99 protein-coding genes (1 of these 99 running past the window's edge) are annotated in these 115343 nt (G+C 62.2%); 49 read left to right on the top strand and 50 right to left on the bottom strand.

Annotation, left to right across the window (positions count from 1 at the left end; genetic code table 11):
- Both BC363_RS14450 and BC363_RS14445 read right to left on the bottom strand, forming a co-directional pair.
- Nucleotides 1-1464 carry the 5' portion of a malate synthase G gene (locus BC363_RS14450; RefSeq protein ID WP_065781632.1) on the bottom strand. Its footprint begins 708 nt before the window's first position, so 1464 of the gene's 2172 nt are visible here — the first part of the coding sequence; the start codon lies at nucleotides 1462-1464; its stop codon lies beyond the left edge, outside the window.
- Between the two features lie 115 nt (nucleotides 1465-1579).
- Nucleotides 1580-3583 carry a hydantoinase/oxoprolinase family protein gene (locus tag BC363_RS14445; protein WP_065781631.1) on the bottom strand — a complete coding sequence of 668 codons (2004 nt, stop codon included), beginning with the start codon at nucleotides 3581-3583 and terminating at the stop codon, nucleotides 1580-1582.
- A 142-nt stretch (nucleotides 3584-3725) separates the two neighbouring features.
- Here BC363_RS14445 and BC363_RS14440 point away from each other — a divergent pair, with 142 nt between their 5' ends.
- Nucleotides 3726-4349 (top strand): hypothetical protein, encoded by a 624-nt coding sequence (locus BC363_RS14440; RefSeq protein ID WP_139109980.1) that lies wholly within the window; start codon nucleotides 3726-3728, stop codon nucleotides 4347-4349.
- On the opposite strand, the gene BC363_RS14435 is transcribed toward BC363_RS14440, so the two are convergent.
- The 5 genes from BC363_RS14435 to hslV all read right to left on the bottom strand — a co-directional run bounded on the left by BC363_RS14435 (nucleotide 4303) and on the right by hslV (nucleotide 9303).
- Complete coding sequence (locus tag BC363_RS14435) at nucleotides 4303-5697, bottom strand: cytochrome P450 (RefSeq protein ID WP_065781629.1); 1395 nt, start codon at nucleotides 5695-5697, stop codon at nucleotides 4303-4305. The two genes, BC363_RS14440 and BC363_RS14435, sit on opposite strands and share 47 nt — an antisense overlap.
- A 74-nt stretch (nucleotides 5698-5771) precedes the next feature.
- Complete coding sequence (locus tag BC363_RS14430) at nucleotides 5772-6716, bottom strand: DUF1402 family protein (RefSeq protein ID WP_141690307.1); 945 nt, start codon at nucleotides 6714-6716, stop codon at nucleotides 5772-5774.
- A 217-nt stretch (nucleotides 6717-6933) separates the two neighbouring features.
- A complete protein-coding gene (hslU, locus tag BC363_RS14425; RefSeq protein ID WP_065781627.1) occupies nucleotides 6934-8238 on the bottom strand; it encodes an ATP-dependent protease ATPase subunit HslU in 1305 nt (434 codons plus the stop codon).
- Nucleotides 8235-8756, bottom strand: coding sequence for a GNAT family N-acetyltransferase (locus tag BC363_RS14420; RefSeq protein WP_065781626.1), 522 nt, complete (start codon nucleotides 8754-8756; stop codon nucleotides 8235-8237). The genes hslU and BC363_RS14420 overlap by 4 nt, the downstream gene beginning before the upstream one ends.
- Nucleotides 8746-9303 (bottom strand): ATP-dependent protease subunit HslV, encoded by a 558-nt coding sequence (hslV, locus tag BC363_RS14415; protein WP_065781625.1) that lies wholly within the window; start codon nucleotides 9301-9303, stop codon nucleotides 8746-8748. The genes BC363_RS14420 and hslV overlap by 11 nt, the downstream gene beginning before the upstream one ends.
- 224 nt (nucleotides 9304-9527) lie before the next feature.
- Here hslV and hisB point away from each other — a divergent pair, with 224 nt between their 5' ends.
- From hisB to coaA, 7 genes are read left to right on the top strand one after another with little or no spacing between them, the layout of a single operon-like run.
- Nucleotides 9528-10136: an imidazoleglycerol-phosphate dehydratase HisB gene (hisB, locus tag BC363_RS14410; RefSeq protein ID WP_065781624.1), complete on the top strand. Its 609-nt coding sequence runs from the start codon at nucleotides 9528-9530 to the stop codon at nucleotides 10134-10136.
- Between the two features lie 24 nt (nucleotides 10137-10160).
- Entirely contained in the window at nucleotides 10161-10631 is a 471-nt protein-coding gene (locus BC363_RS14405; RefSeq protein ID WP_065781648.1) for a DUF2628 domain-containing protein, read from the top strand.
- The gene (hisH, locus tag BC363_RS14400) at nucleotides 10631-11281 is read left to right on the top strand and encodes an imidazole glycerol phosphate synthase subunit HisH (RefSeq protein WP_065781623.1); all 651 of its coding nucleotides are present in this window, start codon (nucleotides 10631-10633) and stop codon (nucleotides 11279-11281) included. Before BC363_RS14405 ends, hisH begins: the two co-directional genes overlap by 1 nt.
- 31 nt (nucleotides 11282-11312) lie before the next feature.
- On the top strand, nucleotides 11313-12050 hold the full coding sequence (gene hisA, locus BC363_RS14395; RefSeq protein ID WP_065781622.1) for a 1-(5-phosphoribosyl)-5-[(5-phosphoribosylamino)methylideneamino]imidazole-4-carboxamide isomerase: 738 nt from the start codon (nucleotides 11313-11315) through the stop codon (nucleotides 12048-12050).
- 4 nt (nucleotides 12051-12054) lie between these two features.
- Nucleotides 12055-12831, top strand: coding sequence for an imidazole glycerol phosphate synthase subunit HisF (hisF, locus tag BC363_RS14390; protein ID WP_065781621.1), 777 nt, complete (start codon nucleotides 12055-12057; stop codon nucleotides 12829-12831).
- A 17-nt stretch (nucleotides 12832-12848) separates the two neighbouring features.
- Nucleotides 12849-13172 carry a phosphoribosyl-ATP diphosphatase gene (locus tag BC363_RS14385; protein ID WP_053251203.1) on the top strand — a complete coding sequence of 108 codons (324 nt, stop codon included), beginning with the start codon at nucleotides 12849-12851 and terminating at the stop codon, nucleotides 13170-13172.
- On the top strand, nucleotides 13169-14164 hold the full coding sequence (coaA, locus tag BC363_RS14380) for a type I pantothenate kinase (protein WP_053251202.1): 996 nt from the start codon (nucleotides 13169-13171) through the stop codon (nucleotides 14162-14164). Before BC363_RS14385 ends, coaA begins: the two co-directional genes overlap by 4 nt.
- Before the next feature lie 95 nt (nucleotides 14165-14259).
- On the opposite strand, the gene BC363_RS14375 is transcribed toward coaA, so the two are convergent.
- From BC363_RS14375 to BC363_RS14355, 5 genes are all read right to left on the bottom strand, one after another.
- A complete protein-coding gene (locus BC363_RS14375) occupies nucleotides 14260-14871 on the bottom strand; it encodes an alpha-ketoglutarate-dependent dioxygenase AlkB (protein WP_065781620.1) in 612 nt (203 codons plus the stop codon).
- Nucleotides 14872-14881: 10 nt separating this feature from the next.
- Nucleotides 14882-15169, bottom strand: a complete 288-nt coding sequence (locus tag BC363_RS14370; protein ID WP_202618569.1) for a hypothetical protein — start codon at nucleotides 15167-15169, stop codon at nucleotides 14882-14884.
- A 262-nt stretch (nucleotides 15170-15431) separates the two neighbouring features.
- Complete coding sequence (gene lysM / locus BC363_RS14365) at nucleotides 15432-15905, bottom strand: peptidoglycan-binding protein LysM (protein ID WP_065781618.1); 474 nt, start codon at nucleotides 15903-15905, stop codon at nucleotides 15432-15434.
- A 93-nt stretch (nucleotides 15906-15998) separates the two neighbouring features.
- Nucleotides 15999-16433 carry an alternative ribosome rescue aminoacyl-tRNA hydrolase ArfB gene (gene arfB / locus BC363_RS14360; protein WP_065781617.1) on the bottom strand — a complete coding sequence of 145 codons (435 nt, stop codon included), beginning with the start codon at nucleotides 16431-16433 and terminating at the stop codon, nucleotides 15999-16001.
- Nucleotides 16434-16546: 113 nt separating this feature from the next.
- Nucleotides 16547-18157, bottom strand: coding sequence for a phosphoenolpyruvate carboxykinase (locus BC363_RS14355; protein ID WP_065781616.1), 1611 nt, complete (start codon nucleotides 18155-18157; stop codon nucleotides 16547-16549).
- Nucleotides 18158-18486: 329 nt separating this feature from the next.
- Here BC363_RS14355 and chvI point away from each other — a divergent pair, with 329 nt between their 5' ends.
- The 12 genes from chvI (at nucleotide 18487) to trxA (ending at nucleotide 36297) form a co-directional block, all read left to right on the top strand.
- Nucleotides 18487-19215, top strand: a complete 729-nt coding sequence (gene chvI / locus BC363_RS14350) for a two-component system response regulator ChvI (RefSeq protein WP_139109983.1) — start codon at nucleotides 18487-18489, stop codon at nucleotides 19213-19215.
- 231 nt (nucleotides 19216-19446) lie between these two features.
- Nucleotides 19447-21234, top strand: a complete 1788-nt coding sequence (locus BC363_RS14345; RefSeq protein ID WP_065781614.1) for a sensor histidine kinase — start codon at nucleotides 19447-19449, stop codon at nucleotides 21232-21234.
- Nucleotides 21231-21689, top strand: coding sequence for a serine kinase (locus BC363_RS14340; RefSeq protein WP_083223412.1), 459 nt, complete (start codon nucleotides 21231-21233; stop codon nucleotides 21687-21689). The genes BC363_RS14345 and BC363_RS14340 overlap by 4 nt, the downstream gene beginning before the upstream one ends.
- 156 nt (nucleotides 21690-21845) lie before the next feature.
- Nucleotides 21846-22247, top strand: a complete 402-nt coding sequence (locus BC363_RS14335; protein ID WP_025425343.1) for a PTS sugar transporter subunit IIA — start codon at nucleotides 21846-21848, stop codon at nucleotides 22245-22247.
- Nucleotides 22244-22537, top strand: a complete 294-nt coding sequence (locus BC363_RS14330) for an HPr family phosphocarrier protein (RefSeq protein WP_065781613.1) — start codon at nucleotides 22244-22246, stop codon at nucleotides 22535-22537. Before BC363_RS14335 ends, BC363_RS14330 begins: the two co-directional genes overlap by 4 nt.
- 168 nt (nucleotides 22538-22705) lie before the next feature.
- Nucleotides 22706-24106 carry an adenosylhomocysteinase gene (ahcY, locus tag BC363_RS14325; RefSeq protein WP_065781612.1) on the top strand — a complete coding sequence of 467 codons (1401 nt, stop codon included), beginning with the start codon at nucleotides 22706-22708 and terminating at the stop codon, nucleotides 24104-24106.
- 303 nt (nucleotides 24107-24409) lie between these two features.
- Nucleotides 24410-26890 (top strand): PAS domain-containing sensor histidine kinase, encoded by a 2481-nt coding sequence (locus BC363_RS14320; protein WP_065781611.1) that lies wholly within the window; start codon nucleotides 24410-24412, stop codon nucleotides 26888-26890.
- A complete protein-coding gene (tsaE, locus tag BC363_RS14315; protein ID WP_065781610.1) occupies nucleotides 26890-28401 on the top strand; it encodes a tRNA (adenosine(37)-N6)-threonylcarbamoyltransferase complex ATPase subunit type 1 TsaE in 1512 nt (503 codons plus the stop codon). Before BC363_RS14320 ends, tsaE begins: the two co-directional genes overlap by 1 nt.
- Nucleotides 28402-28411: 10 nt before the next feature.
- Nucleotides 28412-29143: a nucleotidyltransferase family protein gene (locus BC363_RS14310; protein WP_065781609.1), complete on the top strand. Its 732-nt coding sequence runs from the start codon at nucleotides 28412-28414 to the stop codon at nucleotides 29141-29143.
- Nucleotides 29140-32328: a double-strand break repair protein AddB gene (gene addB, locus BC363_RS14305; RefSeq protein WP_065781608.1), complete on the top strand. Its 3189-nt coding sequence runs from the start codon at nucleotides 29140-29142 to the stop codon at nucleotides 32326-32328. The genes BC363_RS14310 and addB overlap by 4 nt, the downstream gene beginning before the upstream one ends.
- Nucleotides 32318-35887, top strand: coding sequence for a double-strand break repair helicase AddA (gene addA / locus BC363_RS14300; protein WP_065781607.1), 3570 nt, complete (start codon nucleotides 32318-32320; stop codon nucleotides 35885-35887). Before addB ends, addA begins: the two co-directional genes overlap by 11 nt.
- An 86-nt stretch (nucleotides 35888-35973) precedes the next feature.
- Nucleotides 35974-36297 (top strand): thioredoxin, encoded by a 324-nt coding sequence (gene trxA / locus BC363_RS14295; protein WP_065781606.1) that lies wholly within the window; start codon nucleotides 35974-35976, stop codon nucleotides 36295-36297.
- 129 nt (nucleotides 36298-36426) lie between these two features.
- Here the strand turns inward: trxA and BC363_RS14290 are convergent, their stop codons facing one another.
- The 5 genes from BC363_RS14290 to BC363_RS14270 are packed head-to-tail and all read right to left on the bottom strand — an operon-like array spanning nucleotide 36427 to nucleotide 41502.
- The gene (locus tag BC363_RS14290; protein ID WP_065781605.1) at nucleotides 36427-37770 is read right to left on the bottom strand and encodes a folylpolyglutamate synthase/dihydrofolate synthase family protein; all 1344 of its coding nucleotides are present in this window, start codon (nucleotides 37768-37770) and stop codon (nucleotides 36427-36429) included.
- Between the two features lie 27 nt (nucleotides 37771-37797).
- The gene (accD, locus tag BC363_RS14285; protein WP_065781604.1) at nucleotides 37798-38715 is read right to left on the bottom strand and encodes an acetyl-CoA carboxylase, carboxyltransferase subunit beta; all 918 of its coding nucleotides are present in this window, start codon (nucleotides 38713-38715) and stop codon (nucleotides 37798-37800) included.
- 50 nt (nucleotides 38716-38765) lie between these two features.
- On the bottom strand, nucleotides 38766-39605 hold the full coding sequence (gene trpA, locus BC363_RS14280) for a tryptophan synthase subunit alpha (RefSeq protein ID WP_065781603.1): 840 nt from the start codon (nucleotides 39603-39605) through the stop codon (nucleotides 38766-38768).
- A 5-nt stretch (nucleotides 39606-39610) separates the two neighbouring features.
- Entirely contained in the window at nucleotides 39611-40831 is a 1221-nt protein-coding gene (gene trpB, locus BC363_RS14275; RefSeq protein WP_065781602.1) for a tryptophan synthase subunit beta, read from the bottom strand.
- On the bottom strand, nucleotides 40828-41502 hold the full coding sequence (locus tag BC363_RS14270; protein ID WP_065781601.1) for a phosphoribosylanthranilate isomerase: 675 nt from the start codon (nucleotides 41500-41502) through the stop codon (nucleotides 40828-40830). The genes trpB and BC363_RS14270 overlap by 4 nt, the downstream gene beginning before the upstream one ends.
- Before the next feature lie 131 nt (nucleotides 41503-41633).
- Here BC363_RS14270 and BC363_RS35100 point away from each other — a divergent pair, with 131 nt between their 5' ends.
- Complete coding sequence (locus tag BC363_RS35100) at nucleotides 41634-41834, top strand: YqaE/Pmp3 family membrane protein (protein ID WP_065781600.1); 201 nt, start codon at nucleotides 41634-41636, stop codon at nucleotides 41832-41834.
- A gap of 15 nt (nucleotides 41835-41849) precedes the next feature.
- Here BC363_RS35100 and BC363_RS14260 read toward each other — a convergent pair whose 3' ends face one another.
- From BC363_RS14260 to BC363_RS14220, 9 genes are all read right to left on the bottom strand, one after another.
- Nucleotides 41850-42605: a M48 family metallopeptidase gene (locus BC363_RS14260; protein ID WP_065781599.1), complete on the bottom strand. Its 756-nt coding sequence runs from the start codon at nucleotides 42603-42605 to the stop codon at nucleotides 41850-41852.
- 281 nt (nucleotides 42606-42886) lie between these two features.
- Nucleotides 42887-43315 carry a DUF2852 domain-containing protein gene (locus BC363_RS14255; protein ID WP_053251179.1) on the bottom strand — a complete coding sequence of 143 codons (429 nt, stop codon included), beginning with the start codon at nucleotides 43313-43315 and terminating at the stop codon, nucleotides 42887-42889.
- Nucleotides 43316-43463: 148 nt separating this feature from the next.
- Nucleotides 43464-44738: a polyhydroxyalkanoate depolymerase gene (phaZ, locus tag BC363_RS14250; protein WP_065781598.1), complete on the bottom strand. Its 1275-nt coding sequence runs from the start codon at nucleotides 44736-44738 to the stop codon at nucleotides 43464-43466.
- A gap of 332 nt (nucleotides 44739-45070) precedes the next feature.
- Nucleotides 45071-46093 (bottom strand): zinc-binding alcohol dehydrogenase family protein, encoded by a 1023-nt coding sequence (locus tag BC363_RS14245; RefSeq protein WP_065781597.1) that lies wholly within the window; start codon nucleotides 46091-46093, stop codon nucleotides 45071-45073.
- 33 nt (nucleotides 46094-46126) lie between these two features.
- Nucleotides 46127-47104 (bottom strand): ABC transporter permease, encoded by a 978-nt coding sequence (locus BC363_RS14240; RefSeq protein ID WP_065781596.1) that lies wholly within the window; start codon nucleotides 47102-47104, stop codon nucleotides 46127-46129.
- 40 nt (nucleotides 47105-47144) lie between these two features.
- Nucleotides 47145-48698 (bottom strand): sugar ABC transporter ATP-binding protein, encoded by a 1554-nt coding sequence (locus BC363_RS14235; RefSeq protein WP_065781595.1) that lies wholly within the window; start codon nucleotides 48696-48698, stop codon nucleotides 47145-47147.
- Nucleotides 48699-48808: 110 nt separating this feature from the next.
- Nucleotides 48809-49798: an ABC transporter substrate-binding protein gene (locus BC363_RS14230; protein WP_065781594.1), complete on the bottom strand. Its 990-nt coding sequence runs from the start codon at nucleotides 49796-49798 to the stop codon at nucleotides 48809-48811.
- A gap of 235 nt (nucleotides 49799-50033) precedes the next feature.
- Nucleotides 50034-51053 carry an aldo/keto reductase gene (locus BC363_RS14225; RefSeq protein WP_065781593.1) on the bottom strand — a complete coding sequence of 340 codons (1020 nt, stop codon included), beginning with the start codon at nucleotides 51051-51053 and terminating at the stop codon, nucleotides 50034-50036.
- Nucleotides 51054-51093: 40 nt separating this feature from the next.
- The gene (locus BC363_RS14220) at nucleotides 51094-52599 is read right to left on the bottom strand and encodes an altronate dehydratase family protein (protein ID WP_065781592.1); all 1506 of its coding nucleotides are present in this window, start codon (nucleotides 52597-52599) and stop codon (nucleotides 51094-51096) included.
- Nucleotides 52600-52876: 277 nt separating this feature from the next.
- Between BC363_RS14220 and BC363_RS14215 the strand changes: the two genes are divergently transcribed.
- Complete coding sequence (locus BC363_RS14215; protein ID WP_065781591.1) at nucleotides 52877-53755, top strand: GntR family transcriptional regulator; 879 nt, start codon at nucleotides 52877-52879, stop codon at nucleotides 53753-53755.
- A 20-nt stretch (nucleotides 53756-53775) separates the two neighbouring features.
- Nucleotides 53776-54864: a D-mannonate oxidoreductase gene (locus BC363_RS14210; RefSeq protein ID WP_065781590.1), complete on the top strand. Its 1089-nt coding sequence runs from the start codon at nucleotides 53776-53778 to the stop codon at nucleotides 54862-54864.
- Here BC363_RS14210 and hpaI read toward each other — a convergent pair.
- Nucleotides 54858-55664 carry a 4-hydroxy-2-oxoheptanedioate aldolase gene (hpaI, locus tag BC363_RS14205; RefSeq protein WP_065781589.1) on the bottom strand — a complete coding sequence of 269 codons (807 nt, stop codon included), beginning with the start codon at nucleotides 55662-55664 and terminating at the stop codon, nucleotides 54858-54860. The genes BC363_RS14210 and hpaI overlap by 7 nt on opposite strands.
- Nucleotides 55665-55774: 110 nt before the next feature.
- Nucleotides 55775-57229, bottom strand: coding sequence for an NADP-dependent succinate-semialdehyde dehydrogenase (gene gabD, locus BC363_RS14200; protein ID WP_065781588.1), 1455 nt, complete (start codon nucleotides 57227-57229; stop codon nucleotides 55775-55777).
- A gap of 244 nt (nucleotides 57230-57473) precedes the next feature.
- On the opposite strand from gabD, the gene BC363_RS14195 reads away from it, so the two are divergent.
- Nucleotides 57474-58070: a nitroreductase family protein gene (locus tag BC363_RS14195; RefSeq protein ID WP_065781646.1), complete on the top strand. Its 597-nt coding sequence runs from the start codon at nucleotides 57474-57476 to the stop codon at nucleotides 58068-58070.
- Nucleotides 58071-58130: 60 nt separating this feature from the next.
- Here the strand turns inward: BC363_RS14195 and gyrB are convergent, their stop codons facing one another.
- The 5 genes from gyrB to BC363_RS14170 form a co-directional block, all read right to left on the bottom strand.
- Entirely contained in the window at nucleotides 58131-60566 is a 2436-nt protein-coding gene (gene gyrB, locus BC363_RS14190; RefSeq protein WP_065781587.1) for a DNA topoisomerase (ATP-hydrolyzing) subunit B, read from the bottom strand.
- A 135-nt stretch (nucleotides 60567-60701) separates the two neighbouring features.
- A complete protein-coding gene (locus BC363_RS14185; RefSeq protein WP_053251166.1) occupies nucleotides 60702-61079 on the bottom strand; it encodes a helix-turn-helix transcriptional regulator in 378 nt (125 codons plus the stop codon).
- Nucleotides 61076-61645 carry a Smr/MutS family protein gene (locus tag BC363_RS14180; protein WP_065781586.1) on the bottom strand — a complete coding sequence of 190 codons (570 nt, stop codon included), beginning with the start codon at nucleotides 61643-61645 and terminating at the stop codon, nucleotides 61076-61078. The genes BC363_RS14185 and BC363_RS14180 overlap by 4 nt, the downstream gene beginning before the upstream one ends.
- Complete coding sequence (locus BC363_RS14175; protein WP_065781585.1) at nucleotides 61638-62744, bottom strand: murein transglycosylase A; 1107 nt, start codon at nucleotides 62742-62744, stop codon at nucleotides 61638-61640. The genes BC363_RS14180 and BC363_RS14175 overlap by 8 nt, the downstream gene beginning before the upstream one ends.
- A gap of 15 nt (nucleotides 62745-62759) precedes the next feature.
- Nucleotides 62760-63464, bottom strand: a complete 705-nt coding sequence (locus BC363_RS14170) for a Tim44/TimA family putative adaptor protein (protein WP_065781584.1) — start codon at nucleotides 63462-63464, stop codon at nucleotides 62760-62762.
- Nucleotides 63465-63594: 130 nt separating this feature from the next.
- On the opposite strand from BC363_RS14170, the gene BC363_RS14165 reads away from it, so the two are divergent.
- Complete coding sequence (locus BC363_RS14165; RefSeq protein WP_065781583.1) at nucleotides 63595-64101, top strand: FxsA family protein; 507 nt, start codon at nucleotides 63595-63597, stop codon at nucleotides 64099-64101.
- Between the two features lie 80 nt (nucleotides 64102-64181).
- On the top strand, nucleotides 64182-64685 hold the full coding sequence (secB, locus tag BC363_RS14160; protein WP_065781582.1) for a protein-export chaperone SecB: 504 nt from the start codon (nucleotides 64182-64184) through the stop codon (nucleotides 64683-64685).
- Between the two features lie 61 nt (nucleotides 64686-64746).
- Here the strand turns inward: secB and dnaQ are convergent, their stop codons facing one another.
- Genes dnaQ through BC363_RS14135 form a run of 5 tightly spaced genes read right to left on the bottom strand, consistent with a single transcriptional unit; the run spans nucleotide 64747 to nucleotide 68342 of the window.
- The gene (dnaQ, locus tag BC363_RS14155) at nucleotides 64747-65448 is read right to left on the bottom strand and encodes a DNA polymerase III subunit epsilon (RefSeq protein ID WP_065781645.1); all 702 of its coding nucleotides are present in this window, start codon (nucleotides 65446-65448) and stop codon (nucleotides 64747-64749) included.
- A complete protein-coding gene (gene coaE / locus BC363_RS14150; protein ID WP_065781581.1) occupies nucleotides 65441-66040 on the bottom strand; it encodes a dephospho-CoA kinase in 600 nt (199 codons plus the stop codon). Before coaE ends, dnaQ begins: the two co-directional genes overlap by 8 nt.
- Nucleotides 66037-66897, bottom strand: coding sequence for a shikimate dehydrogenase (locus tag BC363_RS14145; RefSeq protein ID WP_065781580.1), 861 nt, complete (start codon nucleotides 66895-66897; stop codon nucleotides 66037-66039). Before BC363_RS14145 ends, coaE begins: the two co-directional genes overlap by 4 nt.
- Nucleotides 66890-67489 carry a Maf-like protein gene (locus BC363_RS14140; RefSeq protein WP_065781644.1) on the bottom strand — a complete coding sequence of 200 codons (600 nt, stop codon included), beginning with the start codon at nucleotides 67487-67489 and terminating at the stop codon, nucleotides 66890-66892. The genes BC363_RS14145 and BC363_RS14140 overlap by 8 nt, the downstream gene beginning before the upstream one ends.
- 31 nt (nucleotides 67490-67520) lie before the next feature.
- Nucleotides 67521-68342 (bottom strand): pyruvate, water dikinase regulatory protein, encoded by an 822-nt coding sequence (locus BC363_RS14135; RefSeq protein ID WP_065781579.1) that lies wholly within the window; start codon nucleotides 68340-68342, stop codon nucleotides 67521-67523.
- Between the two features lie 406 nt (nucleotides 68343-68748).
- Here BC363_RS14135 and hemE point away from each other — a divergent pair, with 406 nt between their 5' ends.
- The 8 genes from hemE to BC363_RS14095 all read left to right on the top strand — a co-directional run bounded on the left by hemE (nucleotide 68749) and on the right by BC363_RS14095 (nucleotide 77870).
- Nucleotides 68749-69780 carry a uroporphyrinogen decarboxylase gene (gene hemE / locus BC363_RS14130; RefSeq protein ID WP_065781578.1) on the top strand — a complete coding sequence of 344 codons (1032 nt, stop codon included), beginning with the start codon at nucleotides 68749-68751 and terminating at the stop codon, nucleotides 69778-69780.
- Nucleotides 69777-70319 carry a protoporphyrinogen oxidase HemJ gene (hemJ, locus tag BC363_RS14125; protein ID WP_141690305.1) on the top strand — a complete coding sequence of 181 codons (543 nt, stop codon included), beginning with the start codon at nucleotides 69777-69779 and terminating at the stop codon, nucleotides 70317-70319. The genes hemE and hemJ overlap by 4 nt, the downstream gene beginning before the upstream one ends.
- A gap of 192 nt (nucleotides 70320-70511) precedes the next feature.
- Nucleotides 70512-71777, top strand: a complete 1266-nt coding sequence (gene rho / locus BC363_RS14120) for a transcription termination factor Rho (protein WP_093233478.1) — start codon at nucleotides 70512-70514, stop codon at nucleotides 71775-71777.
- Between the two features lie 417 nt (nucleotides 71778-72194).
- Nucleotides 72195-73520, top strand: coding sequence for a tRNA uridine-5-carboxymethylaminomethyl(34) synthesis GTPase MnmE (gene mnmE / locus BC363_RS14115; protein ID WP_065781576.1), 1326 nt, complete (start codon nucleotides 72195-72197; stop codon nucleotides 73518-73520).
- 95 nt (nucleotides 73521-73615) lie between these two features.
- Entirely contained in the window at nucleotides 73616-75499 is a 1884-nt protein-coding gene (gene mnmG / locus BC363_RS14110) for a tRNA uridine-5-carboxymethylaminomethyl(34) synthesis enzyme MnmG (RefSeq protein WP_065781575.1), read from the top strand.
- Complete coding sequence (gene rsmG / locus BC363_RS14105; protein WP_065781574.1) at nucleotides 75496-76137, top strand: 16S rRNA (guanine(527)-N(7))-methyltransferase RsmG; 642 nt, start codon at nucleotides 75496-75498, stop codon at nucleotides 76135-76137. Before mnmG ends, rsmG begins: the two co-directional genes overlap by 4 nt.
- A gap of 15 nt (nucleotides 76138-76152) precedes the next feature.
- Nucleotides 76153-76947, top strand: coding sequence for a ParA family protein (locus BC363_RS14100; protein ID WP_065781573.1), 795 nt, complete (start codon nucleotides 76153-76155; stop codon nucleotides 76945-76947).
- Nucleotides 76948-76982: 35 nt separating this feature from the next.
- Nucleotides 76983-77870: a ParB/RepB/Spo0J family partition protein gene (locus BC363_RS14095; RefSeq protein WP_065781572.1), complete on the top strand. Its 888-nt coding sequence runs from the start codon at nucleotides 76983-76985 to the stop codon at nucleotides 77868-77870.
- A gap of 167 nt (nucleotides 77871-78037) precedes the next feature.
- Here the strand turns inward: BC363_RS14095 and holA are convergent, their stop codons facing one another.
- From holA to leuS, 3 genes are read right to left on the bottom strand one after another with little or no spacing between them, the layout of a single operon-like run.
- Nucleotides 78038-79072 (bottom strand): DNA polymerase III subunit delta, encoded by a 1035-nt coding sequence (gene holA, locus BC363_RS14090; RefSeq protein ID WP_065781571.1) that lies wholly within the window; start codon nucleotides 79070-79072, stop codon nucleotides 78038-78040.
- A gap of 12 nt (nucleotides 79073-79084) precedes the next feature.
- Nucleotides 79085-79609: an LPS assembly lipoprotein LptE gene (gene lptE, locus BC363_RS14085; RefSeq protein WP_065781570.1), complete on the bottom strand. Its 525-nt coding sequence runs from the start codon at nucleotides 79607-79609 to the stop codon at nucleotides 79085-79087.
- On the bottom strand, nucleotides 79596-82226 hold the full coding sequence (gene leuS / locus BC363_RS14080) for a leucine--tRNA ligase (RefSeq protein WP_065781569.1): 2631 nt from the start codon (nucleotides 82224-82226) through the stop codon (nucleotides 79596-79598). The genes lptE and leuS overlap by 14 nt, the downstream gene beginning before the upstream one ends.
- A 224-nt stretch (nucleotides 82227-82450) precedes the next feature.
- Here leuS and BC363_RS14075 point away from each other — a divergent pair, with 224 nt between their 5' ends.
- Nucleotides 82451-83110, top strand: coding sequence for a YggS family pyridoxal phosphate-dependent enzyme (locus BC363_RS14075; RefSeq protein ID WP_065781568.1), 660 nt, complete (start codon nucleotides 82451-82453; stop codon nucleotides 83108-83110).
- Nucleotides 83111-83223: 113 nt separating this feature from the next.
- Nucleotides 83224-85131: an AMP-binding protein gene (locus BC363_RS14070; protein ID WP_065781567.1), complete on the top strand. Its 1908-nt coding sequence runs from the start codon at nucleotides 83224-83226 to the stop codon at nucleotides 85129-85131.
- A 123-nt stretch (nucleotides 85132-85254) separates the two neighbouring features.
- On the opposite strand, the gene BC363_RS14065 is transcribed toward BC363_RS14070, so the two are convergent.
- A complete protein-coding gene (locus BC363_RS14065) occupies nucleotides 85255-86124 on the bottom strand; it encodes a LysR substrate-binding domain-containing protein (RefSeq protein WP_065781566.1) in 870 nt (289 codons plus the stop codon).
- 137 nt (nucleotides 86125-86261) lie between these two features.
- Between BC363_RS14065 and BC363_RS14060 the strand changes: the two genes are divergently transcribed.
- The gene (locus BC363_RS14060; protein WP_065781565.1) at nucleotides 86262-86648 is read left to right on the top strand and encodes an ectoine synthase; all 387 of its coding nucleotides are present in this window, start codon (nucleotides 86262-86264) and stop codon (nucleotides 86646-86648) included.
- Between the two features lie 65 nt (nucleotides 86649-86713).
- Here BC363_RS14060 and BC363_RS14055 read toward each other — a convergent pair whose 3' ends face one another.
- Nucleotides 86714-87415, bottom strand: coding sequence for a DUF1013 domain-containing protein (locus BC363_RS14055; RefSeq protein WP_065781564.1), 702 nt, complete (start codon nucleotides 87413-87415; stop codon nucleotides 86714-86716).
- 226 nt (nucleotides 87416-87641) lie between these two features.
- Between BC363_RS14055 and acs the strand changes: the two genes are divergently transcribed.
- Complete coding sequence (gene acs, locus BC363_RS14050; RefSeq protein ID WP_065781563.1) at nucleotides 87642-89591, top strand: acetate--CoA ligase; 1950 nt, start codon at nucleotides 87642-87644, stop codon at nucleotides 89589-89591.
- 348 nt (nucleotides 89592-89939) lie between these two features.
- Here the strand turns inward: acs and BC363_RS14045 are convergent, their stop codons facing one another.
- Nucleotides 89940-90140, bottom strand: coding sequence for a DUF1674 domain-containing protein (locus tag BC363_RS14045; protein WP_065781562.1), 201 nt, complete (start codon nucleotides 90138-90140; stop codon nucleotides 89940-89942).
- 125 nt (nucleotides 90141-90265) lie between these two features.
- On the opposite strand from BC363_RS14045, the gene htpX reads away from it, so the two are divergent.
- The 4 genes from htpX (at nucleotide 90266) to purH (ending at nucleotide 96410) form a co-directional block, all read left to right on the top strand.
- On the top strand, nucleotides 90266-91228 hold the full coding sequence (gene htpX / locus BC363_RS14040; RefSeq protein ID WP_065781561.1) for a zinc metalloprotease HtpX: 963 nt from the start codon (nucleotides 90266-90268) through the stop codon (nucleotides 91226-91228).
- Nucleotides 91228-92640 (top strand): RsmB/NOP family class I SAM-dependent RNA methyltransferase, encoded by a 1413-nt coding sequence (locus BC363_RS14035; protein ID WP_065781560.1) that lies wholly within the window; start codon nucleotides 91228-91230, stop codon nucleotides 92638-92640. The genes htpX and BC363_RS14035 overlap by 1 nt, the downstream gene beginning before the upstream one ends.
- 333 nt (nucleotides 92641-92973) lie before the next feature.
- A complete protein-coding gene (locus BC363_RS14030; protein ID WP_065781559.1) occupies nucleotides 92974-94659 on the top strand; it encodes a heparinase II/III family protein in 1686 nt (561 codons plus the stop codon).
- Between the two features lie 140 nt (nucleotides 94660-94799).
- Entirely contained in the window at nucleotides 94800-96410 is a 1611-nt protein-coding gene (gene purH / locus BC363_RS14025) for a bifunctional phosphoribosylaminoimidazolecarboxamide formyltransferase/IMP cyclohydrolase (RefSeq protein WP_065781558.1), read from the top strand.
- 145 nt (nucleotides 96411-96555) lie between these two features.
- On the opposite strand, the gene BC363_RS14020 is transcribed toward purH, so the two are convergent.
- The gene (locus BC363_RS14020) at nucleotides 96556-97989 is read right to left on the bottom strand and encodes an MFS transporter (RefSeq protein ID WP_065781557.1); all 1434 of its coding nucleotides are present in this window, start codon (nucleotides 97987-97989) and stop codon (nucleotides 96556-96558) included.
- 135 nt (nucleotides 97990-98124) lie between these two features.
- Entirely contained in the window at nucleotides 98125-102918 is a 4794-nt protein-coding gene (locus tag BC363_RS14015; RefSeq protein ID WP_065781556.1) for an NAD-glutamate dehydrogenase, read from the bottom strand.
- 282 nt (nucleotides 102919-103200) lie between these two features.
- Between BC363_RS14015 and pdxY the strand changes: the two genes are divergently transcribed.
- Nucleotides 103201-104082, top strand: coding sequence for a pyridoxal kinase PdxY (gene pdxY / locus BC363_RS14010; RefSeq protein WP_053251134.1), 882 nt, complete (start codon nucleotides 103201-103203; stop codon nucleotides 104080-104082).
- 69 nt (nucleotides 104083-104151) lie between these two features.
- Complete coding sequence (locus tag BC363_RS14005) at nucleotides 104152-104799, top strand: carbonic anhydrase (protein WP_141690304.1); 648 nt, start codon at nucleotides 104152-104154, stop codon at nucleotides 104797-104799.
- 69 nt (nucleotides 104800-104868) lie between these two features.
- Here BC363_RS14005 and BC363_RS14000 read toward each other — a convergent pair whose 3' ends face one another.
- Nucleotides 104869-105690 carry a lytic transglycosylase domain-containing protein gene (locus BC363_RS14000; RefSeq protein ID WP_065781642.1) on the bottom strand — a complete coding sequence of 274 codons (822 nt, stop codon included), beginning with the start codon at nucleotides 105688-105690 and terminating at the stop codon, nucleotides 104869-104871.
- 207 nt (nucleotides 105691-105897) lie between these two features.
- On the bottom strand, nucleotides 105898-106932 hold the full coding sequence (locus tag BC363_RS13995) for an aspartate-semialdehyde dehydrogenase (protein WP_053251133.1): 1035 nt from the start codon (nucleotides 106930-106932) through the stop codon (nucleotides 105898-105900).
- 388 nt (nucleotides 106933-107320) lie between these two features.
- Between BC363_RS13995 and BC363_RS13990 the strand changes: the two genes are divergently transcribed.
- The 5 genes from BC363_RS13990 (at nucleotide 107321) to BC363_RS13970 (ending at nucleotide 113762) form a co-directional block, all read left to right on the top strand.
- Nucleotides 107321-109072: an alkaline phosphatase gene (locus BC363_RS13990; protein WP_065781555.1), complete on the top strand. Its 1752-nt coding sequence runs from the start codon at nucleotides 107321-107323 to the stop codon at nucleotides 109070-109072.
- A 212-nt stretch (nucleotides 109073-109284) separates the two neighbouring features.
- On the top strand, nucleotides 109285-109749 hold the full coding sequence (locus BC363_RS13985) for a hypothetical protein (protein ID WP_065781554.1): 465 nt from the start codon (nucleotides 109285-109287) through the stop codon (nucleotides 109747-109749).
- A 3-nt stretch (nucleotides 109750-109752) separates the two neighbouring features.
- Nucleotides 109753-110442, top strand: a complete 690-nt coding sequence (locus BC363_RS13980; RefSeq protein ID WP_065781553.1) for an ABC transporter ATP-binding protein — start codon at nucleotides 109753-109755, stop codon at nucleotides 110440-110442.
- On the top strand, nucleotides 110439-111701 hold the full coding sequence (locus BC363_RS13975) for an ABC transporter permease (protein WP_065781552.1): 1263 nt from the start codon (nucleotides 110439-110441) through the stop codon (nucleotides 111699-111701). Before BC363_RS13980 ends, BC363_RS13975 begins: the two co-directional genes overlap by 4 nt.
- A gap of 171 nt (nucleotides 111702-111872) precedes the next feature.
- A complete protein-coding gene (locus BC363_RS13970; RefSeq protein WP_065781551.1) occupies nucleotides 111873-113762 on the top strand; it encodes an MFS transporter in 1890 nt (629 codons plus the stop codon).
- Between the two features lie 282 nt (nucleotides 113763-114044).
- On the opposite strand, the gene BC363_RS13965 is transcribed toward BC363_RS13970, so the two are convergent.
- Nucleotides 114045-114719: a phosphatase PAP2 family protein gene (locus tag BC363_RS13965; RefSeq protein WP_065781550.1), complete on the bottom strand. Its 675-nt coding sequence runs from the start codon at nucleotides 114717-114719 to the stop codon at nucleotides 114045-114047.
- A 408-nt stretch (nucleotides 114720-115127) separates the two neighbouring features.
- Nucleotides 115128-115343, bottom strand: a 216-nt coding sequence (locus BC363_RS13960; RefSeq protein ID WP_244519871.1) for an isocitrate/isopropylmalate family dehydrogenase, incomplete at its 5' end; no start/stop codon positions are given.

Genomic DNA, 115343 nt, shown 5'->3' with positions numbered 1-115343 from the left:
GTAAGCCGCGATCCATGCAGCCTGTTTCATGTCGCCCTTGCGGATCATCGGGCCCGCTTCCATCGAGGTATGGATCTCGTCGCCGGTGCGATCGAGGAAGCCGGTGTTGATGAAGACGACGCGTTCGCGCGCGGCGCGGATGCACTCCTTGAGGTTGACCGTCGTGCGGCGTTCCTCGTCCATGATGCCCATCTTCATGGTGTTCTCAGGCATGCCGAGCGCCGCCTCGACGCGCGAGAAGATCTCGCAGGCGAAGGCGACCTCTTCCGGCCCGTGCATCTTCGGCTTGACGACATACATCGAACCCTCGCGAGAGTTCATGCGGCGGCCGCCCTCGCCAATGTCGTGCAACGCGATCAGCGCGGTTGCCATCGCATCCATGATGCCTTCCGGCACCTCGTTTCCTTCGCGATCAAGGATAGCCGGATTCGTCATCAGGTGCCCGACATTGCGCACGAGCATCAGCGAGCGGCCCGGCAAGGTCAGGGTTCCGCCGCCCGGCGCCGTGTAGACACGGTCGGCGTTGAGACGGCGCGTGAAGGTGCGGCCGCCCTTGGCGACTTCTTCCTCGAGATCGGCCTTCATCAGGCCGAGCCAGTTCCTGTAGACGACGATCTTGTCTTCGGCGTCGACGGCGGCAATGGAGTCTTCGCAATCCATGATCGTGGTGATCGCGGATTCGAGAATGACGTCGGAAATATGGGCCGGGTCATCCTTGCCGATCGGCGTGGTCGCATCGAGAACGACGACGGCATGCAGATTGTTGTGCCGGAGAACGATCTGTGACGGCGCGTCAGCCGAACCCGCATAGCCGGCAAACTGCGCGGAATTGCGAAGCGTCGTCTTCGCTCCGCCTGCAAGCGTTACCGAAAGGCTGCCGGAGGCGATCGTCAGCGACGCGACATCCGTCCAGCTGCCGTTTTCCAGCGGTGCGCTCGCGTCGAGGAAGTCGCGCGCCCAGGCAATGACCTTGGCGCCGCGCTTGGCGTTATAGCCGCGTCCCTTTTCCGCACCGTCTTCGTCGGAAATGGCGTCGGTGCCGTAGAGCGCGTCGTAGAGCGAGCCCCAGCGTGCGTTGGCAGCGTTGAGGGCATAGCGGGCGTTCATGACGGGAACAACGAGTTGCGGACCGGCGATCGTTGCGATCTCCGGATCGACATTGCCTGTCGAAACGGAAAAGCCGGGGCCTTCGGGCAGGAGGTAACCGATCTCCTTCAGAAAGCCCTGATAGGCTTCGAGGTCGCTCGGCGCACCATTTTCGCGATACCAGGCGTCGATCCTGGCCTGCAGATCGTCGCGCTTGGCGAGCAAGGCGCGGTTCTTCGGCGCAAGGCCATGAACGATCTCCGCCAGCGCGGCAAAAAACCGCTCGGCATCGACGCCCGTGCCCGGCATCGCCTCGTCGACCAGAAAGTCATGCAGACCAGCATCGATCTTCAATCCGTACTTCTCAATGCGGTCCATCTTCTAACTCCTTAAAATAGGCCATTCGCGCGCGTGAAAGGCCGGCAGTTTCTCACCAATTCATTCCCTGTCAATTCAGCAAGGATGCTAAGAATTGTTTCCAAAATCGAAAAGATCATCCATGGGCAATGCGCGGCCTGCCGCTCGCGGACGCGATGAAGCGTGCCTCGACCAGCTTGCGGCTCCCCTCGACCTCGGGGGCGTCGATCTCTTCCCGCAGCATCGAGGCCGGCTCGTCGGCACCGTTGGTGCGAGCAGCTTCGAGCGCCATCGTTTCGGCCCGACGCCGCGCCGCTGAAAACGCCTGCTCCTGATCGAGAAAACGCTCGCTCACCCCCGCCCCGTTGACAATGAAGATGCCCTCTTCCGGCGTGGTGACGAACACGGTGACGGATGCCCGCACCTGGCCGACGACCGCACCCACCGCATTCGCCACGTCGGCCTCATCAGGAATAGCGGGCTCAGTGCCGAGCATGCCGGCGATGGCGGGATAGTAGACCGGAGCCGAGGCGCCCAGGCCGACGAGTGGGCGATCGAGGCCGATCGAAAATCGCACGATGCCCGGCGCGCGCCTGAGCGCACGGTCGACCGCCTGCGAGACCGCCGGGTCGATGGCCCCCGCCCCGTCTTCGCCGAGACAGGCCTGCAGGATGACTTCGGACGATTGGCGCGTGACGCGGTCGACGATCATCTCAGCCATTTTCTCGGGGGATGCGGCAATCGGCTGGCCAGAGCCGTCGCGGGTGCGCGCCGCAAGTTCGATGCCGAGACGCGCACCCTCGGCGCTCCATTGCGACTGTCGGCCGAGCACATGCATCGCGTCGGAGGGCGTCAGCCCGCAGATATGGACCAGGCCTCGCGCCACCAGCCGGTCCAGCGTTGCCCGCTGCGGCGTGGATGTCAGCAGGTTTTCCAGCGAGATCGGCACTGCGCCGATGCGCTCGTAAAGCGCCTGCTCCTGTGGTTGCAGACCGCTGGCCAGGTGGTCGGGGAGACCGGTGCGTACGGCCAGCCGACCGTTGTGACGGCCGACATGCTGAGCCCGCAACTGCCTTTCGAGCACGGACAACACCGCATCGCCATGCAATGCAGCCGCAAGGCTGAGCGGCATCAGCCGCCGCGGCCCAAGATCGATCTTCGCTTTCAGCCCGCGATCATTGATGCGAACCTCCGAATCGCCGCCGAGACCATAGGTCCGCATCGCCACCGCCTCGACCATGGTGCGGAAGCCGCCGACCACCGCACCTTCGGCGTCGAGCCGCGGACGACCCCGGTCGAGCACAGCGACATCCGTCGTTGTGCCGCCGATATCCGAGACGACGGCATTGTCGAGGCCGGTCAGGTGCCGCGCGCCGACAAGGCTGGCGGCGGGTCCGGAGAGGATCGTCTCGATCGGCCGGAGCCTCGCCTCTTCGGCCGAGATCAAGGCGCCATCGCCGCGCACCACCATCATTGGCACATCGATGCCACGGGATTTCAGAAAGCCTTCGCAAGAGCCGATCAGGCGGTCGATCATCGAGACGAGCCGGGCGTTCAGAAGTGTCGTCAGCGCCCGGCGCGGGCCACCGAGCTTTGAAGAGAGCTCATGGCTGCAGGTGACCGGCAGATGCGAGACTTCGCGGATGCGGTCGCGCACCCGCTTCTCGTGATCCGGATTGCGGACGGCGAAATAGCCGGCGATCGCGAAGGAGGAAACCTGAGCGGCCAGGATCGGCAGGGCCTCGTCAAGCGCGGTCATGTCGAGTGGCGTCTCGCCGCCGTGAACGTTGTGACCGCCCGGCAGGAATATGACCGGATCGGAGCCGAGCGCGTCCTGCAGCCCGTCGCGCTTGAGGTCGTCGGGGCCAAAGCCGATCATCACCAGGCCGGCACGGCCGCCCTGGCCCTCGACGAGCGCGTTGGTGGCAAGGGTGGTCGACAACGACACGAGGCTGATGGCGGAGGCCGGGACATCTGCCTTTTGCAACACCTGCTCGACCGCGCCGGAAATCCCGACGGCCAGATCGTGCCGCGTCGTCAGCGCCTTTGCCTTGGCGACGACACCCGCCGTTTCGCTGAAGAGAACGGCGTCGGTGTAGGTTCCACCGGTATCGATGCCGAGAAGAAAATGGGACGTCAATTCAAACCAGTCCAGTGTTTCGGCCGGGGCAGCCCGGGTTCATTGGGGATCGATCCGGTGATATGACATATTGGAAGAGAAGGCCATCGTGTCGCGGACATTCGCGATCAGCAGAGCGACATGATACGAACGGGGGTGCGGCATGACATTTTCCAGAGGTTCGGCGGTCGCCGGCATGCTTGCCGCGGCATTGCTTTTCGCCCAGCCCGGCGGCGCACAGGACGCAGCCGAGGAAGAGGAATACAAGCCGCAACTGCCCGATGTGTCGATCTACAAGGCGATGCTCGATGCCAACAAGCAGACGGGGTGGATCCAGTTTCGCAACTACGACGACCGGCAGCTGATCTATTTTACCGCATTGCAAACGATGCATTGCCGGCTATCGGAAATCCGCTACTCGATCAATTCGGACGCTCTCGACAAGCGCTTCCCGCTGGCCAAGTGCAATCCGCAGATCCCCTTCAACCTGCCCGCCGACGAAACGGCCGAGTATGTCTACATCTCACTGCCCGCAAACGAAGCCAAGACGCTGACGATCCAGGCGGTCTGGGACGACGGCGCCGGCAGCGAGATCGTCGTCTACAAGCCCTGCGACAATGTCGGGGATGCGACCTGTGCCGCGATCAAGACGATCAAGAAGCCATCGAAGCAACTGCCACAGCCGATGCCCGCCGACTCACCGGTACGCGGCGTACAATCGCCCATTCCCGGCAAGACCTTCAGCGAACCGAAACCCTCATCGGCAAGCCGCCCCGCGGTTGAGTAGTCAGCCTCTGCACCGGCCATGGCTGCGTTTCTTCGGTAACGTCGAAGCGGAACCGGTGCATCAGGACGGCAAGGGCGATGACGGCCTCCTGCAGCGCGAAGGTCGCGCCGATGCAGATGCGTGGCCCCGCCCCGAAAGGCAGATACTGAAAGCGGTGCAGCTTCTCGCGGTTTTCCGGCAGGAAACGCTCGGGCATGAAAGCACGTGGGCGGTCCCAGTAGAGCACGTGTCGATGCAGTGTCCATGGCATCACCAGCACCGCAATCCCCTTGGGTATCCGCACACGCTCGCCGGTCGGCGATGTCCACTCGTCGTCCTCGATCGCAGCGCGATTGATCGATGGCGCCGGCGGGTAGAGCCGCATCGCCTCCTCGAAGGCGGCCAGCACATGCGGCATCAGGTTCAGCCATTCGACCGGTTCGGCACCGCTCCTGAGCACCTCATCGATCTCCGCCTCCATGGTCTCGCGGAAAGCCGGCGTGTTGGCGACGCAATAGAGCGTCCAGGCAAGCGCCCGGGCGGTGGTCTCGTGCCCCGCGCCGATGAAGGTGAGGATATTGTCCTCGATCTCCGCGGTCGAAAGACCATTCGCGCCCTCCGTCTGCAGCAGCAGGGTAAGGAAATCGTTGGGCGTGCCGGCGGGGTCCGTCGCCATGCGCCGGCGTCTCAGCGCCATCGTTTCCGAAACGATCGCGCGAAAGCGGTTCATGACCTTCTTGCCGCCGATGCGCGTCAGGCGTGGCAGCCATTCCGGCGCCAACAGAATGTCCATCGGATCGACGCGCCCCATGCGGTGGAGAAGCTCTTCGACACTCTGGACGAAGCCCTCCCTTTCGACCGCGACCTCGCCGGAAAACAGCGTTTCCGCCAGGATATCGAAGGTCAGTTCGGTCATGTCGCTGGCGACATTGGTGGTGAACGGTTTCACCTTCGCCTGCGCGTAGCGCTCGACGAACTCTTCCGACCGACGCAGCATCTGCCCGGCAAATCCCTTGGCGTGGCGCGGGGTGAACACCGGCGCAATCGCCTTGCGCGACCGTTTCCAGATCTCGCCTTCGGCAGTCAGAAGACCGTCGCGCAGGATCGGGCGAAGGATCAGCCGCCGGACCTTAGACATCTCATAGTTGCCGACGTTTTCGACGAGGATATAGCGGATGAGGCCGGGATCGTTGACGATCAGGGTGCGCTGGGTGATGAACCTGGTCTCGATCCACGGCAGCGTGTAGGATGGCTCGCCCCAGAGTTCGAGCGGATTGCGCAGAACGGTCTTGATGATCTTCAGGTAGGACGGCACGCCGACCCGAGGAATGGGAGCCGGTGGTTCGAAGGGCTCCGGACGCACGTCCATGGTGATAGGCCTTTCTCGATTGCGCCAGGATTTCAGGTTTTTACGGCGCAATCAAGGAAAGTGCTTCACGTGAATCACAACAGGCCTTCGAGCTCTTGAAGCTTGTCGTTCACCAGCCAGCCGTAATAGTTTTCCTCGGGCCACTGGGTCTCGCCGCCCTGGTTCCTGGCGGCAAGGGCTGCTGCGCGGCGATCGGGGTTGCCGATATTGTAGAGCGTGGCGGTGACGCCGGGATTGCCTGAAATGTCGACGCCGGCGACGGACTTGTAGACGTCGATCGAGTGGCGGATCGAGGCGGCCATATAGGCGAGCGAGACATCAGGATCCATGATCGCCTCATAGACGCCGGCGGCGTTGTTCTCGTCGAGCCGCTCGTAGCCCGACGTCTTCGACACGATATCGGTCAGCATCAGGGCGGTCAGCGGATTGATCTGCCCAAGACCGAAGGTCTGGCCGGCCAAGAAAGGCTGGAAGAAGACGGCACTGAAGCGATTGTCCGGAAAGGACTTGCCACCGACGGATTTGCCGCGGAACTCGCTGTCCCAGACCCGCTCGCGGCAGCTCCACAGCGAATAGGAACTCTTCTTTCCCGTGCAGTCGGCAAACTGCGGACGGGCGACGAAATCAGCCACCGTCTCGCCGTCATAACCGAACTGGAAGCTGTTGCCGGCATAGGCCGCGGCCTTGACGTAATAGGACTGCAGCCGATCGTAGGCGTCGACATTATAGGTGTGTTCGCCGACGATGGCGCCGATCATGTGGATCGGCGCGATGCCATAGGCGCGTGACGTCGACTTGATCTTGCTGATCAGCTGCCGGTCATTGGCAAGCAGATCCCGCACCTTCTCGTATTTGGCATCGAAGGATGTGCGGCCGGCCTTGGTGCGGCGAACGGATGCGCCCGGGATGCCGGGTTGTTCGACGTTCCGGTTGCCCGGCGGAACAACATTGGCCGCCATCGTCTGGCCTGCGGTCAGGCAAAACGTGGCGATAGCGAGCATGCAGGCGGTAAAACGCACGATCTCTTCTTCCTATGAACGGTGGAGACGCCATATCCGGCGGCGCGGCTCCTACGACAGGATCATGTCGGAATAATGCCTCCGGCCACAATCGATTGCGGTTTCCGTGTTAGAAAAAATGAAGGCGCCTGTCGAGAGACGGGCGCCTTGCATCTTCACAGTTGCCGACACGCAAAGTACTGCGGCGACCCCTGCGTTACATCCTGTAACGCCAGCGTTACAGGATGTAACGCGACAGGTCGGTGTTGGCGGCGAGATCGCCGACATGCTTGCGGACATATTCCGCATCGATCGTTACACCCTGGCCGGCACGGTCCGGGGCGTTGAACGAGATTTCGTCCAATACACGCTCCATCACTGTCTGCAGGCGCCGGGCGCCGATGTTCTCGACGCTTGAGTTGAGCTGAACGGCCACGTCGGCCAGCGCATCGATGGCGTCGTCGGTGAAGTCGAGCTTCACTTCTTCCGTCTCGAGCAGCGCCTTGTACTGGCGGATGAGGCTCACCTCGGTCTCCGTCAGGATGCGGCGGAAGTCTTCCTTCGTCAGCGCGCGCAGCTCGACCCGGATCGGCAGTCGGCCCTGCAGCTCGGGCAAAAGGTCGGAAGGCTTCGACACATGGAACGCGCCCGACGCGATGAAGAGAATGTGGTCGGTCTTCACCGGTCCATACTTGGTCGCCACCGTCGTACCTTCGACCAGCGGCAACAGATCCCGCTGCACGCCTTCGCGCGATACGCCGGCGCCCATGCCGCCTTCGCGCGACGCGATCTTGTCGATCTCGTCGAGGAAGACGATGCCGTCGTCCTCGACCGCCCGCACCGCCTCGCGCTGGATCTGCTCATTGTCGAGCAGCTTGTCGGACTCGTCGTTGACAAGCACCTCGTAGGAAGCCTTGACCGTCGTCTTGACCTTCTTGGTGCGTGCGCCAAGCGCCTTGCCGAACATTTCCGACAGGTTCAGCACGCCGATATTGGCGCCCGGCATGCCCGGGATTTCGAAGCCGCCCGGCGCACCGGTCTCGGCGACGTCGACCTCGATTTCCTTGTCGTCCAGCTCGTTGGCGCGCAGCTTCTTGCGGAACGAATCGCGCGTTGCGGGCGAGGCCGTGGCGCCGACCAGTGCGTCGAGCACGCGCTCCTCGGCATTCTGATGGGCCTTCGCCTTGACTTCCGCCCGGCGCTTTTCGCGCACGAGACCGATGCCGACTTCGACGAGGTCACGGACGATCTGCTCGACGTCGCGGCCGACGTAGCCGACTTCGGTGAACTTGGTCGCCTCGACCTTGACGAAGGGCGCGCCGGCAAGTTTCGCCAGGCGGCGGGAGATTTCCGTCTTGCCGACGCCGGTCGGCCCGATCATCAGGATGTTCTTCGGCATGACCTCGTCGCGCAGCTCGTCACCGAGCTGCTGGCGCCGCCAGCGATTGCGCAACGCAATCGCGACCGCGCGCTTGGCGTCGTTCTGGCCGATGATGAAACGATCGAGTTCCGACACGATTTCTCTGGGTGAAAAAGTACTCATGAATTCCTCTCAAACTCGGTCCGCGTCAGCTCCATCAGGAGTGTGCGGCCGGATGCATCTATCCATTCGCCAAAGGGCACGAAGCCCGCTTTCGCATAGGCCCTGACGGCCCTTCTGTTACCCGCATCGGGGTCGATCACGATCCGTGGTGCGCCGGCGGCAAAAAGCGTCTGCGCGAAGGCCCGCAAGGCCAGCGACGCCACGCCTTTTCCGGTCATCTCCGGCGGCCCGATGAAAATATCGACGCCGGGGACATCGGTTGGCAGCTCCTTCGCCCACGGCTCTTCGTCATATTGGGACGGTGTCCAGGACTGGATGTAGCCTGCCGGCTCGCCGGCGACGTGGAAGATGAAGCCATCCACCTCGCCCGTGGCGCAGCCGTCGCGGATCAGCTCGACTTCCTTGTCCGGATCACCCCACCATTGCCGGACATGCGGCTCGCTCAGCCAGCCATGCAGCATCGGCAGGTGGTTATCGGCCACCCGCTCGAAGCTGACATGAACCTGGTCAGTTGGCATCCAGCGTCTCCACCACGACATTGTGGTTGGTATAGACGCAGATGTCGCCTGCGATTTCGAGTGCCCGGCGGGCGATGTCCTCGGCCGACTTGTTGCTGTCCATCAGGGCGCGGGCCGCGGCAAAGGCGTAATTGCCGCCCGAGCCGATGGCGATCGTTCCATGTTCCGGCTCCAGCACGTCGCCGTTGCCGGTAATCGCCAGCGTGATCGACTTGTCGGCGACCAGCATCATGGCTTCCAGATTGCGCAGATACTTGTTCGTGCGCCAATCCTTGGCGAGCTCCACCGCCGCGCGCATCAGCTGGTCGGGGTATTGTTCGAGCTTGGCTTCGAGCCGCTCCAGAAGCGTGAAGGCGTCGGCCGTCGCCCCGGCAAAGCCGGCGATCACGTCGCCCTTGGCAAGGCGCCGCACCTTGCGGGCATTGCTCTTCATCACCGTCTGCCCAAGGCTGACCTGGCCGTCGCCGGCCATGACCACCTTGCCGTCCTTGCGCACCGTGATGATGGTGGTCGCATGCATCGTTCCGTAGGGATTGTGTTCACTCATTAAAGATACCTGTCGGCCCCAGAACCAGGGGCGTTGGGGGGCTCGAACGAGCCTGGTTGCTTGAAGCCTATGTAAGTGCGCCAAACGCGATTGCAAATGCCGTCCAGCCACGCAGTTGACCGCAAATTGGGCGCCTGCCCGAATCGTTCGAATCTCGGTCGCGGTTCTGGATATTTTCCGCCTCCCCTGATAAGGAGCGGCTCCAGCGCATACAGGAGAGCCTGATGGCAGAAGCCACGTCCAGCCGCACCGGCCAAGTTTCGCGAAAGACCAATGAAACTGCCGTGTCCGTATCCGTCAACATCGATGGAACCGGAACGTCGAAGATTGCGACCGGAGTCGGCTTCTTCGACCACATGCTGGACCAGCTCTCCCGACATTCGCTGATCGACATGGAGATCAAGACCGACGGCGACCTCTATGTCGACGATCACCACACCGTCGAAGACACCGGCATTGCCATCGGCCAGGCCATCGCCAAGGCGCTTGGCGACCGGCGCGGCATTACCCGCTATGCCTCGCTCGATCTTGCCATGGATGAGACGATGACCCGCGCGGCGGTGGATGTGTCCGGCCGGCCGTTCCTCGTCTGGAACGTGACCTTCACCTCGCCGAAGATCGGCACGTTCGACACCGAGCTGGTGCGCGAATTCTTCCAGGCGCTCGCCCAGAACGCCGGGATCACGCTGCATGTCCAGAACCTCTACGGCGCCAACAACCATCATATCGCCGAAACCTGCTTCAAGTCCGTCGCCCGCGTCCTTCGCACGGCAACCGAAATCGATCCGCGCCAGGCCGGCCGCGTTCCCTCGACCAAGGGTACGCTTGCCTGAGCGGTCATTATCTGGCTGATGACCATGGCCTCTTACATGATCCTGACCCCGCCGGGCGCCCGCGCTGACGATGACCGGGCACGTTTCGTCGCCGACGGCTTCTCCTGGTGCGCCTTTCTGTTTCCGGCGCTCTGGCTTTTTGCCAAGCGCATGTGGCTCACTGGAATCGCAGTTGCTGTTCTGCAGATTCTGTTAATCTCTCTGTCGGCGATCGGTGGCGGCCTGCTGGCAGCACTTCTGTTGCATCTGGCGCTCGGGCTCATGGTCTCGCTGGAAGGCCCTGTATTCATCGCCCGCCGACTGATCTCCCGCGACTGGACGCTGCGCTCGATTGTTCCTGCACGCGATCTTGAGACCGCCGAGGAAATCTACTTCGCAAACGTGGTCCCGGCCGACCGAAAGGCAACGGAGCGGCCATCTGTCGACTGGCCAAGACAGGCGCCGGCAAAGGCCGGCCCGGGACTTGGGCTTTTTGAATCCTACGGAGAACGCTGATGCGCGTCGCCATTATCGACTATGGATCGGGCAATCTGCGCTCGGCAACGAAGGCCTTCGAAAGGGCTGCACGGGAAGCCGGCATCGCCGCCGAAATCGACCTGACGGACAGGCCCGAACGGGTGGCGACCGCCGACCGTATCGTGCTGCCGGGTGTCGGCGCCTATGCGGATTGTCGTCGCGGCCTTGCTGCCGTCGACGGCATGGAGCAGGCACTGACCGAGGTTGTCGAGCAGGCCGCCCGGCCGTTTCTCGGCATCTGCGTCGGCATGCAGCTGATGTCGTCGCGCGGCCTCGAGAAGACCACGACACATGGATTTGGCTGGATCCCCGGCGACGTCGTCGAAATGAAGCCTGCGGACACGTCGCTGAAAATCCCGCAGATCGGCTGGAACACGCTGCGACTTGCACGCGCGCATCCGTTGTTTGACGGCATCCACACGGGCGACGACGGCCTGCACGCCTATTTCGTGCACTCCTACCACCTGGCCGCGGAAAATGCCGACGATGTGATCGCCGAGGCGGACTACGGTGGCGCCGTCACTGCCTTCGTCGCCAACGGCAACAAGGCCGGCTCGCAGTTCCACCCGGAAAAGAGCCAGGTACTCGGCCTTGCCCTCATCTCGAATTTCCTGCGTTGGAAGCCCTGAAAGCTTCTGCGATCTCTGATCGGATAGATACATGATCCTTTTCCCCGCTATCGACCTGAAAGACGGGCAATGCGTGCGCCTGAAGCTCGGCGACATGGAGCAGGCAACGGTCTATAACCCGGATCCCGGCGCCCAGGCGCGCGCCTTCGAGGAGCAGGGCTTCGAATGGCTGCATGTGGTCGACCTCAATGGTGCCTTTGCCGGCGAGACCGTCAATGGTGCGGCCGTCGACGCGATCCTCAAGTCGACCAGGAACCCTGTGCAGCTCGGCGGCGGCATCCGTACGCTTGAGCATATCGAGAACTGGCTGTCGCGCGGGCTTGCCCGCGTCATTCTCGGCACCGTCGCTGTGCGCGATCCGGCGCTGGTGATCGAAGCCTGCCGCAGGTTTCCGGGCAAGGTCGCCGTCGGCATCGACGCCAAGGGCGGCAAGGTCGCCGTCGAGGGCTGGGCAGAGGCGTCGGAGCTCGGCGTTATCGAGCTTGCGAAGAAATTCGAGGGCGCCGGCGTTTCGGCGATCATCTACACCGACATCGATCGCGACGGCATTCTCACGGGGATCAATTGGGTAGCGACGCTGGAGCTTGCCGATGCCGTTTCGATCCCGGTGATCGCTTCGGGCGGCCTCGCCTCGATGGACGATATCCGGCGAATGATCGCCCCGGATGCGGCAAAGCTCGAAGGCGCCATCTCCGGCCGCGCGCTCTATGATGGCCGCATCGACCCGCAGGAAGCACTGGCGCTGATCCGCGCTACGAGAAAGGCATGAGCCGATGACCCTCAAAGCCCGCGTTATCCCCTGCCTCGACGTCAAGGACGGTCGGGTCGTCAAAGGGGTCAACTTCGTCGATCTGATCGATGCCGGCGATCCGGTCGAGGCGGCACGCGCCTATGATGCGGCCGGAGCAGACGAACTCTGCTTCCTCGACATCACCGCCTCGTCCGACAACCGCGAAACCATCTTCGATGTGGTGGCCCGCACGGCGGAACAATGCTTCATGCCGCTGACCGTCGGCGGTGGCGTGCGCCAGGTGGCGGATATCCGCAAGCTGCTGCTCGCAGGCGCCGACAAGGTTTCGATCAATACGGCGGCGGTGAAGAACCCGGAGTTCGTCGCCGAAGCCGCCGACAAGTTCGGCAACCAGTGCATTGTCGTCGCGATCGATGCCAAGAAAGTCTCCGGGGAAGGCGAAGAAAACCGCTGGGAGATCTTCACCCATGGCGGCCGACAGACGACGGGCATCGACGCGGTCGAATTTGCCCGGCGCGTCGTCGATCTCGGCGCCGGCGAAATCCTCTTGACCTCGATGGATCGTGACGGAACGAAGAGCGGCTACGATATCGCGCTGACCCGGGCGGTTGCCGATGCCGTGCGCGCGCCCGTTATCGCCTCGGGTGGCGTCGGCACCCTCGACCACATGGTCGCCGGTATCCGCGACGGCCATGCGACGGCGGTTCTGGCCGCGTCGATCTTCCACTTCGGCACCTATAGTATTGGCGAAACCAAGCGCTATATGGCCGACCATGGCATCGCCATGCGTCTCGATTGAGTTTCGGGGTTTCGTTGATGAGTGATTTTTCCCTTTCCGACCTCGAGACCATCGTCGCCGCGCGCGCCAAAGCGTCGCCGGATGAATCCTGGACGGCGAAACTGGTCGCAAACGGCCAGCAGAAAGCGGCCAAGAAACTGGGCGAGGAAGCGGTCGAAACCGTGATCGCGGCGATCCGGAACGATCGCCAGAATCTCGTCGATGAGAGCGCCGATCTGCTCTATCATCTTATGGTCGTATTGAAAATTGCGGACATTCCGTTGCAGGATGTGCTCGACGAACTTGCACGGCGGACAAGCCAATCCGGTCTGCAGGAAAAGGCTAATCGGCAGGATCCATGACCCTAGCTGCGCAAGACATCGAAGCGGCCGACCTCCCGGACAATCTCCAGAAGCGGGATTATTCGCCCTATCATCTGTTTTCTGCCGAAGAGTGGTCCCGCTTTCGCGCCGACACGCCCCTGACGCTGACAGCGGACGAAGTGCAGCGGCTGCGCTCGCTGAACGACCCGGTGGATCTCGGCGAAGTCAGGCAGATCTACCTGTCGCTATCGCGGCTTCTTTCCGCACATGTGGAATCGTCCCAGCTTCTGTTCGAGCAGCGCAAGCGCTTTCTCAGCATGTCCGGCGAGACGAAGACGCCCTTCGTTATCGGCATTGCCGGGTCGGTCGCCGTCGGCAAGTCGACCGCCGCCCGTATCCTTGCGCAGCTTTTGTCGCGCTGGCCGTCGAGCCCGAAGGTCGATCTCGTCACGACGGACGGCTTCCTCTATCCGAACGCGGTCCTGCAGCGCGAAAACATGATGGATCGCAAGGGCTTCCCGGAGAGCTACGACCTTGGCGCGCTGCTGCGGTTCCTGTCGGCGATCAAGGCCGGCCAGCCGAACGTCAAGGCGCCGAGCTATTCGCACATGACCTATGACGTGCTGCCGGATCAGTTCACGGTCATCGACCGGCCCGACATTCTGATCTTCGAAGGCATCAACGTCCTGCAATCGCGCAACCTGCCCGCCGACGGCAAGATCGTGCCGATGGTCTCGGACTTCTTCGACTTCTCGATCTATATCGATGCCGAGGAGAGCCTGATCCACAGCTGGTACGTCAGCCGCTTCATGCGCCTCAGGGAAACGGCGTTCAAGAATCCGGAATCCTACTTCCACCGCTATGCGACGATCAGCGAAGACGCGGCGCGTGCGATCGCCGAAGGGCTGTGGCACAACATCAACCTGAAGAACCTGCACCAGAACATTCTGCCGACGCGGCCGCGCGCCGACCTGATCCTGCAGAAAGGCCCCAACCACCTCACCGAGAAGGTGGCGCTGCGCAAGCTATGAGCGCGCTGGTGCCTGTCGCCCGAAAGCACACAACTGCTTCGCGGAAAAACGGTCGCAACGCGAGGGCCTGCGACGCCATTTCCAAGTGACAGGTGCTAGGGATTGACCCGGCGCAGCGTCAGATTGAGCCGGCCGCCATTTTTCAGCAGTGTCGACGTATTCGGATAGATCCGGTCGACGCCGTGGAAGGCCAGACGCCCTTCTCCGCCAAGCACGACGATATCGCCGCTTTCGAGCCTGAAGGATACGGTCTGGCCGCCGCGCTCTTTGCCGCCGACCCGAAACAGGCAGCTGTCCCCAAGAGAAATAGAAACGACAGCCGTCTCGAGATCGCGCTCGTCCCTGTCCTGGTGCAGGCCCATGCGCGCCTCTTCGGAATAGAAGTTCACGAGGCAGGCTTCCGGCTGCTTGTCGCTGGCTGACACCGCGTTCCAGATTTCAAGGAGAACCTCCGGCATCGGCGGCCACGCCCTGCCCGTTGCGGGATGCTGCGGCTGATAGCGGTAGCCTTTCTCGCGGTCGGTCACCCAGCCGAGCGGTCCGCAATTGGTCATGCGCACCGACATCGGCTTGCCGGTCTTGGGCATTTCCGGCACGAACAGCGGCGCTTCGGCAACCACGCCGCGGATCGCGTCGACGATCTGCTCCTGGCGGGCACGGTCGAGAAAGCCGGGGATGTGTTTTATCCCTTTCGGGAGAACCTGCATGAGGTTGCCCTCACTCCTCAAGCCCGAGCAGTTTTGCCGGGACGCCGTAGCGCTCAGACCATCCGGCATAGGCGACATCCGTCGGGCCAACGACGTGATCCACCAGGTTCCATCGGCCGCCCTGGAAGCTGACGAGTGCGAACACGGTCAGACCATCCATCATGTCGGCTTCATCGCGAAAGCCGGTTTGCGCCAGATCGATGGCGCCACCACCGGGACGCTGCGGTTCGACCTGTACGAAGGCCCAGTTCGGCGCAGCCCGCATCGTGGTGACGACGAATTCGACCAAGCCACGCATCTCCGCCTCGACGGCAGGCCGCAGGGCATCAAGGATCGCCGCGCGCTCCGAACTGCCCTTACAGCGCCGCGCGTCAAATATGACGCGCAAAGGACGCTGTAACGCTTTAAACCTGCTGCATAATTTTATCCTTAAATCGGATCCGATTTAAGGAATTATGCAGTAGCCGGCTCACGCAGCGTCTGCGCGGTACCGGTGGTGGCAAGTCCCAGACTTGCCACCACCAGAACGACGCTTGAAAATGCTCGCTTCGACAATCTTGTCACGCGGCATCCAGATCCGGGATGCGCAGAACCTGGCCGGGATAAATCTTGTCGGGATGGGTCAGCATCGGCTTGTTGGCCTCGAAGATCACCGTGTGCTTGGCGCCCTTGCCTTTCCCGTACTGCGCCTCGGCGATCTTCCAGAGGTTGTCGCCCTTCTTGACGGTATAGAGGACGGGGGCCTTGGCGGGTACCGGCGCCGCACCGGCATCCGCCACCTTCAGATCCGACGCTTCGACCGAGGAAACGCCAAGCGTGTTGCCGACGGCGACGACGGCCTTTTCGAACGCCGTCTGATCCTTGACGATACCCTTCAGCACCACCTTGTCATTGACGACTTCGACCTGGACGTCCTTGGTGCCGAGATCGTGCGAAGCGAGTTCCTTCTGGACGCTTTCGGTATCAGGCGCATCGTCGTCGCCGCCAATGCCCAACTTCTTGCCGGCGTTCTTGATAAAACTGAAAAGGCCCATGGATCCCTCCGTCTGCAAAAATCCCTGCGGGATAAGAGAGGGCGCTTGACGGCAAAAGACAAGAGACCGGTGAAAAGATTCCGCAACCGGAAGTCACTCGCCGGTCGGGCGTCCGCGCAACTTCTTGGTCTCACCGCGGCCGGTCTTTTCCTTCAGCCGGCGCTCGATCGAACCGCGTGTCGGCTTGGTCTTCTTGCGTGGCGGCGGTGGTGGCTCCGCGGCCTTGAGGATCATCTCCTTCAGCCTTTCGCGCGCGTCCTCACGGTTGCGCTCCTGGCTGCGGAAACGACTGGCCTCGATCATCAGCACGCCGTCTTTCGAGGCGCGGCGACCGGCGAGTTTCAGGGTATTGGCCTTGATGCGATCGGTCAGCGCGGGCGACGCCTGGACGTTGAAGAACAACTGGACGGCCGTCGATACCTTGTTGACGTTCTGGCCGCCTGGGCCGCCGGCCAGCACGAATTGCTCCGTCAGTTCCCAGCCGGCAAGCACGATGTTGTCGTTTATGTAAAGCGGGTCGCTAGCCATGATTCACCTCGCCCGATCTATGGCACAGAGCGAACCTCTTGAAAACATTCGCCAGGAAAACGAAAAACCCGGCCATCAAGACCGGGTTTCACGTGAATCATAGCCAGCAATGCTTATTCGGCGGCGATCTTCGGGCCGGGTGCGGCATCGCGCACACTGCCATCGACATGCTCTTCGAACTTGGCGAAGTTGGCGATGAACATATCGACCAGGCGGCGGGCCTGGGCGTCATAGGCGTTGCCGTCCGCCCAGGTCGAGCGTGGATCGAGGATGCCGTTGTCGACGCCCGGTACGGAGACGGGTACGGCGAAACCGAAGTTCGCATCGGTGCGCAGTTCAGCCGCATTCAGCGAACCGTCGAGTGCGGCGGCGAGCAGAGCGCGGGTGACCTTGATCGGCATGCGGCTGCCGGCGCCATAGGCACCGCCGGTCCAGCCGGTGTTGACCAGCCAGCAGGTGACGCCGTTCTTGGCGATCAGGTCCTTCAACAGGTTGCCGTATTCCGACGGATGGCGCGGCATGAACGGTGCGCCGAAGCAGGTCGAGAAGGTTGCTTCCGGCTCGGTGACGCCCTTCTCCGTGCCGGCGACCTTGGCGGTGTAGCCGGACAGGAAGTGGTACATCGCCTGTTCCGGCGTCAGCTTGGCGATCGGCGGCATCACACCGAAGGCGTCGGCGGTCAGCATGATGATCGTGCGCGGCTGCGGCGCGGTACCGGTTTCGCTGGCATTCGGAATGAAATCCAGCGGGTAGGCGCAGCGGGTGTTCTCGGTCAGCGAACCATCGTCGAAATCGGGGACCCGGCGTTCGTCGAGAACGACATTCTCCATGACGGTGCCGAAGCGGCGGGTCGTCGCGAAGATTTCCGGCTCGGCGGCCTCCGAAAGACGGATGGCCTTGGCGTAGCAGCCGCCTTCGAAGTTGAAGACGCCCTCATCTCCCCAGCCGTGCTCATCATCGCCGATCAGCGTGCGGGTCGGGTCGGCCGAGAGCGTGGTCTTGCCGGTGCCCGACAGGCCGAAGAAGATGGCGGTATCGCCATCAGGGCCGACATTGGCCGAGCAATGCATCGGCATGACGCCCTTCTTCGGCAGCAGGTAGTTCAGAACGGTGAACACCGACTTCTTCATTTCGCCGGCATAGGACGTGCCGCCGATGAGGATGAGCCCATTGGCGAGATCGCAGGCAATAACCGTTTCCGTACGGCAGCCGTGGCGCTCGGGATCGGCCTTGAAGCTCGGCAGGTCGATGATCGTCAGCTTCGGCAGGAAGGAAGCCAGCGCCCCGCGCTCCGGACGGATCAACAGGTTGCGAATGAACAGCGAGTGCCAGGCAAATTCGGTGACGACACGGGTCGGCAGGGCATTGTCCTTGTCAGCGCCGCCGACGAGGTCCTGGACATAGAGCGACATGCCCTTGGCATGATCAAGCATATCCTGGCGCAGCACGGCGAAATGCTCCGGCGACAGCGGCTTGTTGTTGTCCCACCAGATCTGATCGTCGGTGGACGCATCGCGGACGACAAACTTGTCCTTCGGAGAGCGGCCGGTGTGCTGGCCGGTGCGCGCAACGATCGCACCATGCGCCGTCAGCTGAGCCTCGCCACGGCGGATGGCTTCTTCATAAAGTTCTGCGGCTTCAAAGTTGTACCGAACCACGTCCAGGTCGGTAAAGCCGAGTTTTTCCAAGCCGTTCGCTGCATTGCGAGTGCCGAGTTGCTCCATGGTCAAGCTTCCTTCGTGTTTGGCCATTGGCGTTGAATTTGGCCGGAACATACTTGCATGCTCGCTCAAAAACAAGGCGACGTCAAAAAAAGAATAATGATTTCAGTATATTAATCGATTTAAAGAAAATTATCGTTTTTTTAATCGGTTGAATCCGAGTTCCCTGCGCCATATCTGCCTCTGAGCGACGGAGTGTACGCTCGAGAGCTTTTTGGGCTTCGCCACAATTTGTTCCACCTTTATACTCAAGTAACGCACCCGTGACTCGCGGTTGCCGCGGATTCGGCGACGAAACCGGTAATCGGCCTCAAATGACGGAGTTGAACACGATGCAGACCATCGCGCTTGTCGATGATGACCGGAATATCCTGACGTCCGTATCCATCGCCCTTGAAGCTGAAGGTTACAAGGTCGAGACCTATACGGACGGCGCCTCCGCGCTCGAAGGCCTTTTGGCCCGGCCGCCGCAGCTTGCGATCTTCGACATCAAGATGCCGCGCATGGACGGCATGGAGCTGTTGCGGCGCCTGCGTCAGAAGTCGGATCTGCCGGTGATCTTCCTGACGTCGAAGGACGAGGAAATCGACGAGCTCTTCGGCCTGAAGATGGGGGCCGACGATTTCATCACCAAGCCGTTCTCCCAGCGCCTGCTGGTCGAGCGCGTCAAGGCGATCCTGCGCCGGGCGGCCAACCGCGAAGCGGCGGCAGCCGGCGGCACCGCCGGAACACCCAAGACGTCCGACGCGCCGTCGCGCTCGCTGGAGCGCGGGCAGCTGGTCATGGACCAGGAGCGCCACACCTGCACCTGGAAGAACGAGCCGGTAACCCTGACGGTCACCGAGTTTCTCATTCTTCACTCGCTTGCCCAGCGCCCGGGCGTGGTGAAGAGCCGCGATGCCCTGATGGACGCGGCCTATGACGAGCAGGTCTATGTCGACGATCGCACCATCGACAGCCACATCAAGCGGCTGCGCAAGAAATTCAAGATGGTCGACAACGACTTCGACATGATCGAGACGCTCTACGGCGTCGGCTACCGCTTTCGCGAGATGGCCTGAGGCGATAGGGGCCTCGAGGACTTGCCATCGCGTCGTTTGTGGAGCATTCAGAACCGATGCGATGGCGGGCAGGCTTCGACCCGCCTCTTGGCTTGGCCGGTGGCATTGAATCCACGAGACCGAAGACCAGAAAAAAGAACATCGGCGGACCTGCGAAACCCGGCATACGGGTAACGCGTGTTCGCAGTCAGAAGATACGGCGGGGGTGATCCGCTGCAGGAGCGGAAAGACTTGGTGGAAGTCTTGCAAGGCGATGTCGACGAACTTGACGGACGGGCATCGGCCCGCAACGGCCAGCGGCGCTGGGCGTATTCCTTCACGCTGATTCGCCGCCTGTTCGGCAACGCCGTCTTTTCGAGCCTGACGCGACGAATCGTCTTCTTCAACCTCGTCGCGCTCGTGGTCCTGGTCGGCGGGATCATGTATCTCAACCAGTTCCGCGAAGGCCTGATCGACGCGCGTGTCGAAAGCCTGCTGACCCAGGGCGAAATCATCGCCGGCGCCATTTCGGCCTCCGCCTCGGTCGACACCAATTCGATCACCATCGATCCCGAAAAACTGCTGGAGCTGCAAGCCGGCCAGAGCATCACGCCGTTGCCGAGCGACGAAGACCTTGATTTTCCGATCATCCAGGAACGGGTTGCCCCGGTCCTCAGGCGGCTGATCTCGCCGACCCGCACCCGCGCCCGCCTGTTCGACGCGGACGCGGATCTGCTGCTCGATTCACGCCACCTCTATAGCGGCGGCCAGGTGTTGCGCTTCGACCTGCCGCCCGTAGATCCCGAAGCCACCGGTATCGAGGAAAAGTTCGGAAGCTGGATCAACCGCTTGCTGCAGTCGGGCGACCTGCCGCTCTACAAGGAACCGCCGGGCGGCAACGGGTCGATCTATCCGGAAGTGATGAACGCGCTGACCGGCGTGCGTGGTGCGGTGCGCCGTGTGACCGAGAAGGGCGAACTCATCGTCTCGGTCGCAGTGCCGGTTCAGCGGTCCCGCGCCGTTCTCGGCGTATTGCTCTTGTCCACCCAGGCTGGCGACATCGACAAGATCGTGCATGCCGAGCGCCTCGCCATTATCCGCGTGTTCGGGGTAGCCGCCCTCGTCAACGTCATTCTGTCGCTGCTCTTGTCGTCGACGATCGCCAACCCACTGCGGCGCCTCTCGGCCGCCGCCATCCGGGTGCGCCGTGGCGGCGCCAAGGAGCGCGAAGAAATTCCGGACTTCTCGTCGCGTCAGGACGAAATCGGCAATCTGTCGGTCGCGCTGCGCGAGATGACGACCGCACTGTACGACCGGATCGCGGCGATCGAGAATTTTGCCGCCGACGTCAGCCATGAGCTGAAGAATCCGCTGACCTCGCTGCGCAGCGCGGTCGAAACCCTGCCGCTTGCCCGCACCGACGAATCGAAAAAGCGGCTGATGGATGTCATCCAGCACGACGTCCGTCGCCTCGACCGCCTGATCAGCGATATCTCCGACGCCTCGCGCCTCGACGCGGAACTGGCGCGCAGCGATGCCAAGGTGGTCGACCTCGAAAGGCTGCTCGGCGATCTCGTCGATATCTCCCGCCAGATCCGCAGCAAGAAGAAGCCGGTGCTGCTCGATTTCGTCATCGACCGGAAGGACAGCCCCAAGGCGCGTTTCGCCATCAACGGTTACGAGCTGCGCATCGGTCAGATCATCACCAACCTGATCGAAAACGCCCGCTCCTTCGTGCCCGAACAGGGCGGCCGCATCGTCGTGCGCCTCACCCGTTCCCGGTCGCGCTGCCTCGTCTATGTCGAGGACAACGGTCCCGGCATCCAGGCGGAAGACATCGACCGGATCTTCGAGCGCTTCTACACCGACAGGCCGGAAGGCGAAGACTTCGGCCAGAACTCCGGCCTCGGCCTGTCGATCTCCCGGCAGATCGCCGAAGCGCATGGCGGCACGCTGAAGGCCGAGAACGTCATGGGCCCGGGTGGGCAGATCGTCGGCGCCCGCTTCGTGCTTTCGCTGCCCGCGGAGCCGCACGCGTGACGCCGCCGCGGGACAACGTTCACGGCACGGCAATGGTCCTGGGCACGACCGGCTTCCTGGTAACCGGGCCTTCCGGCATCGGCAAATCGAGGCTGGCGCTCGCCTGCATATCGGCGGCACGCCAGATGGGGCATTTCGCGGCACTGGTCGCCGACGATCGCGTCGAGCTCTGCCTGGCGCAGGATCGGATCATCGCCCGTTGCCCCGCGTCGATCGAGGGCCTGATCGAGATCCGCGGCGCCGGCATTGCCAGGCTCGAGACGGTACCGGCGGCGGTTATGGATTGGGCAATCCTGCCCGTCGGCGCGCCATTCGATCCGCGCCTGCCGCCGGAAAACGAGGAACTCCCCCTACCCGTCGGTGGTAGACTGCCAATTGTTCGCGTTCCCATTGAAAATGGCGTACATATGCTTGCTGCTCTGCGTGCACTGCTACCCGAAAAATTAGGATTTTAGCTATAGTTGCAGGCAACCGGGCTGGTTTTTCGGCATTTTTGGCTTGCACTTCGCCTTTTCCTTGCCAAGATGGCCGCCCCAACAGGTGGACGAAATTGCTGCATTGCGATATCTGACCATCAGTGAATTGCGCGTGCAGTCGGAGAAAAGATACCCATGATCGGACTTGTGCTTGTCACCCATGGCAAGCTGGCTGAGGAATTCCGGCATGCGCTCGAGCATGTTGTCGGTCCGCAAAAAGCTATCGAGACCGTTTGCATCGGCCCCGAGGACGACATGGATCAGCGTCGGCAGGATATCCTCGACGCCGTGACCAATGTCGACGAGGGCCACGGCGTCATCATTCTCACCGACATGTTCGGCGGCACGCCCTCCAATCTCGCCATCTCGGTCATGCGCAGTGGCACCGTCGAAGTCATCGCCGGCGTCAACCTGCCGATGTTGATCAAGCTCGCCGGCGTGCGTGGCGAGAGCGACATGGACAAGGCCCTGCTGGAAGCCTCCGAGGCGGGACGCAAATACATCAATGTCGCCAGCCGCGTCCTGAGTGGAAAATGATGGACCATCGCCCCGACATGTCCCTGACGCGCGAACTTCTCATCGTCAACAAACGCGGGCTCCATGCGCGCGCTTCGGCGAAGTTCGTCCAAACAGTCGAGGCCTACGATGCCGAAATCACGGTGTCGAAGGACGGCAGCACTGTCGGGGGAACCTCGATCATGGGCCTGATGATGCTGGCCGCCAGCACCGGTTCCAGCGTTTGCGTCACCGCCAGCGGCGTGCAGGCCGAAGAAGCGCTGAATGCGCTCGACGCGCTGGTGCGCGACAAGTTCGGCGAAGAAATGTAACCGACAATATAAAGATATAAAGACTTCTTTATATCGAGGTTGCCCTGCCCCGGAAATCCTGATAGATCGATCGCACTCTCACCGCGATGGTATGCGCGGGAGGCATTGTCGTGCCGCCGGATGGCCAGAGGGCCAGAGCGGCTTGAAGAGATTAGCCTGGAGAATTTCATGACCACCACTCTGGATTACATCGTCGCCGACATCGGTCTTGCCGATTTCGGACGCAAGGAAATTACGATCGCCGAAACGGAAATGCCGGGCCTGATGGCCTGCCGCGAAGAGTTTGGCGCATCCAAGCCGCTGAAGGGCGCCCGGATCACCGGTTCGCTGCACATGACCATCCAGACCGCCGTGCTGATCGAAACGCTCGCCGTTCTGGGCGCCGACATCCGTTGGGCCTCGTGCAACATCTTCTCGACCCAGGACCATGCAGCTGCGGCCATCGCTGCCAGCGGCATCCCGGTCTTCGCCGTCAAGGGCGAAACGCTCGAAGAATACTGGACCTACACCGACAAGATCTTCCAGTGGGCCGACGGCGGCGTCTCGAACATGATCCTGGACGACGGTGGCGACGCGACCATGTACATCCTGCTCGGCGCCCGCGCCGAAGCTGGCGAGGACGTTCTCTCCAACCCGGGTTCGGAAGAAGAAGAGATCCTGTTCGCGCAGATCAAGAAGCGCCTCCAGGCTTCGCCGGGCTTCTTCACCAAGCAGCGCGACGCGATCAAGGGCGTGACCGAAGAAACGACCACGGGCGTCAACCGTCTGTACCAGCTCCAGGCCAAGGGCCTGCTGCCGTTCCCGGCAATCAACGTCAACGATTCCGTCACCAAGTCGAAGTTCGACAACAAGTACGGCTGCAAGGAATCGCTGGTCGACGGCATCCGCCGCGGCACCGACGTGATGATGGCCGGCAAGGTTGCCGTTGTCTGCGGCTACGGCGACGTCGGCAAAGGCTCCGCAGCCTCGCTCAGCGGCGCCGGCGCCCGCGTCAAGGTCACGGAAATCGACCCGATCTGCGCCCTGCAGGCCGCCATGGACGGTTTCGAAGTCGTCCAGCTCGAAGACGTTGTTTCGTCTGCCGACATCTTCATCACCACGACCGGCAACAAGGACGTCATCCGCATGGACCACATGCGCGAGATGAAGGACATGGCGATCGTCGGCAATATCGGCCACTTCGACAACGAAATTCAGGTCTCCGCGCTGCGTAACCTGAAGTGGACGAACATCAAGCCGCAGGTCGACATGATCGAGTTCCCGAAGGGCAACCGCATGATCCTTCTGTCGGAAGGTCGCCTGTTGAACCTCGGCAACGCCACCGGTCACCCGTCCTTCGTGATGTCCGCCTCGTTCTCCAACCAGGTGCTGGCGCAGATCGAGCTCTTCACCAAGGGTGAGAACTACAAGAACGAAGTCTACGTTCTGCCGAAGGCACTCGACGAGAAGGTCGCCCGCCTGCACCTGAACAAGCTCGGCGCGAAGCTCTCCGAACTGTCGCAGGAACAGGCCGACTATATCGGCGTCGGCCAGCAGGGTCCGTTCAAGGCGGAACACTACCGGTACTAATCGTTACCCGGGCAATCCACAACATGTTGTGGCCGCGTTCTTGACAAGAGAGCGCGGCCTCTTTTTTGGGCGGCTCCCTTCCCGGCGATTCGTCAACGAAGTATGCTCTAACCCATTGATTCGTGATGCCGGTGCGGACCTTCGGGCGTTGCGAGTGGGATGTCTTGTCGGCAAGCGGCAAACAGACGGAGACAGACCGGGGATGCAATCGGAACTGACGCGAACCCTTCAGGGGATCGCCGGAACTGCGCATGGCACTACAGGGCCGGCAGCACCCTTCGGGCAGATGGGGACGGCAGCGCCATGACAACAGCACAAGAAACCTCATCGGGCGCTCGCCGCAGAGGCCCGGTACTCCTTCGCCGCCTGATGGCCTGCACGGCGCTTTTCGCCGCAACGGATGCGGTCGCCCAGGTCTCGGTGCAGAAGGCGAGTATCTTCGGCTCGTCGGAAGTCATCACCTTCTCCGTCCTCATCGGCGTCGTTTCCGCAGCGATGATCTCGGCAATCTGGCTGATCCGCCAGCGCGGCAACATCGAGGCCGAAAACCGCGAGCTGCGGTCCGACCTTTCCGACGCCAATCAGCGCCTCTCGCGCTTCCAGGCGCTCATTGCCGACAAGAACCGCCGCATCGTCATCTGGGACGGGCTGGCCGAGCGGGCCGAACTGCTCGGCCAGCTGCCGGCCGAAACCGGGGCGCCGGCGGACGATCGCGAATTCCTGGCGTTCGGACGCTGGATCAAGGCGCATTCCGCCAGTGAGCTCGAAAAGGCGATCGACACTCTACGCACGCAGGCGCGCAGCTTCGATCTGGTGCTCGAAACACAGCGCAACGAGGTCCTTGAAGCCCAGGGCCGCGTTTCCGGCGGACGCGCTTTCGTGCGCTTCATCGCGCTCAACAACATGCGGGCCGAACTCGCCGAGCTGAAGCTCGAGCGCGATCGCCTCAACAACTCGCTGACGTCCTTCCGCACCCTGCTCGACGCGATCGACCTGCCGGTCTGGCAGCGCGGCACCGATGGAGCGCTGACATGGGTCAATGAGGCCTATGCCGATGCGGTGGAAGCACCCAACGTCGCTGCGGCCATTGCCGAGGGCCGTGAACTGCTGGCGACGGTTGCGCGCGAAAAGATCCGCGCCGTCTCGACCTTCGACACGCCGTTCCGCGACAAGCTTTCGACCGTCGTCAGGGGCAACCGCACATTCCTCGACGTCGTCGACGCCCGCAGCCCAGCCGGAACGACCGGCATTGCCATCGACGTCTCCGGCGTCGAGGCGGTGCGGGAAGAGCTTAATCGCACGCTCAAGAGCCACGCGGAAACGCTTGATCATCTCGCAACGCCCGTCGCCATCTTCGACGGCAATCAGCGCCTGCAGTTCTACAACCAGGCTTTCCAGCGCCTCTGGAATCTGGACATGGGCTTCCTCGAGCGCAAGCCTGACAACGGCGAAGTGCTCGACCGCCTGCGCGCGGGCGGTCAGTTGCCCGAGCAGCTCAACTGGAAACAATGGAAGGCGAATGCGCTCTCCGTCTACCAGGCGCTCGATACGCAATCCGACCTCTGGCACCTGCCGAACGGCCAGACCTTGCGAGTGTTTGCGACGGCCCGGCCGCAAGGCGGCGTCACCTGGGTGTTCGAGAACCTGACCGAGAAGGTCGATCTGGAAACGCGCTACAACACGCTGGTGCAGGTCCAGGGCGAGACCATCGACCATCTGGCCGAAGGCGTTGCGGTGTTCGGTCCCGATGGCCGCATCAGGCTCTCCAACCCGGCCTTCCGCGCGATCTGGGGCATCAACGAGACCGAGGCGCAGCCGGGCACCCATATCCGCGCGATCGAGCAGGCCTGCCTCATGTCCTACGACCAGCCGGACGGCTGGAAACGGTTCTCCCATATCATCACCAGCTTCGACGACGAGCGGCCCTCAAGCCGTGGCATTCTTGAACTCAGAACCGGCCTGATCCTCGACTTCGCCGTCATTCCGCTGCCGAACGCCCAGACGATGCTGACCTTCGTCAACATCACCGACAGCGTTCGGGTCGAACGGGCCCTGACCGAGAAGAACGATGCGCTGCGCAAGGCGGATGCGCTGAAGAACGACTTCGTTCATCACGTGTCCTACGAGCTGCGCTCGCCGCTCACCAACATCATCGGTTTTGCCGATCTCCTGAAGACGCCTGCCTTCGGCGACCTCAACGATCGCCAGGCGGAATATGTCGACCACATCGCCACGTCCTCGTCGCTGCTTCTGACCATCGTCAACGACATTCTCGACCTTGCCACCGTCGATGCCGGCATCGTCGAGCTCGACATGTCGGAGATCAATCTCACCGACTTCCTCGACGACATCGCCCACCAGATGGCGGACCGGCTGGTCGAAGGCGGCGTGACGCTGCGCATTGCGGCACCCGACAACCTCGGTCGCATGGTCGCCGACCAGCAGCGGCTGAAGCAGATCTTCATCAAGCTTTTGACCAACGCCGCCAACTTTGCACCTGACGGTAGCGTCATCGAACTGACCTGCCGGCGCGAAGGTGGAGACTTCGTCTTCTCCGTTTCAGATAGCGGACCAGGCATCCCCCAGGATGTGCTCGATACGGTGTTCAACCGCTTCGAAAGCCACGGCCAGCGCGGCGGCGCCGGCCTCGGCCTTTCGATCGTCGAGAGCTTCGTCAGCCTTCACCACGGCACCGTATCGATCCGCAGCCACGAGGGCGAAGGCACCGAGGTGAGCTGCCGCATTCCTTCGGCGGAGATCCCGAAGATCGTCGCGGCGGAATAATGCAACCGATCGAACGCTTCCTGAAGGACGAGGCCGCCACGATCCGGCTCGGCGAAGACCTGGCTCTGGCGCTGAAGGTGGGCGACTGCCTTGCCCTGTCGGGCGATCTTGGCGCTGGAAAATCGACACTCGCACGCGCCTTCCTGCGCGCCGTTGCCGATGATGACGGCCTGGAAGTCCCGAGCCCGACCTTTACGCTTGTGCAGAGTTACGAGCTGCGCATTCCCGTGGCGCATTTCGATCTCTATCGCCTCGCCGACGCCAGCGAACTCGACGAACTCGGCTTCGATGAAGCGCTGTCTCTCGGCGTCTGCCTTGTCGAATGGCCCGAGAGAGCCGATGAGGCGTTGCCCGCAGGCAGGATCGTGCTGTCGATCATCCACGAAGCGGCCGGACGGACCGTCAGCATCGCCGGCCCCGAGGATGCCCTGCAGCGCATTGCGCGCTCGCTGGCGATCCGCGACTTCCTTGCACAAAACGGTTTTGCAGACGCGCGGCGACGGCACCTGAGCGGCGATGCCTCGGTGCGGGCATACGAGCGCGTCGACGGCCGAGACGGCCTTCCAGCCAGGATCCTGATGGATGCCGCGCGGCATAAGCCCGGTCCCATCCTGGAGGACGGCAAGTACTACCAGCAACTCGCGCATCTCGCCGAGGATGTGATCCCCTTCGTTGCCATCGACGAGCTCCTGAGAGAACGGGGCTTTGCGGCGCCGACGATCTACGCACGCGATCTCGACCAGGGAATTTTGCTGATCGAAGACCTCGGTTCCGAAGGCGTCCTTGACGATGCCGGAAGGCCGATCGAGGCACGCTACGTCGAAGGCGCGCGGTTGCTCGCCAGGCTTCATGCCACACCGGCAAGGCGCGATATCACGCTCTCTGGCGGCGTCGAGCACCATATCCCTGATTTCGACCGGACGGCGATGAAGATCGAGACGCGGCTGCTCACCGACTGGTACCTGCCGTGGAAACGCGGCGAGCCGGCGACGGAACAGGAAAAGCAGGAATACGCCGCGATCTGGGACGATCTCATCGACCTCCTCGAGACGTCCGAGAAGAACCTGCTGCTGCGCGACTTTCATTCGCCGAACATCATCTGGCGTCCCGAACACAAAGGTATCCAACGTATCGGCCTGATCGATTTTCAGGATGCGATGATCGGCCCGACGGCCTATGACGTGGCGTCGCTGGTGCAGGACGCCCGGGTGACGATCGAGCCGGCGCTGGCGAGCCGAATGATGGATGCCTATCTCGGCGATCGCCGCGCCGCCGGCCCGTTCGAAGAAGCCCTGTTCCTTCGCGACTGGCATCTGATGTCGGCGCAGCGCAACTGCAAGCTTGTCGGCATCTGGGTGCGGCTGATGCAGCGGGACGGTAAACCCGGCTACATGAAACATATGCCGCGCACTTTCGCCTATCTCGAAGTCGCCCTCCTGCACGAAGCGCTGAAACCCTTGCGCGACTGGTGTATGAAGACGGGGATCATCGTTCCCGAATCAGCGAACTGACAGAGAAGCAATGTCGATCAGCAATGCGATGGTGCTCGCGGCGGGCCTCGGTACCCGCCTACGCCCGATCACCAACACTATCCCGAAGCCATTGGTGAAGATCGCCGGCAAGCCGATGATCGATTACGTTCTCGATCTGCTGGTGAACGCTGGCGTCACCAGGGCAGCCGTCAACGTCCACCATTTCGCCGACCAGATGGAGGCACATCTGGCACAGCGCGCGGCGCCCGAGATCGTGATCTCCGACGAACGCGACACGCTGATGAATTCGGGCGGTGGCCTGGTCAAGGGCTTGAAGCTGCTTGCCGATGGGCCTGTTCTGGTGATGAACGCCGATCTCTTCTGGGTCGGCGAGGATGCGGGCGAGCCCAGCAATCTCCAGCGGCTCGCCAGCTTCTTCGATCCGGACCGCATGGATATGGCGCTGCTTTGCGTGCGTGACGAGGATACAACCGGACACAACGGCAAGAAGGACTTTTCGCTCGATACGGATGGCCGCCTCGTCCGCTATGCCGAGGGCATGGACAATCCCGTGGTCTATGCCGGCGCGATCGCGCTCGATAAGAAACTGTTTGCCGATGCGCCGGACGATGCGTTCAACCTGAACGTCTATTTCGATCGGGCGATTGCCGAAGGGCGACTGTTCGGCATTGTGCTCAACGGTCACTGGATGACGGTGGGCACGCCGGAGGCAATCGAAGACGCTGAAGCCGCGATTCGTCGCTGTCAGCCGGGAGGGTGAGCGTGTCCTATCGCGAGCCCAACGTCTTCACGATCCCGCCGGGCCTGCCCTTCCTGAAGACACTGGCGCGCAAACTCTGCGACGGCACGCTGACACCGGATTTTCGCTACGACCCCGCGGATCCGTTGCCGCTTGCAGGCGTGACGATCTTCGTTCCCACCCGCCGCTCCGCCCGCGTGCTGCGCTCCGAATTCGTCGATCTGCTCGGCGGCCGTTCGGCGATCCTGCCGACGATCCGGGCACTCGGCGAAACCGACGACGACAGCGGCTTCTTCGATGCGGAAGTGCCGGCGATCCTCGATCTGGCGCCGCCCCTGCCCGGCACCGCGCGCCTCATCGAGCTCGGCCGGCTTATCCTTGCCTGGCGCAACCGGTTGCCAAAGGTGGTGCTCGACATTCACGCGGAAAGCCCGCTGATTGCCCCCGCAAGCCCCGCGGACGCCATCTGGCTGGCGCGCAATCTGGCCGAACTCATCGACGCGATGGAGACGGAAGAACTCGACTGGGATGAGCTCGACAGTCTCGACGCCGGCGAACATGCGCTGTGGTGGCAGCTGACGCTCGAATTCCTGAAGATCGCCCGCACCTACTGGCCGGAGCGACTGGAAGAACTGAAGCAATCCTCACCGGCACGGCATCGCAACGCCATCCTGCAGGCCGAGACGCAACGCATCGCCGCCGGCGCCCTCCAGGGGCCGATCATCATCGCCGGTTCGACCGGTTCGATCCCGGCGACGGCCGCCCTGATTGCCGCGGTCCAGAAGCTGCCCAACGGCACCATCGTGCTGCCGGGGCTCGACCAGACGATGACCGATGCCGAATGGGGCATGATCATCGGCGAGACCGCCGCCGCCGGCGGCAGACCCGATCCGGCAAGCCGCAGCCACCCGCAATATGGCTTTCACCGCCTGCTGCAACGCATGCATGTCGAGCGCCAAGATGTGCCAGCCCTCGATGAGGCCGATGCCGGGCTCACAGATCGCAGCGAAATCCTGTCGCATGCGCTGCTGCCGGCGAAGGCGACGAACGGCTGGACCGAGACCCGCAACGAACTCAAGCCCGAAACATTGCAGCGCGCGTTTGGCGACGTCGCCCTGATCGAAACCGCCAACGAACGCGAGGAGGCGACCGCGATCGCGATCGCGCTGCGGCTGGCGCTTGAGGGCAGCGACGACAGCCAGGCGGCCCTGATCACCCCCGACCGAAATCTCGCGCGCCGGGTCGGTGCGGAACTGGCACGTTTCGATATCGAAGCCGACGATTCCGCCGGCACGCCGCTCGCCTCCACGGCGGCGGGCACGCTGATGCGGCTTTTGTTGGAGGCGAGCCTGCGCCCCGGCGATCCGGTGCCGCTGGTGGCGCTGTTCAAACATCCGCTCGCCCGCTTCGGCCTGCCGAAGGCAGAGATGCGCCGCAGCGCCGATGTGCTGGAGCGGCTGGCGCTGCGCAGCGGCACTGATATCGCCGACATCTCGCTGCTGGAGCCGCTGCTCGAACAGGCTGCCGTCCACCACAAGAAGGATCGCCATCCGCCGGAATGGCGGATCGGTATCACCGAAGACGACATCCTCGCAGCGCGAGACCTGGCGGCCCGCGTAAAAATGGCGACGGAGCCGCTCGCCGGTGCGCTGGTTCGGCGCAGTGATGGTCGCCGCCCCTTCTCCGAGACGTTCACCTTTGCCGAATGGGCAACACGAACCGGCCAGGCGCTGGAAGCGGTCTGCGGCGACGAGCGCGCCGACTTGAGCAGCCTCTGGTCCGGCGAGGCGGGCGAAGCCCTGGCAACGCTGCTGCGCGGCATCATCGAGACCGAGGGTCAGATGGATGCCGACGGACCGCAATGGTGCGACATCATGGAGGCGCTCGCCGCCAGCGAGGCGGTCAAGCCACGCTCGATGCGCCACCCCCGCGTCTTCATCTTCGGCGCGTTGGAATCGCGCCTGCAGAGCATGGATCTTGTGGTGCTCGGCGGCATGAACGAAGGCAACTGGCCGGGACAAACCGCCAATGATCCCTTCCTCTCCCGAACGATGAAAACCGGGATCGGCCTCGAGCCGCCGGAACGCCGCATCGGCCAGCTCGCCCACGACTTCCAGATGGCGTGCGGCACGCGCAAACTCATCCTCAGCCGATCGATGCGGCAGGGATCGGCGCCCACCGTGGCGTCGCGATGGCTGCAGCGACTGCTGGCGCTCGGCGGCAAACGACTGGCAGAGAACCTGCGATCGAACGGCAGCGACTATCTCCTATGGGCACGGATGCTCGACAAGGGCGGGCGCCAGGCACTGGCCGAACGCCCGGCGCCCAGGCCGCCGGTCGAGCTGCAGCCGCGCAAATACTCGTTCAGCGAAGTCTCGCGGCTTCGACGCGATCCCTATTCGATCTATGCGCGCCGGATCCTGCGGCTGCATCCGCTCGACCCATTCAACCGCGATCCGGGTGCGTCGGAACGCGGCACGCTCTATCATCGCATCGTCGATCGCTTCGTGCGCGGCGGTTTTGACATCCTGTCGCCCGCTGCCGACGAGGCGATGGTCCGCCTGCTCAACGAGGCCTTCGACGAAGAGCGACTGCCAGCCCATATCGACACCATATGGCGGCCGCGCTTCGCCGCCGTCGGCAAGGCATTCCTCGCCTGGGAACGAGAGCGGGCGCGGTTTATTCGCAAGCCATTGACCGAGGTTGCAGCATCGATGGACATCGGCGTGGCCGACATTCGCCTGACCGGTATCGCCGACCGGCTCGACACGCTGACCGACGGCACGGTGGAGATCATCGACTACAAGACCGGCTCCAGCCCTTCGATCAAGGAAGCGCGCGTGCTGCTCGATCCGCAGCTTGCGCTCGAAGCTGCGGCGCTCAAGGCCGGTGCGTTCAAGGGCATGGGTTCCGGCCACCCGCAATCGCTGCTCTATATCAGGTTGAAACCCGGCTCCCGCTTCAAGGTGGAAGCGGTCAACAACGAAAACAGCCGGGCGAAGGAAACGAAATCGGCCGATCAACTGGCCGACGAAGCGTTGACCGAACTGCGGAAGCTGCTGACCGCCCTGATGTCGGGCAGGCACGGCTTTGCCTCACGCCTGATCGTCCAGAAGGAGCGCGACTACGGCGGCGAATACGACCATCTGGCCCGTGTTGCGGAATGGTCGACCGCCGACAGCGAGGATGACAGCGATGAGGGATGAAAGCGCCGGCCCCGACGAAAGGACGCCCGAAGCCTGGCTCGACTGGACATCGCGCCGGCAATCGCTTGCCTCCGACCCCGCCCGCTCCGCCTGGGTTTCCGCCAATGCCGGATCAGGCAAGACCCATGTCCTGACGCAGCGCGTCATCCGCCTGTTGCTCGCGGGCTGCAGGCCCTCTGCCATCCTCTGCCTCACCTATACCAAGGCGGCGGCCTCCGAAATGTCCAACCGTGTCTTCGAACGCCTTGCCGAATGGGTGACGCTCGGCGATGAGGCACTGGAAAAGCGGATCGAGGCAATCGAAGGCGAGCGGCCTTCGCGCCTGAAGCTCCAGGAGGCGCGGCGGCTGTTTGCGCGGGCGCTCGAAACGCCCGGCGGGCTGAAGATCCAGACCATCCATGCCTTCTGCGAGGCGCTGCTGCACCAGTTTCCGCTGGAGGCGAACGTTGCCGGGCATTTCTCGGTTCTCGATGACCGCGCAGCCACGGTGCTCTTGGCAGATGCGCGCCGCGCCCTGCTGACGGCGACGACAGCGGACGGCGATGCGGCGCTTGCCGATGCCTTTGCCACCGTGCTCGAGCTTGCCGACGACACGGGGCTTGAGAAGCTGCTGGCTGCGATCGTTTCCAACCGCACCGCTATACAGGCTTTTCTCGACCATGCCGACGCCCATGGTGGCATCGCCGTGCAGTTGCGCACAGCCCTCAAGCTTGAGCCTGAGGACAGTGTCGAGCACATTCTGGAAAGCGTCTGGCCGCTTGCCGGCTTGAACGGAGCGGCCCTCGAACGTTACCTATCGCTTGCCGCCAGCGCCGGCGGCGCCAAGGTGCTCGATTTCGCCGAAGGACTGCGCGCGACGGCGAAGCTTGTCGATCCTATGGCTCGCTACGAAGGCCTGCAGGAGCTGTTTTTTACTGGCACCGGCAAGCCGCGCGCCGATTCCGCCTTCGTCAACAAGGCGATGCTTCAGGCTGCGCCGGACCTGCTCGAGCTCGTCGAAGCCGCCCGCGATCATGTGGTCGCCTACGCCGACCGGCTGAGCATCGTCCAGATGTACGAGGCGACGCTCTCGGCGCTCACGCTCGCCGATCGGCTCAACAACGACTATGAAGCGCTCAAGCGCACCCGCAGCCAGCTCGATTTCGAGGATCTGATCAATCGGACCGCGAGCCTGTTCGCGCGCGGCGACGTCAGCGCCTGGGTTCACTACAAGCTCGACCAGGGCATCGACCACATCCTTGTCGACGAGGCCCAGGATACGAGCCCGATGCAATGGACGATCATCCAGGCGCTGGCGGCGGATTTCTTCTCCGGCGACAGCGCCCGCGGCACCGATCGCACGATGTTTGCCGTCGGCGACGAGAAGCAGTCGATCTATTCCTTCCAGGGCGCACGCCCGGAGCGCTTCTCGCGCGAAAGCATCGAGACTGAGCGGCGCGTTCGCGATGGTGGCAAGGCGTTCAGTCCGATCCGGCTGCAGCTCTCCTTCCGCTCCACCGTCGATGTGCTCTCCGCCGTCGACACCGTCTTTGCCAACCCGGCGCATGCGCGCGGGCTCAGCGCCCAGAACGAAGCGGTCGTGCATGCCTCGAACCGCATCGGCCATCCCGGTGCCGTCGATATCTGGGACGTGATCGCAGCCGAGCCGACGACGACTGACGACGAATGGACGGCACCCTTCGATGCCACGCCGGAAACGGCACCGGTCAACATTCTCGCCCGGCGCATTGCTGCCGTGCTCGACAGCTGGATCGGGCGCGAGACGATCATCGAGAAGGGCGTGCGGCGCGCCATGCGCCCGGGCGACGTGATCGTGCTCGTCAGAAAGCGCGACGCCTTCGTCAACGCGCTGACGCGTGCCCTGAAGCGACGCAGCGACATTCCCGTCGCCGGTGCCGACCGGCTGGTTCTGACGAGCCATATCGCCATCCAGGACCTGCTGGCGCTCGGGCGCTTCATGCTGCTGCCGGAGGACGACCTATCGCTGGCAGCGCTGTTGAAGAGCCCCCTGTTTGATGTCGACGAGGACACGTTGTTCGAACTGGCGGCCCGGCGGGATGAGGGCGCGAGCCTCTGGCAGAGGCTGCAGGACTCCGCGGCCGAGGAAGGCTCCTCCCATGAAGGAAGCGTCAAGACGCTTCTTCGCTATGCTGCCCTCTCGCAGCAGTTGGCGCCGCATGACTTCTATGCGCGCGTGCTTGGCGTCCACGGCGGGCGCGCGGCGTTTCTTGCCCGTCTTGGCAGCGAAGTGAGCGACATTCTCGACGAGTTCCTGACCTTCGCACTCGAACACGAAAGAAGCGGCCTGCCCGGGCTGCAGGCCTTCATCTCGACGCTCGAAATCGAGGCGCCGACCGTCAAGCGCGAGCAGGACAAGGAGCGCGACGAAGTCCGGATCATGACGGTGCACGCGGCCAAGGGTCTGGAGGCGCCGGTCGTGTTTCTGGTCGACGGCGGCGGCAAGCCGTTCAACGCCCAGCACGTGCCCGATCTTCGCTTCCTGGAGATGCCGCTTTCGGATGGCTCGAGCTTTCCCCTGCCCGTCTGGCGAGCCCCCGGCTCGGCATCGAACTCGCTCATCGCCGCCGACAGCGACCGTCTGAAGACGCTGGCCGAAGAAGAGTACCGCCGCCTGCTTTACGTGGGCATGACCCGTGCGGCCGACCGGCTGGTGGTCTGCGGGTATCGAGGGCAACGGGCCAGTGCCGACACCTGGCACGCCATGGTGCAGGCAAGCCTGTCCCAGGACGACAATGGACGCAGCACGCCCGTCACCTTCAAGGCGGGAGATGAGGAATGGGTGGGGCACTCCTGGCGAGAAGCGCATGTGCCACGCGAGGTGCCGTCAGGCGATGAAGCTTCCGACCTCACAGCTCCCCCGAAGACCGGCCTGCCGATCGCGCTTTCCACGCCGCTGCCGCCGCCGCGGCGGTTGCCGCGACCGCTCAGCCCATCGGGCGTCGGCATTGCGGTCGATGAGGACGACGGCGGCATGATCGTCGGCTCGGCGCTGTTTTCCGAGAAGACGCCAGCCAATGCCTCGATGCTGCGCGGCGCCATCCTGCACCGGCTGCTGCAGGTCCTGCCGTCGATCACCCCTTCCGAACGCCTGGCGGCGGCGGACCGATATCTCGCCCGCTCGGTGCCACGCTGGCCCGAAGCACAGCGCGCACGCCTGCGTGATGCGGTCCTGCAGGTCCTCGACCATGGCGACCTGCGATCGCTCTTTTCCGACGCGAGCCGTGCCGAAGTCTCGGTGATGGGCACCTTGAAGCTCGGCAACCGGGAATTCGCGGTGTCCGGCCGGATCGACCGGCTTTCGGTGGCGAACGGCGTCGTCACCATCGCCGACTTCAAGACCAACCGCAGCGTGCCGGCATCGCCCGATGATGTCCCCGCTGCCTATAAGACCCAGCTTGCGATCTATCGTGAGCTGCTGCGGCCGCTCTATCCCGCGCACCGCTTCCAGTGTGCGTTGATCTTCACCGAAGGCCCCATCATCCACCTGCTTGAGGATAGGGCGCTGGACAGGAGCCTTGAAGACCTCGCGACAAAGTGAGATACCCGATATTGAAAATCCAGCGGGACGGTCTCACATGAGACACAACATCTGGACACCGACATTTCGAACGCAAGGAGCAGCCGATGGCTACTGTAAAAGTCGATACATCCAATTTTCAGCAGGAAGTGCTGAACGCCGCCGAGCCGGTGGTTGTCGATTTCTGGGCTGAATGGTGCGGCCCGTGCAAAATGATCGCGCCGAGCCTTGAGGAAATCTCCAACGAGTTCGCCGGCAAGGTCAAGGTCGTGAAGCTGAACATCGACGAGAACCCGGAACTGGCCGCGCAGTATGGCGTGCGCTCGATCCCGACGCTTGCGATGTTCAAGGCTGGTGAAGTTGCCGACATCAAGGTTGGCGCTGCTCCGAAGACGGCTCTGACGTCCTGGATTTCGACTGCGTCCGCTTAAGGCAATCCTATCGAAGCGACTTCAAAGCCCGGCTTGCCGGGCTTTTTTCTTGCCTTGAAGACTGCCCGGTAGATTCAGCGAGAATGTCGTGCTGCAACGATCAATGCGATGCCCGACACGGGTGCCCGATCACTTCGGTGGAGTGCCGTTGTCGGCAAGCACGTCGCCGACGAGATAGAGCGAACCGCCGATCAGGATGCGTGGCGGCACCGGGTCTTCGTCGACCAGATTGGCAATGACCGTCAATGCTTCGGCCACCGATGATACGGCCGACGCCTCGAAACCGACCGAGGCCGCATCCTGCGCCAAGGCCACGGGATCGAGCCCTGCATCAGAGCCACGGATCGGCACGGTGAAGACCTGTTCGGCAAGATCGAGGAAGGCGCGGAAGTAACCGAGCGGATCCTTGGTGTTGATCATGCCGATGATCAGGAATAGCGGGCGGGACTCCCGCTCTTCGAAATTCGCCATCGCTTCGGCAATTACCAGGCCGGCACCGGGATTGTGCCCGCCATCGACCCAGATCTCAGCATCCTGCGGGCCGTAGTGGGCAAGTTTGCCGCTGCCAAGACGCTGCAGGCGTCCGGGCCACTCGACCCCGGCAACGCCGCGCTCGATGGCCGCATCCGGCACGTCGAAACCGGCCGCCCTGACGGCGCGAATGGCGGCGGCAGCATTGGCATACTGGTGCCGACCGGGCAGCTTCGGCAAGGGAAGGTCAGACAGACCCTGCTCGTCCTGGTAGACAAGGCGGCCGAATTCCTCATGCGCCATGAAGTCCTGACCGTAGACGGACGTCGGACAGCCGAGACGCTCGGCGGTCGAGGTCAGGACGTCGCGGACACCCTCTTCTTCCTGCTGGCCGATGACGACGGGGCAGCCGCGCTTCATGATCCCGGCCTTTTCCGCCGCGATCAGCTCGACGCGGTCGCCGAGATAGGCCTGGTGGTCGAGCGAGATCGGCATGATCACGGAGACGGCCGGCCGGGCTATGACGTTGGTCGCGTCGAAGCGGCCACCGAGACCGACCTCGATGATTGCGACATCTGCCGGGTGTTCAGCAAAAAGGACGAAGGTGACGGCGGTCAGGATCTCGAAGACGGTGATCTTCTCGCCACCATTGGCTTCCGCGACGCGTCGAACCGCATCGGCAAGCACGGGATCGCTGACGAGCTTGCCCTTGCCGCCCTTGACGCCGAGCCGGTAGCGCTCGTGCCAGTTGACCAGATGGGGAGAGGTGTGGACGTGAACGCTCAAGCCCGCCGCCTCAAGCACCGCCCGCGAGAAGGCGGTGACCGAGCCCTTGCCGTTGGTGCCGGCCACGTGGATGATCGGCGGCAGGCGGTCCTGCGGATTGCCGAGCGCGGCCAGAAGCCGGGTTATCCTGTCCAACGACAGGTCGAAGCCTTTCGGATGCAAGGCAAGGAGTTTTTCGATCTCGTAGCCTGCTTCGCTGGCTTCCACCGCTGTCATCTCGCCCTGCCCCGATAGAATCGTATGCTATGCGCTTGCCGCAACCGGCAGAGCCGCTGGTTCCGCACCGCCGCCGTTGAGCTTGACCGCATCGGCCGGCTTCTTCATCAGGATCTTCAGCACACGGGCGAGCGTCGACGGAATGTCATGACGCTTGACGACCATGTCGACCATGCCGTGTTCCAGCAGGTATTCCGACGTCTGGAAGCCTTCCGGCAGCTTCTCGCGCAGCGTCTGCTCGATCACGCGCTTGCCGGCAAAGCCGATTTCGGCGCCGGGCTCAGCCAGATGAATGTCGCCGAGCATGGCGTAGGAGGCGGTCACACCACCGGTCGTCGGGTTCGTCAGCACGACGATATAGGGAAGGCCGGCTTCCTTCAGCATGTTGACCGCAACGGTCGTGCGCGGCAGCTGCATCAGCGACAGGATGCCTTCCTGCATGCGGGCGCCACCGGAGGCCGGGAAGATGACCAGCGGGCACTTCTCCGCAATCGCCTTCTCGAAGGCCTTCACGATCGCCTCGCCTGCGGCCATGCCGAGCGAACCGCCGATGAAGTTGAACTCATGCACCACGCCGACGAGCTTGACGCCCTGGACGCGACCGACGCCGGCCACGATCGTGTCTTCCAGCTCGGTCTTGGTGCGGCTGTCACGAAGCCGGTCGGCATATTTCTTGGAATCGCGGAACTTCAACGGGTCCTGCGCCACCTTCGGCTGCGGCAGGGCCTCGTAGATACCACCGTCGAACAGATCCTTCAGTCGCGCCTTGGCCGGCATCTTCATATGGAAGCCAGACTGCGGGATGACCCATTTGTTTTCCTCGAGATCGCGGTGGTACACCATCTCGCCGGTTTCAGGGCACTTGATCCAGAGATTTTCCGGAACTTCCCTGCGGCCCAGCATCGAATTGATTTTCGGCCGAACGTAGTTTGTGATCCAGTTCACTTATAGACTCCTGAAGATTTTCTTCGGGTTGTGCGCGCTAATATAGGCAATTATTCGGCTGCGGCGAGCCGTGCGGACCGCACGCCAGCCGAAAGGCCCCTTACCAGCGCTTCGACACCCGGTACCGTCGCGTCCGTTGCCTTGCCCTCTTCGGTCAGGCTCGACGCGATCTGATTGACGATCGCCGTACCGACGACGACGCCATCGGCCGATGCACCGATGGCTCTTGCATGTTCCGCCGTCTTGACGCCGAACCCGACGCAGACCGGCAGTTTCGTATGGGTCTTGATGCGCCCTACCGCGCCGGCAATCAACGACGGATCCGGCAGCGCCGAGCCCGTGATGCCGTTCATCGAGACGTAATACACGAAGCCCGAGGTATTTTCGAGAACCTTCGGCAGACGACGGTCATCCGTCGTCGGCGTCGCCAGGCGAATGAAGCTGATGCCCTTCTGCAGCGCGGGGATGCAGAGCTCATCGTCCATCTCCGGCGGCAGATCGACAACGATCAGTCCGTCGATGCCCGCGTCCAGCGCAGCCGTGAGGAAGCGATCGACGCCATAGATGTAGATCGGATTGTAGTAGCCCATCAGCACGATCGGCGTGCGCTGGTCTTCCTCGCGAAAACGGCGGGCGATCTCGAGCGTCTTTGCCAACGTCTGGCCGCCCTTCAGCGAACGCTGGCCGGCAAGCTGGATCGCCGGTCCGTCGGCCATCGGGTCTGAAAACGGCATGCCGAGTTCGATGACGTCGGCACCGGCCTTCGGCAGTGCCTTCATGATGGAAAGGGACGTTTCGAAATCGGGGTCGCCACCCATGAAATAGGTGACAAGGACCGGGCGTCCTTCCGACGCCACATCGGCGAACTTTCTGTCCATGCGTGCGGTCATGATCGTTATAGCCCCATACCCAGAATCTTGCCGACGGTGAAGATGTCCTTGTCGCCGCGACCGGACAGATTCATCAGGATAATCTCGTCCTTGCCCATCTTCGGTGCGCGCTTGATGACCTCGGCCAAGGCGTGCGAGGGCTCCAGCGCCGGGATGATGCCTTCAAGACGGGTCAGCACCTGGAATGCCTCCAGCGCCTCGTGGTCCATGATCGGCACATATTCGACGCGGCCGACATCGTTGAGCCAGGAGTGTTCCGGGCCGATGCCGGGATAGTCGAGGCCGGCCGAAATCGAATGGCCTTCCTTGATCTGGCCGTCGCCGTCCTGCAGCAGGTAGGTGCGGTTACCGTGGAGCACGCCCGGCGAACCGGCGGTGATCGACGCGCAATGCTCGTCGCCTTCGAGCCCCTTGCCGCCAGCCTCGACGCCGACGATCTTCACGTCTTCGTCGTCAAGGAACGAATGGAAGATGCCGATCGCATTTGAACCGCCGCCGACGGCAGCAACGACGAGATCGGGAAGCCGGCCTTCAGCGGCAAGCATCTGCTCCTTCGCCTCCTGGCCGATGACCGCCTGAAAATCGCGAACCATTTCCGGATAGGGATGCGGCCCGGCAGCCGTGCCGATCAGGTAGTAGGTGTTGTCGACATTAGTGACCCAGTCGCGCAGCGCTTCATTCATCGCGTCCTTGAGCGTGCCGTTGCCGGCGGTGACCGGCTTCACCTCGGCGCCGAGAAGCTTCATGCGGAAGACGTTCGGCGCCTGGCGCTCGACGTCGGTCGCGCCCATGTAAACGACGCAAGGCAGGCCGAAGCGCGCGGCGACAGTGGCCGAGGCCACGCCGTGCTGGCCGGCACCGGTTTCGGCGATGATGCGCGTCTTGCCCATGCGCTTGGCAAGCAGGATCTGGCCGATGCAATTGTTGATCTTGTGCGAACCGGTGTGGTTCAGCTCCTCGCGCTTGAAATAGATCTTGGCGCCGCCAAGTTCAGCCGTCAGCCGCTCGGCGAAATAGAGCGGGCTCGGGCGGCCGATATAATGCGCGCCGAGATTGTCGAGCTCCGCCTTGAAGGCCGGATCGTTCTTTGCCTTGTCCCACTCGTCCTGCAGGTCGAGGATCAAGGGCATCAGAGTTTCGGCAACGAAGCGGCCACCGAAAATGCCGAAACGGCCGTCTTCGTCAGGGCCCGCCCGGAAGGAGTTCAGTTTTGGCGCCTCGTTCACGTCTTGCTCCCTGACCGCGCCGTAACCGCCTCCGCCTGGCGAACGGCATCGAAAAACGATTCCATGAGCTTCAGATCCTTGACGCCCGGCGCGCTCTCGACGCCGGAGGAAATATCGATGGCGCGGGCGCGCGTCTGCGCCAGGGCCTCACCGATGTTGTTCACGTTCAAACCACCGGAAAGCATGTAATCGACGCTGCCGTCAAGCGCATCGAGCAGCTTCCAGTCGAAGGAGACGCCGTTGCCGCCGGGCAATTCCGATCCCGCCGGGGGCTTGGCATCAAACAGAAACCGGTCGGCAATCCCGACATAGGGCTCGACCTTTTCCAGATCGCCGGCGTCGCGGATCGACAGCGCCTTCATGACAGGAAGGCCATAGACCGCCTTGACGGTGAGTACCCTGTCCGGCGTCTCGCTGCCATGCAACTGCAGAATGTCCGGATTGAGAGTGGCGACGATCTCATCGAGATCGTCATTGTCGGCATTGACGGTCACGGCGACGATCTTTGCCTGGCCGCGTATCCGGTCCGCGAGGCGGCCGGCGTCATCGGGTTCCAGGTTGCGCGGGCTCTTCGGGAAAAAGATGAAGCCCGTGTGCGATGCGCCCAGCGCCACAGCCCGATCCACCGCTTCCGCGGTCTTCAGCCCGCATATCTTCACTTCGGTTTTCATGAGAAGCGACCTTGCATGAAATGTCGCTGGAGTCGAGCCAAAAACCACCCTGCGCACCGTCGTCCCGAGGGTGCTGCATTGCGGTGCCCGCGTACGCTCACCATATGCATTCTATCACAACGGAGAGACGAATGCGTCTGCTGCTTGCCCTCATTCTGCCCTGGCTTCAGTTCTTCACCATCGGCCGACCCTTTGCCGGCATCATCTGCCTCATTCTGCAGATGACCCTGATCGGCTGGGTGCCGGCGGCGATCTGGTCGGTCTATGCGCTCAGCCAGTACAAGACCGACGAGAAGATTCAGGCGGCCCTCGCCGGCCGCAACCGCGGCTGATCCGAAAAAAACAATTCAGTCGAAATCGATGGCGTGCAGCATCGTGCCGTTGCGCCTCAGCCAGCGCTTGGCATCGTTGGTATCAGGACAAAGCTTCTCGCAGAGCGCCCAGAAATCGGGCCCGTGGTTCATCTCCTGGAGATGCGCGACTTCGTGCGCGGCGAGATAGGCAATGACCTTCGATGGGGCCATGACGATACGCCATGAGAAACTCAGGGCGCCATCGGCCGAACATGAGCCCCAGCGGCTGCGCGTGTCCTTCAGGCTCAGCGATTTTGGACGCCGGCCGATCCGGCCGGCATAGACCGCGACGAGGCGGTCGAGGTCGTGCCGCGCTTCCTTCTTGAGAAAATCGACGATACGCCGGCGCAGATGTTCCTCGCCGCCGCTGACGCGCAATATCGGGTCCTCGCCGACGATCACCGTTTCCGTCAAACCCCTGATTTTTCCAGTTCGCTCGATCCGATGCGCGACGCCGCGGATCAGGATCGAGCCGCCCTCTTCCAACTGGCTTTCGCCGGAGAACCGCGCCAGCTTGGTCATCAACCAGCCCTGATGGCGGTTGAGGAAGGCAGTTACCTCCCGATCGGCCAGCCCTTGCGGGATCGTCAGCTTCAGTGCCCGGCCGCCGGGCTCGATGCGCAGCGTCATTCGTGTGGCGCGCGAATTCTGTCGGATGGTCAGCGGAAGCATCTTGCCCGCGACCTCGATTTCTCGGGTCACGTCGACAGGAGCCGGGGGAATGCGCCGTCGCGTGAAGGAAGGGAACATGACGGCTTTCTATCCGATTCGCGGCCTTTTCGGCTAATGCATAATCCCCTAAAGCGCGCCGCGATCTTTCAGATACGCTTGTCGCACTTTAGGCTTGTTCTTTCGCATGTCGTTATCGCAAAACCGCTGCACACTTTTGCGCGCCATGCTTTAGATCCAGAAAATTGCCGATGCTCGGCGACGTGCTACGGCGTTTCCGCATCTCAAGAGACACCTGCCCCCGCACGACCGATCGCGACATCCGGTGTTTCATGTGAAACACCGGACGTCCATTTTGTCACTCAGTTTGCCTCGAACGGGGCAACGGGCCCGGAACCGCCGTTGCGGCGTTCGCGCATGAAGCGGTCGAACTCTTCCTGGTCCTTGGCACGGCGAAGCTCGCGCACGTAGGAATCGAATTCTTCGCGCATTTCATCGAGCTTGCGGCGCTCTTCGTCGAGACGGGCAAGCTCGGCTTCGCGCCAGTCATCGAAGGCGACGTTGCCGGTGCGATGATGCTGCGTCCAGTTGGCGCGATTGCCGCGCTTGAAGGCGGAGCACATGCTATCGACCGAGCTGTTGGCGTCTTTCTTGAACGTTTTCAGTTTCTCGCCGAAGAGAATGTAGGCGAGCATGGCCAGGCCGAGTGGCCAGAAGACCACGAAACCGAGCACCATCAATGCAATGGTCGCGGGCGTCCAATCCGGACGGATCAATGCAGATTGGTTCATCTTCAGGATTCCTCGCAATCACCCGGGCCGCCCATCGCGGCCCGGTGAAAACGATGTGGGAAGGCGCGCTTTCGACTACAAGACACCCGTGCCCGGAATCGGACAAACCCTTGATCCTACGCCGGCAAAAGCCCGCTTTTTGCCGGGATCAGGCGGTTTTTCCGCCCTTGATCACCTGCGTCACCGGCTTTGCGTGGCGGGCATGCTCGCGCTGGAAGGCGACGATACGCGGCGCGATCTCGCGACGGAAACGCGAGCCGTTGAACACACCATAGTGTCCGACGTCCGGCTGCATGTAGTGCATCCGCATATGCTCGGGAATGTTGGTGCAGATCGTCTGCGCCGCCTTCGTCTGACCGACGCCGGAAATGTCGTCGTTCTCGCCTTCGACCGTCAGCAGGGCGACCTTCTTGATCGCCGTGGTATCGACACGACGACCGCGATGCATCATCTCGCCCTTCGGCAAGGCGTGCTGCATGAAGACAACCTGAACGGTCTGCAGGTAGAACTCTGCCGTCAGATCCATCACTGCAAGGTACTCGTCATAGAAATCGCGATGCTTCTCGGCCGCGTCGCCATCGTTCTTCACCAGATGGGCAAAGAATTCCTTGTGGGCGATCAGGTGCCGGTCGAGATTCATCGACATGAAACCCGAGAGCTGCAGAAAGCCGGGATAGACCATGCGCATGAAGCCCGGCTGCGGCCACGGCACCGGCATGATGACATTGTCGCGGAACCACTCGATCGGTCGCTCCTCGGCCAGCTTGTTGACGCCCGTCGGATTGATGCGGGTATCGATTGGACCACCCATCAGCGTCATCGACGCCGGCGACAGCGGATCGTCCGCCGCTTCCATAAGGGCGGCAGCGGCAAGCACCGGAACGGCCGGCTGACAGACGCCGATGACATGGGTATCGGGCCCAAGGAAGTGCAGCATCTGGATGATGTAGTCGATGTAGTCGTCGAGATCGAAGGTGCCCTCGCTCAAGGGAACCATTCGCGCGTCGATCCAGTCGGTGATGTAGATATCGGAATGCGGAAGCAGGGCTTCCACGGTTCCACGCAGCAGCGTGGCATAGTGGCCCGACATCGGCGCAACGATCAGCACTTTCGAATCGGCCGCCCTGCCCTTGGGAAGAGCCCGCTCGAAATGGATCAGGTTGCAGAACGGCTCGCGCCAGACGATGCGCTCATGAACGCCAACGGGCTGGCCGTCGATCAGGGTTTCAGGCAGGCCGAATTCCGGCTTACCGTAGCGTCGCGTCGATCGTTCGAAAACCTCGAGGCCAGCGGCTGTCGCGCGGCCGAAATAGGTGTGCGAGATCGGGTTCATCGGATTGCTGAAAGCAAGCCGCATGGCATCCGCCGCCGTTCGCCACGGCGCCATCATGGCATGGTTCAGTTCGTAGAGCTGGTAGAACATAGGAAGCGTACCCCTTGGTTCAATCAACGACAACGCCGCTCCCAGTCGGACGCAAGCTTGCGATTGTTTGTCTTGGTGTCCGCAATCCCTGCCAGACTACCATGTTTCTTGTGCACTGCAACAACTATACCCGTTTCGGCTCGATACAAGCGCCTTCTGCGAGAATGCGCCCGGATTACTGATAATTAACAAACGGACTTGCTCGAAGCTGGCCGAAAGAGCGCGTTTTCGTCAGAAATTCGCGGTTTTGGAGGAGGACGAGAGCCTTTTCCGAAGCGGCCCACCGTGGTCGGTCCTCGGCCCGATCTTCCGCATCGCAGCAGAACGGGTCGTCACGCCGCGGCGATCCGGACGATCGCCTTGACCAGCCCCGACTTCTCGTTCGCCCAGCGCGGCAGATCCTCAACCACCGCATCCATCGTCGTTCGATGGGTGACCAATCTCTCCACCGGCACCAACCCCTCACGTATCGAGTTCACGACATGATCGAAATCCTCGCGCGTCGCATTGCGGCTGCCGATCAACGTCATTTCGCGCTTGTGAAACTCCGGATCGGAGAAGCGAATGTCGTCCTTGACCACGCTGACGAACACCAGTGTTCCTCCGTGAGCCACATGGCCGAAGGCCGCTTCCATCGAGCCGCCATTGCCGGTGGCGTCGAAGACGACATCGAAACCATCGCCGCCCGTGGCCACGGCGACGCGCCGGACGGACGTTTCGTCGGCAACGATGCCGGAACCGAAGCCAAGCCGGTCGGTCGCAAAAGCCAGCCTTTCACTGCTGGTATCCATCAGCGTCACCTCGTGGCCGGCGATGCGCGAGAAGATGGCCGTTCCAAGCCCGATCGGCCCGGCGCCGATGACAAGGGCGCGAACGCCGGCAGGTGCGGCAGCCCGGCGCACGGCGTGGGCGCCGATGGCGAGGAACTCGACCGTCGCTGCCGCCTCGGGCGATAGATCCATTGCCGGGTAAAGATTGCCCTCGGGAACGAGAATTTCCTCGCAGAAGGCTCCATCGGTGTGGACGCCGAGCACCTTGATCGCCGTGCAGCAATTCGGTTTGCCCCGGCGGCAGGCGACACAGTCGCCGCAGGAGAGATAGGGGTTGACCACTACCGGCGTCCCCGGAGCGATTGCCGTCCCCGGTCCATTGGCAACCACCGTCGCCGAGATCTCGTGCCCCATGACCCGCGGATATTCCAGGAACGGGTGCTTGCCGGCGAAGATGTGATAGTCGGTGCCGCAGATGCCGACATGGCTGACGGCCACGCTGACCCATCCCGAAGGTGGGGCCGGCACCGGCGCACGTTCAACAATCTCCAGGCGGCCGGGTTGCGGGCAGAGGACGGCTTTCATGTCATTTTCCGTATGTTGTCGGAGGTTTGGCGCCTAGCGCGCGCCGCGCCGCCTGAGCTGATCAAAATAGACGATCACGATGATCAGGACGCCGGTAATGATGCGCTGCCAGAACGAATTGACGTTGAGCAGGTTGGCGCCGTTGTTGATCGTGGCGAGGATGAAGGCGCCGAGCAGCGGGCCGTGCACCGAGCCGACCGCGCCGAAGAGGCTGGTGCCGCCGATGACCGAGGAGGCGATCGCCTGCAGCTCCCAGCCTTCGGCTTGAGTGGCATTGCCGATGCCGATGCGAGAGGCCAGCAGCAGGCCGACGAAGGCCGCACAGGTGGAGGACAGGATATAGGCGAGATAGATGGTGCGATGCACGTTGACGCCGGAAAGGCGTGCCGCCTCGCTGTTGGAACCGACGGCGAAGAGATAGCGGCCGAAGCGGCTCAAGTGCAGGAAGACATAGGCCGGGATCGCCACCACGATCACCATCCAGAACAGGCTGGGCACGCCGAGGAAGTCGGCGCGGGAGAAATTGGTGAAGGCCTCGTTGGTGATCGAAATCGTCGAGCCGTTGGTGATGAGCAGCCCGATGCCGCGCAGCGAGGTCAGGGTCGCCAGCGTGATGATGAATGGCGGCAGACCCATGCGGACGATACCGAAGGCGTGGAAGCCGCCGATCAGCACGCCGAAGGCGAGCGTCAGGATGATGGCGATCCAGAGCGGCACGCCGGCGGCGAGCAGCCAGGCGACGATCACGCTGGTAAAGCCGACGACGGCACCGACGGAGAGATCGATGCCGGCGGTGATGATGACGAAGGTCTGGCCGACGGCAAGGATCGCCGTCATGGCGCCCTGACGCAACAGGTTGCTGATGTTGTTGGGCGTCCAGAAACTGTTGGTGGCCAGCCCCAGGAGCAGCCAAAGGAAAAGCAGAAGCCCGAGAAGCGTGAGGCCGAACAGGATGCTCACGCCTTTCCTCGGCGCCGGGCCCGTTCCGCTATCGACCATTTCAGCACTCATCGTCGTCCTCCCTGCTTCCCCTTGATTGTCACTGCCGCGATCAGACACCAATCGCCTGCGTCAGCACTTCCTCGTGGCTCGCCGCTCGATAGTCGTGGCTGGCGACCAGCCGCCCCCGCCGGAACACGTGCAGGCGATCGGACAGCTCGTAGACTTCAGGCAGGTAGGAGGAGATCAGGATGATCCCCGCTCCCTTCTCCAGAAGCCGAGCGAACAGCCGGTAGATTTCCGCCTTGGTACCGACATCGACGCCGACCGTCGGCTCGTCGAAGATGAAAAGTTTGGCGCCGTGGCTCAGCCACTTGCCGATGACGATCTTCTGCTGGTTGCCGCCGGACATCGCCGAGACAAGCACGCGGCGCGATGGCGTCTTGATCTTCAAATCCCTGATCTGCCGATCCGCATTCTCGATTTCCTTCTGACGGTTGATCGTCAGCCCGCGCGTCAGCCGACTGAAGACCGGCAGGTTGATGTTGAGGCCGATCGGCAGGTTGAGGCAGAGCCCCTGATCGCGTCGGCTTTCCGGCGCCAACGCTATGCCGAGATCCATCGCCGTCCGCTCGTTGGCGATATTCACCTTGCGTCCCTGCCAGTAAACCTCGCCCGCGGTCGAGGCATGGCGGCCATAGAGGCCTAGCGCGAATTCGCTGCGGCCGGCACCGATCAAACCATAGAGGCCGACGATCTCGCCGGCGCGAACGTTAAGCGACACATCCTCGAAGCCGGGGCCACTCAAGCCCCGGGTCTCGACGATCACTTCGCCGGCCGGAAAATGTTCCTTGTGGTAGATCTGCTCGATGGTGCGATTGATCATCAGGGTGATCAGTTCGGCGTCATTGGTCTCGCCGATCTTTCGCGTGCCGACATGGGTGCCGTCGCGCAGCACCGAGACACGATCGGCAAGTTCGAAGACTTCCTCCATGCGGTGGCTGATATAGACGATCGTCACACCCTCGCCCTGTAGCCGGCGAATGAGCCGGAACAGCTGCGCGGATTCCTGACGGGTCAGATAGGCGGTCGGCTCGTCGAAGATCAGAAACTGGGTGCCGCGCATGGCGGCGCGGGCGGTCGCGACCAGTTGCTGCTGGCCGATCGTCAGGCTGCCGAGCGCCGCTGCGGCCGGCAGGTTGAAACCGAGATCGTCGAGGACACTCTGGGCCGCCTCGGTCATGGCGCGCTTGCGCATCAGCCCGGCGCTATTGATCTCGTCGCCGAGGAACATGTTGGCGGCCACGCTTAAGTGCGGGCAAAGCACCACCTCCTGATGCACGGCGTTGATGCCGCGGGCGATCGCCTCATGCGGATTGTCGAGCTGGACCGACTTGCCGCACCAATAGACTTCGCCGGAGGTGCGCCGGATCACGCCGGTCAGAAGTTTGATCAGCGTCGATTTGCCGGCACCATTTTCGCCGACGATCGCGTGAATCTCCCCGGACAGGAATGTGATGGAGGCAGGCTTCAGAGCTTCGACAGCGCCGTACTTCTTCTGCAGCGCGCGCATTTCCAGGATCGGCTCGCCCTTCGGCACGGGGTGGCGGGCAGCCGTCTTCAAACCGCCGCTCTTGATATCACTGACCTCATCGAGACCTGGCATCTGCGCATTCCTCCCAATCGCACAGACTGCCAGCGGCCGGCCCTCGTAGCCGGCCGCTGGCAACCGTATTCTCGGCGGCAGGCGAAGCTCGCGCCTGCCGCCGATTGCCGTTAGTTCACTTTCGGGTTGAGCAGAGCGTCGATCTTCGGCTCAGCCATGTTGGCCTTGGTCACCAGATTGGCGCCGGTATCGACGTTGGCCTCGACCTTCTCCTTCTTCGAGACCGCAAGCGCCGTCTTCACGCCATCATAGCCCATGCGATAGGGGTCCTGGACGACCAGGCCCGCGAGCACGCCTTCCTTGAGGAAGCCGACGGTCTTCTCGTCGCTGTCGAAGCCGATCACCTTGATCTTGTCGCCGAGCTTGTTTTCGGCAATCGCCTGGCCGACGCCCTGCGCCATGATCAGGTTGGAGGCAAAGACGCCGACGAGGTTCGGATTGGCGGTGATCAGGTCGGTCATCATGTTGAGGCCGGTGGTCGCCTGGCCATCGGCATATTTGTCGGCCACGACCTTGAAGCCCGGATATTTCGTCTTGATCTGGTCGAGGAAGCCTTCACGGCGCTGATCGAGCGAACCGACGCCCGGCAGGCTGGTGATGATGGCGATCTCGCCTTCTTCCTTGCCGGACATTTCCTTGATCGCTGCGGCGAGACCACCAGCGGCGATCCTGCCACCCTGAACGTTATCGGTCGTCAGGAACGAGGAGAAGGCCTTGGAATCGGCACCTGAGTCGATGCCGATGATCGGAACCGCTTTGGCAGCTTCGTCGATCGGCTTGCCAAGCGCCTTGAACTCGGTCGGCGAGATCACGACGGCAACCGGAGAACCGGCAACAGCATTTTCGAGAATGCTGATCTGGCCGTTGATATCGGATTCGGACTGGGCGCCAAGCTCGGGAACGTTGACGCCGAGGTCCTTGCCGGCCGCGCGTGCGCCGGCCAGCACGATCTGCCAGTAGAAGGACGTGGTATCCTTGACGATGATCGGGATGGTTACATCCTGCGCGAAGGACGCGACAGGCGCCATGGTGGCGATCATCGCCGCGCCGGCCAGGGCGGTGAAGGCACGACGGGAAAGAATGTGCTTGGTTATGCTCATTGGGTTTCTCCTCTCAGTGCACCTCGTTCCACCTTATGGAGATCGATTCGCCAGGTGCTTACAAATCGATCTTTTATAGATAAAAAACATATTGGAACGCTAATACAACACTCTCCGCTTTGCAAGCAGTCGTTGCTGCGAATTGCGTGACTGCACTGTCTGCTCCGACAACGCGTTTCGGCACGTGAAATTCGGGGCTCAGTCCGAAAAAGCACCAGCCCCGCATCCTCAAGCATCAAGCCCGGACCGCCTCCGATCCAAGCTCTGGCGCCACAAGCGTGTAAGGCTCGAAGGCGGAGAAATCGTCCGTCGACATTCGGTGCCGCAGCGCGTCCATGTTGCGCTTCAGGCTCTCCGGTTTCGCCGTCCCGAGCAGGACCGAGGCAACCACCGGATTGTCGAGTGGAAACTGCATGGCGGCAGCGGCCAGCGGCACACCACGCTCTCGGGCAATGCGCTCCATCGCGCCGACCTTGTCGCGCACCTCAGCGCTGGCGGGCATGTAGTCGAAATGCGCGCCAGCGACCGGGCCGGTCGCAAGGATGCCTGAATTGAACACGCCGCCGACGACCAGCGACGTCTTCTTCATCTCGCAGAGCGGCAGGAGCTCTGAGACGGCGGAACGGTCAAGCAGCGTATAGCGCCCCGCAAGCAGAATACAGTCGATGTCGGCGCGGCGCATCACCTCCAGGCAAACCGGGACTTCGTTGACCCCGAGCCCGTAGGCCGCGATCACGCCGCCGGCCTTCAGTTCCTCCAGCGCCTTGAGGCCGGAATCCAGAAGCTGCCTGAGATAGACGGCATTGCGGGCGGCGCCGTGGGTGTAGACGCCGATATCGTGGACATAGAGGATATCGATACGGTTGAGGCCGAGGCGCGCATAGCTGAATTCCACCGAGCGCATGATGGCATCGTAGCTGTAGTCGTAACGCACGTCGAAGTTCAGCGGCTTGACGTAGGAATAGTCCGGCACCTCACCTTCCGGCACGGGATGCAGCAGCCGTCCGACCTTGGTGGACAGCACAAAACTGTCGCGCGGCCTGTCGCGCAGGAAGTCGCCGACCCGCCGCTCGGCAAGACCAAGCCCGTAATAGGGCGCAACGTCGAAGTAGCGCAAGCCGGTAGCCCATGCAGCGTCCAGCGTCTCCATCGCCGCTTCGCGCGTGCATTCGCGGTAGAGCCCGCCAAGGCCGGCCGCGCCGAAGCTGTATTCGGTCACCGACAGGTCGGTCCGGCCGATCTTTCTCGTCTGCATTCCCTGTCTCCTCCCCCTGGGGATGCGCAACGTCACATCGTCAGAGTGTCGCCCCGAGATGCCAGGGCACGAATTCGTTGTCGCCGTAACCGAAAAGCTCGCTCTTGGTCTTCTTTCCCGAAGCGGTATCGATGATGAGATCGAAGATCTCGCGCCCAAGGCTGGCGATGGTCGCGTCCCCGGATGCGATCACACCGCAATCGATGTCCATGTCTTCTTCCATCGCCCGGAAAAGCGCGGTGTTGCTGGTCAGCTTGATCGACGGTGCGGGCCGACAGCCGAAACAGCTGCCGCGGCCGGTGGTAAAGGCGATCACATTGGCGCCGCCGGCCACCTGGCCGGTCGCCGAGACCGGATCGTAGCCGGGCGTATCCATGAAGACGAGCCCGTGTTCGGTAACGCGCTCGGCATAGCCATAAACCGCATTGAGCGGCGAGCGCCCGCCCTTGGCGACCGCGCCCAGCGACTTCTCCAGAATCGTGGTGAGGCCGCCGCGCTTGTTGCCCGGCGAAGGATTGTTGTCGAGCGAGGCGCCATGCAGCGCGACGTAGTTTTCCCACCAGGCGATCAGTCCGTCGAGCTTTGCAGCGACCGCCTCGCTGGCGGCGCGGCTCCGCAACAGATGTTCGGCGCCGTAGATTTCCGAGGTCTCCGACAGGATGGCGGTGCCGCCGGCAGCCGCCAGAATATCCACCGCCGCTCCCAGCGCCGGGTTGGCGGTGATGCCCGACAGTCCGTCGGAGCCGCCGCATTGTAGGCCGACGATGATCTCGCTGACCGGTATCGCCACGCGACGTTGCCTGCCGACTTCCTCGGCAATTTCATCGAGGATGCCGAGCGCGCGCTCCACCGAGCGTCGGGAGCCGCCGGCCTCCTGAATGTTGAAGTGACGCTTTTCCTGCCCCGCGCCGCTCTGTCCGTATAGTGTCAGCTGGTTGACCTCGCAACCGAGCCCGACCATCAGCACGCCGCCGAAATTGACATGCCTGGCGTAGCCGGCCAGGGTTCGGTGCAGGTTCATCATCCCGTCGCCGGTCGAAGACATGCCGCAGCCCTGATCGTGGACGATCGGGACAAAGCCGTCGATGCCATCATATTTCGGCAGGATGCGCCTGTTGGCCTCCTCGGCGATGGCCCGACAGACGGTGGTGGAACAGTTCACGCTGGCAATGATGCCGATGTAGTTGCGCGTCGCCGCCCGTCCGTCTCCGCGCCGATAGCCCATGAAGGTGCGCGCCCTGTCGGCAGCGCTCGCCTCTTCCGGCGCACCTTGCGGGCTGGTGGCCAGGCGATCCTGATCGAAGGAGAGGTTGTGGGAGTGGACATGCTCGCCGGCTTCTATGTCGCTGGTCGCGCGTCCGATCGCCTGGGCATATTTGACCACGGGATCGCCCGCATGGATCGGCCGTATGGCGACCTTGTGCCCGGGATCGATCTTCGTGGCGGCGCGAATGCCGCCCGGCAGGGCCTCGCCGGCAGCGATTGCCAGCGTCGCCACGACCACATTGTCCTCAGGCGCCAGCAGGATTGAAGACGGCACAGACACTCTGAATTTCTCCGTGAAAGCTTCTGCGATTTCGAGAGGGGTCTATTTGTCTTTTATCCACAATAGACAGATTGCCGTCAATGGGTATTATGCATCGAGGCAAGTGTCGGACGGACGAAGCGCGCCGCGGCCACGGTGGCAACAGGGGAGAAACGTCATGATTTTCGTGCGAGAGGCGAAGACAAGCGCCCGCCGGCAGGCTAGATCGGCGGGCGACGAAAGCTGATCGGATCGGCGGCTCGTCGCCCGTGCAACCCCAACCGCCCGGATCCTGGCAATGGCAAAGCAAAACACCGTCTTCAAGGATGCCTATAACCGCTGCCTGAAAGTGCTGGCTGAGACATCCTCCCTGCCCTCCGAGCCGGAGCTGGGCCAGGTGCTTGGCGTCAGCCGGACGACGGTGCGCGCCATTCTCGGCCGCTTCGAAGAGGCGAAGCTGATCACCTGGGACAAACGCAAGAAGATCGTACTGCGCCAGCCGCAGCCGGAGGATTATTTCCCGACGGAAGAAACGGATTCGCTCGCTGAGATCATCGAGCGCAGCTTCATGCGCCGGATTCTGGCCGGCGGAGCCGAGCCGGGCATGCAGATCAACGAACTGGAACTGGCGCGCGAGATCGGCACCGGCACCACAAGCGTGCGGGAGTTTTTGATCCGCTTCAGCCGCTTCGGGCTCATCGAGAAGCGACCGAACAGCCACTGGATCCTCAAAGGTTTCACCCGTGAGTTTGCGCTGGAGCTGACCGAGGTCCGCGAGATGTTCGAGCTTCGCTCGGCCGCAAGCTTCGTTGCGCTGCCGGACAGCCATTCGGCCTGGCAGGAGCTGAACAAGATCGAGGCGCTGCACCGCGAGATCCTGGCCGACATCGACAACCGCTACCAGGAATTCTCCGAGCTCGACGAGCGCTTCCACCTCTTGGTGCACAAGTCGTCGAGCAATCGTTTCATCGTCGATTTCTACGACGTCATCTCGATCGTGTTCCACTACCACTACCAATGGAACAAGACCAACGCGCGGCAGCGAAACGCGCGCGCGCTGGAAGAGCATCTTGCCTATATCGAAGCGCTCAGGTCACACGATCCCAAACGCGCCGAGGAAGCCTGCCGACGACATCTGCGCTCGGCACGCGAGACCTTGCTGCAATCCATTCCATAGCCAGCTAACTGGACCGCGACATGAAGACACCGTTTGTGCAGTTTGGAACGAGCCGCTTTCTTCAGGCGCATGCCGATCTCTTCATCAGCGAGGCGCTGGACCGGCAGGCGGCCCCCGGGCAAATCACCGTGGTTCAGACGACAGGCTCGACCGAGCGGGTAGGACGTCTGGCGGCATTGACGCAGCCCGGCGGCTATCCGGTGGCGATCCGCGGGCTTTGCGACGGCAGGCCGGTGGACAGGGTCGAGCGGGTCACCAGCGTCGCCCGCGCGCTGTCGACGAGTGACAACTGGGATGCTGTTTGCAACATCGTGGCGGACGAGGCCGAGTTCCTGATCTCGAATACCGGCGATACCGGCTACGACATCTCCGGAGACGACCTGTCGGTGCGGGTGCCGTTGTCGTTTCCCGGTAAACTTCTGCTGCTTCTGAAAGCCCGTTTCGATGCCGGCGGCAAACCGCTTACCATCCTTCCCTGTGAACTGGTGTCGCGCAATGGCGACGTGCTCAAAGCCATCGTGCTGGAGCTCGCGGGGGAGCGGCTGGGCGAGCGGCAATTTTCAAATTGGCTGGCAAACGAGATAGTCTGGGCCAATACGCTGGTCGACCGGATCGTCTCGGAACCGATCGAGCCGGCCGGCGCCGTGGCCGAGCCCTACGCGCTATGGGCGATCGAGAGACAACCGGGGCTGAAAACGCCTTGCGAGCATGAATGCGTGCTGATGGTCGACGACCTGACGCCCTACGAAAAATTGAAACTCTATATCCTCAATCTCGGCCACACGGTGCTCGCAGACATCTGGCTCAGGCAGGCGCGCGACCCCGGCGAAACGGTCCGGCAGATCCTTAGCGATACGGAGATTGCCGGGCGACTCGAAGATATCTACGGCCAAGAAGTCGTGCCTGCCTTCGCCGCCAACGGTCTCGGACAACAGGCGAGCGCCTATGTCGCGACGACGCTCGACCGTTTCCGAAATCCGTTCCTTGACCATCGGCTCAGCGATATCGCCAACCATCACCCTGAAAAAATCGTGCGACGGATTGCCGACTTCCGCCGCTGGAGCCCAAGCGTTGCCATGCCGACGCTGGGCGCGATCTGCGATCAGTAGCCGGATTCCAGCTTGCTGGCGTTGTGGCTTTCCTCGCCCAAAAATTCCTGACGCAGAGCCTGTGTTGCCCGGACGAGAGAGGTGACGTCGGTACCAACAGCCATGAAATCGGCGCCGAGATCGCGATAGTCGCGTGCCTGCGCGAGATCGAGCGTCATGATTCCGCACGCCTTTCCGGCCTTCTTAATGCGCGCGAAGGCGTCGATGACCGCCGCCCGCACCTCCGGACGCCCCGGGCTGCCGAGATAACCCATATCCGCGGCCAGATCCGATGGGCCGATAAACAGACCGTCGACGCCTTCAAGGGCGGCAATCTCGTCGATCGCCGCCAGGCCCGCACGGCTCTCGATCTGCAACAGGAGGCAGATCTGGTCGTTAGCGGTGTGGAGATAGTCGGCGATCCGGCCGAATTGCGATGCGCGCGCCAGTGCCGCGCCGACACCGCGGATCCCGTGCGGCGGGTAGCGGGTTGCGCGAACCAACTCTTTCGCCTGCTCGACGCTTTCAACCATCGGGATGAGCAGCGTCTGCACGCCGACATCGAGGATCTGCTTGATCAGCGCGGTCTCGCCGACGGGGAGGCGGACGATCGGGTGGCTGGCCGATGCCGCCACCGCCCGAAACTGGGCCGACAACAACGGCAGGTCGTTGGGCGCATGCTCGCCGTCGATCAACAGCCAGTCATAACCGCTGCCGGAGACCACCTCGGCCGCATAGGGGCTCGCCAGCGCGACCCACAGACCGAGCTGAAAGCGCTGCTCGCGAAGGGCGGTCTTGAAGGGGTTGGTCGGTGCCGGCATCGCGTCATCTCCTCTTTTTCACGACTGCAACCTCTGTACCGGCAAACAAAAAAACCGGCCAGAGATTTCCGGCCGGTTTCGCGATCAGATTGTATCAACGTGCAAATGCGTCAGGCAATGCCACCGAGGCAGACATATTTGATCTCGGTGAATTCCTCGATGCCGTATCTGGAGCCTTCGCGACCGAGACCCGAGAGCTTGACGCCGCCGAACGGCGCTTCCGCCGTGGAGATCAGCCCGGTGTTGACCCCGACCATGCCGTATTCCAGCGCCTCGGCCACGCGGAACACCCGCGCCAGGTCCTTGGCATAGAAATAGGAGGCCAATCCGAACTCGGTGTCGTTGGCCTGCTCGATGACATCGGCCTCATCCTTGAAGCGGAACAGCGGTGCCACCGGGCCGAAGGTTTCCTCGCGGGCCACTGCCATCGCCTGGGTGACATCGGCCAAAACCGTCGCCTCGAAGAAGGTGCCGCCGAGCGCATGGCGTTTGCCGCCCTGGATCACGCGAGCCCCCTTGGCAGTGGCATCGGCGATATGCTCTTCCACCTTCGCCAGCGCCGCCGTGTCGATCAGCGGGCCGAGGATGACGCCCTGGTCGAGACCATTGCCGATCTTCAGCTTGGCGACGGCCGCCGCCAGCTTGTCGGAGAAGGCGTCATAGACCTTGTCCTGTACGTAGATGCGGTTGGCGCAGACGCAGGTCTGGCCGTTGTTGCGGAACTTGGCGATCAGGGCGCCTTCGACCGCCGCATCGAGATCGGCATCGTCGAAGACGATGAACGGCGCGTTGCCGCCGAGTTCCAGGCCGAGCTTCTTGATCGTACCCGCACTCTGGCGATAGAGCTCGGCACCGACCTCCGTCGAGCCGGTAAAGGTCAGCTTGCGCACCACCGGGTTGGCGGTCATCTCCGCGCCGATTTCGCGGGCCGAGCCGGTGATGACGCTGAACAGGCCCTTGGGCAGGCCGGCGCGTTCGGCAAGAATCGCGATGGCAATTGCCGAGAACGGCGTCTGTGCCGCCGGCTTCAGCACCATGGCGCAGCCGGCGGCAAAGGCCGGACCCGCCTTGCGGGTGATCATCGCATTGGGGAAGTTCCACGGCGTGATCGCGGCGACGACGCCGATCGGCTGCTTCATCACCATGATGCGCTTGTCCGGCTGGTGGCCCGGGATCAGATCGCCATAGATGCGGCGGCCCTCTTCGGCGAACCATTCGACGAAGCTGGCGCCGTAGACGATTTCGCCGGTCGCCTCGGCAAGCGGCTTGCCCTGTTCGAGCGTGAGGATGCGGCCGAGATCGTCCTTGTTCTCGATCATCAGCTCGAACCAGCGGCGAAGCACGCCGGCGCGGTCCTTGGCGGTGCGGGCAGCCCAACCCTTCTGCGCCACACGCGCCGCTTCGATCGCAGCCTTCGTCTCCTTACCTCCAAGCTTCGGCACGCGCCCGACGAGTTCGCCCGTTGCCGGGTTCGTCACATCGATCGCATTGGCGGCATCCGCTTCGATCCATTCACCACCAATCAAGGCAGCCTGGCGAAACAATGATGGGTCTTTAAACGACATGATCCGTCCTCTCTCGAAATCTACAGAACTTATACAACTTTTTTCCTGAAAACAGCAATGACCCGCGCATCCATTTCTGCATTTTCTGCAGACCGGCTCGGGCACCGGGCGCGCTCGCATTTCCGTGCTTTCAATCCGGTTTCGTCGGCACCCGTCCTCATGTAGCGTCCGAAACGAATCGAACCATAGCGAGCCGGCGCAGCTCGTCGCGGATTTCACGACATTGTAGAAAAGAGGCATGTCCATGACGGCGACCGACAACAGAAAAGCCGACCATCCAATCGACGCAATCTTCCTGGAGCGCTGGTCGCCCCGCGCCTTCACCAACGAGGAGATAGCAGAGCGCGATCTGCTTTCCTTCTTCGAAGCGGCCCGGTGGGCGCCGTCTGCAAGCAACCGCCAGCCGTGGCGGTTCGTCTATGCCCGTCGCGGCACCGAACACTTTCCAGTGCTGCTCGATATCCTCGACGAAAGCAACCAGCGCTGGGCGAAGGACGCCGCCGCGTTGACGATCGTCATCTCGAGAACCCACAACCAAGCACAGAACGGCGAAATGCGCCCAGCCTATACCCACGCCTTCGACACCGGCTCAGCCTGGTATAGCCTTGCTTTGCAGGCATCGCTCGCAGGCTGGCATACCCATGGCATGGCGGGCATCGATCGCGACAAGGCGATGCGCTCCCTCAACGTTCCCGAATATCACCGGGTCGAAGCTGCGGTCGCGATCGGTCGGCGAGCCGACCCTTCGATGCTTCCTGATGACCTGCGCGCGCGCGAAGTACCAAGCCAGCGCAAGCCGGTCAGCGAATTCGCGTTCGAAGGACAATTCCAGGGCGAATAAACGGAAAATCCCGGTGCCTTGCGGCACCGGGATTCCAGATTTCGATGATATCCGAAAAGATCAGATGTCGAGGTTGGCGACGCTCAGCGCGTTTTCCTGGATGAAGTCGCGGCGCGGCTCGACCTCGTCGCCCATCAGGCGCGAGAACAATCCGTCCGCATCCGTCGCGTCTGCCACCCGGACCTGCAGCAGCGAGCGCACGTTCGGATCGAGCGTCGTTTCCCAGAGCTGCTCGGCATTCATCTCGCCAAGACCCTTGTAGCGCTGCATCGACAGACCCTTGCGGCCTGCCGCGAAGATCGCATCCAGAAGGGCGCGCGGGCCGCTGATGTCCTGCGTACCATCGCGGCGGCGAAGCACCGGAGGCGCGGAGTAGACCTCCTTGAGCTTCGACGTCAGCTGGTCGATATGGCGGGCGTCGGACGAGCCGATCAGCGCCATGTCAAGGATGGCGACTTCCTTGACGCCACGAACCATGCGTTCAAGCTTGAGACCGCCTTCGGCCGTCACCGTTCCGGTCCAGCCGCGTTCGGTCTCTTCGGCAATCACATCGAGCCTGCGGGCCACTTCGATCGCGACCTGTGCATATTGTTCGCGCTGGCCGTTCAGTTCGACGTTCAAGGCGCCGGCAATTGCTGCCTGCTCGACAATCGAGCGATTGTAGCGCGAATGCAGGCCATCCATCAGGTTACGCACGCGCAACGCATCGTTGATGACTTCGCGCAGGTCCTGGCCGGCGCGAACCTCGCCGGAGGCAAGCTCCAGCGTCGCTTCCTCGAGACCCATGGAGATCAGGTAGTCTTCCAGTGCCTGCTCGTTCTTCAGATACTGGGCGGACTTGCCGCGCGTCACCTTATAGAGCGGCGGCTGGGCAATATAGAGATGGCCACGCTCGATCAGTTCCGGCATCTGCCGGAAGAAGAAAGTGAGTAGCAGGGTACGGATGTGAGCGCCGTCGACGTCGGCGTCCGTCATGATGATGATCTTGTGGTAGCGCAGCTTGTCGGCGTTGAACTCGTCCTTGCCGATCGATGTGCCGAGCGCCGTGATCAGCGTGCCGATTTCCTGGCTCGAAAGCATCTTGTCGAAACGCGCGCGTTCGACGTTCAGGATCTTGCCGCGCAGCGGCAGGATCGCCTGGTTTTCGCGCGAACGTCCCTGCTTGGCCGAGCCGCCTGCCGAATCGCCCTCCACCAGGAAGACTTCGGACTTTGCCGGATCGCGTTCGGAGCAGTCCGCCAGCTTGCCCGGCAGCGAGGAGATGTCGAGCGCACCCTTGCGGCGCGTCAGCTCGCGCGCCTTGCGCGCCGCCTCGCGTGCGGCCGCCGCTTCGACGACCTTGCCGACAAGGATCTTGGCGTCGGAGGGATGCTCCTCCAGCCAGGTGCTCAAGGCTTCGTTGACGAGGCTTTCGACAACCGGACGGACTTCCGAGGAAACCAGCTTGTCCTTGGTCTGCGAAGAGAACTTCGGGTCCGGCACCTTGACGGAGAGAACGGCGGTCAGGCCTTCGCGGCAGTCGTCGCCGGTCAGGGTCACCTTTTCCTTCTTGGTGATGCCTGATGTTTCGCCATAGGACGTGATCTGCCGGGTCAGCGCGCCGCGGAAACCGGCCATGTGCGTGCCGCCATCGCGCTGCGGAATGTTGTTGGTGAAGCAGAGCACGTTCTCGTGGTAGCTGTCGTTCCACCACATCGCGACTTCGACGGTGATGCCGTCCTTTTCGCCGCGGATCGAAACCGGCTTTTGGACCAACGGCTTCTTGGCCCGGTCGAGATAGGCGACGAAGGCTTCGAGGCCGCCGTCATACATCATCTCGTCCTGGCGCACGTCCGAATGGCGCTTGTCGGTCAGGACGATGCGCACGCCGGAATTCAGGAAGGCGAGTTCGCGCAGGCGGTGTTCGAGCGTGCCGTAGTCGAAGTCCGTCTTGGTGAAGGTGTCCGTGCTCGGCAGGAACGTTACCTCGGTCCCGGTATCGGTGCCGGCTTCGCCGATCACCTTCAGCGGACCGTCAGCCACGCCGTGGGTGAAGCTCATTTCGTGGACCTTGCCGGCCCGGCGGATCTTCAATCGCAGCATGACGGAAAGCGCGTTGACCACCGAAACGCCAACGCCGTGCAGACCGCCCGAAACCTTGTAGGAATTCTGGTCGAACTTGCCGCCGGCGTGGAGCTGCGTCATGATGACCTCAGCCGCCGAGACGCCTTCTTCCTTGTGGATGTCGGTCGGGATGCCGCGGCCGTTGTCGGTTACCGTGACCGAACCATCGGCATTCAGCGTCACCGTGACGATATCGGCGTGGCCCGCCAGGGCCTCGTCGATCGCGTTATCGACCACCTCATACACCATGTGATGCAGACCGGAGCCGTCGTCGGTATCGCCGATATACATGCCCGGCCGCTTGCGTACGGCATCCAGGCCCTTCAACACCTTGATGGAGTCGGCACCATATTCGGCGGCGGCGCCGGTATCGGTTTCAGGAATATCGGTCATTCGGCTTCGGGTCTTTCCAGGTTCTTCGGACGTGGTGATTCGTTGCGAATCACGTCTCGGACGCCTCGCGGACTATAGAAAATTTGTCCACGGTTCCAAATCCCGGACCGCGCGCAGCGGCCGGAAAACAGCTGTTCATCCCCTGTCATTAGCAGGAAATGTGGCTTTTTCCAAAACATCTTCCAGGGCGCGGATCGTGTCGACGGACAAATCGCGGATTTGTCCGCTCAAGCGGTTGGCGAAGGCCGTGTGTTCCGGCGCCAGCCCGGACGTATCCAGCACGACTTTCGGCGCCGAGACATGGGCGATCTGGAACAATTCCTCGGCCTCGTCCCAGATGACGTTGAAATAGCCGGCCACCCTTTGCAGAAAATCGAAACTCGGCGCGCCGCGCTTTCCATGTTCAAGCGCCGAGAGATAGGCGGCCGACACGCCGATCGCTGCAGCCATCTGTTTCTGCGACACGCCCTTCTTGCGCCGCAACTCGCGCACCGCCGCGCCAAAAGGGGTCACGTCGCGCTCCCCTTGCTGCGCGCTAGGCGGACATAAAGCGCGCCATCGCCGCCGTGATTGCGCGCTGCGGGCTCGTAGCTTGAGATCAATGGCCGGAACTCCGGCAGCGAGAACCAGAGCGGCACGGCGCGCTTCAATGCGCCTTCGCTGCCGATCGACGTTCCCTTGCCGGTGATAACAAGAACGTGGCGCAGCCCGCGCTCATGCGCTCTGAGAAGAAAATGCAGAAGGAAGCCGTGTGCTTCACTCTGGATCATGCCGTGCAGGTCGATCCGCGCCTCCAGCGCCAGGTGCCCCTTCGACAGCTTGCGCTTGACGGGTTTTTCAAGCGGATAGTGGTGCCGGCCGTTCGAGGTCGTGCTGAGGGCAATTCCCTGCTGTTCGTCGGTACCACTGGCCGACGTGGCGGCTTGCGTCTTTTGCGGCTCATCCTTGGGCTCGGCTGGAACATCCTCGCCGAGAAATTCCCTGAGATCATCGAGGCGGCCGGGCATTGGCCTGGTCGTGCGCGCAACCTTTCCCCATAGAATCCGCTCTTCCGCCGAAAGCTTCTTGCCCCTAGCCATTGCCGTATCTTGCCGCAGCCGCGCGAGGAACGAAGATGTAGAAATCGGCTTCGTTGCGAACCGCACCCGCAAGCTCGCCGGCCGTGTCGCCGGATCCGGTGAAGATGTCGCCACGGGCCGGGCCGACGATGGCCGACCCCGTGTCGAGCGCCAGCATCAGGCGTCGAAACGGCCGCCCGGCATCAAGCCGCGTCAGGCTCTCGCTCGAGATAAAAAAAGGCACGCCGAAGGTATGGATCAGCCGATCGACGGCTAGCGACCGGCCCGGCTCCAGAGAAACCTTGGCGGCAGCGACCGGCCCGAGCCGTTCGTCCTCGACTTCCGCCTCGCGGAAGAAGATGAAGGAGCGATTGTGCCAAAGGACCTCGTCGACCTCATCCGGATTGGCCGCGAGCCAGTCCCGGATGCTCATCATCGAGACGGTCGAGGCATCGATCTCGCCGCGATCGATCAGCAGCTTTCCGATCGGGGAAAAATAGTGGCCGGTCTTGGCGGCATAGGTGATACGCCGGCGCGAACCATCGGGATAGACGAGCCGGGCAGCGCCCTGGACGTGGACGAAGAACACGTCGACCTTCGATCTGGCATAGGCGATCTCCAGACCCCGCCCCGCCAGAAAGCCCTGCTCGATCGCGCGGCGGTCCGGATACTCGCCGACCACGCCATCATGCAGCCGACCAAAGGCAAAATAGGGATCCATATCTGTCGGCCGGTTGGTGTCGTCGACATCGACGAGATCGATCGGGCGCCGGTAGATCGGGTATCGGAAGATGTCGTCCGGTTTCGCCTGGACTTCGATCTCGGGTTCATAGAACGCCGTCACGAAACCGGTTTTGCCAGTTTCGGGCCAGATTCTGAAGGCGACGAATTGTTGCTCGAAAAACGCACGCGCCGCAGTTGCGTCGGCGACGTCTGCGCTTGCAGCCGAAAGCGCCGGCATCAAGTCATTGACCGAAATGCCAAGCGAGCCGGTGCGATAAGGTTTTGCGGTCGAGACATGGTGATGACAGCGGCGCAGCGCTTCAATCACCGCGGTCGGATCGTCGTCCTGCCACCCCGGCAAGTCTGAGAAGGTGACAGGCTCAAGTCGAAGCGTCATGGTCGCCCCTTCCGATCAGTTTTCGGATTCGGTAGCGATCAGCTTCCAGTTCGGATCACGCGAGCGAATGTCGCGCGAGAAAGTCCAGAGATCGTTGACTTCGGCCACCGACTCTGCGTCTCCATCGATGATGGCGCCCTGCTTGTCGTAGGTCGCCGAGATCAACTGGCTGACGATCCGGACTGTGATGTTCTCTTCGCTGTCCTTGACTTCGGCGTGGACGATATCGGCCTTCTCGATGCCGACGAAGGTGGATTTCACCACTTCGCCCTTGCGTTCGCGCTCGGCAATCGCGGCATCGAAGCCTTCGTAGACTTCCCGCGACAGCAGGTTCTTCAACGTCTTGCGGTCGCCGTCGGCGAAAGCCATGACGATCATCTCGTAGGCCATCTTCGCCCCGTTGACGAACTCCTTCGGGTCGAAGCCTGCGTCGGCGTCGGTCAGCGAGCGGAGCTGATCGTTGAGCGGCGTCCCGGCCTTTGCGAAGTCGTCGATCGCTGCATAGCGGACCGCATCGTCCTCGGCATTGTCGCGGCGCGGCAGCTGGACGACCTTGCCATTGTCGGCCTTTTCAGGCCCCTGGCTCATGTCCCTCGGAGAATAGGGATCAAACGGCGGCCGTTCGCTGCCGGTCCGGCGACCGAGAACGCTGCGCAACTGCAGGAAGATGACCACTGCGGCGATCAAGAAAAAAAACGTGATGAAGTCGAAAGAGCCCATTTCCACCCGAAACCGCTGTTAGAATTTCTCGTAGCTATTCCATATAGTCCGCAAGGATAGATCATTCAAACCGCGTTGTCGCACCCTTAGATCGGAGGTGACGATGCGACGACCCTTTCAGGCACCGCCAATGCGTTCAATGTTAATTCCCCTGGTCATTCTTGGACTGCCCCTTGCCGAGATTGCCGGCTTCGTCATCGTCGGCCGCGAGATCGGGCTGGCCATGACGCTGCTGCTCGTTCTGTTGAGCGCGATTGCCGGGGTCGTGCTGCTTCGCCTTCAGGGTTTCGCCGTCATCAGGCGCGTGCAGGAAGCAACGCGCAGCGGCAGTGATCCTGGCCGCGAGGTCCTCGGCGGCGCCTTGATGTTCGTCGCAGCCCTTTTGTTGATGGTGCCCGGCTTCATCAGCGACATCTTTGGTCTGCTTCTGTTTGTGCCGCCTGTCAGGCACGCCGTGGCCGGCTATTTGAGATCGAGAATGACTGTTGTGACGGCCGCGTCGAGCCAGTCCTGGCGCGGACCAGGCCAAACGCCGCAGGAGCGCGCCCAACCGCGCGTCATCGACCTTGGCGAAGGCGAGTTCTCGAGGACCGATGACGACGAACCCAACCCGTCCGAAGAGCGCCGTCGGCAATAGCAAGGGCCTGTGGCGCAGGGTTGTAAGCCCTATGACGAAATGCTAGATGGCCTCACCGAATTGAAGTCGAGGAAACCCTTATGACGACTGATACCGCATCCAACGGCAACGGCAGCGCGCAGCAGAGCCCGTCGCTCAACATCCTCGCCCAGTATGTCAAGGATCTCTCCTTCGAGAACCCGGGCGCACCGCGTTCGCTGCAGGCGCGTGACAATGCCCCGTCGATCAACATCAACGTCAACGTCAACGCGAACCCGCTCGCAGAGTCCGATTTTGACGTCGTGCTCTCGCTGAACGCGGAAGCCAAAGACGGCGAACGCGTCCTGTTCAACGTCGAGCTCTCCTATGGTGGCGTTTTCCGTGTTGCCGGCTTCCCGCAGGAACACATGCTGCCGCTGCTCTTCATCGAGTGCCCGCGCCTGCTGTTCCCGTTCGCTCGCCAGATCGTCGCCGACGCGACCCGCAACGGCGGTTTCCCGCCGCTGATGATCGACCCGATCGATTTCGCTCAGATGTTCGCCCAACGCATGGCCGAAGAAAAGGTCCGCGCTCAGGTGGCAAACACCAGCGAGACCGCCAACTGATTTCTGTTCAGACTGGATCGCATTCAGGAAAAAGCCCGGTCGAGCCGGGCTTTTTTCATTTCTAAAGATCGTATTTGGCCCAGATCGCCTTGGCCCCCATCTTGGCGACCAGAGCGGCATGAGCCGCCTCATCCGCTTCCGACAAGCGGTTCGGCAACGGCCGCGGGCGCTGCGCGATGGCGATCGGCGCATCGTCGTGTTCAACGGTTTGTCCCGCGACCTTGTTGCTCGACACCAGACCCAAGGCAGCCTGACGACCGCCGAGCATCTCGATATAGACTTCGGCAAGAAGCTCGGAGTCGAGCAGTGCGCCGTGCTTGGCGCGATGGGAATTGTCGATGCCGTAGCGACGGCAGAGCGCGTCGAGCGAATTCGGGCCCATCGGGTGCTTGCGGCGGGCAAGAGCAAGCGTATCCGTCACCCGTTCGCCGGCAATGGCCGGAAGTCCGATGCGGCCGAACTCCGCATTGATGAAGCCCATGTCGAAGGTGGCATTGTGCGCCACCCAGCGGGCATCGCCGAAGAAGTCGAGAATCTGCTGGGCCACATCGGCAAAGGCCGGCTTGTCCTTCAGGAACTCGTCGGTGATGCCGTGAATGGCAAGCGCATCCGGATGAACCTTGCGATTGCCGGGATTGATGAAGATATGCAGCGTGCGACCGGTCGGAAACTGGTTTTCCAGTTCGACGCCGCCGATCTCGATCACCCGGTCCTCTCGATTGTCGAGGCCGGTCGTTTCCGTATCGAAAATGATCTCACGCATCGGGCGCTCCATTTTGGGTGAGATCGTCGACGATCGCCCTCACCTGTTGGCGTGTGTTATCGAAGCTGTCGCTGGTATCGACGATGTAGTCGGCGCGTTCACGCTTCTGACTGTCCGGCACCTGACGCGCCAGGATCATGGCAAATTTCTCTTCGGTCATGCCGGGGCGTTTCATCGCCCGTTCTCTTTGAATGTCGGGTGCGCAGCTAACGACCACCACCCGATCGACACGCGCCTCGGCGCCCGTTTCAAACAGCAACGGAATATCGAGCACGACAAAGGCCGCGTTGGCCGCGGCATTCTTGTCGAGGAACTCGCGCTCTTTCCGGCCAACGAGCGGATGCACGATGCTTTCGAGCTCGCGCAGCCTTTCGGGTGCTGCGAGCAACTGCCGGGACAGTTCGGCCCGATCGATCGCCCCTTCCCTGACAGTCCCCGGGAATGCGGCCTCAACAGGCGCGACGGCTTCGCCGCGATAAAGCGCGTGCACCACTTCATCGGCATCGTTGACCGGCACGCCGAACTCGCGGAACATCTGCGCGGTCGTCGACTTGCCCATGGCGATCGATCCGGTCAGGCCGACAATCATCATGCGCGCGATCCCATGTCATCGATGACGAGTTGTCGAAGTGTGGCGTCGACGACGGGCCGGCGACCGAACCAGAGCTCGAAACCGGGTACGGCCTGGTGCAGCAACATGCCGAGACCGTCGACAATGGTAAAACCCTGCTCCTCCGCCTGGCGAAGCAAAGGTGTCTTCAACGGGACGTAGACGATGTCGGTCACCACGGCATCCCGAGCCATGACGGTGAAATCGATCTGCGGCGCGTCCTGGCCATCCATGCCGAGAGACGTGGTGTTGATGAAGAGGCCGGCGCCCGTCATCACTTCGCTCAGTGCCTCCATCGGATGCGCTTGCACAGCCGATCCAAAACGGTCGGCCAATTCCTCAGCCCTTGCCACCGTGCGGTTGACGACATGGATCGTCTTGATGCCCCGGTCACGCACGGCCTGGATGACGGCGCGGCTGGCGCCGCCGGCGCCGAGCACGACCACAGTCGAACATTGGTTCCAGCCGGCTGCGCGCTCGTCAAGATTGGCGACGAACCCTCGGCCATCGGTGTTCGTGGCGTGAACGTCGCCGGCTTCGATCCAAAGCGTATTGGCAGCGCCGAGTTCCAGACAGAGATCATCCGGGCGGTCCGCCAGCCGATGGGCAGCTTCCTTGTGCGGGATGGTGACGTTGCCGCCGCAAAAGCCTGAAGTGCCTTGTTTCAACTCGGCGACGAAGGCGGAAAAGTCTTCCGGCTTTACCTCGTGCGCGCGGTAGCTGCCCTCTATCCCGAGCTGTTTCAGCCAATAGCCGTGGATCAACGGCGACCTGGAATGCTTGATCGGATAGCCGGTGACGAAGGCGTGGTTAACAAATGTTTCACGTGAATCACGCATCGATCGTTCCCAATTCCCGAAGTTTTGCGAGCAGCGGCAGCATCGGAAGGCCGAGGATGGTGAAATAGTCACCCTCGATCTTTTCGAACAGCTGGATGCCCTCGCCCTCCAGCTGGTAGGCGCCGACGCTGGACAAGGCCTTGCTCCCGACGCGCTGCAAATGGCGATCGACAAATTCCGCTGTCAGCGTACGCACCGACATATGTGCCGACGAGACGTGGCGCCAGAGGATCTCATCGCCGCGCGCGAGAACGATCGCGCTGTTCAGGCGATGGGTCTTGCCGGCGAGCGACAAGAGATGTTGTCCGGCTTCCGCCATGTCCTTCGGCTTGTGATAGACCCGCTGTCCCAGGGACATGGTCTGGTCGGAGCCGATCACCAGGGCCTCGGGAAAGTACCTGGCGACATCTCTTGCCTTGGCTTCGGCAAGCCTCACCGCCACGTCTTCAGGAGCGGCACCTTCTTCTTCGAGCGGCTTTTCAAGCGCGCGCTCGTCGATCTCGGCGGCGCGCGCCGTAAACACCAACCCGGCATTTTCCAGAAGCGCACGACGGAACGGGCTTGCTGAAGCCAGGACGAGTGAAGGTGTCATCATCGAAGTTCCCGAATTGTTCGGATTCGCTCTATCGCAGCCGCGGGCGCAGGGCAACAATTGCGGCGGCGGTTTCCTCGATCGAGCGGCGGGTGACGTCGATGATCGGCCAGTTGTTGCGCGCGCAGAGCGCGCGGGCATATTTCAACTCCTCGGCGATCGCCGCCCTATCCGTATATTGATCACCGTGAAAGCCTTGGGTGGTGCCGAGCACCCGATGCTGGCGGACCTGGGAAATGCGATCGGCAGTCGCAATCAGGCCGACGACCAAAGGCTTGGTTGCCTTCATCAGCCGGTCGGGCAGCGGCACGCCGGGGACGATTGGAATATTGGCCGTCTTGATGCCTCGGTTGGCGAGATAGATCGATGTCGGCGTCTTCGATGTACGGCTGATGCCGATCAACACCACATCGGCGTCATCAAAATCGGCCGGCAGCTGACCGTCGTCATGGTCCATGGTGAAATTCAACGCGTCGATGCGGGCGAAATAGTCGGCGTCCATCACGTGCTGCGCGCCGGAGCGGCGTCGCGACGGCGAACCGAGATAGGACTGGAACAGTTCGATGATCGGATCGAGAACCGAGACGCACGGCACGCCCATCTCACGGCAGCGCTGGTCGATGATGTCGGCCAGTTCGCGATCGACGATCGTGTAGAGCACGATGCCGGGGGCTCCATCGATGGCGTCGAGAACCTGCAGCAGCTGCCGGCGATTCCTGATCAGCGGATAGACATGTTCAAGCGCATGCGACGCCTGGAATTGCGCCGCCGCCGCACGCCCCGCCGCGATCAAGGTCTCCCCCGTCGAATCGGAGATCAGATGCAGGTGGAAGTAGTTTTTCTTGTTCTCCACGCAATTCTCCGGGTGCTGTTGATAAACCGGGATAAAAATGGCTGACGGCGCCGCGGCGCGCCAGGCAACGGGAAAACCGCCGACTTATTCACAATTGGCGCAACGCCGAAGAAAGCTTCGCGGAGGATGTGGACAAGACTCACGGCGATGACAAAGTGTCACGTGTTTCGACTCGTTGTCCACAGCAATTCGCTTTCTTCCGGAGCTGGCAATCCTCTGATTTAAATTGAAATTTTGCACTTATCCACGGAATGCGGCCAAGGGCGCCGCTTTGCCTCCCGCCCGGATCGATCCGATCGGGCAGCCGTGGATGAACTGTGGCGATCTTTTAATCCTTGATACCCACCGACTCTAAGAAATAGAAAGAGTCTAAATATCTTTGATTTTATATTGGGAGAGACCATCCGTGGCCGAGACACGAAGGAAAGTTCTGGAGGTTTTGGATGGGAAGACGGTCAGTCCGCCTCCCGTCTGGCTGATGCGCCAGGCCGGCCGGTACCTTCCGGAATATCGAGCGACACGGGCCGTCGCCGGGAGCTTCCTCGATCTCTGCTACACGCCCGATCTTGCCGTCGAAGTGACGCTGCAACCGATCCGTCGCTATGCTTTTGACGCAGCTATTCTGTTTTCCGATATCCTGGTGATTCCGGACGCGCTGAAGCGCAACGTTCGCTTCGAGGAAGGCCATGGGCCGAGAATGGATCCGATCGACGTCGACGGCATCAATGCTCTGAAGGCGGACGGTATCTCCAATCATCTAAAACCGGTCTTCGAGACGGTGTCGCGTTTGCGGGGAGAGCTTCCGACGGAAACGACGCTACTCGGGTTTTGCGGTGCGCCCTGGACGGTCGCCACCTACATGATCGCCGGCCAGGGAACACCGGACCAGGCCCCTGCCCGACTGTTCGCCTATAGGAACCCGGAAGCCTTCGAACGGCTTTTGACGTTTCTTGCCGATGTGTCGGCCGACTATCTGGTCGAGCAGATCGATGCGGGCGCCGACGCCGTGCAGATTTTCGACTCCTGGGCCGGTGTTCTCGGCGAAGAGGAATTCGAACGATTTGCGGTCAGGCCCGTCGCCCGAATGATCGCTTCGGTGCGGGCGCGACGTCCGCAGGCGAAGATCATCGCATTTGCCAAGGGTGCAGGGCTTCTCCTGAAGCATTATCGCCAGAAAACGGGTGCGGACGCCATCGGCCTCGATTGGACCGTCCCGCTGTCCTTCGCGGTCGATTTGCAGAAGGACGGGCCGGTGCAGGGCAATCTCGACCCAATGCGGGTCGTCTCCGGTGGTGTCGCCCTGGAACAAGGCATCGATCGTATTCTTGATGCGCTCGGCAACGGGCCGTTGATCTTCAACCTCGGACACGGGATCACGCCGCAGGCCGATCCGGCGAACGTCTCAGCGCTGGTCGCACGGGTTCGCGGAGCACGCTGATGGATGAACGCCAGACGGATAGTGGGCCGGGTAACAGGGCGCGGCTCAGAGCGATGATTGCGCTTGGCGGTTTTGCCGCACTGCTCGTCGGGCTTTTCGTCTGGCAGCCGGAGAGCCTCTATCTCTGGATCAAGGCGCTTCACGTAATCGCGGTGATGTCGTGGATGGCGGCGCTGCTCTACATGCCGCGGCTGTTCATCTACCACACCGACGCGGCTCCGGGCTCTGAACAGTCCGAAACCTTCAAGATGATGGAACAGCGTTTGCTGAAGGTCATCATGAACCCGGCAATGGTGATTTCCTGGGTGCTCGGGCTTTATCTCGCCTGGAGCGTTTATGGTTTCCAGGGCGGCTGGCTTCACGCCAAGCTCCTGTTCGTGGTGCTGCTGACGGTGGTGCACGTGCGCTTCAGTCGGGCGGTGCGGGCGTTCCAGCGGGATGAAAATCGCCTGACCGCGCGCTACTGGCGGCTGATGAACGAGGCACCGACGTTGCTGATGATCCTGATCGTCATCATGGTGGTGGTAAAGCCGTTTTGAACTTTATCGATTGCGATTTGTAATAGTTGTCGCTAATTTTCGACAGCCCCTTGCGGCGTTTCACGTGAATCGCTATTTTCTGCCATCTCCTCTTCATGGCTTGTGACAAAGACCAGAGCCTGCCCCTTCCTGCCGCAGCTCCCTTCAGAAAACACGCCGTCTCTCCATTCCCATACGAAACATGGATCCTTCATGGCTGAAATGAAGCTACAAGAACTTAAGAACAAGACGCCGACCGATCTTCTGGCCTTTGCCGAAGAGCTCGAGGTGGAAAACGCGAGCACCATGCGCAAGCAGGAGTTGATGTTCGCAATCCTCAAGATGCTCGCGGCCCAGGATATCGAAATCATCGGTGAAGGCGTCGTCGAGGTTCTGCAGGACGGATTCGGCTTTCTGCGCTCTGCCAATGCCAACTACCTGCCCGGCCCGGACGATATCTACATCTCGCCCTCCCAGATCCGCCGCTTCTCGCTGAAGACCGGCGACACGGTCGAGGGGCCGATCCGTGGGCCGAAGGAAGGAGAACGCTACTTCGCGCTTCTCAAGGTCAACACCATCAATTTCGACGATCCGGAAAAGATCCGTCACAAGGTTCACTTCGACAACCTGACGCCGCTCTATCCGAACGAGCGCTTCAAGATGGAACTCGAGGTCCCGACGTCAAAGGACCTTTCTGCCCGCGTGATCGACCTGGTCGCTCCGCTCGGTAAGGGCCAGCGTGGTCTGATCGTTGCTCCGCCGCGCACCGGTAAGACGGTTCTGCTGCAGAACATCGCCCACTCGATTACCGCAAACCACCCGGAATGCTACTTGATCGTTCTGTTGATCGACGAACGGCCGGAAGAAGTTACCGACATGCAGCGCTCGGTGAAGGGCGAAGTGGTTTCCTCCACCTTCGACGAGCCGGCGACGCGCCACGTCCAGGTCGCCGAAATGGTGATCGAAAAGGCGAAGCGCCTGGTCGAACACGGCCGCGACGTCGTCATCCTGCTTGACTCCATCACCCGCCTCGGTCGCGCCTATAACACCGTTGTTCCGTCATCCGGCAAGGTTCTGACCGGTGGTGTCGACGCCAACGCCCTGCAGAGGCCGAAGCGCTTCTTCGGTGCCGCCCGTAACATCGAAGAAGGCGGTTCCTTGACCATCATCGCCACGGCGCTGATCGATACCGGCAGCCGCATGGACGAAGTCATCTTCGAAGAGTTCAAGGGTACCGGCAACTCCGAAATCGTGCTCGACCGCAAGGTCGCCGACAAGCGCATCTTCCCGGCGATGGACATTCTGAAATCCGGTACGCGTAAGGAAGACCTGCTCGTTCCGCGCCAGGATCTCCAGAAGATCTTCGTCCTTCGCCGGATTCTGGCGCCGATGGGCACCACCGATGCGATTGAGTTCCTGATCGACAAGCTGAAGCAGACGAAGAACAACGGCGACTTCTTCGACTCGATGAACACCTGATACGACCGAATGCCGATGTCGTGATTGAGACCGGGCAAGTTTTCTTGCCCGGTCTCTTTGTTTCTCGACGCGCGACTATTTTGGCTTTTTCAAGCCGAATTATTTAGCCGGATTCATATGCGATAGACCCGGTCGGATCGCCATTCGATTCGCTATCGCAATGATTTTTGGGCATTTGAAGTCCAAGCCGGACGAGCCAGTGCGGTGATTCACGTGAAACACGAGCGGCGACCTACGGCCCAGGCTTGATCTTTTCCCGACTATTCGTCATAAGCTCCCAACCGTTCGACACCTCTGGACTGCCGGGGACGCTGACCACCGCGTTTCATCCCGTAGTCTGAATGGGGGCGACAAACCCGCTTGAACCTTGTTCCGGGCGCGTAGAGCGGTCAACCTCATTGGATCTCAGGTGAAACGATGCCATCGGCGGATACTATATATGCGCTATCCAGCGGGGCGTTGCCGGCGGGCGTGGCGGTAATTCGCATCAGCGGATCAGAAACTACCGCTGTTCTCGCCGGATTGTGCGGCGCTGTTCCCGAACAACGCATCGCGTCGTTGAAACCGATTCGCTCCCGCAACGGTTTCACGATTGACAGCGGCCTGGTCATTTACTTCCGCGGCCCCGCCTCGTTTACCGGCGAAGACTGCGCTGAACTGCAGGTCCATGGTGGCCGTGCCGTCGTTCAAACACTGTTGGGCGAGCTATCGGGCTTCGACGGCTTGCGCCATGCCGAGGCCGGGGAGTTCTCACGGCGGGCGTTTCAGAACGGCAAGATGGATCTCGTCGAGATAGAAGGGCTGTCGGACCTGATCGTCGCCGAGACGGAGATGCAGCGTCGTCTGGCGCTGGAGCATTCGGCCGGCGGCCAGTCAAAGGTCTACGACGATTGGGCCAAACGTCTGACGCACGCCCGTGCGATGATCGAGGCGGAGCTCGATTTCGCCGATGAGGACGACGTTCCAGGCTCGGTCAGCGATCGGATCTGGAAAGACATGGAACTGCTGCGCCAGGAGATCGACGCGCATATCGCGCAGGCGCCGATTGGTGAAATCATTCGGGATGGTCTCAAGATCGTCATCGCCGGCGAGCCCAACGCCGGCAAGTCCAGCCTGCTCAATGCTCTGGCAAAGCGTGATATCGCGATCGTGACGGAGATCGCTGGCACCACCCGCGATGTCCTATCCGTTGACCTTTCATTAGCCGGATTCTCCGTCAAGTTGTTCGATACTGCCGGCCTGCGGCAGACCGACGAAACGGTGGAACGCGAAGGCATACGCCGCGCGCGCGACGTGATCGCCAGCGCCGACCTGGTGCTGCTTCTCTCCGAAAGCAGGGCGGGCTTTAACACCCTGGATGACCTTGGTCTGATGGACGTGCCGGTCTTGAGGGTTGCAACCAAGACGGACCGTGCCGATTGCGATGCCAATGCTGGCGCTGACGTCTCTATTTCGACAAAGACCGGCGCCGGCATGGATCAGCTCTTGAACGCGATATCGGGCTATCTCCCTGATTTATCTGGCGTTACTGCGCTTTCTATTCCCTCGAGGCGCAGACATGTGGATTGTTTGCGCCAAGCGACTGCCGCGCTCTCGGAAAGTCTGAGTCGAAATCAGAACGGGCTGGATATACAAGCTGAGCTGCTTCGCCTCGCGGGCGATGCCATCGGGCGGATCACCGGACGCGTGGATGTTGAAAACCTGCTGGATGTGATATTTTCCGAATTCTGTATCGGTAAATGATGTTCGACTAAAACAATACAACGCTAGCGAGTCATGCGAAGTGTTTCACGTGAAACGATTCGAAGCCGGAATGCGTTGTGATCGGAGATAGAGAAATGGTCCATTTTGACGTTATCGTCATTGGTGGAGGTCATGCCGGCTGCGAAGCTGCCGCCGCCTCGGCGCGCCTCGGTGCGCGAACCGCTCTGATCACCCACAAGGCGTCGACGATTGGCGTGATGTCCTGCAACCCGGCCATTGGTGGTCTTGGCAAAGGCCATCTCGTCCGCGAAATCGATGCGCTTGACGGCCTGATGGGACGCATCGCCGATGCCGCCGGCATCCAATTTCGCCTGCTCAATCGGCGCAAGGGGCCGGCTGTCCGCGGTCCGCGCACACAGGCTGACCGTAAGCTCTATCGTGAAGCCATGCAGCGCGAGATTGCGACTGTTGAAAACCTCACCGTCATTGAAGGCGATGCTTTCGATCTGATCGAGCAGGACGGCAAGATCGCCGGCGTGGTCATGAAGGACGGTAGGTCCTTTGGCGCAACCGGGGTGGTGCTCACAACCGGAACCTTCCTGAAAGGACTGATCCATATCGGCGACCAGAAGATACCGGCTGGCCGTGTCGGCGAAGAACCATCGCTCGGTCTCTCCGCCACGCTGGCGCGCTACGGTCTTCGCTTGGGCCGGCTGAAGACCGGGACGCCGGCGCGGCTGGACGGCAAGACGATCGAATGGGATCGCGTCGGCCGCCAGGGACCGGACGAAGAGCCCGTGCCCTTCTCCTTCATGACCGACCGGATCGTCAACCGGCAGATCGACTGCGGTGTGACGCGAACAACCGAAGCCACCCACAAGATCATTACCGATAACATCGGCAAGTCGGCAATGTATTCCGGCCAGATCGAGGGTGTTGGCCCACGCTATTGCCCTTCGATCGAAGACAAGATCGTTCGCTTCGGTGAGCGGGATGGCCACCAGATCTTCCTCGAGCCGGAAGGCTTGGATGACGACACCGTCTATCCCAACGGCATCTCGACGTCCTTGCCAGCGGAGGTCCAGGACGCTTTCATCCGGACCATTCCCGGTCTGGAGGACGTGCTGATCCTGCAGCCGGGCTACGCGATCGAGTATGACCATGTCGATCCGCGGGAGCTTGATGCAACGCTGGCGGTGCGTAAGATGCCCGGGCTGTTCCTTGCCGGCCAGATCAATGGCACGACCGGTTACGAGGAGGCCGCGGCGCAGGGCCTGGTCGCCGGGTTGAATGCGGCGAAGGCTGCGACCGGGCGCGAGGCTGTTATTTTCAGCCGTACTGAATCCTATATTGGTGTGATGGTCGACGATTTGACCTCGCGGGGCATCACCGAGCCCTATCGCATGTTTACGTCGCGCGCCGAATATCGATTGTCTCTTCGTGCCGACAATGCCGACATCCGGCTGACGCCGAAGGCAATCGAAATTGGCTGTGTCACCGAGGCGCGGCAGACGCGTTTCGCCGAATGGAAGGGGCAGTTTGACAACGGTCGTGCACTGCTGAAGCAACTGTCCGTGACGCCGGCAGAGGGCAACCGGCATGGCCTCAAGCTGAACCAGGATGGCCAGCGGCGAACCGCGTTTGAAATCCTATCCTATCCTGAACAGACGATCGGGGCATTGGTGTCGTTGTGGCCGGAGCTGAGCGATATTCCGCCTGCAGTGGTCGAGGCGCTCGAAATCGATGCCGTCTATGCCGTTTACATGGACCGTCAGGCGTCGGACATTGCCGGCATACGCCGCGAAGAGACGATGGCCATTCCGGCCGATTTTGACTTTTCGGCACTGGCTGGCCTATCGAACGAGTTGAAGCAGAAGTTGACGCTGCAGGCGCCGAGAAACCTGGCGCAGGCATTGAAGGTAGATGGGATGACGCCGGCTGCGGCCGCGTTGATCCTGGCTTGGTTGAAACGAATGAACCGCTCCGTCGAGCGGGAAGAAAAGGTGCGTGCGCAATGAAAACGAGTCCTTTCGCTGGCTTGAACGGACTGCGTGTTTCACGTGAAACGAATGAACGGCTTGAGCACTTTGCTGCACTGTTTCAGAAATGGGCGAAGTCTATCAATCTTATCGCCCCCTCGACGCTCGAAGATCTGTGGCGTCGCCATATCGTCGATAGCCTGCAACTGGCGCAACTGGCTCCGGGTCCAAAGACCTGGGTTGACCTCGGCAGCGGCGGTGGGTTTCCCGGCGTGATTACCGCCATCTACCTCCAGGAACTCTCCGACGGTTGGGTGCATCTGATCGAGAGCAACAACAAGAAGGCCGCCTTTCTGCGTGTAGCGCTGACGGAAACCGGCGCGCGCGGATCGGTTCATCCGATTCGAATCGAGGATGCGAGCTCCGTGGCGCCGAAATGCGACGCCATTTCCGCTCGCGCGCTGGCTGATCTGAGCCTGTTGCTCGACTATTCGTCACCGTGGATGATGGCAGAAGGTGGCAAAACCGTCGCCTACTTCCATAAAGGGCGGGATTACCAGCGCGAGATCGACAAAGCGGTTGGCCGCTATGAGTTTGATCTGGTAAAACATCCGAGCATTGTCGAGCCAGATTCTGTTGTGCTCGAGATCGCAAATCTTTCGCGAAGAACTCAGTGATTGGCGAGCGGAAACATGTTTGGCGCAAAAAACCGGATCATCACGATAGCAAACCAGAAGGGCGGCGTCGGTAAAACGACGACTGCGATCAATCTGGCAACGGCACTGGCCGCCATCGGCGAGAAGGTTTTGATCGTCGACCTGGATCCGCAAGGCAATGCCAGTACGGGACTCGGCATTCAGCGCCGCGATCGCCACCTCTCTTCCTACGAGCTGATGGTTGGATCGCATACGATCGGTGAGATCGTTCAGCAGACGGCGGTGCCGAATCTCGCCATCGTCCCGTCGACGATGGATCTGCTCGGCGTAGAAATGGAAATATCGCGGGAAGCCGACCGCGCCTTTCGGTTGCGCAAGGCATTGGCCAGCCCGGAGGCGTTGGAGTATTCCTACGTTCTCGTTGACTGCCCGCCATCCTTTAACCTATTGACGATGAACGCGATGGCCGCCGCGCATTCGGTGCTGGTGCCGCTGCAGTGTGAATTCTTCGCGCTGGAAGGTTTGAGCCAGTTGCTGGAGACGGTCGATCAGGTTCGCAGGACCGTCAACCCGAGCCTGGATATTCAGGGCATCGTGTTGACGATGTTCGATTCCCGCAACAATCTTGCTCAGCAGGTGGTAAGCGATGTGCGCACCCATCTTGGGGACAAGGTCTACCACACGCTCATTCCGAGAAACGTCCGTGTGTCCGAAGCGCCTTCCTATGGTAAGCCGGCGATCCTTTACGATCTGAAATGCGCAGGCAGCCAGGCCTATCTCCAGCTCGCATCGGAAGTGATCCAGCGTGAACGGCAGCGCAAGGCTGCGTAATTGTTTCGGTTCCGGAATTTAAATCGGGTGATACTATGAACGACGACAGCTCGAAGAGAAGGCTTGGCCGCGGTCTGGCCGCTTTGATCGGCGAGATGGACCAGCCGATACAGGCAGGTGCTGCCCCTGCCCCTGTTAATCCCGATCGACGTGTACCGATAGAGTTCGTATCGCGAAACCCGAGAAACCCGCGTCGGCAGTTCGACGAAAGTGAACTGCAGGACCTCGCCAGCTCCATTCGGCAGCATGGCATCGTCCAGCCGGTTGTTGCCCGTACGATCGGCACCGACCGGTACGAGATCATCGCGGGGGAACGCCGCTGGCGCGCCGCGCAGCTGGCGGGTTTTACCGAGATTCCCGTTATTATCCGCGACGTCGACGATCGCACAGCACTCGAAATCGCGATCGTCGAGAACGTGCAGCGGTCCGACCTCAACCCGCTCGACGAAGCGCTTGGTTACGAGCAGCTGATTGCCGAGCACGGCTATACGCAGAATGACCTCGGGGAGATCATCGGCAAGAGCCGCAGTCATGTCGCCAACAGTCTGCGGCTCTTGAAGCTGCCCGAGCCCGTGCGGGACATGTTGTCGGACGGAAGCCTGTCGGCCGGGCATGCGCGCGCACTGATCCCGACGTCAGACCCGGCGACGCTGGCGCGTAGTATCGTCGCGAAGGGGCTTTCGGTTCGCGACGCGGAACGGCTGGCGCAGCACGATATTCGGGCGCAGAACGACCCCAACTACGCAAAGACCGCACGTCGTGACGAAAAGGACGCCGATACGCTGGCATTGGAGCGGACATTGTCCGACAGCCTCGGGCTCGAAGTGACCGTCAGCCATAAAGCCTCAGGCGGGCACCTGCGGATCTCCTACAAGACGCTTGATCAGCTCGAAGAGATTTGCCGACTGCTCGAGCGCCGTTGAGAGCGAAGCTCCCTGGTTTTCCCGACTAACGTTATATGTTGATCTGCGCCCGCGAGAGCGGGTGTTTTGAGCGTTTCCGGCTTAGACGGAAACGCAGAAACGCTCTATCTCTTTGTTTCTACGCATTTCCTGACGGAAAACCGCTTCGCACTTTTTCTGAAAATGCTCTAGCGCCTGCCTGATTGTACGGCAATCGCCATCAGGTTCTGCAGCACCATGCTTTCCTCGAGGCTCTGGCGCGTACGGCTCTGGTAGATCGTATTCTGCAGCCGTGTCAGTTCGCGGCGGATCGCCGGCGAAGACCAATGTCTGAGCGCGGCTTCGATGATGGGCTTGCGGCGAAAATGCAGGTGCCGGCCCATGGTGGCGATAACCTGGCCGGCCTGCTGACGGCTGGCGTCCATTTCGGCACGCATCAAATCAAGCTGCTGAAACTGCCTGAGGCATCCCTGCAAAACGAGGAAGGCGGGCGTTTTTGACGTGGTTATCTTCTGCATTGCGTGCATCAGACCGTCAAGATCACCTTTCAGGACTGCATCCACCGCATCATCGACGGAGATGGCGCTGGCATCACCGACAATGTCGGTCACATCCGATTCGTCGACTGTGGCCTTGCCGCGGCAATAGAGCGCCAGCTTGCGCACTTCGTTGCGCGATGCTAGGCGATCACCGCCAAGCGCCTCGATCAGCCGCTCGCGTGCAGCCGGAGTAATGCCGAGCTTTTCCTCGCCGAGTTCCTTGTCGATCAGGGCCTGCAGGCTGCGGGCATCGTCGCTATAGCAGGCGATGGTCGCGATCGAACGCGCCGTCTCGGCGACCTTGCGCAGCGCCGACCCCTTCTTGAGATCGCCCGCTTCGACAACAACGTAGCTACCCATGGGAGGTTCGCCAGCCAGAATCTGCAGGGCATCGACGAGCGCCTTCTCGTTGGCGGCGCCTCGCACCCAGACGAGTTTTTCGCCGCCGAAGAGGCCGATCGAGTTGACCTCGTCGAGCAAGCGGCCGGGGCTCTGTTGCAGATCCCCGGCGTCGAGCTTTGTAATGGAAAAAGGATCGTCGAGAGGAACGCCGCTGCGCGACGCGATCGCCCCCGCCCGCTCCGAGACCAGACCGCGGTCTGGTCCGTAAAGGACAAACAGGCGATAGACTCCCGCTGACTTCTGAAGGAAAGAGTCGAATTCGTGCGACTTGACTTCGCTCATTCCACCACCGGCCTAGCGGCTGAGGGCCGCGGCGATGTCAGCCCGGATCAGCTCTGCTAGTTCCTTCGCAGCGCGGTTCTCACCATCGCGGACGGCGCGGACCTTGGCAAACTCCTGAACCGGGAAGTCGACAAGCGCAACAGCGGTCCGGTTGCCGGACTTGATGGTTTCGCCCGTGCCGGTCTTGGACAGATTGTAGTCCGCCTTGACGACGATACGCCCAGCCCCTGCCCGGTCCCTTGCCTGATCATAAAGCACGCCCATGGCCCGGGTCGTGACATTCAGCGCCAGGTGATATTGCGGGTTCGCCGGTTCGCCCTGGCCGCCGGCGGCCAGGAAGATCAGCGCGTTGCGCACTTCCTGCTCGACGCGGTCGTCCGCATCGGAGATTTCGATCGACGCAAGTGCCGTCGATGTGCCGACGCTGTCGGAGTAAAGCGGCCGGACCTGGCAGCCGGCGAGCGCGGTCAACATAAGAACACCAGCCAGCACCGGGATCGACCGGATGCGGGAGCCAGCTCGATCAGACAACGACATTGACGATCCTCTGAGGCACGACGATGATTTTCTTGGGGTTGCCGCCGTTGAGTATGGTCTTGACGGCATCGAGAGCGAGAACAGCATTTTCGATTGCAGTCTGATCTGCATCGCGCGCGATTGTCAAATCGGCGCGCTTCTTGCCGTTGATCTGCACCGGCAGCGTGACTTCATTCTCGACGACAAGCGCTGCATCGCACTTCGGCCAGCTGCTTTCGGCGATCAGACCCTTGCCGCCGATCGCCTGCCAGCATTCCTCGGCAAGGTGCGGCATCATCGGGGCGATCAGGTTGACCAGGATCGACGTTGCATCCTTCGCCGCGGCCGTCAGCGCTGCGTCGGCCTTGCCGTCGGCAACCTGGGTCAACGGCGCTGCAAGCACGTTCACGAGCTCGTAGATGCGCGCCACGGCCTTGTTGAAGGCCAGTTTGTCATAATCGGCTTCAACCGCGCGCAGCGTCCTGTGGGCCGCTTGCGAAACGGCAAGTCCTGCGCCTTCGTGTGCCGGCGCCGCTTCGATGGCGCGAAGCGTTTCTGCCGCCTCGCCGGTCAAACGCCAGACGCGCTGAACGAAGCGATGGGCGCCTTCGACGCCAGCCTCGGACCAGATGACGTCACGGTCGGGCGGCGAGTCCGACAGGACGAAGAAGCGCGCGGTATCGGCGCCGTAGGAAGCAATGATATCGTCGGGGTCGACGACGTTCTTCTTCGACTTCGACATCTTCTCGATCGAACCGATCGTGATGTCTTCGCCGGTCTCGAGCAGAACGGCGCGGCGCTGTCCGTCGACTTCGTCAATGCGGATTTCCGCCGGCGTGATCCACTCGCGCTGGGCGCCTTCGCCGCGGCTGTAGGTCTCGTGCACGACCATGCCCTGGGTGAACAGGCCCTTGAACGGTTCGTCCAGGGCAACGTGACCGGTGGCCTTCATCGCGCGGGTAAAGAAGCGTGAGTAGAGCAGGTGCAGGATCGCGTGCTCGATGCCGCCGATATACTGATCGACGGGCAGCCAGTGGTTGGCCGCCTTCGGATCGGTCGGATTGTCCTCCCACGGCGCGGTGAAGCGCGTGAAGTACCAGGACGAATCGACGAAGGTGTCCATCGTGTCGGTCTCGCGACGCGCGTCCTTGCCGCAATGCGGGCAGGCCACATGCCGCCAGGTTGGGTGACGGTCGAGCGGGTTGCCTGGTTTGTCGAAGGTGACATCCGGAGGCAGGATGACAGGCAGGTCGGCCTTTGGAACCGGCACGACGCCACAGTCATCGCAATGGATGACCGGGATCGGGCAGCCCCAATAACGCTGACGGGAAATACCCCAGTCGCGCAGGCGGAAATTGACCTTGCGCTCGGCACGTGGTGATCCGGCCAGCATGTCCTTTTCCAGCTTCGACGCCACGGTTTCGAAGGCGTCTTCCGTCGACAGGCCGTCGAGGAAGCGCGAATTGATCATCACGCCGTCGCCGATATAGGCCTCGTCGCCGATCGTGAAGCTCGCCGCATCGGCATCCCGCGGCATGACCACCGGAACGACCGGAAGGCCATACTTGCGAGCGAAGTCGAGGTCGCGCTGGTCGCCGGACGGGCAGCCGAAGATCGCGCCCGTGCCGTAGTCCATAAGCACGAAGTTGGCGACATAAACCGGCAGTTCCCAGCTTTCGTCGAGCGGATGCCTGGCGCGGATGCCGGTGTCCATGCCCTTCTTTTCAGCGGTCTCGAGTGCTGCGAGCGAGGTTCCGGCGCGCCGGCACTCCTCGCAGAAGGCTTCGATTGCTGGATCCCTTGCAGCCGCCTGCCGGGCAAGCGGGTGATCGGCGGAGATCGCCAGGAAGGACGCGCCGAACAGCGTGTCAGGGCGGGTGGTGTAAACGGTCAGTTCCGTTGTGTCGGCGGCAGCGGTGCCTTCGACGATCTGCCAGCGAATGGACAGACCTTCGGAGCGGCCGATCCAGTTCTTCTGCATCAGGCGCACTTTTTCCGGCCACTGGTCCAGCGTGTCCAGAGCGTCCAGCAGCTCCTGGCTGAAGTCGGTGATGCGGAAGAACCACTGCGTCAGCTCGCGCTGCTCGACGAGCGCGCCGGAACGCCAGCCGCGGCCGTCAATGACCTGCTCGTTGGCGAGAACGGTATTGTCGACCGGGTCCCAGTTGACCTTGGACTGCTTGCGGTAGACCAGGCCCTTTTCGAGAAAATCGACGAACAGGTGCTGCTGGCGCTGGTAATAGGCGGGGTCGCAGGTCGCGAACTCGCGGTTCCAGTCGAGCGAGAGCCCCATAACCTTCAGCTGCGCCTTCATCGAGGCAATGTTCTGGTAGGTCCAGCTTGCCGGATGCACGCCGCGCTCCATGGCGGCGTTTTCCGCCGGCATGCCGAACGCATCCCAACCCATGGGGTGAAGCACGTTGAAACCGCGGGCACGCTTGTAGCGGGCCACCACGTCGCCCATCGTGTAATTGCGCACGTGGCCCATGTGGATGCGCCCGGACGGATAAGGGAACATCTCGAGCACGTAATATTTTTCGCGCGGATCATCGTTCTCGGTCTGGAAGACCTCGCCGTTTTCCCATTCCTGCTGCCAACGCGGCTCGGCATCACGCGGATTATATCGTTCGGTAGACATGTCTTTTAGGTGTTCCGGAAGTTCTGTGGGGCAAGGGAGCGCCCTCATGATAGTTGGGGTGACCTTCATCATGAAACCGCTTGATGGTCAAGTTTTCGAAGGGTTTGGCGCGACACTTTGGCGGATTTGGGCCGGCTCGAGCAGCGATGGCCTTGGCAAGGCGCGCAAGTTTGCCTATCCGCTAGGTCATCGTCAGGAAGGTCGTTACGTCGGAGAACAGGTCCATGGAAGTTCAAGAACGGTTGCACGATGTCGTGAGCCGGATTCACACGGCGGAGAAGGCGGCAAAGCGCCCGAAAAATGCTGTCAGCCTCGTCGCCGTTTCCAAGACATTCGACACTGACGCGATTCGTCCGGTGATCGAGGCCGGCCAACGCGTGTTCGGCGAGAACCGCGTGCAGGAAGCACAGGGCAAATGGCCGCTGCTGAAGGGCGAGACACCCGATCTGGCGCTGCATCTGATCGGGCCGTTGCAATCCAACAAGGCGGCCGAAGCCGTTGCGCTCTTCGACGTCATCGAAACTGTTGATCGCGAGAAGATCGCGCGGGCGATCTCGGCGGAAATGAAGCGCCAGGACAGGAAGCTTCGTCTCTACGTCCAGGTCAACACCGGGCTGGAACCGCAGAAGGCCGGCATTGCGCCCAAAGAAACCGTGGCGTTCGTGACCTTCTGCCGGGAGGAGCTGGATATGGCGATCGAGGGGCTGATGTGCATTCCGCCGGTCGACGAGAATCCCGGCCCGCATTTTGCGCTGCTGGCGAAACTTGCCGGCGAATGTGAACTCGACAGGCTGTCGATGGGCATGTCCGGGGATTTCGAAACGGCGGTCCAGTTCGGCGCCACCAGCGTGCGCGTCGGGTCGGCGATCTTCGGCTCGCGCTGAGGGCGAAAACGTCGCATTACGCTTTCGTCGGGGTTCACCTTCGTTCTCATTAGCCTATCCTTGTGCAAGAGGAGGCCGGGCATTGCCCGGCATGCATTGGGAGGAGAACGGATATGGCGAGCCGCTATTCCGAAGTGTATGGCGCGTGGAAGACGGATCCGGAGGGGTTCTGGTCTGAGGCCGCAGAGGCGATCGACTGGTTCGAAAGACCGGAGCGCGCCTTCGAGGCTGAAGGTGGCATCTACGGCCACTGGTTTCCCGATGGGGTGACCAACAGCTGCTACAATTGCCTGGACCGGCATGTCGAGGCGGGACGCGGCGAGCAGATCGCCTTCATCTACGACAGCCCGGTCACGTCGAGAATCGAGCGCATCTCCTATGGCGCGCTGCTCGACGACGTCAAAGCGCTGGCGGCCGTCTATCGCAAGCTCGGCGTCGACAAAGGCGATCGCATCATCATCTATATGCCGATGATCCCGCAGGCCGCGGTGGCGATGCTTGCCGCCGCACGCATCGGCGCCGTGCACTCGGTGGTGTTTGGCGGCTTTGCCGCCAATGAGCTTGCCGTTCGCATCGACGATTGCCAGGCCAAACTCATCGTTTCCGCCAGCTGCGGCATCGAGCCCGGCCGCACCGTCGCCTACAAGCCGCTGCTCGATGCGGCGCTGACGATCGCCGAACACAAGCCGGCACATTGCCTCGTCTACCAGCGCGAAATGCTCAGGGCCGATATGACGCCGGTGCGCGATATCGACTATGCTTCAGCGCTTGCGGCGGCAAAGGATGCCGGCGACGAGGCCGGCTGCACGCCGGTGGCGTCCACGGATCCGCTTTACGTTCTCTATACCTCCGGCACCACCGGCCAGCCGAAGGGCGTCGTGCGCGACAATGGCGGCCATATGGTTGCGCTGAAATGGTCGATGCAGAATTTCTTCGGCGTTCAGCCGGGCGAAGTCTTCTGGGCCGCGTCCGACATCGGCTGGGTCGTCGGGCATTCGTTCATCGTCTATGGCCCGCTTCTGAACGGCAACACCTCGGTCCTGTTCGAAGGCAAGCCGGTCGGCACGCCGGATCCCGGCACCTACTGGCGTATCATTGCGCAACATGGCGTTGCCGTCATGTTCACCGCCCCGACAGCGCTGCGCGCCATCCGCAAGGAGGATCCCGATGCGTCGCTGGTCGCGAACTATAATCTCCAGCAGTTCCGCGCGTTGTTTCTGGCTGGCGAACGGGCCGATCCCGACACGATCCGTTGGGCCGAAAGGGCCCTGGGCGTGCCGATCATCGACCATTGGTGGCAGACGGAAACGGGCTGGCCGGTTGCCGGAAACCCGCTTGGGCTCGGACTTCTACCCGTCAAGTATGGATCGCCGGCGGTACCGCTGCCCGGCTACGATGTTCAGATTCTCGATGATGCCGGTCATCCGGTCGAAGCGGGCACATTGGGCAATGTCGTGGTCAAACTGCCCTTGCCTCCAGGATGTCTGCCGACGCTCTGGAATGCCGACCGTCGTTTTCGTGCGGCCTATCTCGAGGAGTTCCCCGGCTACTACAAAACGGCCGATGCCGGCTACCTCGACGATGATGGGTATGTCTTCATCATGGCGCGCACGGACGACATCATCAATGTCGCCGGCCACCGACTGTCGACGGGCGCCATGGAGGAAGTGTGCGCCAGCCACCCCGATGTCGCGGAATGCGCCGTCATCGGCATTGCCGACGATCTGAAGGGACAGATCCCTGCCGGTTTTCTGGTCATCAACTCCAATGTTTCACGGGAAACATCCGAGATCGAGCAAGAGGTCATCAGCCTGGTGCGCGATCGCATCGGGCCGGTCGCCGCCTTCCGCACGGCAATGTGCGTCAAGCGCCTGCCGAAGACCCGATCCGGCAAGATCCTGCGCGCAACGATCCAGAAGATTGCCGATCGCCAGCCATGGAAAATGCCGGCGACGATCGATGACCCGGCGATCCTCGACGAGATTGCCGCGGTGCTGCGCGCCAAGGGCATCGGCGTCTGACGACGCATTCTACTGCATAATTCCTTAAATCGGAATCGATTTAAGGAGAAAATTATACAGCAGATTTAAGGCGTTACAGCGTCCTTTGCGCGTCATATTTGACGCGCGGCGCTGTAGCATGCCTCAGATTCGTACGACGGAACTGAACCATGTGCTGAAGGCCGCCACCGGTTTGCTGCGCAGGTTCTTGGTGATGAGAAAATAGCTTTCGTCTTCAAGCGTGGCGATCTGCGAGAGGATGACGAGATCGCCATGCTCGATCTCGCGGCGAAAGACTTCGACCGGGCAGAGCGCCACGCCATGGCCGGCGATCACGGCCGTCGCCAGCAGGTTGAAGTCCTGGAAAACCGGACCGCGCTGCGGCGGTCGAGCCATGGGCAGGCCGGCTGTCGCGAACCACTCTTGCCACCGCGCGATCGTCTCGTCGTGAAGCAGGTCCGCGGTGGTGATTGCCTCTGGTGTGTCGAGCGCGCCTTTGCGCTCGATGTAACGAGGGCTGGCGACCGGGCGGTTCGCACGGGAAAACAGCCGGTCGCATTGCGTCCCGACGGATAGGTCGGCGCCGAGGGTGATGAGCACGTCGCAACCCGTCTCCCGCAGCTGCTGCTCGGCCATCGCGTAGATTACCTTCACATCGATGTCCGGGTGCCGTTCGAGGAAATCGCTGAGCGCCGGTATCAGCCAGCGCGTGGCGATCGACGGGATGCAGGCGACGGTGATCGACGATTTGGGATTGGCGCGCAGCATTTCCGTTTCAATCGCGATGCGGTCGAAACAAGACGTCAAGACATCCGCCAGCCGCTCGGCATCCTCTAGAAGCCGCACACCGCGCTTTTCCCGCAGGAACAGCGGTCGACCGAACCATTCCTCCAGCAGCCGGATCTGGTGGCTGACTGCGGCGTGCGTGACATGCAGCTCGTCCGCGGCACGTGAAAAGCTGGCCAGCCGGGCGGCGGCCTCGAAGGCGCGAAGCATGCCGAGTGGCGGGAGCATCTGCAAATTCTCCTCAACTATCCCTTGAGAAATCGTCGTTTTTCTATCGGGAAGTCCCGTGGGATAAGGGTTTCAACATCACGAGAACGCATTCCGGTCTTCGTCATGTAAGAATTTCTCATAGGAGGATATAGCACATGTTCGTGCGCAGCCTGCAGGATATCGAGGCCACCGATCATTTCGTCGAATGGGGGAGCGGCACCAGTCACCGCCTGCTGACGGAAAAGGATGGAATGGGCTTCACCGTATGCCACACCGTCGTTCGCGCCAACACCGTTTCGCTGCTGGAATACCGCAATCATCTGGAGGCCTGCTACTGCATCGCCGGTAAGGGCGAGGTGGAGGACATGCAGGGCAATGTCTTTCCCATTCGCCAGGGCGACATCTATGTGCTCGACAAGAACGACAAGCATTTCCTGCGGGGAGGAGCGGACGAGGATCTGATCCTCGTCAGTGTCTTCAATCCACCGCTCAAGGGTACCGAGCGCCACAATCTCAGGGACCAATCCGGTTCGGCCTACTGAATCTGGCAAACAAAAAAGCCCGGATCGAGCGATCCGGGCTTTTTCGTCATGGCTTGGCGAAGCGATCAATAGTGATCGTCTTCGTCCTCGTCCTTGCGATCCGACTTCAGCGACTTGAGCTTGGCGAAGACGGCATCGGCATCGATTTCCTTCTCTTCTTCGCGCTCGTAGCTGAAGCTGAGCTTTTCGGTTTCCTGCGCTGCTTCGAGCGTCGCGCCGAGCTCGGCGGCGGTCGGCAGCGGGCGGCCCTTGGCGGCGCGTTCGACTTCGAGGTCGAGATCGATCTGCGAGCACAGGCCGAGCGTTACCGGATCCATCGGCGTCAGGTTTGTCGAGTTCCAGTGGGTGCGCTCACGGATCTGCTCGATCGTCGACTTGGTGGTGCCGACGAGGCGGGAAATCTGGGCGTCCTTCAGCTCGGGATGGTTGCGAACCAGCCAGAGAATGGCGTTCGGGCGATCCTGGCGCTTGGAGACCGGCGTGTAGCGCGGGCCCTTGCGCTTCGAGTCGGGAACACGGACTTTCGGCTCCGAAAGCTTCAGCTTGTGGTTCGGATTTGCCTCGGCGCGGGCGATCTCGTCCCGCGACAGCTGTCCGGTTGCGATTGGATCTAGGCCCTTGATACCCTGCGCCGATTCACCGTCTGCGATAGCCTTCACTTCGAGCGGATGCAGCTTGCAGAATGTGGCAATCTGTTCGAACGACAATGCCGTATTGTCGACGAGCCAGACGGCTGTTGCCTTGGGCATAAGCAGTTGCTGAGCCATGGATATAGTCCTTTTGTCCGCCGCGCCGGTGTCGCGGGCCGTGGAGTCTACCACTGATTTCCGGGAATTGAGCGCCTCTATAGCGTCGTTGTCTCAAAATTGCAATTCTCCAGTTCCAAATGTCCTTTTGTCTAATTGCGGCGCGGCTTTGACCTGCTATGACTCGTCGCCGAGGCGGGGTAACCCGGGACGGGAACCCCAGACAGGAATGCGCAGGGAGGAACGAATGTCCGCCAAGATCTATCCGGTGTTGAAGTCTGCCAAGAGCCGGACGCTGCTCGACAACGCGACCTATCTGAAGTGGTATGAGGAAAGTGTCTCGGACCCAGCCAAGTTCTGGGGCAAACATGGCAAACGGATTGACTGGTTCAAGCCCTATACCAAGGTCAAGAACACCTCTTTCAAGGGCAAAGTCTCGATCAAGTGGTACGAGGACGGCCTTACCAACGTCTCCTATAACTGCATCGACCGCCATCTGAAGACGCACGGCGAAAAGACGGCGATCATCTGGGAAGGCGACAACCCCTATATCGACAAGAAGATCACCTACAACCAGCTCTATGAGCAGGTTTGTCGCCTGGCCAACGTCTTAAAGAAGCACGGCGTCAAGAAGGGCGACCGCGTCACCATCTACATGCCGATGATCCCGGAAGCATCCTATGCGATGCTCGCCTGCGCCCGCATCGGCGCCATTCATTCGGTCGTCTTCGGCGGCTTCTCGCCGGATGCGCTGGCCGGCCGCATCGTCGACTGCGAATCCACTTTCGTCATCACCTGCGACGAAGGCGTGCGCGGCGGCAAGCCGGTGCCGCTGAAAGAAAACACCGACACGGCCATCGACATCGCCGCCAAGCAGCACGTGATCGTCAACAAGGTGCTGGTGGTGCGCCGCACCGGCGGCAAGACCGGCTGGGCTCCGGGCCGCGACCTCTGGTACCACCAGGAAATTGCGACCGTGAAGCCGCATTGCGAGCCAGCGAAGATGAAGGCGGAAGACCCGTTGTTCATCCTCTACACCTCGGGCTCGACCGGCAAGCCAAAGGGCGTGCTGCACACCACCGGCGGCTACCTCGTCTATGCTTCGATGACGCACGAGTACGTCTTCGACTATCGCGACGGCGATATCTACTGGTGCACGGCGGACGTGGGCTGGGTCACCGGTCACTCCTATATCGTCTACGGCCCGCTCGCGAACGCGGCGACGACGGTCATGTTCGAAGGCGTGCCGAATTTCCCGGATGCCGGGCGCTTCTGGGAAGTCATCGACAAGCACAAGGTCAACGTCTTCTACACCGCGCCGACGGCGATCCGCTCGCTGATGGGCGCCGGTGACGATTTCGTCAAACGCGCCTCGCGCTCGTCGCTGCGCCTGCTCGGTTCGGTCGGCGAGCCGATCAATCCCGAAGCCTGGGAATGGTACTACAACGTCGTTGGCGATCAGAAGTCGCCGATCGTCGACACCTGGTGGCAGACGGAAACCGGCGGCATTCTGATCACGCCGCTGCCGGGTGCGACCGATCTCAAGCCCGGTTCAGCAACGCGGCCCTTCTTCGGCGTCCAAGCGCAGCTGGTCGACAACGAAGGCAATGTGCTCGAAGGCGCGGCCGACGGCAACCTCTGCATCACCGACAGCTGGCCCGGACAGATGCGCACGATCTACGGCGACCATGCGCGCTTCGGTCAGACCTACTTCGCCACCTACAAGGGCAAGTACTTCACCGGTGACGGCTGCCGCCGCGACGAGGACGGGTACTATTGGATCACCGGCCGCGTTGACGACGTACTCAACGTCTCGGGCCACCGCCTGGGCACGGCGGAGGTCGAATCGGCGCTCGTCTCGCACCATCTTGTGTCCGAGGCTGCCGTCGTCGGCTATCCGCACCCGATCAAGGGACAGGGCATCTATTGCTACGTCTCGCTGATGGCGGGCGAAGTCGGCAACGACGATCTGCGTCAGGCGCTGGTAAAGCACGTCCGCTCGGAAATCGGGCCGATCGCCACGCCGGACAAGATCCAGTTTGCCTCCGGCCTGCCGAAGACCCGCTCGGGCAAGATCATGCGACGCATCCTGCGCAAGATCGCCGAGGATGATTTCGGCGCGCTCGGCGACACCTCGACGCTCGCCGATCCGGCGGTGGTGGAAGACCTGATCGCCAACCGGCAGAACAAGGCTTAACAAGCAACACATAGCGATAAGGGCGGCTTCGGGCCGCCCTTTTTGTATGATGCCGCGTTTTTTTATGACGCCGCGCGGATGGCCGCAGTGTGGAGGTCAACCGCACGAGCAACGGTATCGCCGACAGGCTATTGTGAGCCGGATTCCAATCGAGGTTGAGCGGAGTTGCAACGCGACCGGCAGACGCCGATGTGGCCAATCGCCGTTTTCGATCGACCTACCAGAGCTGGGCGCGTCTTCCGTGAAAGGCAGGTAAGCAGGAAGATCCAAGACTGCTGGGATCCACCGTGTATCGATCGAAAAAGGAACATATTCCTTCACATCAATTCGGACGGCCGAAGCGCTTTTTCAGAAATCGATCGCCCGGCCCTTGATTTCCCAGTCGCCGAAGCGCGCCGGGTCGGCGCCGCCGCGGCCGCCGATTTCCGTCGGCATAACCTTCTCCGCTTCCGCCTGCCGACGTTCCTCCGCTTCCTTCAGCGCGCGTGAGGCAGCGGCAGGCAGCGGCTTTTTCGGGCGGTCGGGGGCATTGTCGTTGTCGTTCTGCATCTCGCCAGTATCCGGATTCGTGCATCTGTATTGAAGAACGGGGCATTTGCACCCATCATATAAGGCGCCGTTGCCTGAACGGAAACCCTGATTCACGTGAAACGTCGACCACCCGGAGCCTGTTCATGAACCTCGTTCGCACCGCCATGCTGCTCGCAGTGATGACCGCCCTGTTCATGGCGGTCGGCTTCGCCATTGGTGGACGTGGCGGCATGATGATTGCCTTCGTCATGGCGGCCGGTATGAATTTTTTCTCCTACTGGAATTCCGACCGCATGGTGCTGCGCATGTACCGTGCGCAGGAGGTCGATGAACGCACCGCGCCGGAGTATTACGGCATCGTGCGCGATCTCGCGCAGAATGCCGGCCTGCCGATGCCACGGGTCTATGTGATCGACAGCCCGCAGCCCAATGCCTTTGCCACCGGACGCAACCCGCAGAATGCCGCCGTTGCCGCTTCGACCGGCCTGCTCAACGCGCTTTCCTATGACGAGGTCGCCGGCGTCATGGCGCATGAACTGGCGCATGTCCAGAATCGCGACACCCTGACGATGACGCTGACGGCGACGCTCGCCGGCGCCATCTCGATGCTGGGCAACTTCGCCTTCCTGTTCGGCGGCAATCGTGAGAACAACAACAATCCGCTCGGCTTCGTCGGGGTTCTGATAGCAATGATCGTCGCGCCGATGGCGGCCATGCTGGTGCAGATGGCGATCAGCCGCACACGGGAATATTCCGCCGACCGCCGTGGTGCCGAGATCTGCGGCAAACCGTTGGCTCTGGCCTCGGCGCTGCAGAAGATCGCCGGCGCCGCCCACCGGATTCACAATGACGATGCCGAGCGCAATCCGGCGACCGCGCATATGTTCATCATCAATCCGCTCTCCGGCGAGCGCATGGACAACCTGTTTTCGACCCATCCGAACACCGAAAACCGGATTGCCGCCCTGCAACAGATGGCGCAGGAGATGTCCATGGGGTCGACGCCGCCGGTCCGTGCTGATAATCCGGTGCGCAAATCGCGCTCTGTTCCCTCTACCGGTTGGGGTCGCGGTGGTTCCGAACCGCCGAAAGGTCCCTGGTCCTGATGTCTGCCGAAAACAACAACGATTCACGTCCGAAACAAAACCGCTCGCGCAAGGAGCCGGCCAGATCGAAGAAACCTGCGCAACAGCCGCGCGGCCCGGAAAAGCCTGGCTTGCGGACGCGACAGGCGGCCGCCAAGATTCTGGCGGCGGTCGTCGATCGCAAGACGTCGCTCGACGGCATGCTCGATCATGAGCATGGAAATCCGGCCTACCGCGAACTGAGCGAGGCCGACCGGGCGCTTGTGCGCGCCATTCTCAATTCGGCATTGCGTCACCTGCCGCGCATCCAGACGGCAATCGGTTCGATGCTGCAGACGCCGCTTCCGGAGGGCGCCCGAGCCCTCGATCACGTTCTCGCAGTGGCGGCCGCGCAGATCCTCTATCTCGACGTTCCTGATCATTCCGCCGTCGATCTTGCCGTCGAGCAGGCGCAGGCCGATCCGCGAAACCGTCGGTTTGCCAATCTGGTCAATGCCGTCCTTCGTCGCCTGTCGCGCGAGAAGGACGCAATCCTGGAGAGTTTACGGACCGTTCCGGCGATGCCGGACTGGTTCTTCGACAGGTTGGTCGAGCGTTATGGACGCGAGCAGGCCGATCTCATTGCCGAGGCCCAACTGACGCCGGCGGCGATCGACGTGACCGTCAAATCCGACCCCGACGCCTGGGCCGAGCGGCTCGGTGGCACGGTGCTACCGACAGGGTCTGTCCGCCTTGCCGAATTCTCCGGCTCGATCCCATCCTTAGCCGGATTCACCGATGGCGAATGGTGGGTCCAGGATGCGGCGGCGTCGATCCCTGCCCGCCTCTTTGGATCGCTTGACGGCAAGAGCGTCGTCGATCTCTGCGCCGCGCCCGGTGGCAAGACGGCGCAGCTGATCCTCGCCGGTGCCGAGGTGACAGCGCTTGACCAGTCGTCAAGCCGGCTGCGGCGGTTGAAGGGCAATCTTGAGCGGCTGGGCCTTGAGGCGCAGCTGAAGGAAACCAACATGGCCGATTTTCGGCCGGACGACCTCTTCGACGCCGCCTTGCTCGACGCCCCCTGTTCGTCGACCGGAACGACGAGGCGCCACCCGGATGTGCTCTGGACCAAGGGGCCGGAAGACATCGAAAAGCTCGCGCTGCTGCAGGAACGTCTGCTGCGTCATGCGCTGACGGTGGTCAAGCCGGGCGGCATCGTCGTCTTCTCCAATTGTTCGCTCGACCCGCGCGAAGGCGAGGAGGTGGTCGCCCGGGTGGTCGCGGCGGGCGACGACTATGAGCGCGTGCCGGTTCTGGCCAAGGATTGGCAGGGCCTTGAAGATGCGATCACCCCGCTCGGTGAAGTGCGCACGACGCCGTCGATGTTCCCGCTCGATCCGCCATTCGCCGGCGGACTCGACGGATTCTACGCCGCAGTGATTCGTCGTAAATAAGTCCGGAAAAATCGAGTTGCCGTCCGGAAAGCCTCGGCGACGGGCTGTTTTGTCGTGCCAATTGACGCTTTAAGGCCACGAGCCTATCAAAGACGATACAATTGATAAAAGTTTAATGATCTTTCCGGCACCATCCGGAGTTGATGCGGAGCGCCGGGCGTCCGTTCGGGCAGGCAAGGACGCTCTGACACTTTGAAACCGCGCATGGTGCCTGCCGAAAACCGATAGGGATTTTCGGGCAGGCATGCGCTAGCGAAACTGGCGCGAAGCCGATGCATCCGTTCGGACGTCCCGAACGGCTTGCTTCAGGAATGAGGAAACCAGCGGGCGTTGATGGTGTTTTCCGGCAGGCGAAGGCTTTCCTATCTGTATGCGCGTGAAGGCTGGCGCCGCGTGTCGCGCCGTCTTTCGGTCGGCCGTGTCTCGTCGTTGCGCTTTACCGGTTCGACGCCCAGCCGCCTGATCGTCGCGCCGACGGATCTGAGGGCCGTCGATCCCTTCGTTGCCGAGGAGATCCTCGAGGGCCGCTTCCCACTGGCCGGCCGGGTGCTCGACACCGAAGGCGAATCGCCGTTCGAGATCGATCTGCCGTCGCTGGAATTTGCCATCCGCCTGCATTCGTTCGGCTGGCTCCGGCATTTGCGTGCGATCCGCGAGGATGCAGGATTCGTTCGCCTTCGGCAGATCGTCGACGACTGGATCGCCACTCATGGTCGCGATTTCGGCGGCATCGCCTGGGATGCCGACGTCATTGCCCAGCGCATCATCGCATGGCTGTCGCATTCGCCGGTCGTCCTGCGCAATGCCGAGCACGGCTTCTATCGCCGGTTCCTGAAAAGCCTTGCCTTCCAGGTCCGTTATCTCCGCCACATCGCCGAAACGGTCGGTGATGGCGAGGCTCGTCTTCGTGTGCGGATGGCGCTTGCGATGGCCTCAGTCTCGATGCCGTCGACGCCTTCGGCCATCCGCAAGGCGTCGCGTCATCTCGATTTCGAGCTCGACCGGCAGATCCTCGCCGATGGCAGTCACTTCTCGCGCAGCCCGCGCGCCGGGCTGGAGCTGCTGCTCGACCTGCTGCCGCTGCGCCAGACCTATGTCAATCTTGGGCATGACGTGCCGTCGCGTCTCATTTCCTGCATCGACCGGATGTATCCGGCGCTGCGCTTCTTTCGCCACCAGGGCGGCGAACTGGCGCTCTTCAACGGTGCGACCTCGGTGCTGGCGCATGAGCTTGCCTCGGTGCTGCGCTACGACGAAACCGCCGGCGAACCGTTTCACTCGCTGCCGCACGCCCATTACGAGCGGCTGTCGATCGACAACACCGTCGTCATCGTCGATACCGGCCGGCCGCTTTCCGTCGATCTTTCGCGTAGCGCCCATGCCGGATGCCTCTCGTTCGAAATGTCCTCCGGCAAGACGCGGTTCGTGATCAATTCGGGTGCGCCGAAGTTTGCCGGCGAACGGTTCCGCCAGATGGCACGGATGACCGCCGCCCATTCCACCGTGACGGTCAACGACACGTCGTCCTCACGCTTCTCGCAGTCACGGTTTCTCGGGCCGATCATGACCAGCGGCGTCTCGCGCGTCGTCGTGGAGCGCAAGGACGAACCGGGCCGCCTCGAATCCGTCACGGCAAACCATGACGGTTATCTCTCGTCCTTCGGGCTCTTGCATGAGCGCGACATCGGCGTGCTCAACGGCGGCCGGATGATCCGCGGGCGCGACCGGCTTTCGCGTGCCGATGGCAGCGACCCTGAAGAAACGAACCCGGCCGTGGCTGTCGCCCGCTTCCATATCCACCCCGCCGTCACCATTCGCCAGAACAACGGCCGCGAGATCTACCTGATGGCGCCCGATGGCGAAGTCTGGCTGTTCGCCTGCCAGGATGGCGAACTGGCGGTCGAGGAGGACATCTTCTTTGCCGATCCATCAGGCATCCGGGCTTCGTCGCAGCTGACGGTCACCTTCGCGGTGGCAAAGCAGCCCGAGATCCAATGGACGTTCTCGCGAACGAACTGACTCGCGAGCCAACCGAGCGCCTTATTTTAGGATGTGCGCTTCCCGAGGTTCCTTCGGCCGGCAAGCTATGCTAACGGGCAGCCATCCCAATGGCCGGAGCATCCTCCCGGGCGTCCGGCGCCGCCAAAGGAGCATGGTTGATGGCTGTCGCCTCCAAGAAAATTCCCGCCCCGAACGAGGTTCCAGTCCGGACCGCTCTTCTCTCCGTGTCGGACAAGACCGGTGTCGTCGAGCTTGCCCGCGCCCTGCATGAAAAAGGCGTACGTCTGGTTTCGACCGGCGGCACGCACAAGGCGCTGTCGCAGGCCGGCCTTCCGGTCAGCGACGTCTCGGAACTGACGGGTTTTCCCGAGGTGATGGACGGTCGGGTAAAGACCCTTCACCCGGGCGTACACGGCGGTCTGCTGGCGATCCGCGACGATGCCGAGCACCAGGCGGCAATGTCGGCGCACGGCATCACCGCGATCGATCTGGCGGTGATCAATCTCTATCCCTTCGAGGAGGTTCGCGCGCAGGGCGGCGATTATCCGACGACGGTCGAAAACATCGATATCGGTGGCCCGGCAATGATCCGCGCATCCGCCAAGAACCACGCCTATGTCACCATCGTCACCGATCCGGCCGACTATCCGGTCCTGCTCGAAGAGCTTGCCTCGGGTGCAACGACCTATGCGTTCCGCCAGAAGATGGCAGCCAAGGCCTATGCCCGCACGGCTGCCTATGACGCAGCCATTTCCAACTGGTTTGCCGAGGCGCTCGACACGCCGATGCCGCGCCACCGCGTTCTCGGCGGCGTCTTGAAGGAAGAGATGCGCTACGGCGAAAACCCGCACCAGAAGGCCGGTTTCTACGTCACCGGCGAGAACCGTCCGGGCGTCGCCACAGCTAAGCTGCTGCAGGGCAAGCAGCTTTCCTACAACAACATCAACGACACCGATGCCGCCTTCGAACTCGTGGCCGAGTTCCTGCCGGAAATAGCCCCGGCCGTTGCGATCATCAAGCATGCCAACCCTTGCGGCGTGGCCACGGCTCCGACGCTGGTCGAGGCCTACCGGCGGGCGCTTGCCTGTGATTCCACCTCCGCCTTCGGCGGCATCATCGCGCTCAACCAGCTGCTCGATGCCGAGACGGCTGAAGAGATCGTCAAGCTCTTCACCGAAGTGATCATCGCGCCCGCGGTCAGCGACGAGGCCAAGGCCGTCATCGCCCGCAAGCCGAACCTGCGGCTGCTGACGACGGGCGCCTTGCCGGATCCGCGCATCCCCGGCCTTTCCGCCAAAACCGTATCCGGCGGCCTTCTCGTCCAGACCCGCGACAACGGCATGGTCGAGGACCTGGAGTTGAAGGTGGTGACGAAGCGCGCACCGACGGCGCAGGAACTGGAAGACATGAAGTTTGCCTTCAAGGTGGCAAAGCATGTGAAGTCGAACGCCGTCGTCTATGCCAAGGACGGCCAGACGGCGGGCATCGGCGCCGGACAGATGAGCCGGGTCGATTCCGCCCGCATCGCCGCGATCAAGGCCGAGGAAGCCGCCAAGGCGCTGGGTCTGGCAACGCCGTTGACGCGCGGCTCGGCCGTCGCCTCCGAGGCCTTCCTGCCGTTTGCCGACGGTTTGCTGTCGGCGATCGCTGCCGGCGCCACGGCGGTGATCCAGCCGGGCGGCTCGATGCGCGACGAGGAAGTGATTGCCGCGGCCGATGAGCACGGCGTCGCGATGGTGTTTACCGGCATGCGCCACTTCCGCCACTAGTACCTGTCGCGCAAAAGTGCGCAGCGGTTTTGCGATAACGACATGCGCAAAAACAAGAGCTTAAAGCGCAGTAAGCGATCCCGGAGATTGCGGCGGGCTTTTGGTGCACGTTGACGGGAGCGTCAGCTCCTGTCTTTTCCTGTCGTCAGACTTCGGAGCCGTCGCGTCCCCAGGGCGCGGCGGCTTCCGTATTTCCGGCATTCGCCGGATAGGGGGTACGCAGCAGGATCAGGAAGCCGACAACGAGGAATGCCACCAGCGCCATCATGCCGATGCGGGCAGAACCCGTCATGAGCGTGATCGTGGCCACCGACGCAGGCGCCAGGAACGAGGTGGCTCGGCCCGAGAGCGCGTAGAGGCCGAAATAGCGGCCGGCTTCGTCGATGCTGACGCTGCGCGCGAGATAGGAGCGGGAAGAGGCCTGGACCGGCCCGAAGGCGATGCCGACAAGCAGGCCATAGACGATATAGGCCTTTTCGGCTGCCGTGCCGAAGATGCCGCCGGAATCCTCCGTTGGCAGCGGCAGCAGACCGAAGAAGGTGAAGCCCGGTCCGGTCGAGACGATGCCGAGGGTGGCGATGATCAGGCAGACGAGGCTGGCGATCACGATGGTCTTAGAGCCGAGGCGCGCGTCCAGCCTGCTGGCATAGAGGCAGCCACCGATGGCAACGACGTTGAGGATGATGCCGTAAATGCCGAGTTCCATGGTCTGCCAGGCGAACATGGCGGCGGCGAAGGTGCCGCCAAGCGCGAGCAAGCCGTTCACTCCATCCTGAAAGATCATGCGGGCGATCAGGAAGCGCAGGATGCCGGGTCTCTGCCGCAGCTCGCCGAGCGTGCCCTTCAACTCGCGCAGGCCCGTTCGCGTCGCCTTCGCGAGCGACATGCTCGCCTTCGTCGCGTCAGGGGTGAACAGGAACATCGGAATAATGAACACGAGATACCAAAGCGCCGATATCGGCCCGGTGATACGCGCGTCTTCTCCCTTTGCCGGATCGAGCCCGAACAGGGGATCGATACCGGCCGCCGTCTTGCCGTCTTCCGGGCTACCAGCCAGGAGCGCGACGACGGCGATCAGCACGATCATGCCGCCGAGATAGCCGAGTCCCCAGGCGATGTTGGAGATGCGGCCGACGTCCTTCTCGTCCACCAGTCGCGTCATCATCGAATCGTTGAAGACGATCGAGAATTCGGCGGCGACAGTGGCCAGCACCATGAAGATGGCGGCGTAGATGATCGGCGAGCCGGGGGCGGCAAACCAGAGCATCGCCAGCGATACGATCTTGATCACCGCGAAAAAACCGATCCAGGGCTTGCGCGGCCCGGTGGCGTCGGCGATCGAGCCGAGAACCGGGGAGAGAATGGCGATGATGATGCCGGAAACGGTGAGGGTGTAACCCCAAAGCGCCTGGCCCTGAGCGTGATCTTCCGTCAGTCGCGAGACGAAGTAAGGGCCGAAGATGAAGGTGGTGATGACCGTGAAGAAGGGTTGGGCCGCCCAGTCGAACAGCATCCATCCGGCAATGCCGAGACGCGTCGCTCCCGGCTTGTCCGCAGCCCTGTCCGCCGAAATCGCCAATTGCCCCTCCCGGAAATGACTGCGCCGTGCGTCCAAGTGAACGCGCGGCGCAGAAAGATCGTCATATCTCGCTTATCGAGACCGGGTTGACGGAACTGCCCCGGCCCGATTTGCGCTAGCTCGGGGCGGACTGTGTCATTTCGCCCTGCCGCGTGCAAGGTCGTTGAGCAGACCTGCAGCAACGGTGATCTTGGCAAGCGTTGTCTCGCCCTTCTCGGTCAGAAGCGTCAACTGACCACCGGCGCGTGAAACGCGTTCGTGGTCGTTTTCCTGCCAGGCCTGCACCGGATTGCGCTCGCTCTTCTGTTCGCGCAAGGCCGCTGCCGTGATGTCGCGTCTGGCACCGGCAATATCCGAGACTGCGCGCGACAGCGCCATTGCCTCGAACTGCTCTGTCGCCGGGACACGATCGGCTGCCGCCAGCAGGCGGTTGATCCGCAGCGTTTCGGTGACGGCAAAATAGCCCTGTGCCGTGCGGCTCAGCGTTTCGCCAGTTTCAGTGGCGATCTGCATGATTTCGGGCACGAGGGTCATCAGCGCGAGTTCCGAGATCTCGTCCGCCAGTTTCTCCGGCACGCCACCCTCGACGAAGGCTGCGGTCTTTATCCGAGCCTCGTCGGCGGTTTCGCCTGAAATTGCGGTGCGCATGGTGCCGCGGAGCTTCTGCAGACCATCGCGCAGGCGCGTCACGGCGTCCGAGACCGAGCCCGTTGCCGCGTGGGTGCGCAGTGCCCTCTCCGTTACAAGCGCGAAGATGCGCCCGACTTCCTGATAGAGCGCGTTCTGGAGGCCGCCACTGATGCGGTTGTCCAGGGCGTCGATCTCGTCATAGATCCGCGGCAGATCGAAGCCGTCGAGCGCGAGAACCGCCGCCTTGACCACGTCCGCCGAGAGGAAGCCGGTCGCGTCCGTCAAGGTCGAAACGAAGGCGGGGCCGCCGCGATTGATGGTTTCGTTGGCCAGCACCGTCGCGATGATCTCGCGGCGCAGCCGGTGGCCATGGATGTCGCCGGCATAGGCCTTGCGCATCTTGCCCGGGAAGTAGCGTTCCAGTGTCGCCGTGAAATACGGGTCGTCGGGAAGCTCGCTGGCGATCAGCTCGTCGAACAGAACCAGCTTCGAGTAGGACAGCAGCACGCCGATTTCCGCGCGCGTCAGCGGCTTGCCCGCCTGATAGCGCTCGGTCATGGCCTGGTCGGTCGGCAGTGTCTCGACCTTGCGGTTGAGATGGCCGTCGGCCTCGAGCCGGGTCATCAGGCGGCCGAGCGTCGTCCGGTTGCCTGCACCCTGCAGTTCGGTCAGCGAGATCGCCAGAGACTGCCCGTAGTTGTTGCGCAGTACGAGATGGCCGACTTCCTCGGTCATCGACGCCAGCAGGGTGTTGCGCTTCGGCCGGGTCAGGCGACCATCGCGCATGGCGGAGGCTAGCGCGATCTTGATGTTGACCTCGACGTCGGAGGAATTGACGCCCGCCGAGTTGTCGATGGCGTCGGAGTTGCAGCGACCACCGTTGAGGCCGAAGCCGATACGGCCCTTCTGGGTGACGCCGAGGTTTGCGCCCTCGCCGATGACACGGGCGCGGACCTCTTCGGCCGCCACGCGGATTGAGTCATTGGCGCGGTCGCCGACTTCGGCATCCGTCTCGTTGCTGCCGCGTACATAGGTGCCGATGCCGCCGAACCAGAGGAGATCGACCTGGCTCTTCAGGATCGCGTTCATGATCTCGAACGGGGTGGCCTTCTGCTTGTCGATGCCGATCGCAGCCATGGCTTCCGGCGTCAGCGTCACCGATTTTTCGGCGCGGGAAATGATCATGCCGCCTTCGGAAAGCGTCTTGCGATCGTAGTCCTGCCAGCTTGAGCGCGGCAGCGCGAACATGCGCTTGCGCTCGGCGAAGGAAACATCGGTATCCGGCGCCGGATCGATGAAGATGTCGCGGTGGTCGAAGGCAGCAAGCAGACGGATCTTTTCGGAAAGCAGCATGCCGTTGCCGAACACGTCGCCCGACATATCGCCGACGCCGGCGACGGTGAACGGGGTCGTCTGGATGTCGATGTCCATCTCGCGGAAGTGCCGCTTGACGGTTTCCCAGGCGCCGCGCGCGGTGATGCCCATCTTCTTGTGGTCGTAGCCGGCTGATCCGCCCGAGGCGAACGCGTCGTCCAGCCAGAATCCCGCTTCCTGGGCGAGGCCGTTGGCCGTGTCCGAGAAGGTAGCGGTGCCCTTGTCGGCGGCGACGACGAAATAGGGATCGTCACCGTCGCGGCGCAGCGTGTCGGCCGGCGGCACGACATCCTGGCCGACGATGTTGTCGGTGACCGACAGCATCGTGCGGATAAAGGTCTTGTAGGCCTCGGTGCCGGCCCTGAACACCTCGTCGCGGCTGCCGCCGACCGGCAGCTGCTTCGGATAGAAACCACCCTTGGCGCCGACGGGCACGATGACGGCGTTCTTGACCTGCTGTGCCTTGACCAGGCCCAGCACTTCGGTGCGGTAGTCCTGTGCGCGGTCGGACCAGCGAAGACCGCCGCGGGCGACCTTGCCGAAGCGCAGGTGCACACCTTCGACTTCGGTGCCGTAGACGAAGATCTCGCGGAACGGGCGCGGCTCAGGCAAGCCTTCGAGTTGCTTGGGGTCGAGCTTGAATGCGAGCACCGCGCGCGGCTTTCCGTCAGCGTCCTTCTGGAAGTAGTTGGTCCGGAGCGTCGCCTCGATCACATTGACGTAGCGGCGCAGGATCCGGTCCTCGTCGAGGCTCGGCACCGCCGACAATGCGGTCTCGATCGACGCGATCAGGGCGTTGCATTTCTTGGCGCGCGGCTTCTCCTCGATCGCCGGGTCCATGCGGGTCACGAACAGCTTGAAGATATCGGCGGCAATCGCCGGATATTTGTTCAGCGTGTCGGCGATATAGCCCTGCGAATAGGTGATGCCGGCCTGGCGCAGGTAGCGAGCATAGGCGCGCAGCACCGTCACTTCGCGGGCGTTCAAGCCGGCGAGCAGGATCAGCCTGTTGAAGTTGTCGTCCTCGATCGTGCCGTTCCAGGCGGCGAGGAAGGCTTCCTCGAGCGCTGCGCCGGTTTTTTCGAGATTGAGAGTGTGACCGTCGCGATGGATCAGTTCCATGTCGTGCAGGACGACGCGATGCTGGTCCTCACCATGCTTGCCGACGTTGAGGTCGTAGGTCTGCTCGCTGATGACCCGAAAGCCGAGGTTTTCGAGCAGCGGCACGCGGCGCGAGAGCGATACGGGCTCGCCGGCGTGGAAGATCTTCAGCTCCGCGGTGTCCGGACGGTTGACCGGGCGGTTATAGTGGTAGAACGAGATCCGGATCGGATCTTCCGCCTTGCAGGCGGCGATATCGGCGAGGTCGGCATAGGCTTCGGCCGGTGCAAAGGCCGCCTGGTAGGCTCCGCCAACGCTAAGCTCGATGCCGTCCTTGCGGGCAAGCAGGTCGAAGCGATCGATCCAGCGGGTGACGATGCCGCGTACAGCCTCCTCGAGCTTGGCCTGCGGGATGCGCGGGGTCTTGCCAGCGGAGCGGCCGATGATGAAGTGCACGCGCGCCAGACCGCCTTCGGGGAAGGCCGGGTAGTAGGCCGAAACGCGGCCGTCATAGGCGGTCTTCAGATAGTCCCCGATCTTCTCGCGAACATCGGAATCATATTGTTCGCGCGGCACGAAGACGATGACCGAAACGAAGCGGTCGAAATGGTCGATGCGCGGCAGAACGCGGATGCGCGGACGGTCGCCCAGCTCGTTGATCTGTTCGCAGAAGGCGGCCAGCAGACCGACGTCGATCTGGAAGAGATCGTCACGCGGGTAGGATTCGAGCGTGTTGTCCAGCATCTTGCCGGAGTGGCTCTGCGGATCGTAGCCGAAATGGTCGACGATCTTCTCGATCTTGTGGCGCAAGAGCGGGATTTCCGCCGCCTGGCGGGTATAGGCCGAGGAGGTGAACAGGCCGACGATGCGCAGTTCGCCGGCGACATTGCCGTCGGCATCGAAACGCTTGACACCGATATAATCCATATAGGCGCGCCGGTGCACGACCGACTTCACATTGGCCTTGGTGACGATCAGGAAATCCGGGCTTTCGAGGAAGGCCAGAATCTCCGGCGTCGTCAGAACCGCGTCCTTGCCCTGGCGCAGCACGCGCACATCGGGATTGGAAAGGATGCCGAGGCCCCTGCCCTTGCCGCGCTCGACCGTCGCCTTCCCGCCCTTGCCGGAATAGGTGTATTCGCGCATGCCGAGGAAGGTGAAGTTGTTGTCCCTGAGCCAGCGAAGGAACGCCAGCGCTTCGTCGCGGTCGCTCTTCTTGCGCGAGGCACTGTAGTCCTCGAGCTCCTTCATGGCGTGGTCGAGCAGCGTCGTCATCGCCGGCCAGTCGTGCACGGCCTGATGAACCTGTTCGAGCACGTCGCGGATGCGGTTGCTGAGTGATTGCGCCTCCGCCGGCGTCAATTTGCCGAGGTGGATCTGGATATGGCTGATCCGGTGCGCCGGATCGCTCGGTTCATCCGGATCGAACAGCTTGATGGGCTTGCCCGGCTCCTGGACCAGAATGGGATGGATCGCGAGATGAATGTCGCGGTGGGTGCTCGTCACTTCGCCCATGACCGAATCATAGAGGAACGGCATGTTGTGTTCCGTGACCGCAATGATCGAAACCTCGGTGCCGCCGGGCGCGACGCCGGCCACCGTTTCGACCGAAACCTGAGGTTTGCCGCCGTCCCAGCGTGCGACTTCGCTTCTCGCATGGGCCGCCGTCAGTGCCAGCATGTCCGCCGAATAGAGATCGAGGTCGTCGTTGCTGGCCCCGCCGAAGAGGATCTCCGGCGCCAGCGCGTCGGAGCCCAGTTTGGTGGCGGCCGCCTTCGCTGCGTCGATGTGTCTGTCCCGCTTCGGATTGTATTTCACGCCCATGAAGTTTCTCCCATTCATGATAGGCTAGACCCTATCAGAACCATGGCTAATGGCGACCGCTTTTTATGACGATTTCGGCAAAAACGAGCCAAAAGTCGGAGAATCTCACGTGAAAACAGCTTAAATCCATTTAAATCGAAGGCAAATTGGCGAAAATTGCTCGAATTTCGATGAAAAAGCACGAAAACGCCAGAGGCTTGTGCGGAACCTGTCTGCCATAGCCTGTTGACATGGCGGTGACAGTCGGTGATCAGAGTTCAAATCGAAGGATTGGACTGGCCGATGCCCGAAATGCCCTCCTTGCCTGGCGCCGTCATCGTCATTTCTAGTCATGTGGTTCGCGGTACCGTCGGCAATCGGGCGGTTGTCTTCGCCTTGGAGACACTTGGCCACCCCGTGTGGGCCCTGCCGACGGTCATTCTACCCTGGCATCCCGGCCATGGCCGTTCGACGCGCATCACGATACCGGACGCGGAGTTCCAGTCGGTGATCGATGATCTGGCGCAGGCGCCCTGGGCTGGCGAGGTTCGGGCGGTGCTCTCCGGCTATCTCGGCTCGGCAGGGCAGGCAGATGGCGTTGCCCGGCTGGTCACCGCCCTGCGCGCCCGCAATCCGGATCTCGTCTACGCCTGCGACCCGGTGATCGGTGACGCCGAAGGGCTCTACGTGCCCGAAGCGACGGCAACGGCCATCCGCGACCGGCTGTTGCCGCTTGCAAGCCTCGCCACGCCCAACCGCTTCGAACTGGCCTGGCTGGCCGGCGCGACGCTTGAGACCAACGCGGCAATTCTTGATGCGGCGCTGGCGCTCGGTCCCTCGCGGATGCTCGTCACGTCGGCGATCCCGATGATGAACGGCGGCACGGGGAACCTCTATCTCTCCGGCAACCACGCGCTCCTTGCCGAGCATCGGCTGATCGAGAACCCGCCGAACGGCACGGGCGATCTGCTGACGGCGGTGTTCCTGGCGCGTCTGCTGGAAGGACTGTCCGAGGAACGCGCGCTTCAGATGGCCACGGCCAGCGTTTTCGAAATTATCGCGCGCACGGTCAAGCGCGGCGCCGATGAACTGACGCTCGAACAGGATGCGTCCAGTCTCTCGACGCCGATGGCGATGGTGCAGATGCGGCGCCTGCTGCATCCGAGCCAGATGCGCCGGAAATAGAAGAAGCTGTTCACGGCACGCCGTCGGATGGCTTGGTGGATTGAACTCTCGACAGCAGCGGGGTAACCGATGGATATGCAGCGTTTTCCGGACCACCTTCTGAACGGCTATCGTAACTTCATGAGCGGTCGTTTCAGCGAACAGCAGCAGCGTTACAAGACATTGGCGGACAGCGGGCAGAAGCCCAAGACCATGGTCATCGCCTGTTGTGACTCCCGGGCAGCGCCCGAGACGATTTTCGACAGCGGTCCGGGCGAGCTCTTCGTCGTGCGCAACGTCGCCAATCTCATGCCGCCCTACGAGCCCGACGGTCACTACCATTCGACGTCGGCAGCTCTGGAATTTGCGGTCCAGTCGCTGCGCGTCAGCGACATCGTCGTCATGGGCCATGGCCGCTGCGGCGGCATCAAGGCTGCGCTCGACCTGGATGCCGAGCCCTTGTCGCCGGGTGATTTCATCGGCCGCTGGATGAACCTCTTGAAGCCGTCCGCCGAGCAGATCCAGAGCAACGACGTGATGACCCAGGCCGAGCGGCAGCGGGCGCTGGAACGGGTCTCGATCCGCAACTCGATCGCCAATCTGCGCACCTTCCCCTGCGTCCAGATTCTCGAAGCGAAGGGCAAGCTCCAGCTTCACGGTGCCTGGTTCGACATCTCGACCGGCGAGCTCTGGGTGATGGATCCGAAGACCGGCGATTTTGCCCGTCCCGGCATGTGATTGAAACCACAGAAAAAGCCCGGTCCTTTCGAACCGGGCTTTCTTCATTCGAGAAACTTTGATTAGCGATCAGTCGCCGTCGATTTCGGCGCCGATGATGGCGATGGCCTGCTGGTAGACGCTGGCGGCGTTCCAACCCTGGATCGCGCCGAAATTCGCCTGTCCCTGCTGATATCCAGCGCCCGGCTGCCAGCCGTGTCCACGCAGGAAGTTGGCGGTCGACGCAAGCGCGTCCGCCTTCGAACGAACCATGTCGATATGGCCGTTGCCGTCGCCGTCGACGCCGAATTTCAGCACGTTTGCCGGAAGGAACTGGGTCTGTCCGATTTCACCATGGGCAGCGCCCCGTGCAGCCGGGCTGAGATCGCCGCGTTGGACGAGTTGCAGTGCCGCGTAGAGCTGGTTGGTGAAGTAGTCGGAGCGGCGGCAGTCATAGGCGAGCGTCGAAACGGCAGAGAGCGTATGCTCCTTGCCCATGAAGCCGCCGAAGCCGGTTTCCATGCCCCAGATGGCGATCAGCGGGCCGGCCGGCACGCCGTAGCGCTGCTCGATGCTGTTAAAGAGCGCCGCATTCTGGGCCTTCATCTTCTTGCCGCGCGAAATGATCGTCTGGCCGCCACGCTTCTGCATGAACTGGCTGAGCGAGAGCTTGAAGCTCTTCTGGCCACGGTCGGCGCGGATCGTCGCCTTGTTGTAGGCGACGCTGGAGAGCGCCTTGTCGAGCACCGCAGGGCTGATGCCGTTGCCGGCGGCTTCCTGCTTGAACTGCGTCATCCAGGTTGCAAAACCGCTGCTGTCATTGCCGCACTGTGCCGCTGAAGCGCTCGCCGGAAGGATCGCCGTTGAAATCAGGGCCGCAAGCCCAATCGCTACGCACTTTGCCGTGTGCATGAAATACCCCGTCATGGCCAGAATCTGGTTGCCGTTACAAAGATGCCAGCCTTCGCCGGCACTGTCACCCGCCCCTAATTGGCGGAAATTCTCTAATGGTTTCACGTGAATCCGATCAATTTCTCACACGGATCCGTGAAACGGGAAACCCCGCAGGCCGATAACGGGCCAGGCGGGGTTCTTATTTGCGGTTTACCGTCTGTTTGTTCAGGCGGCCTGCTTCTTGGCGCGGATCAGACCGCGGTTGATCAGCAACTCGGCGATCTGGATCGCGTTCAGTGCCGCACCCTTGCGCAGGTTGTCGGAAACGACCCAGATGTTGAGGCCGTTTTCGACGGTTGCGTCTTCGCGGATGCGCGAGATGTAGGTCGCGTCTTCGCCGGCGCACTCGTAAGGCGTGACGTAGCCGCCGTTCTCGTGCTTGTCGACGACCAGGCAGCCCGGCGCTTCGCGCAGGATGTCGCGCGCCTCGTCAGCGGTGATCTCGTTTTCGAACTCGATGTTGACCGATTCCGAATGGCCGATGAAGACCGGAACGCGCACGGCCGTGCAGGTCACCTTGATCTTCGGATCCAGCATCTTCTTGGTTTCGGCCAGAACCTTCCACTCTTCCTTGGTGTAGCCGTCTTCCATGAAGACGTCGATGTGCGGAATGACGTTGAAGGCGATGCGCTTGGTGAACTTCTTCGATTCGATCGGGTCGGCAACAAAGACCGCACGGGTCTGGTTGAAGAGTTCGTCCATGCCGTCCTTGCCCGCGCCGGAAACCGACTGGTAGGTCGAAACCACGACGCGCTTGATCTTGGCGTGGTCGTGCAGCGGCTTCAGCGCGACGACGAGCTGAGCGGTCGAGCAATTCGGGTTGGCGATGATGTTCTTCTTGGTGAAGAGCGAGATCGCGTCCGGGTTCACTTCCGGCACGATCAGCGGCACCTCGGCGTCGTAGCGCCAGGCCGAGGAGTTGTCGATGACGACGCAACCCTGCTGGCCGATCTTCGGCGAATACTTCAGCGATACCGCGCCACCGGCCGACATCAGGCAGATATCGGTATCGGAGAAATCGTAGTTTTCGAGGTTCTTGACCTTGAGCGTCTTGTCGCCGAAGGAAACTTCCGTGCCTTGGGAACGGGCGGAAGCCAGGGCGACCACTTCATCGGCGGGAAAGCCGCGTTCCGAAAGGATGTTCAGCATCTCCCGGCCGACATTGCCGGTGGCGCCTGCGACTGCAATCTTGAAACCCATGATCTAAGCTCTCTTTTCTGTCTCTCCTCGTCGGGTGGAGGGGGAAACCGCGCGATCCGCCGCGAGGGTTCCTGTCCCCGGCCAAACCGGGGAGAGAGCGGAGGGCCAGAGACGTCAGACGGTTTTCGTCGTCGTTTTGGCCGTTGTTTTGAAGGAAGCTGGAAAATGCATATCCTGCCCGGCGATTTCTGCCAGGACGCTGCTGTCAGCGAAGTTATGTTCGCGGCGAAGCATGGAATGCCTTCCTTTCCGAGGCTCCTAATAATTGTTTCTATCGGCGAGTCAAGCGTGCGATGCTTGGCGCCCGCAAACGTGATCGCAATGTCATGGCGCTGTCATGGCCGGGCGTTACGACCGCGCAATCCGACACCTCAAAGGGACGATTGCCATGCGCACGCTTCTAGCCACCCTCTTTGCTACGACGGTTCTGACCCACGCAGCCCAGGCCGCGGACGTCTATCCCCTTGATCGTGCGACGATACTTGCCGGTTCTCCATTCGATTTCAAGGTCGAGCTCAAGGGTGCGGTCAAGGCGGAAGACATCAAGGTGACCGTCAACGGCCAGGACTACAAGGCAACGCTCGGTGCCGAAGCCGCCTATGTCGCGATGGAAAAGGGCAAGGAAGACAAGGAACTCGGTTCGGCGCTGCTGCTGCGCAATGCAATCATCGGCGCGCCGGGCAGCTACAAGGTCGAAGTGACGGCCGGCGAGCAGACGAAGACCGTGACCTGGGACGTCTTTGCCACGACCGAACAGCCGAAGGTCAAGAACGTGATCTTCCTTTTGGGTGACGGCCTTTCGGTCGCGCACCGCACCGCCGCCCGCATCATGTCGAAAGGCATGACCGAGGGTAAGGCCAATGGCCGCCTCAACATGGATGATCTCGAGCGCATGGCCTTCATCGGCACGTCGGCAACCAATTCGATCGACACCGACAGCGCCAACACCATGTCGGCCTACATGACCGGCCACAAGACCGTGATCAACGCCGTCGGCGTCTATGGCGACCGCACGCCCGACAGCCTCGACGATCCGCGCGTCGAAACCATCGCGGAAGCGCTGCGCCGCCAGACGCAGAAGTCGATCGGCCTCGTCACCACCTCGGAAATCGAGGATGCCACGCCGGCCGCCGTCGTCGCTCACACCCGCAACCGCAACGACAAGGCCGAGATCGTCGGCATGATCTACGACGTCAAGCCGGAGGTCCTCCTTGGCGGCGGCTCGGCCTATTTCCTCGGCAAGGAGACACCCGGCTCCAAGCGCAAGGACAACCAGGACTACATCAAGCTGTTCCAGGAAGCCGGCTATGCGCTGGCCACCGACAAGACCGAGCTCGCCAATGCGCCTGAAGACGGCAAGCTTCTCGGTCTGTTCCACACCGGCAACATGGACGTGACGCTTGATCGCGAATTCCTGAAGAAGGGCACGGTCGAAAAATTCCCGGGCCAGCCCGGCCTCGTCGACATGACCAAGACCGCGCTCGACCGGCTGTCGAAGAACGAAAACGGCTTCTTCCTGATGGTCGAGGGCGCTTCGATCGACAAGATGAGCCATCCGCTCGACATGGAACGCGCCGTCGTCGAGACCATAGAGTTCGACCAGGCGGTCGGTGTTGCCCGCGAGTTCGCGAAGAACAACCCGGATACCCTGGTCGTCGTTACCGGCGACCATACCCATGGCGTCTCGCTGCTCGGCATCATCGATGACACCGTCGAGGGCAAGGAAGGCCGCGACAAGGTCAAGACGGGCGCTTCGGCTGGCTTCCCGAACTACACCGACGAGAACAAGGACGGCTACCCCGACAAGATCGATGCGAGCCGCCGCCTGGCGATGTTCGTCTCCAACTTCCCCGACTACTACGAAACCTTCAGCCCCAAGCTGGATGGCCCGTTCGAGCCGGCGGTGAAGAACGAGAAGGACGAGTATGTCGCCAACGAAGCCTACAAGGACATGCCCGGCGCGGTCCTGCGCGTCGGCATCCTGCCGAAGGATGAAAGCACCGGCCAGCACACGGTCGATGACGTCGTGCTGCAGTCGGAAGGCCCGGGCAGCGAAGGCTTCAGGGGTTACATGGAGCAGAGCGACGTCTATCGCGTTCTCGTCGACGCGCTTGCTCTCGGCGTGAAGCAGACCAACTGATCGTTTGAAACCTGCCTCCTCCCTCAGACCGGGGAGGAGGCTTCACTTACTGCATAATTCCTTAAATCGGAATCGATTTAAGGACAAAATGATGCAGCAACTCAAACTGTTACAGCGACCTTTGCGCGTCTAAATAGACGCGCGGCGCTGTAACGTTCATTCCTGCCGGCGGGGTGCGCAGGTGCCGCCGGGGTACTATTGGCGATGAGACGATGACCCTACCGACCTCCATGTCCTTGAGCCGTCGAGTCGTGCTCGGCCTGATCGCCGGCGCGGCTATTTTGATTGATGGGCGCCCTGCCCTGGCCGAAGACAGCCTCACGTTCGATGAGCTTTACGGCAAGGTGAGCGTGCTCGGTCTGGAATTCTCGCAAAAGGTAAAGAGCCTTGCCGGCCAGGAAGTCCGCATGCGCGGCTTCATGGCGCCGCCGCTCAAGGCGGAAGCGGCGTTCTTCGTGCTGACGGAGATCCCGATGGCCCTTTGTCCGTTCTGTTCGTCGGATTCCGACTGGCCGGACAACATCGTCGTCGTCTATTTGGGGGAGAAGCAGACCTTCGTGCCGCCCGGCCAGACGATCGAGGTTCGCGGGACGCTGGAGGTCGGCTCCTGGACGGACCCGGAGACGGGTTTCGTCAGCCTGCTCCGCCTGCGTTCATCCCAGTTCTACACGGTCTAGCGCATGCTTGGTCTTCAGCTCGCGGGGATCGATGTCAGCTTTCCCGGCCTTGCGGCGCCGGCCCTGGCGATCGACAGCCTCAGTGTCACCGCCGGCAGCCGGGTGGCGCTTACCGGTGCGTCCGGATCCGGCAAAAGTACCCTGATCAGCATCCTGACCGGGCTCGAGCGCGCCGGGCAAGGCCGTATTCTCTGGGATGGCGTCGATATTTGCGCGCTCTCCGAAGGCGCCCGCGATCGCTGGCGCGGCGCCAATATCGGCCTCGTCCTGCAGGATTTTCACCTTTTTCCCGGCCTCAGCGCGCTGGAAAACGTTCTGCTGCCGGCAAGGCTCTCCGGCGCCATGACCCGTGATGTCGGCGCGCGCGCGGAACATTTACTGCAACGCGTCGGCCTCGCCCGGTCGACGCAGATGATCGAGACCATGTCGCGCGGCGAAATGCAACGTGTGGCGATTGCCCGTGCCTTGCTGCGCAAGCCGGGGGTGGTCATTGCCGACGAGCCGACCGCCAGCCTCGACAGCGACGCCGGCGATGCCGTCGGCGACCTGCTGCTCGAGCTTTCCACCGAAAGCGGCTGCACCCTGATCGTCGCGACGCACGAGTTGGCGCTGTCGCGACGCATGGATCGCCGCATCCGGCTTGCCGCCGGGCGTATCGTCGAAGACGGGGTGATCGAGGAGCGCGCAGCATGATCGGCTTCATCCTTGCGGATCTGCGCCGTCTCTGGGCGGGTTCTCTCGTCGTCGTTCTGCTGGTTGCGCTGGCAACGGCGCTCGGCGTTGCCGTAACCTTGCAGGAGCGCGCCCTTCGGCTTGGCAGCGCCCGCGCCGCCGACAAGTTCGATCTGGTGATCGGCGCGCCCGGCAGCGAAACGCAGCTCGTGCTTTCCTCGATCTTCCTGCAACCCTCGCCGCTGCCTTTGATGGAGGGCACGGTGCTGGCGCGCCTTCTGGCCGATCCGCGCGTCGCCTCCGCGGCGCCGGTCGGCTTCGGCGACAGTTTTGGTGGCTATGCCGTCGTCGGTACTTCCACCGGGCTGGTCGGCGAGCTCGAACAGCTTGCTGAAGGCCGTGTCTTTGCCACCCTTGGCGAAGCCGTCGCCGGCGCTGCCGTCGACCTGGCGCTCGGCTATGCGGTCAAGCCCACCCACGGCCTTGCCGAACTCGGCGGTCACGCCCACACGGAACTCGCCTATCGCATCGTCGGACGGCTCAAGCCCACGGGTACCGCTTGGGACCGAGCCATTCTTGTGCCGATGCAGGCCGTCTGGGCGCTGCATGGAATGGCAGCGGCCGAACACGACGATGCCGATGGCCACGACGACCACCCACATGACGAGACCGCGTCCGGTGCAGGGGGGGACCACCCGCATATCGATGCGGACGCGGCGCTCGACGAAGATTGGAGCAAGGCCACGCCCGGCCTGCCGGCAATCCTCGTCAAACCCAAGTCGATCGCCGATGCCTACAAGCTCCGGCAGGACTACCGCAGCAACACGACGCTGGCGGTTTTTCCCGGCGAGGTGCTGACGAACCTCTATGCCACGCTCGGCGACGCCAAGCGGGTGCTCGTAGGGGTGACGACGGGCGCCCAGGTTCTGGTTGCAGCCGCGATCCTGCTCGTCACGATCCTGCATGTCGGCCAGCGCCGACGGCAGATCGGGGCGCTTAGGGCATTCGGCGCGCCGCGCACGGCGGTATTTGTCATTGTCTGGAGCGAACTGTTTGCGTTGATCGCTGCCGGCGTGCTCTCCGGTTTCGCGCTCGGCTTCGGCGCCGCCAAGTTCATAGCCGGATATCTTTCCGGCGAGAGCGGCGTTGCCATGCCTGTCATGTTCGCCGCCGGCGACGGATTTCTTGTCTTTGCCATTCTCGCCTTCGCCGGCTGCCTCGCCATGCTGCCGGCCGTGCTCGCCTACCGGCAATCGCCGGCGGCAGCCCTCAGGGCCTGAGGTCCTGGGGCTTCTTAGACGAAAGTCATAAGCCGAAAGCATCCCTGCCTACGGTCCCTCTTTTCTGACATCCTTTGGTCAGGCGCACCACGTTCGAACGTTCAAGGGAGGAATGTCCGAGCCAGCCAATGGGCGCTCCAATGGGCTGTTTTGGAGTGGAGGATAAACAAAATGGCAAATGTCTTGACAGCGGACGGCGTAAAAGCGCGTCCGATGACCGGCGAGGAGAAGAAGGTCATCTTCGCCTCGTCGCTTGGTACCGTGTTCGAATGGTACGATTTCTATCTCTACGGTTCGCTTGCCGTTTACATCGGTGCGACCTTCTTCAGCTCCTATCCGGAAACGACGCGAAACATCTTCGCGCTTCTGGCGTTCGCCGCGGGCTTCCTGGTTCGCCCGTTCGGTGCTCTGGTCTTCGGCCGTCTCGGCGATCTCGTCGGCCGCAAGTACACATTCCTGGTCACGATCCTGATCATGGGTCTGTCGACCTTCCTGGTCGGCATCCTGCCTGGCGCTGCCTCCATTGGCATCGCCGCGCCGATCCTGCTCATCGCCCTGCGCATGCTTCAGGGCCTGGCGCTCGGTGGCGAATATGGCGGTGCTGCCACCTATGTGGCCGAGCATGCTCCGCACGGACGCCGCGGTTACTTCACGTCCTGGATCCAGACGACGGCGACGCTCGGTCTGTTCCTGTCGCTGGTGGTGATCCTGCTCGTCCAGTTCCTGGTCGGCAAGGAAGCCTTTGCTGCCTGGGGCTGGCGCATTCCGTTCCTCGTCTCGGTCGCGCTTCTCGGCGTTTCCGTCTGGATCCGCCTGAAGATGAACGAGTCGCCGGCCTTCAAGAAGATGAAGGAAGAGGGCAAGGGTTCCAAGGCACCACTGTCGGAGGCCTTCGGCCAGTGGAAGAACGCCAAGATCGCGCTTCTGGCGCTGTTCGGCGCCGTCGTTGGCCAGGCCGTCGTCTGGTACTCCGGTCAGTTCTACGCGCTGTTCTTCCTGACGGGCGTGCTCAAGGTGGATGGTCAGTCGGCCAACATCATGGTCGCCGCCTCGCTGCTGATCGGTACGGGCTTCTTCGTGCTCTTCGGTTGGCTCTCCGACAAGATCGGCCGCAAGCCGATCATCATGGCCGGCCTGCTGCTTGCCATGCTCACCTACTTCCCGCTGTTCAAGGCATTGACGTGGGCCGGTAACCCGGCGCTCGCCCAGGCCCAGGCAACGGTTCGGGCAACCGTGACCGCCGCACCGGGCGACTGCAAATTCCAGTTCAACCCGACCGGTACGGCGAAGTTCACGACCTCGTGTGACATCGCAACGGCGTTCCTGACCAAGAACTCGGTCCCCTACGACGTCGTAACGACGGCGGCCGCCGGGACTGCAGCCACGGTCAAGGTCGGCGAAACCACGATCAACAGCTACGACGCGGCCGCCGCAGGTAATGGCGCCAAGGCTGCAAACGGTGCCTTTGAAAAGCAGGTCAACATGGCCCTGCACGATGCCGGCTATCCGCTGGTTCGTGGTGCGGCAAAGGTTCCGGAATCCAAGCTCGACGGTTTTGTCGCCGCCAACCCGGAACTTGCGCTTGACGCGGCTGCCGTTCGTGGTGGCGAAAACACCGTGGTCCCGGCCGACAAGCTCATCGCCGACAAGCTCTTGACGAAGGACGAAGTCGGCACTGCTACCGAAATGGCCGTCTACACGATTGCCAAGGGCGGCAGCTTCGCGATGGTGGCGGATCCCGCCAACGTCAACTGGACGATGATCATCGCCGTTCTGACCGTTCTCGTCATCTACGTGACGATGGTCTACGGCCCGATCGCCGCCCTGCTGGTCGAATTGTTCCCGACCCGCATCCGCTACACCGGCATGTCCCTGCCCTACCATATCGGCAACGGTTGGTTCGGCGGCCTGCTGCCGGCAACGGCCTTCGCGATGAGCGCGGCCCAGGGCGATATCTATTACGGTCTCTGGTACCCGATCGTTTTCGCGGGCATCACCCTGGTGATCGGCATGCTGTTCCTGCCGGAAACCAAGGATCGCGACATCCACGCGATGGACTGAAGCATTTCCAGGAGAAGTGCGACGCGGTTTTCCGTCAGGAAATGCGCAAGAGCATAGAGACAGAGCGTTTCTGGAACTCCGTCTGAACCGGAAACGCTCCACTGCATAATTCCTTAGATCGGAATCGATTTAAGGATAAATTATGCAGCAAGCTTAAAGTGTTACAGCGTCCTTAGCGCGTCATGTTTGACGCGCGGCGCTGTAAAGACTTCCCCGAGAGGCATCACGGCTCTCCTGACTCCGGCGCGGTCTTCCGCGCCGGCTTTTTTATGGGCGGGTGTCTCAGCCCTTGGGGATCGGCCAGCCCGCCTCGTCGGGGCGGAAAAGCCAGCCGCGCTTGGCAAAGAGAAACGCCACCATCAGGGATGTCCAGAGGCCGAGCAGCAGCCCGGCGGCAACGTCGCTCGGATAGTGGGCGCCGACGATGACGCGCGAGATCCCGATCACCAGTGCCAGCACGAAAAAGACCGGCCGGAGCTTCGGCAGCAGCATGGCAAAGACGCCGAAGAAAGCGCCGGCCGCGGTCGAATGGCCCGATGGAAAGCTCTCGAACAGGGTGTCGCCGGTAAACGGCGTCAGGCTGTAGGCGCCAAGGTCGACCAGAAGTTCCGGCCTTGCGCGGCCGATCAGCAACTTCAGCGCATGCGCAAGCACGCTGGCGGTGCCGATGGTCAGGAAAAAATAGGCGGCAAGGTTGCGCACGGTGCGGGCCTGGCGCTGAAGCGGCTCCTGATGGAGCGCACGCCGCAGGATGAAGGCGACGGCAAGGACCAGACCCGAGAGATAGATCATCCAGCCGAAGGTGCCGAAGTCGGTGATCAGGCGGTTGAAGGCGACGATGCTCTCGGGCAGGGCCTGCGCCCGCTCCGAGAGGAAAGGATCGAGCGGGATGAAGGCAAGCACGAGGATCAGCGTCGTGATGAGGATCCATCCGGTTGAAGCGAGCGGTCGGTTCATGGTTGTCTTTCCAAACGGTCTGCATGCAAGAAATGCGCCTACTGCATGTTTCCTTAAATCGTATCCGGTTTAAGGACAAAAACATGCAGCAATTCAAAGTGCTACAGCGACCTTTGCGCGTCTGATAAGACGCGCGGCGCTGTAGATGCCCTACGGTCCCTCTCCGCACCTATGGCTCGCAGTTTTGCCTGCATGTGTCGGTTTAGCCGCCAAATTCAAGACCACCGAACGCAAAACACCTCCGGATCGCTCCGAAGGTGTTTGAAAGTTTGGATAGCGTCACCCGAACGGGTGCGCCTTTGATTGGAGCGTTTCCGCTTAGACGGAGTGGTAGAAGCGCTCTATCTCTTTGTTTTTACACATTCCCTGACGGAAAACCGTTTCGCACTTTTCCTGGAAATGCTCTAATCAGGCCGACAGGCTCTTGAACTCGGAGAGGATGGCTTCGCCCATCTCGATCGTGCCGACCTGGCGTGCGCCTGCGGCCATGATGTCGCCGGTGCGAATGCCCTTGTCGAGCACGGTGGCGATCGCCTTCTCCAGGTTGTCGGCGTCCTTGACCAGGTTGAAGGAGTAGCGCAGGCACATGGCAAAGGAGGCGATCATGGCGATCGGGTTGGCGAT

Origin of the sequence: Ensifer sp. LC384 (assembly GCF_001695865.1) — a bacterium.
Taxonomy (GTDB): domain Bacteria; phylum Pseudomonadota; class Alphaproteobacteria; order Rhizobiales; family Rhizobiaceae; genus Ensifer.
The sequence above is the reverse complement of the archived record's forward strand: the minus strand, read 5'-3'. Positions and strand labels throughout refer to the sequence as shown.

What these genes read in the sequence shown, in the direction of transcription:
- BC363_RS14075 (WP_065781568.1), top strand. Translation starts at nt 82,451, where the DNA reads ATGGAAGTTCAAGAACGGTTGCACGATGTCGTGAGCCGGATTCACACG.
- secB (WP_065781582.1), top strand. Translation starts at nt 64,182, where the DNA reads ATGACGACTGATACCGCATCCAACGGCAACGGCAGCGCGCAGCAGAGC.
- hisH (WP_065781623.1), top strand. Translation starts at nt 10,631, where the DNA reads ATGCGCGTCGCCATTATCGACTATGGATCGGGCAATCTGCGCTCGGCA.
- BC363_RS14375 (WP_065781620.1), bottom strand. Translation starts at nt 14,871, where the DNA reads ATGCAGGTTCTCCCGAAAGGGATAAAACACATCCCCGGCTTTCTCGAC.
- hisA (WP_065781622.1), top strand. Translation starts at nt 11,313, where the DNA reads ATGATCCTTTTCCCCGCTATCGACCTGAAAGACGGGCAATGCGTGCGC.
- mnmE (WP_065781576.1), top strand. Translation starts at nt 72,195, where the DNA reads ATGCCATCGGCGGATACTATATATGCGCTATCCAGCGGGGCGTTGCCG.
- BC363_RS14385 (WP_053251203.1), top strand. Translation starts at nt 12,849, where the DNA reads ATGAGTGATTTTTCCCTTTCCGACCTCGAGACCATCGTCGCCGCGCGC.
- htpX (WP_065781561.1), top strand. Translation starts at nt 90,266, where the DNA reads ATGAACCTCGTTCGCACCGCCATGCTGCTCGCAGTGATGACCGCCCTG.
- BC363_RS14320 (WP_065781611.1), top strand. Translation starts at nt 24,410, where the DNA reads ATGACAACAGCACAAGAAACCTCATCGGGCGCTCGCCGCAGAGGCCCG.
- BC363_RS14335 (WP_025425343.1), top strand. Translation starts at nt 21,846, where the DNA reads ATGATCGGACTTGTGCTTGTCACCCATGGCAAGCTGGCTGAGGAATTC.
- lptE (WP_065781570.1), bottom strand. Translation starts at nt 79,609, where the DNA reads ATGTCGTTGTCTGATCGAGCTGGCTCCCGCATCCGGTCGATCCCGGTG.
- BC363_RS14045 (WP_065781562.1), bottom strand. Translation starts at nt 90,140, where the DNA reads ATGCAGAACGACAACGACAATGCCCCCGACCGCCCGAAAAAGCCGCTG.
- BC363_RS14310 (WP_065781609.1), top strand. Translation starts at nt 28,412, where the DNA reads ATGTCGATCAGCAATGCGATGGTGCTCGCGGCGGGCCTCGGTACCCGC.
- BC363_RS13965 (WP_065781550.1), bottom strand. Translation starts at nt 114,719, where the DNA reads ATGAACCGACCGCTCGCTTCAACCGGATGGATCCTCATCACGACGCTG.
- BC363_RS13990 (WP_065781555.1), top strand. Translation starts at nt 107,321, where the DNA reads ATGCGCACGCTTCTAGCCACCCTCTTTGCTACGACGGTTCTGACCCAC.
- BC363_RS14070 (WP_065781567.1), top strand. Translation starts at nt 83,224, where the DNA reads ATGGCGAGCCGCTATTCCGAAGTGTATGGCGCGTGGAAGACGGATCCG.
- tsaE (WP_065781610.1), top strand. Translation starts at nt 26,890, where the DNA reads ATGCAACCGATCGAACGCTTCCTGAAGGACGAGGCCGCCACGATCCGG.
- BC363_RS14405 (WP_065781648.1), top strand. Translation starts at nt 10,161, where the DNA reads ATGGCCTCTTACATGATCCTGACCCCGCCGGGCGCCCGCGCTGACGAT.
- purH (WP_065781558.1), top strand. Translation starts at nt 94,800, where the DNA reads ATGGCTGTCGCCTCCAAGAAAATTCCCGCCCCGAACGAGGTTCCAGTC.
- BC363_RS14195 (WP_065781646.1), top strand. Translation starts at nt 57,474, where the DNA reads ATGACGGCGACCGACAACAGAAAAGCCGACCATCCAATCGACGCAATC.
- BC363_RS14215 (WP_065781591.1), top strand. Translation starts at nt 52,877, where the DNA reads ATGGCAAAGCAAAACACCGTCTTCAAGGATGCCTATAACCGCTGCCTG.
- chvI (WP_139109983.1), top strand. Translation starts at nt 18,487, where the DNA reads ATGCAGACCATCGCGCTTGTCGATGATGACCGGAATATCCTGACGTCC.
- BC363_RS14145 (WP_065781580.1), bottom strand. Translation starts at nt 66,897, where the DNA reads ATGCGTGATTCACGTGAAACATTTGTTAACCACGCCTTCGTCACCGGC.
- BC363_RS14270 (WP_065781601.1), bottom strand. Translation starts at nt 41,502, where the DNA reads ATGAAAACCGAAGTGAAGATATGCGGGCTGAAGACCGCGGAAGCGGTG.
- holA (WP_065781571.1), bottom strand. Translation starts at nt 79,072, where the DNA reads ATGAGCGAAGTCAAGTCGCACGAATTCGACTCTTTCCTTCAGAAGTCA.
- gyrB (WP_065781587.1), bottom strand. Translation starts at nt 60,566, where the DNA reads ATGACCGATATTCCTGAAACCGATACCGGCGCCGCCGCCGAATATGGT.
- lysM (WP_065781618.1), bottom strand. Translation starts at nt 15,905, where the DNA reads ATGGGCCTTTTCAGTTTTATCAAGAACGCCGGCAAGAAGTTGGGCATT.
- BC363_RS13975 (WP_065781552.1), top strand. Translation starts at nt 110,439, where the DNA reads ATGATCGGCTTCATCCTTGCGGATCTGCGCCGTCTCTGGGCGGGTTCT.
- BC363_RS14245 (WP_065781597.1), bottom strand. Translation starts at nt 46,093, where the DNA reads ATGAAAGCCGTCCTCTGCCCGCAACCCGGCCGCCTGGAGATTGTTGAA.
- coaA (WP_053251202.1), top strand. Translation starts at nt 13,169, where the DNA reads ATGACCCTAGCTGCGCAAGACATCGAAGCGGCCGACCTCCCGGACAAT.
- BC363_RS14180 (WP_065781586.1), bottom strand. Translation starts at nt 61,645, where the DNA reads ATGGCTAGGGGCAAGAAGCTTTCGGCGGAAGAGCGGATTCTATGGGGA.
- mnmG (WP_065781575.1), top strand. Translation starts at nt 73,616, where the DNA reads ATGGTCCATTTTGACGTTATCGTCATTGGTGGAGGTCATGCCGGCTGC.
- hslU (WP_065781627.1), bottom strand. Translation starts at nt 8,238, where the DNA reads ATGAGTACTTTTTCACCCAGAGAAATCGTGTCGGAACTCGATCGTTTC.
- BC363_RS14255 (WP_053251179.1), bottom strand. Translation starts at nt 43,315, where the DNA reads ATGAACCAATCTGCATTGATCCGTCCGGATTGGACGCCCGCGACCATT.
- acs (WP_065781563.1), top strand. Translation starts at nt 87,642, where the DNA reads ATGTCCGCCAAGATCTATCCGGTGTTGAAGTCTGCCAAGAGCCGGACG.
- BC363_RS14330 (WP_065781613.1), top strand. Translation starts at nt 22,244, where the DNA reads ATGATGGACCATCGCCCCGACATGTCCCTGACGCGCGAACTTCTCATC.
- leuS (WP_065781569.1), bottom strand. Translation starts at nt 82,226, where the DNA reads ATGTCTACCGAACGATATAATCCGCGTGATGCCGAGCCGCGTTGGCAG.
- BC363_RS14015 (WP_065781556.1), bottom strand. Translation starts at nt 102,918, where the DNA reads ATGGGCGTGAAATACAATCCGAAGCGGGACAGACACATCGACGCAGCG.
- BC363_RS14175 (WP_065781585.1), bottom strand. Translation starts at nt 62,744, where the DNA reads ATGACGCTTCGACTTGAGCCTGTCACCTTCTCAGACTTGCCGGGGTGG.
- BC363_RS14230 (WP_065781594.1), bottom strand. Translation starts at nt 49,798, where the DNA reads ATGAGCATAACCAAGCACATTCTTTCCCGTCGTGCCTTCACCGCCCTG.
- addA (WP_065781607.1), top strand. Translation starts at nt 32,318, where the DNA reads ATGAGGGATGAAAGCGCCGGCCCCGACGAAAGGACGCCCGAAGCCTGG.
- BC363_RS14030 (WP_065781559.1), top strand. Translation starts at nt 92,974, where the DNA reads ATGGTGTTTTCCGGCAGGCGAAGGCTTTCCTATCTGTATGCGCGTGAA.
- BC363_RS14420 (WP_065781626.1), bottom strand. Translation starts at nt 8,756, where the DNA reads ATGCCAACTGACCAGGTTCATGTCAGCTTCGAGCGGGTGGCCGATAAC.
- BC363_RS14260 (WP_065781599.1), bottom strand. Translation starts at nt 42,605, where the DNA reads ATGTTCCCTTCCTTCACGCGACGGCGCATTCCCCCGGCTCCTGTCGAC.
- BC363_RS14035 (WP_065781560.1), top strand. Translation starts at nt 91,228, where the DNA reads ATGTCTGCCGAAAACAACAACGATTCACGTCCGAAACAAAACCGCTCG.
- BC363_RS14165 (WP_065781583.1), top strand. Translation starts at nt 63,595, where the DNA reads ATGCGTTCAATGTTAATTCCCCTGGTCATTCTTGGACTGCCCCTTGCC.
- BC363_RS14055 (WP_065781564.1), bottom strand. Translation starts at nt 87,415, where the DNA reads ATGGCTCAGCAACTGCTTATGCCCAAGGCAACAGCCGTCTGGCTCGTC.
- hisF (WP_065781621.1), top strand. Translation starts at nt 12,055, where the DNA reads ATGACCCTCAAAGCCCGCGTTATCCCCTGCCTCGACGTCAAGGACGGT.
- BC363_RS14355 (WP_065781616.1), bottom strand. Translation starts at nt 18,157, where the DNA reads ATGGAGCAACTCGGCACTCGCAATGCAGCGAACGGCTTGGAAAAACTC.
- BC363_RS13980 (WP_065781553.1), top strand. Translation starts at nt 109,753, where the DNA reads ATGCTTGGTCTTCAGCTCGCGGGGATCGATGTCAGCTTTCCCGGCCTT.
- hpaI (WP_065781589.1), bottom strand. Translation starts at nt 55,664, where the DNA reads ATGCCGGCACCGACCAACCCCTTCAAGACCGCCCTTCGCGAGCAGCGC.
- trpA (WP_065781603.1), bottom strand. Translation starts at nt 39,605, where the DNA reads ATGACCGCACGCATGGACAGAAAGTTCGCCGATGTGGCGTCGGAAGGA.
- BC363_RS14170 (WP_065781584.1), bottom strand. Translation starts at nt 63,464, where the DNA reads ATGGGCTCTTTCGACTTCATCACGTTTTTTTTCTTGATCGCCGCAGTG.
- coaE (WP_065781581.1), bottom strand. Translation starts at nt 66,040, where the DNA reads ATGATGATTGTCGGCCTGACCGGATCGATCGCCATGGGCAAGTCGACG.
- BC363_RS14140 (WP_065781644.1), bottom strand. Translation starts at nt 67,489, where the DNA reads ATGACACCTTCACTCGTCCTGGCTTCAGCAAGCCCGTTCCGTCGTGCG.
- gabD (WP_065781588.1), bottom strand. Translation starts at nt 57,229, where the DNA reads ATGTCGTTTAAAGACCCATCATTGTTTCGCCAGGCTGCCTTGATTGGT.
- BC363_RS13985 (WP_065781554.1), top strand. Translation starts at nt 109,285, where the DNA reads ATGACCCTACCGACCTCCATGTCCTTGAGCCGTCGAGTCGTGCTCGGC.
- BC363_RS14060 (WP_065781565.1), top strand. Translation starts at nt 86,262, where the DNA reads ATGTTCGTGCGCAGCCTGCAGGATATCGAGGCCACCGATCATTTCGTC.
- BC363_RS14225 (WP_065781593.1), bottom strand. Translation starts at nt 51,053, where the DNA reads ATGCAGACGAGAAAGATCGGCCGGACCGACCTGTCGGTGACCGAATAC.
- BC363_RS14290 (WP_065781605.1), bottom strand. Translation starts at nt 37,770, where the DNA reads ATGACAGCGGTGGAAGCCAGCGAAGCAGGCTACGAGATCGAAAAACTC.
- pdxY (WP_053251134.1), top strand. Translation starts at nt 103,201, where the DNA reads ATGCCCGAAATGCCCTCCTTGCCTGGCGCCGTCATCGTCATTTCTAGT.
- arfB (WP_065781617.1), bottom strand. Translation starts at nt 16,433, where the DNA reads ATGGCTAGCGACCCGCTTTACATAAACGACAACATCGTGCTTGCCGGC.
- hisB (WP_065781624.1), top strand. Translation starts at nt 9,528, where the DNA reads ATGGCAGAAGCCACGTCCAGCCGCACCGGCCAAGTTTCGCGAAAGACC.
- BC363_RS14440 (WP_139109980.1), top strand. Translation starts at nt 3,726, where the DNA reads ATGACATTTTCCAGAGGTTCGGCGGTCGCCGGCATGCTTGCCGCGGCA.
- rho (WP_093233478.1), top strand. Translation starts at nt 70,512, where the DNA reads ATGGCTGAAATGAAGCTACAAGAACTTAAGAACAAGACGCCGACCGAT.
- BC363_RS13995 (WP_053251133.1), bottom strand. Translation starts at nt 106,932, where the DNA reads ATGGGTTTCAAGATTGCAGTCGCAGGCGCCACCGGCAATGTCGGCCGG.
- ahcY (WP_065781612.1), top strand. Translation starts at nt 22,706, where the DNA reads ATGACCACCACTCTGGATTACATCGTCGCCGACATCGGTCTTGCCGAT.
- dnaQ (WP_065781645.1), bottom strand. Translation starts at nt 65,448, where the DNA reads ATGCGTGAGATCATTTTCGATACGGAAACGACCGGCCTCGACAATCGA.
- phaZ (WP_065781598.1), bottom strand. Translation starts at nt 44,738, where the DNA reads ATGTTCTACCAGCTCTACGAACTGAACCATGCCATGATGGCGCCGTGG.
- BC363_RS14095 (WP_065781572.1), top strand. Translation starts at nt 76,983, where the DNA reads ATGAACGACGACAGCTCGAAGAGAAGGCTTGGCCGCGGTCTGGCCGCT.
- BC363_RS14210 (WP_065781590.1), top strand. Translation starts at nt 53,776, where the DNA reads ATGAAGACACCGTTTGTGCAGTTTGGAACGAGCCGCTTTCTTCAGGCG.
- BC363_RS14000 (WP_065781642.1), bottom strand. Translation starts at nt 105,690, where the DNA reads ATGCACACGGCAAAGTGCGTAGCGATTGGGCTTGCGGCCCTGATTTCA.
- BC363_RS13970 (WP_065781551.1), top strand. Translation starts at nt 111,873, where the DNA reads ATGGCAAATGTCTTGACAGCGGACGGCGTAAAAGCGCGTCCGATGACC.
- rsmG (WP_065781574.1), top strand. Translation starts at nt 75,496, where the DNA reads ATGAAAACGAGTCCTTTCGCTGGCTTGAACGGACTGCGTGTTTCACGT.
- BC363_RS14065 (WP_065781566.1), bottom strand. Translation starts at nt 86,124, where the DNA reads ATGCTCCCGCCACTCGGCATGCTTCGCGCCTTCGAGGCCGCCGCCCGG.
- BC363_RS35100 (WP_065781600.1), top strand. Translation starts at nt 41,634, where the DNA reads ATGCGTCTGCTGCTTGCCCTCATTCTGCCCTGGCTTCAGTTCTTCACC.
- BC363_RS14005 (WP_141690304.1), top strand. Translation starts at nt 104,152, where the DNA reads ATGGATATGCAGCGTTTTCCGGACCACCTTCTGAACGGCTATCGTAAC.
- BC363_RS14235 (WP_065781595.1), bottom strand. Translation starts at nt 48,698, where the DNA reads ATGCCAGGTCTCGATGAGGTCAGTGATATCAAGAGCGGCGGTTTGAAG.
- BC363_RS14240 (WP_065781596.1), bottom strand. Translation starts at nt 47,104, where the DNA reads ATGAGTGCTGAAATGGTCGATAGCGGAACGGGCCCGGCGCCGAGGAAA.
- BC363_RS14370 (WP_202618569.1), bottom strand. Translation starts at nt 15,169, where the DNA reads ATGCGTGGCTTGGTCGAATTCGTCGTCACCACGATGCGGGCTGCGCCG.
- BC363_RS14100 (WP_065781573.1), top strand. Translation starts at nt 76,153, where the DNA reads ATGTTTGGCGCAAAAAACCGGATCATCACGATAGCAAACCAGAAGGGC.
- trxA (WP_065781606.1), top strand. Translation starts at nt 35,974, where the DNA reads ATGGCTACTGTAAAAGTCGATACATCCAATTTTCAGCAGGAAGTGCTG.
- BC363_RS14435 (WP_065781629.1), bottom strand. Translation starts at nt 5,697, where the DNA reads ATGGACGTGCGTCCGGAGCCCTTCGAACCACCGGCTCCCATTCCTCGG.
- hslV (WP_065781625.1), bottom strand. Translation starts at nt 9,303, where the DNA reads ATGAGTGAACACAATCCCTACGGAACGATGCATGCGACCACCATCATC.